This is a genomic window from Streptomyces sp. NPDC002328, assembly GCF_042890065.1.
GTDB lineage: Bacteria > Actinomycetota > Actinomycetes > Streptomycetales > Streptomycetaceae > Streptomyces.
In genome coordinates, this window is sequence record NZ_JBIARQ010000015.1 from 125,159 (window position 1) to 209,935 (window position 84,777).

General features: G+C 72.1%; 73 protein-coding genes, 1 pseudogene and 1 riboswitch (1 of these 75 running past the window's edge). Of the genes and pseudogenes, 42 read left to right on the plus strand and 32 right to left on the minus strand.

The window, feature by feature from the left end:
* The 7 genes from ACFYX4_RS30540 to ACFYX4_RS30570 form a co-directional block, all read left to right on the plus strand.
* On the plus strand, positions 1 to 233 hold the 3' end of the coding sequence (locus tag ACFYX4_RS30540) for a protein phosphatase (RefSeq protein WP_389340053.1). The gene continues 274 nt to the left of window position 1, outside the view; only the last 233 of its 507 coding nucleotides appear in the window; its start codon lies off the left edge, out of view; it ends in the stop codon at positions 231 to 233.
* A 114-nt stretch (positions 234 to 347) separates the two neighbouring features.
* Entirely contained in the window at positions 348 to 1,175 is an 828-nt protein-coding gene (locus ACFYX4_RS30545) for a hypothetical protein (RefSeq protein ID WP_389340055.1), read from the plus strand.
* Positions 1,172 to 2,449 (plus strand): ATP-binding protein, encoded by a 1,278-nt coding sequence (locus ACFYX4_RS30550; RefSeq protein WP_389340057.1) that lies wholly within the window; start codon positions 1,172 to 1,174, stop codon positions 2,447 to 2,449. The genes ACFYX4_RS30545 and ACFYX4_RS30550 overlap by 4 nt, the downstream gene beginning before the upstream one ends.
* Positions 2,450 to 2,518: 69 nt before the next feature.
* Positions 2,519 to 3,412 (plus strand): SH3 domain-containing protein, encoded by an 894-nt coding sequence (locus ACFYX4_RS30555; protein WP_389340059.1) that lies wholly within the window; start codon positions 2,519 to 2,521, stop codon positions 3,410 to 3,412.
* 53 nt (positions 3,413 to 3,465) lie between these two features.
* A complete protein-coding gene (locus ACFYX4_RS30560) occupies positions 3,466 to 4,833 on the plus strand; it encodes an FtsW/RodA/SpoVE family cell cycle protein (RefSeq protein ID WP_389340061.1) in 1,368 nt (455 codons plus the stop codon).
* Between the two features lie 56 nt (positions 4,834 to 4,889).
* Entirely contained in the window at positions 4,890 to 6,347 is a 1,458-nt protein-coding gene (locus tag ACFYX4_RS30565) for a penicillin-binding transpeptidase domain-containing protein (RefSeq protein WP_389340198.1), read from the plus strand.
* A gap of 157 nt (positions 6,348 to 6,504) precedes the next feature.
* The gene (locus tag ACFYX4_RS30570; protein WP_389340063.1) at positions 6,505 to 6,729 is read left to right on the plus strand and encodes a DUF3291 domain-containing protein; all 225 of its coding nucleotides are present in this window, start codon (positions 6,505 to 6,507) and stop codon (positions 6,727 to 6,729) included.
* Between the two features lie 3 nt (positions 6,730 to 6,732).
* On the opposite strand, the gene ACFYX4_RS30575 is transcribed toward ACFYX4_RS30570, so the two are convergent.
* Positions 6,733 to 7,335, minus strand: a complete 603-nt coding sequence (locus ACFYX4_RS30575) for a Uma2 family endonuclease (protein ID WP_389340065.1) — start codon at positions 7,333 to 7,335, stop codon at positions 6,733 to 6,735.
* Positions 7,336 to 7,466: 131 nt separating this feature from the next.
* On the opposite strand from ACFYX4_RS30575, the gene ACFYX4_RS30580 reads away from it, so the two are divergent.
* From ACFYX4_RS30580 to ACFYX4_RS30595, 4 genes are all read left to right on the plus strand, one after another.
* Positions 7,467 to 8,405, plus strand: a complete 939-nt coding sequence (locus tag ACFYX4_RS30580; RefSeq protein ID WP_389340067.1) for a diiron oxygenase — start codon at positions 7,467 to 7,469, stop codon at positions 8,403 to 8,405.
* A 305-nt stretch (positions 8,406 to 8,710) separates the two neighbouring features.
* Positions 8,711 to 9,361 (plus strand): TetR/AcrR family transcriptional regulator, encoded by a 651-nt coding sequence (locus ACFYX4_RS30585; protein WP_389340069.1) that lies wholly within the window; start codon positions 8,711 to 8,713, stop codon positions 9,359 to 9,361.
* Between the two features lie 14 nt (positions 9,362 to 9,375).
* A complete protein-coding gene (locus ACFYX4_RS30590; protein ID WP_389340071.1) occupies positions 9,376 to 9,678 on the plus strand; it encodes a hypothetical protein in 303 nt (100 codons plus the stop codon).
* Between the two features lie 103 nt (positions 9,679 to 9,781).
* On the plus strand, positions 9,782 to 10,918 hold the full coding sequence (locus tag ACFYX4_RS30595; protein WP_389340073.1) for an NlpC/P60 family protein: 1,137 nt from the start codon (positions 9,782 to 9,784) through the stop codon (positions 10,916 to 10,918).
* Here the strand turns inward: ACFYX4_RS30595 and ACFYX4_RS30600 are convergent.
* From ACFYX4_RS30600 to ACFYX4_RS30620, 5 genes and pseudogenes are all read right to left on the minus strand, one after another.
* Complete coding sequence (locus tag ACFYX4_RS30600) at positions 10,915 to 12,168, minus strand: styrene monooxygenase/indole monooxygenase family protein (protein ID WP_389340075.1); 1,254 nt, start codon at positions 12,166 to 12,168, stop codon at positions 10,915 to 10,917. The two genes, ACFYX4_RS30595 and ACFYX4_RS30600, sit on opposite strands and share 4 nt — an antisense overlap.
* Positions 12,169 to 12,252: 84 nt before the next feature.
* On the minus strand, positions 12,253 to 12,900 hold the full coding sequence (locus ACFYX4_RS30605) for an ATP/GTP-binding protein (protein ID WP_389340077.1): 648 nt from the start codon (positions 12,898 to 12,900) through the stop codon (positions 12,253 to 12,255).
* Positions 12,881 to 13,330, minus strand: coding sequence for a DUF742 domain-containing protein (locus ACFYX4_RS30610; RefSeq protein ID WP_389340079.1), 450 nt, complete (start codon positions 13,328 to 13,330; stop codon positions 12,881 to 12,883). Before ACFYX4_RS30610 ends, ACFYX4_RS30605 begins: the two co-directional genes overlap by 20 nt.
* Positions 13,327 to 13,830 carry a roadblock/LC7 domain-containing protein gene (locus tag ACFYX4_RS30615; RefSeq protein WP_389340081.1) on the minus strand — a complete coding sequence of 168 codons (504 nt, stop codon included), beginning with the start codon at positions 13,828 to 13,830 and terminating at the stop codon, positions 13,327 to 13,329. Before ACFYX4_RS30615 ends, ACFYX4_RS30610 begins: the two co-directional genes overlap by 4 nt.
* Before the next feature lie 1,544 nt (positions 13,831 to 15,374).
* Positions 15,375 to 17,570, minus strand: a pseudogene (locus tag ACFYX4_RS30620) (nitrate- and nitrite sensing domain-containing protein); the annotation flags it as partial.
* Positions 17,571 to 17,940: 370 nt separating this feature from the next.
* Between ACFYX4_RS30620 and ACFYX4_RS30625 the strand changes: the two are divergent.
* Entirely contained in the window at positions 17,941 to 18,726 is a 786-nt protein-coding gene (locus ACFYX4_RS30625) for a protein phosphatase 2C domain-containing protein (protein WP_389340083.1), read from the plus strand.
* A gap of 83 nt (positions 18,727 to 18,809) precedes the next feature.
* Here ACFYX4_RS30625 and ACFYX4_RS30630 read toward each other — a convergent pair whose 3' ends face one another.
* Together ACFYX4_RS30630 and lon are read right to left on the minus strand one after the other, a co-directional pair.
* The gene (locus ACFYX4_RS30630) at positions 18,810 to 19,322 is read right to left on the minus strand and encodes a MarR family winged helix-turn-helix transcriptional regulator (protein ID WP_389340085.1); all 513 of its coding nucleotides are present in this window, start codon (positions 19,320 to 19,322) and stop codon (positions 18,810 to 18,812) included.
* Between the two features lie 112 nt (positions 19,323 to 19,434).
* Complete coding sequence (lon, locus tag ACFYX4_RS30635) at positions 19,435 to 21,858, minus strand: endopeptidase La (protein ID WP_389340087.1); 2,424 nt, start codon at positions 21,856 to 21,858, stop codon at positions 19,435 to 19,437.
* Positions 21,859 to 22,101: 243 nt separating this feature from the next.
* Here lon and ACFYX4_RS30640 point away from each other — a divergent pair, with 243 nt between their 5' ends.
* From ACFYX4_RS30640 to ACFYX4_RS30660, 5 genes are all read left to right on the plus strand, one after another.
* Complete coding sequence (locus ACFYX4_RS30640; protein WP_389340089.1) at positions 22,102 to 23,121, plus strand: DUF5954 family protein; 1,020 nt, start codon at positions 22,102 to 22,104, stop codon at positions 23,119 to 23,121.
* Positions 23,122 to 23,436: 315 nt separating this feature from the next.
* On the plus strand, positions 23,437 to 24,114 hold the full coding sequence (locus ACFYX4_RS30645) for an RNA polymerase sigma factor (protein WP_389340091.1): 678 nt from the start codon (positions 23,437 to 23,439) through the stop codon (positions 24,112 to 24,114).
* A gap of 16 nt (positions 24,115 to 24,130) precedes the next feature.
* The gene (locus ACFYX4_RS30650; protein ID WP_389340093.1) at positions 24,131 to 25,408 is read left to right on the plus strand and encodes a hypothetical protein; all 1,278 of its coding nucleotides are present in this window, start codon (positions 24,131 to 24,133) and stop codon (positions 25,406 to 25,408) included.
* Positions 25,405 to 26,373 carry a hypothetical protein gene (locus ACFYX4_RS30655; RefSeq protein ID WP_389340095.1) on the plus strand — a complete coding sequence of 323 codons (969 nt, stop codon included), beginning with the start codon at positions 25,405 to 25,407 and terminating at the stop codon, positions 26,371 to 26,373. The genes ACFYX4_RS30650 and ACFYX4_RS30655 overlap by 4 nt, the downstream gene beginning before the upstream one ends.
* On the plus strand, positions 26,370 to 27,074 hold the full coding sequence (locus tag ACFYX4_RS30660) for an ATP-binding cassette domain-containing protein (RefSeq protein WP_389340097.1): 705 nt from the start codon (positions 26,370 to 26,372) through the stop codon (positions 27,072 to 27,074). The genes ACFYX4_RS30655 and ACFYX4_RS30660 overlap by 4 nt, the downstream gene beginning before the upstream one ends.
* Here the strand turns inward: ACFYX4_RS30660 and ACFYX4_RS30665 are convergent.
* Positions 27,044 to 27,844, minus strand: coding sequence for a rhomboid-like protein (locus ACFYX4_RS30665; RefSeq protein ID WP_389340099.1), 801 nt, complete (start codon positions 27,842 to 27,844; stop codon positions 27,044 to 27,046). The two genes, ACFYX4_RS30660 and ACFYX4_RS30665, sit on opposite strands and share 31 nt — an antisense overlap.
* A gap of 253 nt (positions 27,845 to 28,097) precedes the next feature.
* On the opposite strand from ACFYX4_RS30665, the gene ACFYX4_RS30670 reads away from it, so the two are divergent.
* The 4 genes from ACFYX4_RS30670 (at position 28,098) to ACFYX4_RS30685 (ending at position 34,921) form a co-directional block, all read left to right on the plus strand.
* On the plus strand, positions 28,098 to 28,775 hold the full coding sequence (locus tag ACFYX4_RS30670) for a spermidine synthase (protein WP_389340101.1): 678 nt from the start codon (positions 28,098 to 28,100) through the stop codon (positions 28,773 to 28,775).
* 129 nt (positions 28,776 to 28,904) lie between these two features.
* On the plus strand, positions 28,905 to 29,645 hold the full coding sequence (locus ACFYX4_RS30675) for a response regulator transcription factor (protein WP_389340103.1): 741 nt from the start codon (positions 28,905 to 28,907) through the stop codon (positions 29,643 to 29,645).
* Complete coding sequence (locus ACFYX4_RS30680) at positions 29,642 to 30,745, plus strand: sensor histidine kinase (RefSeq protein WP_389340105.1); 1,104 nt, start codon at positions 29,642 to 29,644, stop codon at positions 30,743 to 30,745. The genes ACFYX4_RS30675 and ACFYX4_RS30680 overlap by 4 nt, the downstream gene beginning before the upstream one ends.
* A 324-nt stretch (positions 30,746 to 31,069) precedes the next feature.
* A complete protein-coding gene (locus tag ACFYX4_RS30685) occupies positions 31,070 to 34,921 on the plus strand; it encodes a multifunctional oxoglutarate decarboxylase/oxoglutarate dehydrogenase thiamine pyrophosphate-binding subunit/dihydrolipoyllysine-residue succinyltransferase subunit (protein WP_389340107.1) in 3,852 nt (1,283 codons plus the stop codon).
* Positions 34,922 to 35,058: 137 nt separating this feature from the next.
* Here the strand turns inward: ACFYX4_RS30685 and fxsT are convergent, their stop codons facing one another.
* From fxsT to ACFYX4_RS30720, 7 genes are all read right to left on the minus strand, one after another.
* Entirely contained in the window at positions 35,059 to 38,034 is a 2,976-nt protein-coding gene (gene fxsT / locus ACFYX4_RS30690) for an FxSxx-COOH system tetratricopeptide repeat protein (RefSeq protein WP_389340109.1), read from the minus strand.
* 55 nt (positions 38,035 to 38,089) lie between these two features.
* A complete protein-coding gene (locus ACFYX4_RS30695; protein WP_389340111.1) occupies positions 38,090 to 39,241 on the minus strand; it encodes an FxsB family cyclophane-forming radical SAM/SPASM peptide maturase in 1,152 nt (383 codons plus the stop codon).
* A 25-nt stretch (positions 39,242 to 39,266) separates the two neighbouring features.
* Positions 39,267 to 39,491 carry a hypothetical protein gene (locus ACFYX4_RS30700; RefSeq protein WP_389340113.1) on the minus strand — a complete coding sequence of 75 codons (225 nt, stop codon included), beginning with the start codon at positions 39,489 to 39,491 and terminating at the stop codon, positions 39,267 to 39,269.
* Complete coding sequence (locus tag ACFYX4_RS30705) at positions 39,488 to 42,799, minus strand: SAV_2336 N-terminal domain-related protein (protein WP_389340115.1); 3,312 nt, start codon at positions 42,797 to 42,799, stop codon at positions 39,488 to 39,490. The genes ACFYX4_RS30700 and ACFYX4_RS30705 overlap by 4 nt, the downstream gene beginning before the upstream one ends.
* Before the next feature lie 6 nt (positions 42,800 to 42,805).
* Positions 42,806 to 43,840 carry an AAA family ATPase gene (locus tag ACFYX4_RS30710; RefSeq protein ID WP_389340117.1) on the minus strand — a complete coding sequence of 345 codons (1,035 nt, stop codon included), beginning with the start codon at positions 43,838 to 43,840 and terminating at the stop codon, positions 42,806 to 42,808.
* A gap of 153 nt (positions 43,841 to 43,993) precedes the next feature.
* Positions 43,994 to 45,982 (minus strand): trypsin-like peptidase domain-containing protein, encoded by a 1,989-nt coding sequence (locus ACFYX4_RS30715; protein ID WP_389340119.1) that lies wholly within the window; start codon positions 45,980 to 45,982, stop codon positions 43,994 to 43,996.
* A complete protein-coding gene (locus ACFYX4_RS30720) occupies positions 45,975 to 46,367 on the minus strand; it encodes a CU044_2847 family protein (protein WP_389340121.1) in 393 nt (130 codons plus the stop codon). The genes ACFYX4_RS30715 and ACFYX4_RS30720 overlap by 8 nt, the downstream gene beginning before the upstream one ends.
* A 159-nt stretch (positions 46,368 to 46,526) precedes the next feature.
* Between ACFYX4_RS30720 and ACFYX4_RS30725 the strand changes: the two genes are divergently transcribed.
* The 3 genes from ACFYX4_RS30725 to ACFYX4_RS30735 all read left to right on the plus strand — a co-directional run bounded on the left by ACFYX4_RS30725 (position 46,527) and on the right by ACFYX4_RS30735 (position 49,068).
* A complete protein-coding gene (locus tag ACFYX4_RS30725; RefSeq protein WP_023586593.1) occupies positions 46,527 to 46,706 on the plus strand; it encodes a DUF6104 family protein in 180 nt (59 codons plus the stop codon).
* 276 nt (positions 46,707 to 46,982) lie between these two features.
* A complete protein-coding gene (locus ACFYX4_RS30730; RefSeq protein ID WP_389340124.1) occupies positions 46,983 to 47,942 on the plus strand; it encodes a DUF4097 domain-containing protein in 960 nt (319 codons plus the stop codon).
* Position 47,943: 1 nt separating this feature from the next.
* Positions 47,944 to 49,068 carry a helix-turn-helix transcriptional regulator gene (locus tag ACFYX4_RS30735; RefSeq protein ID WP_389340126.1) on the plus strand — a complete coding sequence of 375 codons (1,125 nt, stop codon included), beginning with the start codon at positions 47,944 to 47,946 and terminating at the stop codon, positions 49,066 to 49,068.
* Positions 49,069 to 49,142: 74 nt separating this feature from the next.
* Here ACFYX4_RS30735 and ACFYX4_RS30740 read toward each other — a convergent pair whose 3' ends face one another.
* From ACFYX4_RS30740 to ACFYX4_RS30755, 4 genes are all read right to left on the minus strand, one after another.
* Positions 49,143 to 49,730, minus strand: a complete 588-nt coding sequence (locus ACFYX4_RS30740; protein WP_389340128.1) for a Clp protease N-terminal domain-containing protein — start codon at positions 49,728 to 49,730, stop codon at positions 49,143 to 49,145.
* On the minus strand, positions 49,730 to 49,939 hold the full coding sequence (locus ACFYX4_RS30745; RefSeq protein ID WP_382793163.1) for a helix-turn-helix domain-containing protein: 210 nt from the start codon (positions 49,937 to 49,939) through the stop codon (positions 49,730 to 49,732). Before ACFYX4_RS30745 ends, ACFYX4_RS30740 begins: the two co-directional genes overlap by 1 nt.
* A 79-nt stretch (positions 49,940 to 50,018) precedes the next feature.
* A complete protein-coding gene (locus tag ACFYX4_RS30750; RefSeq protein WP_389340130.1) occupies positions 50,019 to 50,984 on the minus strand; it encodes a zinc-binding dehydrogenase in 966 nt (321 codons plus the stop codon).
* A gap of 174 nt (positions 50,985 to 51,158) precedes the next feature.
* Positions 51,159 to 52,391 carry an NADP-dependent malic enzyme gene (locus tag ACFYX4_RS30755; protein ID WP_389340132.1) on the minus strand — a complete coding sequence of 411 codons (1,233 nt, stop codon included), beginning with the start codon at positions 52,389 to 52,391 and terminating at the stop codon, positions 51,159 to 51,161.
* Between the two features lie 613 nt (positions 52,392 to 53,004).
* On the opposite strand from ACFYX4_RS30755, the gene ACFYX4_RS30760 reads away from it, so the two are divergent.
* The 3 genes from ACFYX4_RS30760 to ACFYX4_RS30770 are packed head-to-tail and all read left to right on the plus strand — an operon-like array spanning position 53,005 to position 55,720.
* Positions 53,005 to 53,973 carry an ABC transporter substrate-binding protein gene (locus tag ACFYX4_RS30760; protein ID WP_389340134.1) on the plus strand — a complete coding sequence of 323 codons (969 nt, stop codon included), beginning with the start codon at positions 53,005 to 53,007 and terminating at the stop codon, positions 53,971 to 53,973.
* 29 nt (positions 53,974 to 54,002) lie between these two features.
* The gene (locus ACFYX4_RS30765) at positions 54,003 to 54,962 is read left to right on the plus strand and encodes an amino acid ABC transporter permease (RefSeq protein WP_389340136.1); all 960 of its coding nucleotides are present in this window, start codon (positions 54,003 to 54,005) and stop codon (positions 54,960 to 54,962) included.
* Complete coding sequence (locus tag ACFYX4_RS30770) at positions 54,959 to 55,720, plus strand: amino acid ABC transporter ATP-binding protein (RefSeq protein WP_389340138.1); 762 nt, start codon at positions 54,959 to 54,961, stop codon at positions 55,718 to 55,720. Before ACFYX4_RS30765 ends, ACFYX4_RS30770 begins: the two co-directional genes overlap by 4 nt.
* A gap of 116 nt (positions 55,721 to 55,836) precedes the next feature.
* Here the strand turns inward: ACFYX4_RS30770 and ACFYX4_RS30775 are convergent, their stop codons facing one another.
* The gene (locus ACFYX4_RS30775; RefSeq protein WP_389340140.1) at positions 55,837 to 56,595 is read right to left on the minus strand and encodes a class I SAM-dependent methyltransferase; all 759 of its coding nucleotides are present in this window, start codon (positions 56,593 to 56,595) and stop codon (positions 55,837 to 55,839) included.
* Between the two features lie 99 nt (positions 56,596 to 56,694).
* Between ACFYX4_RS30775 and ACFYX4_RS30780 the strand changes: the two genes are divergently transcribed.
* Entirely contained in the window at positions 56,695 to 57,324 is a 630-nt protein-coding gene (locus ACFYX4_RS30780; RefSeq protein ID WP_389340142.1) for a CGNR zinc finger domain-containing protein, read from the plus strand.
* On the opposite strand, the gene sodX is transcribed toward ACFYX4_RS30780, so the two are convergent.
* Positions 57,228 to 57,662 (minus strand): nickel-type superoxide dismutase maturation protease, encoded by a 435-nt coding sequence (sodX, locus tag ACFYX4_RS30785; protein WP_389340144.1) that lies wholly within the window; start codon positions 57,660 to 57,662, stop codon positions 57,228 to 57,230. The genes ACFYX4_RS30780 and sodX overlap by 97 nt on opposite strands.
* Positions 57,663 to 57,807: 145 nt before the next feature.
* Between sodX and sodN the strand changes: the two genes are divergently transcribed.
* Positions 57,808 to 58,203: a superoxide dismutase, Ni gene (sodN, locus tag ACFYX4_RS30790; protein ID WP_389340146.1), complete on the plus strand. Its 396-nt coding sequence runs from the start codon at positions 57,808 to 57,810 to the stop codon at positions 58,201 to 58,203.
* 174 nt (positions 58,204 to 58,377) lie between these two features.
* Positions 58,378 to 59,172 (plus strand): VOC family protein, encoded by a 795-nt coding sequence (locus ACFYX4_RS30795; protein WP_389340148.1) that lies wholly within the window; start codon positions 58,378 to 58,380, stop codon positions 59,170 to 59,172.
* Between the two features lie 57 nt (positions 59,173 to 59,229).
* Here the strand turns inward: ACFYX4_RS30795 and ACFYX4_RS30800 are convergent, their stop codons facing one another.
* The 3 genes from ACFYX4_RS30800 to ACFYX4_RS30810 all read right to left on the minus strand — a co-directional run bounded on the left by ACFYX4_RS30800 (position 59,230) and on the right by ACFYX4_RS30810 (position 62,278).
* Complete coding sequence (locus tag ACFYX4_RS30800; protein ID WP_389340150.1) at positions 59,230 to 59,460, minus strand: hypothetical protein; 231 nt, start codon at positions 59,458 to 59,460, stop codon at positions 59,230 to 59,232.
* A 126-nt stretch (positions 59,461 to 59,586) separates the two neighbouring features.
* The gene (locus tag ACFYX4_RS30805) at positions 59,587 to 60,756 is read right to left on the minus strand and encodes a family 2 encapsulin nanocompartment cargo protein polyprenyl transferase (RefSeq protein WP_389340152.1); all 1,170 of its coding nucleotides are present in this window, start codon (positions 60,754 to 60,756) and stop codon (positions 59,587 to 59,589) included.
* Between the two features lie 115 nt (positions 60,757 to 60,871).
* Positions 60,872 to 62,278: a family 2B encapsulin nanocompartment shell protein gene (locus tag ACFYX4_RS30810; protein ID WP_389340154.1), complete on the minus strand. Its 1,407-nt coding sequence runs from the start codon at positions 62,276 to 62,278 to the stop codon at positions 60,872 to 60,874.
* Positions 62,279 to 62,434: 156 nt separating this feature from the next.
* Between ACFYX4_RS30810 and ACFYX4_RS30815 the strand changes: the two genes are divergently transcribed.
* Positions 62,435 to 63,364, plus strand: coding sequence for a 1-aminocyclopropane-1-carboxylate deaminase/D-cysteine desulfhydrase (locus ACFYX4_RS30815; RefSeq protein ID WP_389340156.1), 930 nt, complete (start codon positions 62,435 to 62,437; stop codon positions 63,362 to 63,364).
* 242 nt (positions 63,365 to 63,606) lie between these two features.
* Here the strand turns inward: ACFYX4_RS30815 and ACFYX4_RS30820 are convergent, their stop codons facing one another.
* Positions 63,607 to 65,205, minus strand: a complete 1,599-nt coding sequence (locus tag ACFYX4_RS30820; protein WP_389340158.1) for a Na+/H+ antiporter — start codon at positions 65,203 to 65,205, stop codon at positions 63,607 to 63,609.
* A 59-nt stretch (positions 65,206 to 65,264) separates the two neighbouring features.
* Here ACFYX4_RS30820 and ACFYX4_RS30825 point away from each other — a divergent pair, with 59 nt between their 5' ends.
* The 3 genes from ACFYX4_RS30825 (at position 65,265) to ACFYX4_RS30835 (ending at position 67,451) form a co-directional block, all read left to right on the plus strand.
* The gene (locus tag ACFYX4_RS30825) at positions 65,265 to 65,525 is read left to right on the plus strand and encodes a UBP-type zinc finger domain-containing protein (protein WP_389340160.1); all 261 of its coding nucleotides are present in this window, start codon (positions 65,265 to 65,267) and stop codon (positions 65,523 to 65,525) included.
* A 313-nt stretch (positions 65,526 to 65,838) separates the two neighbouring features.
* Entirely contained in the window at positions 65,839 to 66,252 is a 414-nt protein-coding gene (locus tag ACFYX4_RS30830; RefSeq protein WP_003992877.1) for a hypothetical protein, read from the plus strand.
* Positions 66,253 to 66,269: 17 nt separating this feature from the next.
* Complete coding sequence (locus tag ACFYX4_RS30835; protein ID WP_389340200.1) at positions 66,270 to 67,451, plus strand: RNA polymerase sigma factor SigF; 1,182 nt, start codon at positions 66,270 to 66,272, stop codon at positions 67,449 to 67,451.
* A gap of 70 nt (positions 67,452 to 67,521) precedes the next feature.
* On the opposite strand, the gene ACFYX4_RS30840 is transcribed toward ACFYX4_RS30835, so the two are convergent.
* Positions 67,522 to 67,992 (minus strand): hypothetical protein, encoded by a 471-nt coding sequence (locus ACFYX4_RS30840; protein ID WP_389340162.1) that lies wholly within the window; start codon positions 67,990 to 67,992, stop codon positions 67,522 to 67,524.
* A 161-nt stretch (positions 67,993 to 68,153) separates the two neighbouring features.
* Between ACFYX4_RS30840 and ACFYX4_RS30845 the strand changes: the two genes are divergently transcribed.
* Complete coding sequence (locus ACFYX4_RS30845; protein ID WP_389340164.1) at positions 68,154 to 69,122, plus strand: diacylglycerol/lipid kinase family protein; 969 nt, start codon at positions 68,154 to 68,156, stop codon at positions 69,120 to 69,122.
* 319 nt (positions 69,123 to 69,441) lie between these two features.
* The gene (locus tag ACFYX4_RS30850; RefSeq protein ID WP_003992873.1) at positions 69,442 to 69,699 is read left to right on the plus strand and encodes a WhiB family transcriptional regulator; all 258 of its coding nucleotides are present in this window, start codon (positions 69,442 to 69,444) and stop codon (positions 69,697 to 69,699) included.
* Between the two features lie 319 nt (positions 69,700 to 70,018).
* Here ACFYX4_RS30850 and ACFYX4_RS30855 read toward each other — a convergent pair whose 3' ends face one another.
* Positions 70,019 to 71,485: a PAS domain-containing sensor histidine kinase gene (locus ACFYX4_RS30855; RefSeq protein ID WP_389340202.1), complete on the minus strand. Its 1,467-nt coding sequence runs from the start codon at positions 71,483 to 71,485 to the stop codon at positions 70,019 to 70,021.
* A 508-nt stretch (positions 71,486 to 71,993) separates the two neighbouring features.
* Between ACFYX4_RS30855 and nagB the strand changes: the two genes are divergently transcribed.
* Positions 71,994 to 72,779, plus strand: a complete 786-nt coding sequence (nagB, locus tag ACFYX4_RS30860) for a glucosamine-6-phosphate deaminase (RefSeq protein WP_389340166.1) — start codon at positions 71,994 to 71,996, stop codon at positions 72,777 to 72,779.
* 106 nt (positions 72,780 to 72,885) lie between these two features.
* Here nagB and ACFYX4_RS30865 read toward each other — a convergent pair whose 3' ends face one another.
* The 4 genes from ACFYX4_RS30865 to ACFYX4_RS30880 all read right to left on the minus strand — a co-directional run bounded on the left by ACFYX4_RS30865 (position 72,886) and on the right by ACFYX4_RS30880 (position 77,646).
* Positions 72,886 to 74,385: a glycoside hydrolase family 3 protein gene (locus ACFYX4_RS30865; RefSeq protein ID WP_389340168.1), complete on the minus strand. Its 1,500-nt coding sequence runs from the start codon at positions 74,383 to 74,385 to the stop codon at positions 72,886 to 72,888.
* A gap of 9 nt (positions 74,386 to 74,394) precedes the next feature.
* Entirely contained in the window at positions 74,395 to 75,249 is an 855-nt protein-coding gene (locus ACFYX4_RS30870) for a carbohydrate ABC transporter permease (RefSeq protein ID WP_389340204.1), read from the minus strand.
* A gap of 32 nt (positions 75,250 to 75,281) precedes the next feature.
* Positions 75,282 to 76,277 (minus strand): carbohydrate ABC transporter permease, encoded by a 996-nt coding sequence (locus ACFYX4_RS30875; protein ID WP_389340170.1) that lies wholly within the window; start codon positions 76,275 to 76,277, stop codon positions 75,282 to 75,284.
* An 85-nt stretch (positions 76,278 to 76,362) separates the two neighbouring features.
* The gene (locus ACFYX4_RS30880) at positions 76,363 to 77,646 is read right to left on the minus strand and encodes an extracellular solute-binding protein (RefSeq protein ID WP_389340172.1); all 1,284 of its coding nucleotides are present in this window, start codon (positions 77,644 to 77,646) and stop codon (positions 76,363 to 76,365) included.
* Positions 77,647 to 78,003: 357 nt separating this feature from the next.
* On the opposite strand from ACFYX4_RS30880, the gene ACFYX4_RS30885 reads away from it, so the two are divergent.
* From ACFYX4_RS30885 to ACFYX4_RS30905, 5 genes are all read left to right on the plus strand, one after another.
* Positions 78,004 to 78,768, plus strand: a complete 765-nt coding sequence (locus tag ACFYX4_RS30885) for a GntR family transcriptional regulator (RefSeq protein ID WP_389340174.1) — start codon at positions 78,004 to 78,006, stop codon at positions 78,766 to 78,768.
* A gap of 147 nt (positions 78,769 to 78,915) precedes the next feature.
* Positions 78,916 to 79,200, plus strand: coding sequence for a DUF3311 domain-containing protein (locus tag ACFYX4_RS30890; protein ID WP_389340176.1), 285 nt, complete (start codon positions 78,916 to 78,918; stop codon positions 79,198 to 79,200).
* Positions 79,197 to 80,825: a monocarboxylate uptake permease MctP gene (gene mctP / locus ACFYX4_RS30895; RefSeq protein ID WP_389340178.1), complete on the plus strand. Its 1,629-nt coding sequence runs from the start codon at positions 79,197 to 79,199 to the stop codon at positions 80,823 to 80,825. The genes ACFYX4_RS30890 and mctP overlap by 4 nt, the downstream gene beginning before the upstream one ends.
* A gap of 148 nt (positions 80,826 to 80,973) precedes the next feature.
* Positions 80,974 to 81,108, plus strand: a riboswitch (cobalamin riboswitch).
* A 121-nt stretch (positions 81,109 to 81,229) separates the two neighbouring features.
* Positions 81,230 to 83,623: a ribonucleoside-diphosphate reductase subunit alpha gene (locus tag ACFYX4_RS30900; RefSeq protein ID WP_389340180.1), complete on the plus strand. Its 2,394-nt coding sequence runs from the start codon at positions 81,230 to 81,232 to the stop codon at positions 83,621 to 83,623.
* A complete protein-coding gene (locus ACFYX4_RS30905; RefSeq protein WP_389340182.1) occupies positions 83,623 to 84,630 on the plus strand; it encodes a ribonucleotide-diphosphate reductase subunit beta in 1,008 nt (335 codons plus the stop codon). The genes ACFYX4_RS30900 and ACFYX4_RS30905 overlap by 1 nt, the downstream gene beginning before the upstream one ends.
* Positions 84,631 to 84,777 lie beyond the last annotated feature (147 nt).

Consider the following 84,777-nt stretch of genomic DNA (forward strand, 5'->3'; position numbering starts at 1 on the left):
CGGGCGAGGCGCTGGACGAGGGCCGGAAGGTGCTCGTGCGTTGCTGGCACGGCTACAACCGGTCCGGGCTGGTCGTCGCGCACACGCTGATGCGCCGGGGGGACCCGGCCGAGCGGGCGATCCGGCTGATACGGTCGCGGCGCTCGCCCTGGGCCCTGCACAACGAACTGTTCGTCGAGTACCTCAAGGCGGGGCTGCCGACGGCCAGGCTGCTGGAGGAACTCGCCGAGTAATCGTTTCTCCCGCGCGGCCGCACCGGTACGCGGCCACACCGTACGGGAATCGGACTTCCCGACTTTCGTGCGAATAAGGTGTACGGGGCATCGCCGCATGATCACAGGAGCCCCGTGTCCCTCAGACGTCCCGTTCTCGCCGTCGCGGCCGTCGCCCTGCTGGCGTCGGCCACCGCGGCCTGCGGCGACGCCGGCGGACTGCGCGGCGCGGGCCCGACGCCCACCGCGATCAGCCCGGCCCGGCTCTGGCCGCAGCTGCCGCCGGCGTCCAGCCCGGCGTGGGCCATCGACGAGGCCGACACGGAGACGATCAAGGGCGTGGCCGTCCCGCGCGGCGACATCCGCGAGGTGGACCCGGTCGCCGTCGTCCGCGCCGAGATCGCCGCGCACCCCGACGACTACCGGGGCGGCACGGCGGTCTACCGCGAGACCGCCGACCGGATGGCCGACTGCGGCGGCGACAAGGGCTCAGGGGACACCGGTGGCGGCGGCGGGAGTCGCTGTCCCGTCCTCGCGCCCTACTACCGCGATCTCACCGGCGACGGACGCCCCGAGCTGACCCTCGGCTTCCGGCTGCTGCCGGGCGAGCTGACCGCCGTGCGCGTCTACACCGTCGAGCAACAGCGGCTGGTGCGGGTGATGGCCTGGGAGGACGCGGTCAGCGCGGTCGAGCTGGCCGGGCGGTCAGTGATCATCCGCTCGCCGTCGGACCTCGCCGACTACGAGTACCGGCTCCAGTGGACCTGGGATCCGGAGCAGAAGGCGATGCTCCTCACGCACGACGAGATGCTGCGCTCCGACGGGGCGAAGGGCTCCCCCGGTACCCGCGCGCACAAGTCGTCCGCCGTCACGCCCGCCCCCGCCGTCACTCCCGCGCCCGCCGCGACGCCTACATCCGCCACCCCGCAGTCGTCCGCCTCCTCCTCGGCGGGCGGGCGATGAGGCTCGCCCTCCCCCAGTGGGCCGGCATGCTGGCGGTGAAGGCCGCCGTCTTCATCACGGTGATGTGCTGCGCCCTGGCCGCGCTGCTCGGCGTGCTGGTGCATGTGCAGGTGACCGACCAGACCGTCGGACAGGCCCGCACCCTCGCGCTCTCCCGGCTGACGGACGCCACGGAGGCGTACGAGGCCGGGGACACGCTGCGGCCGGGGGCCGGGGTGGATCCGGCGGGGCTGCCGAAGACGCTGCGGGAGCTCGCGGCGAGCGGCGAGCGCGGCACGATGGTCGCCGTCCACCGCGGTCGCCCCGTGATGTGGGCGGCGGGCCCGGCCGACGGCGGGCGGGCGCTGGCCGTGGCCGTCGACTACGGCCAGCAGGCGCGCACGATCGAGGGGCTGGACAACGCGATCCTGTGGTCGTCGGTGCCGGCGATCGGGGCGACGCTGCTGGTCGGCGCGTTCGCCGTGAGCCGGGTGACCCGGCGGCTGCACACCACCGCCCGGGTGGCGCGGCGGATCAGCGCCGGCGATCTGGACGCGCGCGTGGACGACGCCCGCACGAAGGATCCGACGCGCCCGCAGGACGAGGTGGCCGCCGTCGCCGTCGCGCTGGACTCGATGGCGTCCTCGCTCCAGGGCAAGCTGCTGAGCGAGCAGCGCTTCACCGCCGACGTCGCGCACGAGCTGCGCACCCCGCTCACCGGGCTGCACGCGGCGGCCGAGCTGCTGCCGCCGGGGCGTCCGACGGAGCTGGTGCGCGACCGTGTCGCGGCGCTGCGCACGCTCACCGAGGACCTGTTGGAGATCTCCCGGCTCGACACCGGGCGGGAGCGGCTGGAGCTGGACGCCGAGGAGCTGGGTGCGCTGGCCAGGCGGGTGGTGCGGGCGTCGGGGGCCCGCACCGGGATCACCGTCGTGCGGGACGCGCGCGTGGAGACCGACCGGCGGCGGCTGGAACGGGTCCTCGGCAACCTCGTCGCCAACGCGCACCGGCACGGCCGGGCGCCGGTGGAGCTGACGGTGGACGGTCCCGCGGTGACCGTCCGGGACCACGGGGACGGCTATCCGGAGTACCTCGTGGCGCACGGGCCGCAGCGGTTCCGCACCGAGGGCGGCGCGAAGGGGCACGGGCTCGGACTGACCATCGCGGTGGGCCAGGCGGAGGTGCTGGGCGCGCGGCTGACGTTCGGCAACGCGCCGGACGGCGGGGCGGTCGCCACGCTGACGCTGCCTCAGACGCCTCCCACCGGGGACGGCCTCCCCGATGGCGCAGTGTGACGGGCGCGGGGTGCGGGCCGCTCCTAATGTGGCGGTAAGTCAGTTTCGCCGCCTTCATGGAGGTACCCCATGTCCCTGCGCTCCGCGTTCACCCGTCTGGCCATAGTCACCGCCGCCGGCGCCCTCGCCACCGCCGCCGTCGCCGTCACGCCCGCCGGAGCGGACGACGGCTCGGGCACGGGCTCCGGCTCCAACTCGGGCAACTCCGGCTATGAGTCGGGGTCGGGCTCGGGGTCGGGCTCGGGGTCGGGTTCAGGGTCGGGTTCGGGCTCCGGAGGCCATGACGGCGGGGGCCAAGGGGGGAATGGGAACGGTAACGGCAACGGGAACGGCAATGGCGGCCAGGGTGGGAACGGCAACGGGAACGGCGGCCAGGGCGGCAACGGGAACAACCAGGGCGGGAACGGCAACGGCAACAACCAGGGCGGCAACGGCGGCCACAACAACGGCCAGGGCGGCAACGGCAACGGCCAAGGCGGGAACGGCAACGGGAACGGGAACAACCAGGGCGGCAACGGCGGCCACAACAACGGCCAGGGCGGCAACGGCAACGGCAACGGCAACGGCCAAGGCGGGAACGGCAACGGAAACGGGAACAACCAGGGCGGGAACGGCAACAACCAAGGCGGCAACGGCGGTTACGACAACGGCCAGGGCGGCAACGGCAACGGCGGCGACAGCTGGGGCGGCGGCGGTCAGGGCGGCAACCAGGGCGGCGGCGACGACCACCGCCTCGCCCGCGGCGTCGTCACCGCGAGCCAGCTGCTCCTGCGCAGCGCCCCGCACCGCGGCAGCGAGGTGATCCGGGTCGCCCACCGCGGCGAGATCGTCTCCATCTTCTGCAAGACCACCGGCCAGTCGGTCCAGGGCAACCCCTACTGGTACCTCCTCACGGACGGCACCTGGGCCTGGGGCGCCGCGCGCTACATCGACACCCACGGCTCCTCGCCGCGCTGGTGCTGAACCGTAGATCCCTTCAAGGCTCACAAGGAGCCCGATTTGGGTAAGTTCCGGACATGACGCGAGCCGGAGCCGAAGCCATCGCGCCGGCGGCGGACGCCCCGGCCCCCGCGGCACGCCTCCCCCGGCGACGCGGCGTCGAACTCGCTCTCCTCCTCGTGGCCGTCCTGCTGTCGGTCTACGGCTACTGCGCCGTGGGCCTCGCCAAGGCCGGCACCGTCCCGCCCGGCGCCGCCGGCTACGGCGCCGGGCTCGGCGTGCTGGCCCTGCTGGCGCATGTGGCGGTACGGGTGCGCGCCCCCTACGCCGACCCCCTGCTGCTGCCCATCGCGGTGCTGCTGAACGGGATCGGGCTGGTGCTGATCTACCGGCTCGACCTGGAGACGCCCGACGACCGGGCGGCCCCGACGCAACTGGTGTGGTCCACGCTCGGCGTGGCGCTGTTCGCCTTCGTGGTGGCCGCGCTGCGCGAGCACCGGGTGCTCCAGCGGTACGCGTACGTGAGCGTGGTCGCCGCGCTGGCCCTGCTGACGCTGCCGATCTTCTTCCCGGCGGTCAACGGCGCCCGCATCTGGATCCGGATCGCGGGCTTCTCGATCCAGCCGGGCGAGTTCGCGAAGGTGCTGCTCGCGGTGTTCTTCGCCGCGTACCTGGCCGCCAACCGCACGGCGCTCGCGTACGCGGGCCGCAAGATCTGGTTCGTGCAGCTGCCCTCCGGCCGGGTCCTCGGCCCGGTCGTCGCGATCTGGCTGCTGAGCGTCGGCGTACTCGTCCTCGAACGCGACCTGGGCACCTCGCTGCTGTTCTTCGGCCTGTTCGTGGTCATGCTGTACGTCGCCACCGGCCGCACCGGCTGGATCGCGGTGGGGCTGCTGCTGGCCTCGCTCGGCGCGGTCGCCGTCGGCTGGCTGGAGCCGCATGTGCACAGCCGGGTGCAGGACTGGCTGCACCCGTTCGCGTCGATCGAGGCGGGCCAGGGCCCGAACCAACTCGCCCAGTCCCTCTTCTCGTTCGCCGCCGGCGGGGTGCTCGGCAGCGGTCTGGGCCTCGGCCACTCCACCCTCATCGGCTTCGCCGTGAAGTCGGACTTCATCCTGGCGACGGCCGGCGAGGAGCTGGGCCTCGCGGGACTGTCCGCGCTGTTCCTGCTGTACGGGCTGCTGGTGGAGCGCGGCTACCGGGCCGGCCTCGCCCTGCGCGACCCGTTCGGCCGGCTGCTCGCGATCGGCCTCGCCTCGATCGTCGCGCTCCAGGTGTTCGTGATCGCGGGCGGGGTGACGGGGCTGATCCCGCTGACGGGCATGGCGATGCCGTTCCTCGCGCAGGGCGGCTCCTCGGTCGTCACCAACTGGGCGATCGTGGCGCTGCTGATCCGGGTGAGCGACTCGGCGCGGCGGCAGTACGACGGGAAGGCCGCGCCGTGAACGTCAGAACGGGCCCGCCCAGGGTTCCGGTGAGCCGCCGGCACGAGGCGCCGGTGATGGGCCGGCACATCCGGCACGCGGCCGTCTTCTGCGCGCTGCTGCTGGTGGCGCTGCTGGTCAACGCCGCGCGCGTGCAGGTCGTCCAGTCCGGCCGGTACGAGGAGAGCCCCGCCAACCGGCGGGAGTCCATCGCCCGGTACGGGCAGCCGCGCGGCGACATCCTCGTCGACGGCGTCCCGGTGACGGGCTCGCGGGACACCGGCGAGCAGCTGCGCTACGAACGCACCTACGCGGACGGGCCGTTGTTCGCCCCGGTGACCGGCTTCGCCTCGCAGGAGTACGGGACGACGTTCCTGGAGCACGCCGAGGACGACCTGCTGTCCGGGGTCGATCCGCTGCTCACGGCGTTGCCGCTGTGGAACGAGTTCACCCGGTCCCGGCCGGCCGCCGGGAACGTGATGACGACGCTGGACGGGCGGGCGCAGCGGGCGGCGTACCAGGGGCTGGCCGGGCGCAAGGGGGCGGTGGCCGCGGTGGAGCCGTCGACGGGGCGGATCCTGGCGCTGGTGTCGTTCCCGTCGTACGACCCGGCGCTGCTGTCGGGGAACGACGCGGGGACCGAGCGGGCGTGGGCGCGGCTGAACTCCGACCCTGACCGGCCGATGCTGAACCGGGCGGTGCGGCAGACGTATCCGCCGGGGTCGACGTTCAAGGTGGTCACGGCCGCGGCGGCGCTGGACGCGGGCGTGGTCAGGAACCTGGACGCGGCGACCCGTTCCCCCGCGCCCTACACGCTGCCCGGTACGACGACACGGCTGACGAACGCCTCCGACGGGTGTGAGGACGCCACACTGCGGGATGCGTTCGTGTGGTCCTGCAACACGGTGTTCGCCAAGCTCGGGGTGGATGTGGGGCTGACGGACATGGCGGGCACGGCGGAGGCGTTCGGCTTCAACGCGGCCGATGTGCGAGTGCCGTTCTCCGTGGCGCGCAGCACCTTCGACACCTCGGTCGACCGGGCGCAGCTCGCCCTGTCCTCGATCGGGCAGTACAACACGCGGGCCACGCCGCTCCAGATGGCGATGGTGGCGGCGGCCGTCGCCAACGGGGGCCAGGTGCGCCCGCCGTATCTGGTGGAGCGGACGACGCGGTGGAGCGGGGCGACCCTGACGACGGCCGGTTCGAGGCCGGCGCGGCAGGCGATGCGGCCGTCGACGGCGTACCGGCTGCGGGAGCTGATGACGGACGTGGTGCGCGAGGGCACCGGCAAGAACGCGGCGATCCGGGGCGCGACGGTGGGCGGCAAGACCGGCACCGCGCAGCACGGCCTCGGCAACGCCGGACTGCCGTACGCCTGGTTCGTCTCGTGGGCGCAGGGCGACCGCGATCTGGAGCCCAAGGTGGCGGTCGCGGTGGTGGTGGAGGACGCGGCGGCGAACCGGCGGGACATCACCGGCGGCGGGGTGGCGGCGCCGATCGCACGGGCGGTGATGGAGGCGGTGCTCACCTCGTGAGACGGGGGCTTCCGGAGCGGTCAGTCCATCACCGGAGTTGAAGGACTTCGTCGACGCCCTCGACCCGGTCAACGCGGACGCGGACACCGCGGACGGGGTACCAGGGCCGCCACCGCGAGATGCTGTCCCGTCGACGGGTGGGGGTCCCCCCACGCCTTTGAGGCAGTGGGGGAGGTTCGAGCGCGTCCAGGAGGCGATGACGGCCCTGTGGTGGGTCCCGGCCGGTCACCGTCCGACGGTCGCGGAGGCGGAGGCCCGGCTGCTGCACCTGCGCACCAACGGCCCGACCCCGTACGCCTTCACCCTGCGCAAGTCCTTCCCGGCTCAGGGGGCGGAGCCGGTGAGCTTCGATGTCCCGGAGGGGCTGGGCTGCTCGGTGTAGGGGTCAGGGACGCCGGCGATCGATCGCAGTGAGGTCGATGTCAACAGGGAAAGGCTCGGTCAGCTTGAGACGGTTATGGAAGATGCCGGTCAGCCCGTAAGCCTGGGTCGCGGGGTCGAGTTCGAAGACGTAGACCACCGGCAGGCCCTGATTCTCCTCGACGCGCCAGAAGTACGGGATGCCCGCCTGCGCATACTTCCGCGGCTTCACATCCCGGTCTCGGTCCTCGGAGTCCTCGGAGACGACCTCGATAGCAATCACGACGTCTTCCGGCCGGTACCAAGTCTGCTTCGGCCCGGTGTCGGCCTCCGCGCGGAACACCAGGACATCCGGCTCCGGCCGATTGCGCTTGTTGAGCTTTACGGTCATCTCCCGGATGACGTCCAGCTCGTCCGGCACCTGGTCCAGCAGGGCGTTGTCCAGCAAGCGCATCGCGCGTGAGTGAAACTGAGTCTGCGGACTCACGAAGACGAGGCTCCCGTCGATGAGCTCCGTATGCGGAGGCAAGTTGGGGAGTTCGTCGAGGTCGTCCGCCGTCCAACCGCCCACCGGCGGACGAGGCCACTCGTAGTCGTCGCCCAGCCCGTGCTCGCGTGCGGCACTCATGATTGCTCCCATGGGGCGGAGTCTCCCTGGCACAGTCAGCCTACCCAGCGCGATCTGCCGATCGCTCCCTCCATGGAGTGATCCCCGCGCAAGGGATTGACGCGCTTGCTGACAGGCAGTCTCATAAGGGCATGACGACCCTCACGGACGCCGAGGCGCTCGACGGGCTGCGGGATGCGCTCGGGCTGCTCAAGGATCGCGAGCAGGTGGCCGAGCGGTTGCTCGCCTCCTCCGCCAAGCACTCCTTCGACCCGGACAAGGAACTGGACTGGGACGCCCCCTTCGAGGAGGGCAAGTGGTTCTGGCCGCCCGAGCTGGTGTCGCTGTACGACACGCCGCTGTGGAAGCGGATGGGCGAGGAGCAGCGGATCCTGCTGTCGCAGCACGAGGCGGCGGCGCTGGCCTCGCTGGGCATCTGGTTCGAGATCATCCTGATGCAGCTGCTGGTACGGCACATCTACGACAAGTCGGCGACGAGCGCGCACGTGCGGTACGCGCTGACCGAGATCGAGGACGAGTGCCGTCACTCGAAGATGTTCGCCCGGCTGATCGCGCAGGGCGGCACGCCCTGGTACCCGGTGAGCCGGGCGCACCAGCATCTCGGCCGGCTCTTCAAGACGATCTCCACCACACCCGGCTCCTTCACCGCGACCCTCCTCGGCGAGGAGGTCCTGGACTGGATGCAGCGGCTGACCTTCCCCGACGAGCGGGTCCAGACCCTGGTCCGGGGCGTCACGCGGATCCACGTCGTGGAGGAGGCCCGGCACGTGCGGTACGCGCGCGAGGAGCTGCGCCGCCAGATGGTGACCGCGCCGAAGTGGTCCCAGGAGTTCACCCGGGTGACGTCGGGCGAGTTCGCCCGCGTGTTCTCGGTCGCCTTCGTCAACCCCGAGGTCTACACGAACGTCGGCCTGGACAAGCGGGAGGCGCTAGCGCAGGTGAAGGCGAGCGGGCACCGGCGCGAGGTCATGCAGACCGGATCGAAGCGGCTGACGGACTTCCTGGACGACATCGGCGTGCTGCGGGGAGTCGGCAGGCGGCTGTGGAAGTCGTCGGGGCTGCTGGCGTAGACGTACGGGGACGGCCGGTGCAGACCGCGCCGGGAGCGCAGGGCGGGACGTGCCGGGCCGGGAGCGCCGGGCCGGGAGCCCCGGGCCGGACGCACCAGGCCGAGAGCACCAGGCCGAGAGCGCAGGGCGGGACGTGCCGGGCCGAGAGCACCGGGCCGGACGCGCCAGGCCGGGAGCGCCAGCCCGGGAGCGCCAGGCCGGGAGCGCCAGGCCGGGAGGGCCGGGCCGGGAGGGCCGGGCCGGGAGGGCCGGGCCGTCGGCTCAGGCCTGGGGGTGCGGCTCCGGTAAGCGATTACGCTGCACACATGACGCCCGCAGCCCCCGCCTACCGTCGCCTCAGCGTCGAGGAGCGGCGCAGTCAACTGCTCGACGCCGCGCTCTCGCTGTTCGCGCACCGCGTCCCGGAGGACGTCTCGCTGGACGACGTGGCGGAGGCCGCCGGGGTCTCCCGGCCGCTGGTCTACCGGTACTTCCCCGGCGGCAAGCAGCAGCTCTACGAGGCCGCGCTGCGCTCCGCCGCCGAGGAGCTCCGGCACTGCTTCGACGAGCCCCACGACGGCCCCCTCCTCCCCCGGCTCGCCCGCGCCCTGGACCGCTACCTCGCCTTCGTCGACCAGCACGACGCCGGCTTCAGCGCCCTCCTCCAGGGCGGCAGCGTCGTCGAGACCTCCCGTACGACCGCCATCGTGGACGGTGTGCGCCGCGCCGCCGCCGAGCACATCCACAGCCACCTCGGCGTGGCCGAGCCCGGCCCCCGGCTGCGGATGACGGTCCGGATGTGGATCACCGCCGTGGAGGCGGCCTCGCTCATCTGGCTCGACGAGGGCAAGCAGCCCCCGCTCGACGAACTGCGGGACTGGCTGGTGGAGCAGTTCGTCGCGGTCATGTCGGTCACCGCGGCACGCGACCCGCAGACCGCCGGCGTGGTCCGCCGTGCGCTCGCCGACGCGACCTGATCGACACTGGAGGCGTGAAGAGCGAAGACACCCCCTTCGAGGGCGGCCCGATGGACGGCCGCGTCCTCCCCGTCCTGCTGGGCCCCACCGGCCACCCGCCCAAGACGTACCGCATCCCCGTCCCCGACGCGGCCGGCGGCCCGCCGACCGTCCTGGTCTACCGCCGCGTGCCCCGGGGGCACGGCGGCAAGCTGGGCCTGCCCAGGGGCTGGAAGTACGAGTACGACCCGGAGGGGAAGAAGGACACCCGGCTGAAGTGGCCGTGGTCGAAGCCCGACGCCACGCCGAAAGGCAAGCCGGATGACGCCGAAGGGTGACTTCGTTGCGCCGAACCGCGCAGGCTTGCCGCACGGACCGCACACCCACACCTGATGCTCGCCCTGCGGGGTGGAGGGCCCACCCCGCGCGGGAGGTGATGACGTGTCAGGAAGGCTGCTGCGTCGGGTGTGCACGGCCTGCACGACGACGATGCTGGCCGCACAGGCCGTACTGCTGACCCCGGCGTCCGCCGTGGCCGCCCCCGAGCCGCCGGAGCCCGGCGGGCGCTCGGTGGCCGAACTGCTGACGGACCTTCAGCGGCTGTACCGGGAGGCCGAGAAGGCCGCCGAGGCCCACAACACCACCGAGGAGAAGCTGAAGGAACGCCGGGCCGAGGCCGAGCGCCTCAACGCGCGGCTGGCGCGCACCCGGCTGTCCCTGAACGAGAGCCGGGGCGCCGCCGGACGCCTGGCCCGCCAGCAGTACCAGAACATCACCGGCATCTCCCCCTACGTACGGCTCCTGCTCGCCCGGGACCCGCAGCACGCCCTCGACCAGGGGCACGTCATCGGACAGCTGGCGCGGGAGCGGGCCGAGACGGTGGGCCGGCTGGAGGGCAGCGAACGCGAGGCCGACGTCCTCGCCCGCCGGGCGCGCGCCGCCCTCGACGCGCAGCTCACCCTCACCGAACGCAAGAAGAAGGAACGCGACGCCGTGCGCCGCCGGCTGGACGACGTCGAACGGCTCCTCGCCTCGCTCAGCGCCGACCAGCTCACCGCCGTCGCCGACCTCGAACGCGACGACGTCGCCGAGGCCCAGCAGAAGCTGATGGCCTCGGGCGCGCTGAGCGACGACCGCCCCCCGTCGACGGAGGGCGACCGCGCCCTGCGCTACGCCGTGGACCAGCTCGGCAAGCCGTACGAGTGGGGCGCGGAGGGCCCCGCCGCCTACGACTGCTCGGGCCTGACCTCCCAGGCCTGGCAACGGGCCGGCACCCCGATCCCCCGCACCAGCCAGCAGCAGTGGGCCCGCCTGGACCGCGTCCCGCTGGACGCGCTGCGCCCCGGCGACCTGGTCGTCTACTTCCCCGACGCCACCCATGTGGCGATGTACGCCGGGGAGGGCATGGTGGTCCAGGCCCCGAGACCGGGCGAACCCGTCAAACTCTCCCCGATCGCAACCAACCCGATCCTGGGCGCAGTCCGCCCGGACCCAGAGGCCGAGCCGGTGGAGGACTACAAGCCCCTTGACCTCTCAGACCCGCACCCGCCGAACGACCGCACCCCCAACGACGCCTAGGCCCCGGCCACCTCGGCGAGGTAGCCCTGCGTCTTCTCCGGCTCATAGAAGAAGTTCTCGAAGTCCGCAGGATCGTTGAACCCGTTGGCGAAACGATCAGCCACCGGCTGCAACTGCCCGGCCGCGCCGATGAGGTTCAAGATGTGCTCGGGCGGCGGAGCCAACATCGCGTTGGTCCACTTCGTCACATGCTGAGCCGTGTCCCAGTACCGGTCGAACGTCCCCCGCATCCACTCCTCGTCGAACGGCTTGTCACCCTGTTCGAGGATCGACGCGAGGTAGGCGGCCGCGCACTTGGACGCCGAGTTGGAGCCCTGTCCGGTGATCGGGTCGTTGGCGACGACCACGTCGGCGACGCCGAGCACGAGGCCGCCGCCGGGCAGGCGGCCGACCGGGTTGCGGACGGTGGGCGCGTAGCGGCCGGCCAGGGTGCCGCCGGCGTCGGTCAGTTCGACCCGGGTGGCCCGCGCGTACTCCCACGGCGTGAACCGCTCCATGAGCTCCAGGGTCAGGGAGAGGTGCTCGGCCGGGTCCTTGACGCCCTTGAAGACGTCGAGCGGGCCGCCGGGCACGCCCTCCCAGAAGAGGATGTCGGCGCGGCCGGAGGTGGTGAGCGTCGGCATGACGAACAGCTCGCCGACGCCGGGGACCAGGTTGCAGCGGACCGCGTCGTACTCCGGGTGCTCCGGGCGCGGGCCGAGGCCGTGCACGTACGCCACCGCGAGGGCGCGCTGCGCCTCCGTGTACGGGGAGCGCGAGGCGTCGCGGCCGAACATCTGGACGAGCTCGCCCTTGCCGGCGGAGATCAGGACGAGGTCGTAGGCGCGGGAGAAGTAGTCGAGGTCGGAGACGGCCGCCCCGTGGATCACCAGCTGGCCCCCGCGCTGGGCGAAGACCTCCATCCAGCCGGCCATCTTCACCCGCTGGTCGACGGACTGCGCGTAGCCGTCGAGCCGGCCCACCCAGTCGATCGCGCGCTGCGTGGGGCCGGGGTCGTGGGAGCCGGGGGCCGCCACCGAGACGCCGAGTCCCTCGATCCTGGGGGCCTGCGACTCCCAGAAGTTCAGCTGGAGGTCGCGCTCGTGCTGGAGCGCGGTGTGGAACATGCACTGCGTCGACATCACCCGGCCGGAGCGGATCTCGTCCGCGGTGCGGTTGGACATCAGGGTGACCTCGTACCCGTGCGACTGGAGGCCGAGGGCGAGCTGGAGTCCGGACTGGCCGGCTCCGACGACGAGTATCTTCCGCATGCGGGGCTTTCTCCTAGGTGGCCGGGGCCGGGGGCCGGGGGTGGGGGGCCGGGGTGGGGGGACCAGGGGGACTTGGAGGTGGGCCTACTCGGGGGTTTCGTCGAGGGCGTGGCCGACGAGGGACAGGAGGGTCTCGATCACCGAGATCCGGCGACGCGCGTCCATGATCATGACGGGGATGTGCCGGGGGATCGTCAGCGCCTCCCGGACGTCCTCCGGGTCGAACAGCTCGCTGTCGTCGAAGTGGTTGACGCCGACGACGTAGGGCAGTCCGCAGCTCTCGAAGTAGTCCAGCGCGGGGAAGGCGTCCTTGAGGCGGCGGGTGTCGGCGAGGACGACGGCTCCGATCGCGCCGCGCACCAGGTCGTCCCACATGAACCAGAAGCGCTGCTGGCCGGGGGTGCCGAAGAGATAGAGGACGAGGTCGTCGTCGAGCGTGATGCGGCCGTAGTCCATGGCCACCGTGGTGGTGGCCTTCTCCGGGGTGCCGGTGAGGTCGTCGGTGTCCTCGCCGGCCTCGGTCATCAGCGCCTCGGTCTGGAGCGGGGTGATCTCCGAGACGGTGCCGACGAGGGTGGTCTTGCCGACGCCGAAGCCGCCCGCCACCACGATCTTGGTGGCTATGGGGGCCCGAGTGCGGTCCGTCTGCCAGGACTTCAGGTCCTCGTCGGGCTCGTCGACGAGGGGGGAGACACCGAAGGGGGTTTCGGCGTCAGAGACGACGGAGTCCACTGAGCACCCTTTCCAGCAGAGCGCGGTCGGGACGGCCCGTACCGTGAGCGGTACCGGTGCCGTACACACGGATCTTTCCCTGGTCCGCGAGGTCGCTGAGCAGCACGCGGACCACGCCGAGCGGCATCTTCAGCAGCGCGGCGATCTCGGCCACCGTGCGCATGCGGCGGCACAGTTCGACGATGGCCCGCAGCTCCGGCATGACCCGGGTGGTGAGGGAGCCGTTCGTCAGTTCCTTGCGTTCCTCGGGCGCTTCGAGTTCGGCCGTGGCCGCCACGAACGTCTCGACGAGGAGGACGTGACCGAAGCGGGTACGGCCGCCGGTCAGCGAGTAGGGGCGTACGCGGGCGGGCTTGCGGTCGCCGCCGCGGACGGGGAGCGGGGTGATCCGGCCGCCGGGGGCCGGGGTGTCGCGCCGGGGAGAGCTCATCGGGTGCTCCCCGCCGCCGCGGACTCCAGCGACTGCCTGAGCTCGCTGCGGAGTTCGGGGGTCAGGACGTGGCCGGCGCGGCCCACGAAGAGCGCCATGTGGTACGCCACGACGCTCATGTCGCAGTCGGCGGAGCCGTGGACCCCGAGCAGGGAGCCGTCGCTGATCGACATCACGAACAGGCTGCCCTCGTCCATGGCGACCATGGTGTGCTTCACCCCGCCGAACGCCATGAGCCTGGCGGCGCCGATGGTGAGGCTGCCGATGCCGGAGACGATGGTGGCGAGGTCGGCGGAGGAGCCTCGTGGGCCGGTGGGTTTCGCTCCGCCGGGGCGGCGGGCGGCGTGGTTGAGACCCGGGTCGGAGGAGAGCAGGAGCAGGCCGTCGGAGGAGACGACCGCGACGGACTGTATGCCGGGGACCTCCTCCACGAGGTTCGTCAACAGCCAGTGCAGGTTGCGTGCTTCACTGCTCAGTCCGAAGGTACTGGGCGCGGTCAACTGCTTGCCTCCTCGACTGTGCCCCCCGTGTCTTCTTCGGCGTGTGCCTGTCGTGCGTGAGGTGCTGTGTTCTGTGCCGTCTGTGCCGTCTGCTCTGCGATTTCGGCTTCGACGTCGCGGTAGCCGGCCTCCGCCCCCCGGCGGAAGCCGCCCAGGCGGCGACGGAGGGCTTCGGCGTCGACGCCGCCTGCGGAGCGGCGGGGGGTGGGGGTGGGTGCGGTGATCTTGGGGGTGCGCTTGGGGAGGCCCTTGTCGGTGAGGAGCTCCTCCGGGGCGTCGGGGGTGCGTCCGTGCGCCTCGGCTTCGCCGCCGGCGGGTCGCTTCCCACCGGCACTGCCCGTGCGGCTCTCGCGGTCACCCGCGGGCGGCCCCAGCGGGGCGCGCCCACCGCCGGCGCCGGCGTCGCCCGCGGGTGCGGGCGCGGGCGCGGATGCGGGCGCGGCACCCGGCCAGTCGTCCGCCGCGCGACGGGCCCGCAGGGAGCGAGCAGCACCGGACCGTCCACCGACACCCGACGGGGCCGGGGCCCCACGGGACACGCTGGACGAACGGTCCTCGGCCGCCATGGCATCGGCAGCCGCGACATCGCTCCCCGGCCAGTCGTCCGCCGCACGACGGGCGGCCCGACCGGCAGCCGGCGCGTCACCGGTGACCGACGGGGCCGTGGCCTCCGGCGTGCCGGCGGGGGCGGTCGACGAGTGGTCCTCGGATGCTGCCGTGGGGTCGGCGGGCGCGACGTCGCTCCCCGGCCAGTCGTCCACCGCACGACGAGCGGCCACGCTGCCGGCCGGCGGGCCGGCGGGGGTGGTCGACGTGTGGTCCTCGGGGGCCGTGGGGTCGGCGGGCGCGGGGTCGGCGGTCGGCCAGTCGTCCGAGGCGCGGCGGGCGGCCCTGTTGGTGGTCGACGGGGCCGTGGGCCCATGGTTCTCGGTCACGGCGTCCGGCGCGCCACCGGGCACGGCGGCCTTGGCGTCGGCGGTCGGCCAGTCGTCCGCCGCGCGGCGAGCGGCCACACTGCCGGCCGGCGCACCGACGGGGGCCGACGGGGCCGTGGCGTCCGGCGTGCCGGCGGGGGTGGTCGACGAGTGGTCCTCGGGTGCCGTGGGGTCGGCGGGCGCGGGCGCGCCGGTCGGCCAGTCGTCCGAGGCGCGGCGAGCGGCCCTGTCGGTGGTCGTGGTCGGCGGGGCCGTGGGCCCACGGTTCTCGGCCACGGTGTCCGGCGCGCTGCCGGGGACGGTGGCCGAGCGGTCGTCGGCGGCCGTGGCGTCGACGGGCGCGACATCGTCGGCCGGCCAGTCGTCCGCCGCGCGACGGGCGGTCACGCCGGTGGCCGACGCGCCGCCGGGGGCGGTGGACGGGGCCGTGGCGTCCGGCGTGCCGACGGGCTCCGTCTTCGCGGCGTCGGCCGGCGGGGCGTCGGTGGTCGGTGTTGTGGGGCCCGGGGCGTCGGACTCCGGGGAGGGGGGTGTTTCTTCGGGGGTGGGGAGGAGGAGTTCCATCGTCGTCTCCGCGGGGGTTTCCGGGAGGGACGTGGGTGTGGGGGCGGGCTTCGCCCGGGTGGGGAGGACGTTGCCGTTGGCCTCGGCGTTCGCGCCGGGGAGGGTGACCGCCGGGGTGGGGGACGCGGTGGGCGGGACGGTCGGGACCGTGGCGGCGGGGGCCGAGGCGAGCAGCGGGGTCGGCAGGACCACGACCGCCGCCACGCCGCCCTGCTTCTGCTCGCGCAGCTGCACCCGCACCCCGTGCCGGTGGGCCAGGCGGGCCACGACGTACAGGCCGAGTCCGAGTCCGTCCTCGCCCTCCTGGTCGTAGGGGGTCTCGGGGTCGAACTCGGTGAGGCGGGAGTTGAGGCGAGCCAGCCGCTCCCCGGTCATGCCGATGCCCTCGTCCTGGACGGAGAGCATGACCTCGCCGTTCTCCAGGAGCCAGCCGGAGACCTCGACGGGCAGGTCCGGCGGGGAGAACGAGGTGGCGTTCTCCATGAGTTCGGCGAGGAGGTGGGAGAGGTCGTCGGCGGCGAAGCCGGCCACGTGCGCGTGCGGGGGCAGCGCGGAGATGCGGACGCGCTCGTAGCGTTCGATCTCGCTGACCGCCGCCCGGACCACGTCCACCAGCGGGATGGGCCCCGCATGCTGCTGGACGTGCTCCTCGCCCGCGAGGACCAGCAGGTTCTCGCTGTGGCGGCGCATGACCGTGGCGAAGTGGTCGAGCTTGAACAGCGTGGCCAGCCGTTCGGGATCCTGCTCGCGCTCCTCCAGGCCCTCGATGACGGCGAGTTGGCGTTCGACGAGCCCGAGGGTGCGCAGCGAGAGGTTGACGAAGGTGCCGCTGATGCTGCTCCGCAGCCGCCCCAACCGGTCGGCGGCGTCGGCGAGTTCGGCGTGCAGCTGCTCACGGGCGTCGGCCATCTTCTGGCGCTGTCCGACGAGGTGCTTGCGGTCGGACTCCATGGTGGCGAGGCGCTCGTGGAGCGCGACGGCGTGCTCGTGCAGGGCGTTGACGGAGCGCACGACCTGCGCGAACTCGTCGTTGCGGCCGTTGAACCGGACCGCTTCCTCGGCGGCCGGGTTCTCGGCGCCGGCCAGCCGGGCGGAGCCGATGCGCAGCACCGCCAGCGGACGGGTGAGGCTGCGGGCCATGGCGGTGGCGATGCCGACGGCGATCAGTATCAGCGCGCCGAGGAGGGCGACGCGCAGCTCCAGCGCGGTGACGTCGTCGTCGCGCAGCTGGGCGAGGTCCTTGGTGCGGCGGTCGAAGGCGGAGGACTCGGCCCCGCGCATCAGGGCGACGCGGCCGGTGAGCGCGGCGTCCGCCTTCTTGACGTCGAAGCCGAGTTCGTCGTCGCTCAGGGTCGGCTGGTCGGTGAGGGCCGTCAGGTACTTCACGGCGGCCTCGACGTCGCCGCCGGTGACCGTGGAGTCGTAGGAGTCGACGACCTGTTCCGGCGCGCTCTCCCGGAAGGCGGCCAGGGCGGCGTCGGAGCGCACCCGGGCCTGCTGGGCGGCCGCGCTGAGCGCGTCGCGCTGCTTGGTGTCGGCCTTCGAGGAGACGGTCTCGGTCTCCGGCAGGCCGGTGACGGGGTCGATGTCCGTCTCGGTGGACGTCGGCACGTTCAGCGCCGCGAGCAGCAGCCCGCGGGCGGCCGTGGCCTGCTGGACGGCGGTGTCGAGCTCGGCGAGGGCGTGCGCGCCGGCGCCCGCGCGCGGCGGCATCTGCTCGGCGAGCTGCTCGGCGAGTCCGTGCAGCGCGGTGATGGCGGCCGAGTACGCCTGGTGCGCCTCCAGCGCGCTGCTCTGCCCGGTGAGGGCGGCCTGGCGGACGGCGGCGATGCCGTCGAGGTCCGCCCGGAGCGCGGCAGGGGTGTCGGTGTCGGCGGTCAGCTCGCGCGCCTGGCGGTCGACGCGGGCGGCGCTCTCCTCCGAGGGCGCCGTGGCCTTGGTGCGGCCGGCCGCGACATGGACGGTGACCTCGTCGCGTTCGTCGGCCAGCGACTGGGCGAGGACCAGCGCGTCCTGGGTCTGCTCGGCCAGGGTGACCAGGTCCTGGGAGTCCTTCAGCTGCCCGGAGGCGGCGAGGACTGAGGGTGCGCCGGCTCCCGCGATGGCGGCGGCCACGACGGCCACCGCGACGATCAGCCGGTTGCGTACATGGGTAGGGCGGCCCTTGCCGACAGGGGTGCGCTCCGCGCCCTGCTCGGAGGCCGTCTGCCTGCCTGTGCGCCGAGGCCGCGTCTTCTGCACCGGTGCTCGCATTCCTGACTCGTGATACCCATGGGTCGGAGGTGACGCTCCGTCAACTGGTGCGTACTCCCGGTTCGGTCCCCGACCCTCCCAGTGCCGGTCGGCGGGGTTCGCGCATCGCCTGCCCCGCCACCCGAAGGAGTGAACATCGGAGGGGAGTTGACGGGCAAGTTCCTCTGGCCTGTGCGACGGCCTTGCGTGGAGCGCCGGTTGGACGTGGACGGCGGGCTTTGACAGGATTCGCCGCCACGGCTTCCCGGAGTGCTTCATTCCCTCCCAAAACAGGCGTCTGACCTGCGTCGCCGTGTTCGTGCAGGGGTGGATGGCGGCCTTTCGCGAAGGGTGTGGAGGGGTCGTGCAGACTGGCCGGATGCGTACGGAACTTGTTTCGGAGCCCGGCGATCGGGACCACCCCAACGAGGACTTCGCGAGTGTCGGGCTTCCCGCTTCCGGACAGGGCGGTTCGCTCGTCCTCCTGGACGGAGTGACGCCGCCGCGGGGCGGTACGGGCTGTCTGCATTCGGTCCCCTGGTTCACCGCTCGTCTGGGCGGAGCACTGACCGAACTGACCGTTTCACACCCGGATGTTCCTCTGGCCGAGGCACTGGCCGCCGCCATCGCGCGTACCTCCGGCGCACACGCCGAAACCTGTGACCTTTCTCACCCGCGCACCCCTCAGGCGACGGTCGCCCTCGCGCGTTGGTCGCCGGAGAGCGTCGAGTACCTGGTGCTCTCCGACGCGGCCGTGCTGCTGGCCGCTCCCGACGGCACGGTCACCCCCGTCCTGGACGACCGCCTGGACCGGGTGCCCCGGGCCCTGCTGGCGAGCGACGAGATCTGCGACGCGAAGGCCCGTAACAAGGAGGGCGGCTTCTTCACGGCCGCCGCCGATCCGGCGGTGGCGTCCCGGGCGGTCACCGGGACCGTGCCGCGCGCCCGCGTCCGCGCCCTGGCCGGACTGACCGACGGGGCGACGCGCTGGGCGGAGAAGTTCCGCGAGGGCGACTGGACGGACCTGTTCGCCTTCCTGCGCGAGGAGGGCGCGGCGGCGCTGGTGCGACGCGTGCGGGAACTGGAGCGGGCGGACGAGGAACGGGTGTTCCTGGGCCGCGGCAAACGCCATGACGACGCGACCGCGGTGTACGCGGAGCTGTGACGCCGGGTCGTGGCGCGTGGTCGTGACGTGACGCCTGGCTGTGGCTCCTGGCGTACTACTCCTCTTACTTGTCCTGCTCGCTACTACTTGGCCATGCCCCGGTTCAGCTGGTTGAGGAGGCGGGCCAGTTCGGCGACCTCGGTGCGCTCCCAGTGGGAGAGCTCGGTGACGTAGCGGCTGCGGCGGGCCTCGCGGACGCGGCCCACGCGGGTGCGGCCCTCCTGGGTGAGGTCGACCAGCCAGGCGCGGCCGTCGGCGGGGTCGGGCTCGCGCGCGATGAGACCGAGGTGCTCCAGGGCGCGCAGCTGACGGGACATGGTCGCCTTGCCGACGCCGATGTAGGCGGCGAGCTCGGTCGCACGCTGGCGGCCGCACTCCTCCAGCCTGACGAGCAAACCGTACGCGGCGGACTCCAGGTCGGGGTGGACCTCGCGGGCCATCTCCCCCTGGTTGGCGCGGGCGCGGCGCAGCAGCACCGTCAGCTCCCGTTCCAGGGACAGGAACTCCTGGTCCACTCCGCGCGCCGAAGCCTCGGGGTCGACTCGCCCGCCTTCGTCGCCGTTCGCGTGTCCGATTGCGTGTCCGTCCTCGTGCACGTCAGCACTCCCGATCCGGTCTCCGACCTGATTCTACGTGCGTAGCGGCGGGCGCGGTGGAGGCCCGGACCTCCCTCACGGGATCCGGGCCTCCCCCGTCCGGCCGCGTCCGTCACGCCGCGACCGGAACCTCGGGCCTCGCGCCGTCCGCGGCGGGCGCGAGCGCCAGCTCCAGCACCTGGCGGACGTCGGTGACGGTGTGGACGTCGAGCTTGTCCAGCACCTCCGCCGGGACGTCGTCCAGATCGGGTTCGTTGCGCTTGGGGATGATCACGGTGGTCACGCCCGCCCGGTGCGCGGCGAGCAGCTTCTGCTTCACGCCGCCGATCGGCAGGACCCGCCCGGTCAGGGAGACCTCGCCGGTCATCGCCACGTCCGTGCGGACCAGCCGCCCCGACAGCAGCGACGCGAGGGCCGTCGTCATCGTGATGCCCGCGCTCGGGCCGTCCTTGGGGACCGCGCCCGCCGGGAAGTGGATGTGCGCGCCCCGGTCCTTCAGGTCGGCCACCGGCAGTTCCAGCTCGGCTCCGTGGCTGCGCAGGAAGCTCAGCGCGATCTGCGCCGACTCCTTCATCACGTCGCCCAGCTGCCCGGTCAGGGTCAGTCCCGCCGCGCCCGTCTCCGGGTCGGCGAGGGACGCCTCCACGTACAGCACGTCGCCGCCCGCGCCGGTGACCGCGAGGCCGGTGGCCACGCCGGGCACCGAGGTGCGCCGCTCGGCCGGGTCCTGGGCGGACTCGGGCACGTGGTGCGGCCGGCCGATCAGGGCGCGCAGGTCGCCGTCGGTGACGGTGAACGGCAGCTTGCGCTGCCCCAGTTCGTGCTGCGCCGCGACCTTGCGCAGCAGTCGCGCGATGGACCGTTCCAGGTTGCGCACGCCCGCCTCGCGCGTGTACTCGCCGGCCAGCTTGCGCAGCGCGCCCTCGTCGAGGGTCACCTCGTCCTTGTCGAGGCCGGCCCGCTCCAGCTGGCGCGGGAGCAGGTGGTCACGGGCGATGACGACCTTCTCGTCCTCGGTGTAGCCGTCGAGGCGGACCAGCTCCATACGGTCGAGCAGGGCCTCCGGGATGGCTTCGAGCACGTTGGCGGTGGCGAGGAACACCACGTCGCTGAGGTCGAGTTCGACCTCCAGGTAGTGGTCGCGGAAGGTGTGGTTCTGCGCCGGGTCGAGGACCTCCAGGAGGGCGGCGGCCGGGTCGCCCCGGAAGTCCGAGCCCACCTTGTCGATCTCGTCCAGCAGGACCACCGGGTTCATCGACCCGGCCTCCTTGATGGCGCGCACGATCCGGCCGGGCAGCGCGCCGACGTACGTCCGCCGGTGGCCGCGGATCTCGGCCTCGTCCCGGACGCCGCCGAGGGCGACGCGGACGAACTCGCGCCCCATGGCGTGCGCGACGGACTCGCCGAGCGAGGTCTTGCCGACGCCGGGCGGGCCGACGAGCGCGAGCACGGCTCCGCCGCGCCGGCCGCCGACGACGCCGAGGCCTCGGTCGCCGCGCCGCTTGCGGACCGCCAGGTACTCGGTGATCCGCTCCTTCACGTCCTCCAGGCCGGCGTGCTCGGCGTCGAGGACGGCCTTGGCGCCCTGGATGTCGTAAGAATCCTCAGTCCGCTCGTTCCACGGGAGTTCGAGGACGGTGTCCAGCCAGGTGCGGATCCAGGAGCCCTCGGGCGACTGGTCACTCGACCGCTCCAGCTTGTCGACCTCCTTGAGGGCGGCCTCACGGACCTTCTCGGGCAGGTCGGCGGCCTCGACGCGGGCACGGTAGTCGTCGGACTCCTCGCCCTCCTGCTCGCCGTTGAGCTCGCGCAGCTCCTTGCGCACGGCTTCCAGCTGCCGCCGCAGCAGGAACTCCCGCTGCTGCTTGTCGACGCCCTCCTGGACGTCCTTGGCGATGGTCTCGGCGACGTCCTGCTCGGCGAGGTGGTCGCGCAGCTGACGCACGGCCAGCTTCAGCCGGGCCACGGGGTCCGCGGTCTCCAGCAGCTCCACCTTCTGCTCGGTGGTCAGGAAGGGCGAGTAGCCGGAGTTGTCGGCGAGGGCGGAGACGTCGTCGATGGCCTGGACCCGGTCGACGACCTGCCAGGCGCCGCGCTTGCGCAGCCAGGCGGTGGCCAGGGCCTTGTACTCCTTGACCAGTTCCGCGACATGACCGGGCAGCGGCTCCGGGACCTGCTCGTCGAGGCGGACGCCCTCCACCCACAGCGCGGCGCCCGGCCCGGTGGTGCCGGCGCCGATGCGCACGCGGCCACGGCCTCGGATCAGCGCGCCCGGGTCGCCGTCGGCCAGCCGGCCGACCTGCTCCACCGTGCCCAGCACGCCGGTGCTCGCGTAGGTCCCGTCGACGCGCGGCACCAGGAGGACCCTGGGCTTGCCCGGCTCCGACCGGGCGGCGGCCTGGGCGGCCTCCACGGCGGCGCGCACGTCGGCGTCGCTCAGGTCCAGCGGAACCACCATCCCGGGCAGCACCACTTCTTCGTCGAGCGGCAGCACGGGCAGGGTGAGCGGTGTGAACGCTGCGGACTCAGCAGCCATGATCTCCCCTTCGGCAGTCAAGTTGAGTTCTTGAGACTCAATGAGTTGAGCTATGCCGACTCAATGCATGGCGGCCGTCGAATGTTCCCCGGATCCGCCCGCGTTCGCTGTGGGCGATCACCTCTCCCCTCTCCCGGTTCTCCCCCGTGCTCCACCGCGCTCCCCCGTGCTTCCCCTTTCTCCCCCGTCCCCACTTCCGGCGTTCGGGCCGAACCGGACCGCCGCCGCCACCACAATGCGCACATGACCGATGACTGGAAGCAACGGCTCGACGCCCTCCACGCGGAACTGGTCCGCCGGGACGACCCCGTCGCGTGGGTGATGGAGGCGGACGCCGTGGAGGCGTCCCGGCGCTACCCGGACATCGCGCCGCGCGGGCCCGTCTTCGGCCTCGCGGCGCAGGACCCCTCGGCGGCCGACCCCCGCTGGCGGCTGCTCAAGCCGGTCGTGAACGGCACTCCGCAGCAGGCCCGCGACGGCCTCAACTCGTATCTGTGGTTCAAGGCGAAGGACGACACCGAGGACCCGGCGGTCCGCCGCGAACTGCTGGCGGCCGTCAGGGTCCTGGAGCGGGAGCCGGCCGACGAGGTGGCCGCGCTGGGCGTGCGCTACCGGGTCGTCCGCGGCGACGAGTTCGCCCGCATGGGCGACGACGAGCTGGAGCCGCCCCGCCCGACCGACCCGGAGCCGGCGGTCTTCTCCTGGGACGGCCGCGACGACACCCCCTCCCCCGACCTGGACTTCGTCCTCGACCTGGGCCGCGACGAGGGCCCGATGGCCGGCGCGCTGCGGCTGGGGCTGCGGGACTTCGCGTACACGGGCTCCCGCTACCCGGCCGACGTGCGCGAGGACTCCGCGCGCGCGGTGCTGACGCACCCGGACGTCGTCTGCCTGCCCGTCGGCTTCTCGGTGGCCGAGCACGACGGCACCGGCTGGACCCCGCACGGCACCCTCATGGCGACCCCGCACGAGGCGCGCCGGCTGCTGTACGACGGCATGGCCCGCTTCTGGGCGCTGCTGTACGGCTTCGACGAGACACGCAAGGCCGTGTACGCGCGCGCGGCGGAGGAGTACCGGGCGGCCGGCCGCGCCGACGAGACCCGGGTGGAGGACCGGCTGTTCCGGATCTGCCGCGTGGAACGCATGATCCGCATGGGCCCGGACGGCCCCGAACGACCGCGCCCGTCCGACCTCGACGACTACGGCCCCATGAAGCTCCACCCGACCCTGCACGAGGACGGCACGGTGGTGCACGACGACTGAGGGGATCGCTGACGGGATCGCTGAGGGGACCGCCGAGGGGGCGTACGCGGGAGCGCGCGTGGGCCCGTATGCGCCGCCCGAGTGCTCCGTGTGCCCGCACGTCACTCACCGATGACCGCAACCCCACGTGCCTCGCCGTTCGGTGTAGGCCACGTGATGCCATGGGTGGCCGCCACCGGGAACGCAGCGGCCTTGACCGACGACGACCACCGCCGAGGCCGCATGACCGCCTGTCCCGGGTGCCGGTCCTGCACCGGCCCTCCGCCCGCGCACGTCCGGGAAGACCGAAAACACCGGGAAGACCGTGCAGACGCCGTGCTCTGCGACGGCCGTCTGGTGCGGGCGATGGCGGCGGGCAGCGCGGAGGCGTTCTCCGAACTGTTCGCCCGCCGCGCCGGCTTCGTGCTCAGGTTCCTCCTCTACCGCGGCTTCCCGGCCGAGACGGCGGAGGACGCCGTGCAGGAGGCGTTCCTGTCCGCGTGGCGGACGGCCTCCCGCTTCCACGGGGGCAACGCCACCGGCTGGCTGCTGCGGATCGCCCTGTGCCGTGCCGTCGACCTCGAACGCGCCCACGGGCGGTCGCGGACGCTCGCCGACCGCGCGGCCCGTGACGCTCTCGCCCCGGACGCGACCGTCTCCCCCTCGGCGGAGGACTGCCTCCTCGCCTCCTCCACCCGCTACACCGCCCTGGACGCGGCGCTGGCCGACCTGCCCGCACCGCAACGCCTGGTCATGGAGCTGCGCTACGTCCACCAGCTCAGCGTCGCCCAGACGGCACAGCGCCTCGACGTGCCGGAAGGAACGGTCAAGGCCTGGGCGTCCCGGGGCCGGGCCCGGCTGCGGACCTGGCTGCTGACGCAGTCCGAGGAGCGGGACGGGGACGGAGAGCGGGCCGGGGACGGGGACTGGGACGGGGACGGGGACGGAGTCGGGGGCGGGGGTGACGACGATGGCGGACTTGCTGGCGGGGCCGGCCCCCGGCCTCGGGCCTAGGAGCCGGGGACACGGTGTGCTGCGGACCCGGCTCATACGCGGGGTCTGGCCCGTGGGCGCGGCCCTCCTCGCCGCGCTGCTGGCCGCTTCGGTCACCGCGTCCGACGCGACCGGCGACTGGTTCGACGCCGCGCGGACGATCCACCTGGCCCTGATCCAGTTCACGCCCTTCGCCATGGCGATCGCCTGCTGGCAGGGCGGCACGGACCCGCGGGCCCGCGCCGAGTGGACCGGTGACACCTCCGCGCGCGGCCCGTGGCCCCGGGCCCTGCTCTCCCTCGCGCCCTCTCTGCTGTGGCCGACGGCCGTGTTCGGCACGGGAGCCCTGGTCGTGCTGGCGACGACCTGGCCGACCGCCACGGCAGGGCGTCCGCCGTTCCTGCTGGCGGCCTACGCGCTCCTCGCCCTGGCCGCCGCCACGGGTGCCGCGCACGTCGTGGGCGCACTGTTGCCGCAGCGGGTCGTGCCGCTGCCGGCGGGAGCGGCGGCGGTGTGGCCGTACATGGTCACCGATCTCGATGGTGACGTGCTCGGCTTCGAGTTCCCCTCCACGCGGCCGTACACGACGGCCGAGGTACCCCAGGGGTATCAGCCGGACTACGTGGAGCCCCTCACCCCCGCCTGGCTGCCCTGGGTCACCCTGGCCGCACTCCTGCTCGTGACCGCGACGGTCCTCGCCCTGCGGGCGCGGCAGCCGCGCCTCGCCGTGCTCCTGCTCGTCTGTCTGGCGCCGCTCGCCCTGCTCGATCCCCTGCGCACGGGCGACGTCGACGCGGGCGTCGGGACCATCGCCGTCCGCTGTTCCACCGATGTGCCCGCGGTCTGCCTGTCGGACGACCGCACGGCGTACAGAGACGAACTGGCCCAGGTCGCCGCCCACTTCGGGCAGCGCCTGTCCGGAGTGCGGGGCGCGCCCACTCACTATCTGGGCACCGCCGAGACCCTCGTGGGCGACCTGCCCGCGGCGAAGGGCTGGACGATGGAAGTCTCGCTCAGCGCCACCAGGGAGCAGCGCTTCCGGATCGTCGCGCGGTACATGGCGGGCATGGGCTGCTGCCGCTCCGCCGCCGACCAAATCGTCGTCGACGCCGTCACCCAGTGGCTCCTGCCCGTCGAGTACCGCGAACGACGGCCGCATCCGTTCCTCCGGCCCGTGATCTCCCGTCTCGACGCCCTGGTCCCCGACGTCCGCGCCGCCTGGCTGAGCCGCTACTTCGCGGTGATCTGGGCCGAAGAAAGCCGCCTGCCCCCTTACCCGTCTCTCCCGCCCCTCCCGAACGGGACCGCCCCATGACCGAACACCGGACCGCCCGGCCCCTTCCCCCCGCCCCTTCCCACCACCTGCCCGCCCCCTGGCTCATCGCCTACGCCGAGGGCCGTCTCACCCCCCGCCTCCGCCGTCACGCCGAACCCCACCTGCTCAGCTGCGGCTCCTGCGCGGACGCGGTGGCGGCGGTCGTCCGGCGGGGCGAGCACGCGGCCCGGCTCGACACCCTGCACACCGCGCTGCTGAACCGCGTCACCGGCGGGCCGCCACCACTGCCCGCCCCGGCGCCGGCCCCCGTGCCCTCCCCCGCACCGGCCCTCACGCCGCCCCCCGCGCGGACCCGCCGCCGCCTCCCGCCCGCGCTCGCCGCCACCCGGGCTCTGCGGCTGCCCTGGCTCATGGCCGTCGTCTGCGTGTCCGGGCTGGGCGTGCTGTTCGGGCATGTCAGTCACTCCTCGGCGCCCCGGCTGATGCTGCTGTTCCTCGCGCCGGTGCTGCCCGTGCTCTGTGTGGCCGGCAGCTACGGCGGCCGGGCCGATCCGTTCGCCGAGGTCACCCGGACCACCCCGGCCGGCGGGCTGCGCATCCTGCTGCTGCGCACCACGCAGACGCTGGTGGTGTGCGTGCCGCTGCTCACGGGCGCGGCGGCGGCGATGCCGCGCGCGGGCCTGTCGCCGTACACCTCGGCGGGCTGGCTGCTGCCCTGTCTCACCGTGACTCTGGCGACGCTGCTGCTCAGCTCCTACTGGGGCAGCTGGGCGGCGGCCCTGACGACCGGAGGCGGCTGGCTGCTGCTGGTGTACGTCCTGGCGAAACCGCTGACCCAGCAGTACCGGGGCGACACGCACCACCGGATCCTCCTCGCCCTGAGAGACGTCCAGGAGCAGTTCGCGCAGGCGGGCGGCGCGATCGTGTTCGGCGCGGTGTCCGCCGTGCTCGCCGAGCTGCTCGTGCTGCGCCGGCACGCCTTCGGCCGCCTGGGGGCCCGGTGATCCACACGGAACGGCTGTGCGTACGACGCCGTCGCACCCTCGTCCTGGACGGCGTGGATCTCCGCCTCGGGCCCGGGGTGCACGCGCTGCTCGGGCCGAACGGCGCCGGGAAGACCACCCTGCTTCGGATCCTGGCGACGGCCGCCGCGCCCACCGAGGGCGGCGTCACCCTCCTGGACCGCGACCCCCGCATCCCGGCGACACGGCAGGAGATCCGGCGCCGACTCGGCTACCTCCCACAGGAGTTCGGGGTACCCCGCGGCTACACGGTCCGTGACTTCCTCGTGTACGCGGCCTGGTTGCGGGAGATGTCCGGCGACGAGATCCCGGCGGCGGTGGAGCGGGCCGCGCGGGCGGTCGAGCTGGGCGACCTGCTCCGGCGACGGCTGGGCCGGCTCTCGGGCGGGGAGAAGCAGCGCGTCGGCATCGCCCAGGCCGTCGTCAACTCGCCCGAGCTGCTGATCCTGGACGAGCCGACGGTCGGCCTGGACCCGGGGCAGCGGGCCCGATTCCACTCCCTGGTGCGCGAGTTGGGCCGTACGTCGTGCGTCCTGCTGTCGACGCACCTGATGGCGGAGGACGTACGCGGCGTCTGCGCGGACGCCACCGTGCTGCACCGTCGGCGCGTCGTGTTCCACGGCACGCTCAACGAACTGGACGCGGCCGGCGGCTACAACGCCTTCGTGCCGCCCGCCGAGTGAGCCGGCCACCGGCCCCGTATCCACGGCCAGGTCGCGAGTCCGATGAGCAGGGCGATCAGGTGTCCCCAGTTCGTCAGGGGGTCCGTGAGGGCCAGTAGGTCCTGGAGCAGCATGGCCCCGAACACGGCGAGCAGCGGCCAGCGCAGCCAGGGAGTCAGCAGGCCGGCGAGGGCGCCGGCGCTCGCGGCGACTCCGAAGCTGATGCCGTAGTCGAGGCGGTGCAGGGAGGTCTCGGGGAGGTGGCCGACGAGGACGGCGAGGCCGACGGGGACCTCGGTCGCCAGGGTGGCCATCACATGGCCGAGCAGGAAGACGCCGGCCGTGCGCAGCCCGCCGATGCGCCGCTCCAGCGCGGTCAGCACGAGCAGGAAGCCGAGCGTGAACGGCGAGGCGATCCCGCCGGCCGCCCACAGCGCGCTGGCCGCCAGCACCAGTACCGGCGTGCGCAGCAGATGGGCGACGTCCGTGCTGGAGCCCTGGTGCAGGGCGTGGACGAGGGCGGAGTCGGCGTGGGCGGTGATGTAGGAGGTGACGGCGAGGATCAGGGCGTAGGCGAAGGTGAAGGGGGTGCCGGTGGGGGTGGGGAGCAGCCGCCAGGGGCGCAGGGCCGTGCGCAGTCCCGCGCGCGGGTGCGCCCCGGGCCGGGGTTCGAGGGCGGCGGGCGGTGCGGGGAGTTCGGGGGCGCGTTGGCGCGGGACCCCGTCCAGCAGGAGGGAGGCGTCGGGAAGGAGGGAGGCGTCCGTGAGGGGCGGGCTCGCGGGCTCCGCCACGGGGCGTTCCCTCCGTGGCTCCACCGCGAAGCGTTCCCTCCGTGGCTCCACCGCGAAGCGTTCCCTCCGTGGCTCCACCGCGAAGCGTTCCCTCCGTGGTTCCACCATGAGGCGCTCCTTCCGATTCCTCCGTTCCGTTTCACCCTTCGCCGCGCCCGGCATGCCTGTCTGTGACGGACGCCACGGCGCGCCCGATTCACAGCAATCTCCGAGGTTTCCTCCGGCGGGCGCCGGCGGGTGCCACGATGGGCGGATGCGCGTCTCCGACGACTTACCCGAGGTCCTGGACCGCCGCGAGGGCCCCTACGGCGAGGTCGTGCTGCGCCGGCACGGGGAGCTGCTCCAGATCATCGCCAACGGCTGCTTCCTGATGGACACCTCCGACGGCCGCTCGGAGCGGCTGCTCGTCGACGCGGCGCTGGCCGCGCTGGACGGCCGTCCCGCCCCGGAGGTGTTGATCGGCGGCCTGGGCGTCGGCTTCTCGCTCGCGCACGCCGCCGCCGACCCCCGCTGGGGCCGCATCACGGTCGTCGAGCGCGAGCGCGCCGTCGTCGACTGGCATCGCGACGGCCCGCTCGCCGCGATCTCGGGCCCCGCGCTCGCCGACCCGCGCACGGAGATCGTGGAATCGGACCTGCTCGACTACGTCAATGAGACGTACGCCACATTCGACGCGCTGTGCCTCGACATCGACAACGGGCCCGGCTGGACGGTCACCGAGGGCAACGGAGACCTCTACTCCCGGGCCGGACTCACAGGCTGTACACGGGTGTTGAGACCCGGTGGGGTGCTCGCGGTGTGGTCCGCACAACCCTCCACGGAATTCGAGCGAACTCTGAGGAATGCCGGGTTCCAGCAGGTGCGTACCGAAGAGGTGCCGGTTGCCCGGGGAGCGCCCGACATCGTGCATCTCGCCGTTCGACCTGGATAGCAAAGCCGCGACGGCTCCCCGTACGCTGCTGCCCTGACGCAGATCATTCACGCGTCAACCGCAGTCATGCGCAGACAGCAGACAAGGGATCACCCCACGGATCCCGGCACAGCACCCCAGGGGCGGGCGATGGAGCAGACACACACCTCGCACAACGGCACGACGACGGCGACCCCGGGCGCGCAGCGCCGCGTTCTGGTGGTCGAGGACGACCCGACCATCGTCGAGGCCATCGCGGCCCGCCTGCGCGCCGAGGGATTCCTCGTGCAAACGGCCGGCGACGGCCCCTCGGCCGTCGACACCGCCGAGGCCTGGCAGCCCGACCTGCTGATCCTCGACATCATGCTGCCCGGCTTCGACGGTCTGGAGGTCTGCCGCAGAGTGCAGGCGGCCCGCCCGGTGCCGGTGATGATGCTCACCGCGCGCGACGACGAGACCGACATGCTGGTCGGGCTCGGCGTGGGCGCCGACGACTACATGACCAAGCCGTTCTCCATGCGGGAGCTGGCGGCACGCGTGCACGTGCTGCTGCGCCGCGTGGAGCGGGCCGCGATCGCGGCGACCACGCCCCGCTCGGGCATCCTGCGCCTGGGCGAACTGGAGATCGACCACGCGCAGCGCCGGGTGCGGGTGCGCTCGGAGGACGTGCACCTGACGCCCACCGAGTTCGACCTGCTGGTCTGCCTGGCGAACACCCCGCGCGCGGTGCTCTCCCGTGAGCAGCTCCTCGCGGAGGTGTGGGACTGGGCGGACGCCTCCGGCACCCGGACCGTCGACAGCCACATCAAGGCGCTGCGGCGGAAGATCGGCGCGGAGCGGATCCGCACGGTGCACGGCGTGGGCTACGCGCTGGAGACCCCGACGCCATGACCGCCGGGCCGGACGGACCGAGAGGACCCAAGGAGCCCTGGGGCGGAGTGCGCCCGTTCTCGATCAAGACGAAGCTCGGCGCGCTGGTCGTCATCTCGGTGCTGATCACCACCGGACTGATGATGATCGCCATGCGCACCGAGACGGAGCTGCGCTTCATCACGGTCTTCTCGATGATCGCCACACTGCTGATCACGCAGTTCGTGGCGCATTCGCTCACCGCGCCGCTGGACGAGATGAACAAGGTCGCGCGGGCCATCTCGCACGGCGACTACACCCGCCGCGTCAGCGAGAACCGCCGCGACGAGCTGGGCGACCTGGCCCAGACGATCAACGTCATGGCCGATGAGCTGGAGGCCCAGGACAACCAGCGCAAGGAGCTGGTGGCCAACGTCTCCCACGAGCTGCGCACGCCCATCGCGGGACTGCGCGCGGTCCTGGAGAACGTGGTCGACGGCATCGCCGAGGCCGACCCCGAGACGATGCGCACGGCCCTGAAGCAGACGGAGCGGCTCGGCCGGCTGGTGGAGACCCTGCTCGACCTGTCCCGGCTGGACAACGGCGTGGTGCCGCTGCGCAAGCGGCGGTTCGAGGTGTGGCCGTATCTGTCGGGGGTGCTGAAGGAGGCCAACATGGTCGCCTCGGCGCGCGCGACGATGGGCTCGGGCGGCAGCCACACGCGTACGGACGTCCATCTGCACCTGGACGTGACCCCGCCGGAGCTGACCGCGCACGCGGACCCCGAGCGCATCCACCAGGTCGTCGCCAATCTCATCGACAACGCGGTCAAGCACAGTCCGCCGCACGGCCGGGTGACGGTCAAGGCGCGCAGGGGCCGGCTGCCGGAGTCGCTGGAGCTGGAGGTGCTGGACGAGGGCCCCGGCATACCGCGCTCCGAGTGGCACCGCGTCTTCGAGCGGTTCAACCGCGGGGCCGTCCGCCGGCCGCACGGGCCGGGCAGCGACGGAGGCACGGGGCTGGGCCTGGCGATCGCCCGCTGGGCGGTCGATCTGCACGGGGGCCGGATCGGAGTGGCCGAATCCGAGCGTGGCTGCCGGATTCTTATCACTCTTCCGGGAGAGCCATCCGTGCCAAGTTGACGTAAAGTGCGAACCGGAGCCACAAGATCCACGGGCGTCCCCGCCGGCCGACGGCAGGTGGACACGTGTGATCAGGCGGCGCGCCGGCGCAGGTCGGCGCGGGTGCCCCCGCGGTCCGCACGCTCGGCGTGCGCGACCTGAATCAAACGTTTCCTTTTGCAGCGCAACTGCGCTTGTTTCCCGCCGTTTCAACCCCCGAAACGCGCTTGAAGATGTGACTTACGCGACGATGCGGCAGCCCGGCCTGACCTTCACCCGCTGGGAGGCGTAGCCTTTATTCCCGCTGTCCATCACCTTGTGAAGCGGAAGAGGGCGGTTGCCGCCGTGTCGCCACAGTCCCCCAGTAACTCGAGCATCTCGACCGACGCAGACCAAGCGGGCAAGAACCCCGCTGCGGCGTTCGGTCCGAACGAGTGGCTCGTCGACGAGATCTATCAGCAGTACCTCCAGGACCCGAATTCGGTAGACCGTGCCTGGTGGGACTTCTTCGCCGACTACAAGCCGGGGGCCGCCAGCTCTCCGGCTCCGGCGGGTACTGCGGCCGCGGGGGCCGCAGGGACCACCACCACGCCCCCGGCCCAGGCCCAGGCTCCCGCCGCCCCGGCTCCCGCGCCGGCCCCGGCCGCCGCGAAGCCCGCGGCCGCCGCCCCGGCGCAGGCCGCTCCGGCCGCCGCCGCTCCGGCCGCCGCCGCTCCGGCGAAGGCCGCCCCGGCGCCCGCGAAGGCCGCCCCGGCCGCGCCCGCCGCTCCGGCGGCCGCCAAGCCCGCCGCGAAGGCCGCTCCCGCCGCCGGTTCCGCCGGCGCCCCCGAGGGGCCGGAGTACGTGACGCTGCGCGGCCCGTCCGCCGCGGTCGCCAAGAACATGAACGCCTCCCTGGAGCTGCCCACGGCCACGTCCGTGCGCGCGGTCCCGGTGAAGCTGCTGTTCGACAACCGCATCGTCATCAACAACCACCTGAAGCGCGCCCGGGGCGGGAAGATCTCCTTCACGCACCTGATCGGCTTCGCGATGGTGCAGGCCATCAAGGCCATGCCGTCGATGAACTGGCACTACGCGGAGAAGGACGGGAAGCCCACCCTCGTCAAGCCGCCGCACGTCAACTTCGGCCTCGCCATCGACCTGGTGAAGCCCAACGGCGACCGTCAGCTGGTCGTCGCGGGCATCAAGAAGGCCGAGACGCTGAACTTCTTCGAGTTCTGGCAGGCCTACGAGGACATCGTCCGCCGCGCCCGCGACGGCAAGCTGACGATGGACGACTTCACCGGCGTCACGGTCTCCCTGACCAACCCCGGCGGCCTCGGCACCGTCCACTCCGTGCCGCGTCTGATGCCCGGCCAGTCGGTCATCATGGGCGTCGGCTCGATGGACTACCCGGCCGAGTTCCAGGGCACCAGCCAGGACACCCTGAACAAGCTCGGCATCGCGAAGGTCATGACGCTCACGTCGACCTACGACCACCGGGTCATCCAGGGCGCCGCTTCCGGCGAGTTCCTCCGCGTCGTCGCCAACTCCCTCCTCGGGGAGAACGGCTTCTACGACGAGATCTTCGAGGCGCTGCGCATCCCCTACGAGCCGGTCCGCTGGCTCAAGGACATCGACGCCAGCCACGACGACGACGTCACCAAGGCCGCCCGCGTCTTCGAGCTGATCCACTCCTACCGGGTCCGCGGCCACGTCATGGCCGACACCGACCCGCTGGAGTACCGCCAGCGCAAGCACCCCGACCTGGACATCACCGAGCACGGGCTCACCCTGTGGGACCTGGAGCGCGAGTTCGCGGTAGGCGGCTTCGCGGGCAAGTCCCTGATGAAGCTCCGCGACATCCTCGGCGTCCTGCGTGACTCGTACTGCCGTACGACCGGCGTCGAGTTCATGCACATCCAGGACCCGAAGCAGCGCCGCTGGATCCAGGACCGCATCGAGCGCGCGCACAGCAAGCCGGAGCGTGAGGAGCAGCTGCGCATCCTGCGCCGCCTGAACGCGGCGGAGGCCTTCGAGACCTTCCTCCAGACGAAGTACGTCGGCCAGAAGCGCTTCTCCCTGGAGGGCGGCGAGTCCGTCATCCCGCTGCTGGACGCGGTCCTCGACTCGGCGGCGGAGTCCCGTCTCGACGAGGTCGTCATCGGCATGGCCCACCGCGGCCGGCTCAACGTCCTCGCCAACATCGTCGGCAAGTCGTACGCGCAGATCTTCCGGGAGTTCGAGGGCAACCTCGACCCGAAGTCGATGCACGGCTCCGGCGACGTGAAGTACCACCTGGGCGCCGAGGGCACGTTCACAGGCCTCGACGGCGAGCAGATCAAGGTCTCCCTGGTCGCGAACCCCTCGCACCTGGAGGCGGTGGACCCGGTCCTGGAGGGCGTCGCCCGCGCCAAGCAGGACATCATCAACAAGGGCGGCACGGACTTCACCGTCCTGCCGGTGGCCCTCCACGGCGACGCGGCCTTCGCGGGCCAGGGCGTGGTGGCCGAGACCCTGAACATGTCGCAGCTGCGCGGCTACCGCACCGGCGGCACGGTCCACATCGTCATCAACAACCAGGTCGGCTTCACCGCGGCCCCCGAGTCCTCGCGCTCCTCGATGTACGCGACGGACGTGGCCCGCATGATCGAGGCCCCGATCTTCCACGTGAACGGCGACGACCCCGAGGCCGTCGTGCGCGTCGCGCGGCTCGCCTTCGAGTTCCGCCAGGCGTTCAACAAGGACGTGGTGATCGACCTCATCTGCTACCGCCGCCGCGGTCACAACGAGTCGGACAACCCGGCCTTCACCCAGCCGCTGATGTACGACCTGATCGACAAGAAGCGCTCGGTGCGCAAGCTGTACACCGAGTCCCTCATCGGTCGCGGCGACATCACCCTGGAAGAGGCCGAGCAGGCCCTCCAGGACTACCAGGGCCAGCTGGAGAAGGTCTTCACCGAGGTCCGCGAGGCCACCGCGCAGCCGGCCGCCGGCGGCTCCAGCGACGGGCAGGACAACTTCCCGGTCGCGGTGAGCACCGCCGTCTCCGCCGAGGTCGTCAAGCGGATCGCCGAGTCCCAGGTCAACATCCCCGACCACATCACCGCGCACCCGCGGCTGCTGCCGCAGCTCCAGCGCCGCGCGGCCATGGTCGAGGACGGCACCATCGACTGGGGCATGGGCGAGACCCTAGCGGTCGGCTCGCTGCTGCTGGAGGGCGTCCCGGTCCGCCTGGCCGGCCAGGACTCCCAGCGCGGCACCTTCGGCCAGCGCCACGCGGTCATCATCGACCGTGAGAACGGCGAGGAGTTCACGCCGCTGATGTACCTCTCCGAGGACCAGGCGCGGCTGAACGTCTACAACTCGCTGCTCTCCGAGTACGCGGCGATGGGCTTCGAGTACGGCTACTCGCTGGCCCGCCCCGACGCGCTCGTCCTGTGGGAGGCGCAGTTCGGCGACTTCGTCAACGGCGCGCAGACGGTCGTCGACGAGTTCATCTCCTCGGCGGAGCAGAAGTGGGGCCAGACGTCCGGCGTCACCCTGCTCCTGCCGCACGGCTACGAGGGCCAGGGCCCGGACCACTCGTCCGCCCGCCCGGAGCGCTTCCTCCAGATGTGCGCGCAGAACAACATGACGGTCGCGATGCCGACCCTGCCGTCGAACTACTTCCACCTCCTGCGGTGGCAGGTGCACAACCCGCACCACAAGCCGCTGGTCGTCTTCACCCCGAAGTCGATGCTGCGTCTGAAGGCCGCCGCGTCGAAGGCGGAGGAGTTCACCACGGGCCAGTTCCGCCCGGTCATCGGCGACGCGTCGGTGGACCCGGCCGCGGTCCGCAAGGTCGTCTTCTGCGCCGGCAAGGTCTACTACGACCTCGAGGCCGAGCGGCAGAAGCGCGGCACGACGGACGTGGCGATCATCCGCATCGAGCGGCTGTACCCGCTGCCGGGCGCCGAGCTCCAGGCGGAGATCGCCAAGTACCCGAACGCCGAGAAGTACCTGTGGGCCCAGGAGGAGCCGGCCAATCAGGGCGCCTGGCCGTTCATCGCCCTGAACCTGATCGACCACCTGGACCTGGCCGTCGGCGCGGACGTCCCGCACGGTGAGCGCCTGCGCCGCATCTCGCGCCCGCACGGCTCGTCCCCGGCGGTCGGCTCGGCCAAGCGGCACCAGGCGGAGCAGGAGCAGCTGGTGCGGGAGGTGTTCGAGGCGTAAGGCCTCGCCGCCCGCGCAGTGAAGGCGGAAGGCCCGCCCCGGTTCGTCCGGGGCGGGCCTTCCGCCTTGTGCGTCCCGGTATCCGCGTCCCGGTATCCGCGTCCCGGTCTCCGCCCCCGGCCGCCGCGGCCGTGTCGTCAGATCGGCTGCGGTTCGAAGTCCCAGTAGGGCCGCCGTCCCTCGAACAGGGGGCGCACCTGCCGGTGCTCCTCGAAGAAGCGCTCGGTCAGCGGGCCCACCGCCTCCCGGCGCACGGCCTCCGCGTCCTCCTCCCGGCCGCAGGCCGCCAGGTCCTGGGCCAGTCCGGCCGCGACGTTCAGGGTGAGGACATGGGTCGGCCCGACCGCCGCGCGGGCCCGCGCCAGGGCGTCCTCGCCCAGTGCCACCGCACGTTCCAGCTCCCCGGTGCGGGCGAGAGCCGTCGCGGTGTTCATCGCGCAGCCCACGGACCACAGGTGGGCGGTGCCGAGGACGCGCTCCATCGCCGCCCGCGCGGACTCCGCCCGGGGCCGGGCCCCCGTGACGTCTCCCTGATCTCCCTGGATGAGGGCGCAGTCGTCGCGTGTGCCGGCCACATAAGGGTGGTCGTCGCCCAGGAGGCTCGTGTACTCGGCGTGGGCGGACTCGGCGAGTTCGCGGGCTTCGTCGAGTTCGCCGATGTCCCGCAGGAGCATCGCGTAGTCCGTGCTCATCATCAGGGTCTCGGGGTGCCGGGGCCCGTGCCGGCGCAGCATGCGGTCGCGGGCCACGCGCATCAGGGCCCGCGCCCGCTGGTGAGATCCCTGCCGGCGCAGGCACAGCGCGAGGTTGTGCTGGGCGATCAGGGTCTGGCCGTGGTTGCGCCCCAGGGCGTCGGCGTGCAGGCGGTGGTTGTGCTCCTGGACGTCCAGGGCCTCGCCGTACCGGCCCAGCAGCCGGAGCGTCCAGGCGGTGTTGAGGCCGGCGAGCAGGGTCGCCGGATCGCGTCCGCCGCCGAGGGCGATGTACGCCTCCAGAACGGTCCGGTGCAGGCGCAGCGAATCGTCGTAGCGGCCCAGCAGCCGCAGGACGATGGCGAGGTTGCCGCGGATGTCGAGCGTGCGCGGCACCTCCAGGTCGCCGAGGTCGGCCGCGGCCTGCCGCTCGGCCTCCTCGTAGAGCCGGCGGGCCTCCTCGAACCTGCCGAGGGCCATCAGGGTGCCGCCGAGGCCGTTCTTCGCCCGCAGCACCTGGATCGGGCTGCGTTCCGGGTCGGCCGTGATCCGGGCCAGGACGTCGCGGCCGATGTGCTCCGCCCGCCGGTAGTCGCCGAGGCGCCGCTCCATGTTGGCGAGCTGGTGCTCGGCGCGCAGCACGGCGGGGTCGGTGCCGGTGCCGAGGGTGGTCCAGGCGGCGACCGCCGACGCGCTGAGCTGCCGTCCCGCCTTGTACTCGCCGCGGACGCGCAGGTATTCCACGCAGTTGAGCACCAGGGCCCGTACGTCCGCGTCGCCGGAGTTCAGCGCGTTCGTCGGTTCCAGGTGCGGGATGATCTCGGCGTACCGGGGCCAGTGGATGGCCTGGCCGGGGCTGCGCGGGTCGGCGGCGACGAGGACGCGGCGGGCGGTGCCGGCCGCTTGGCGGGCCTCGTCGGCGCTGAGGTGACCGCGCACGAAGCGGTGGAACAGGCGGTGCATCCGCAGCGTTCCGACGGTCTGGATGTCCATCGGCCCCTGCTCGTACTCGACGCGCATCGAGGCCGCCTCGGACAGCACCCGCAGGGCCGCGTTCCAGCTGCTCGGTTCGGTGACCTGGGAGACCAGGTGGTCGGGGAGGTCGACGGCGCGGGCCGACTGGACCAGGTTCAGGGGGATCAGGTCGGGTGAGAAGAAGACGAACAGCGACAGCAGTTCGTAGGCGTTGGGGTGTTTCTCCCGCAGCGTGTTGACGGTCTGGGCCCAGGCGGCCTGGAAGGCCTGGCGGTACTCGTCGGAGGAGACGACGGGCACGACGTGCGGGTCGCCCTCGCGCAGCCGGTCGATGTACGTGTCGATGTCCGCGGCCTCGTTGAGCTCGAGCCAGGCCGCGGTCTGGTCCATGAGGAGCGGGTGGTCCTGGACCGCGGCGGCGAGGCGGGCGGCGCTGTCGTGCGTGAGCCGGCCGGTGCGTCGGCACGCGAAGTCGACGGACTCCTCCCGCTGGAAGGGCGGCACGTCGATCACCGGCCGCACCCAGCCCTGCCACTCCCTGCGCGAGGTGGTGACCAGCACATGGCCGGGCCCCTCGGGCAGCAGCCGCTCGATGTCCTCGGGCTCCTCCGCTCCGTCGAGGACGACGAGCCAGCGGGCGCGGTCGCGCAGGGCTCGCTTGGCCGCCTCGATCCGGCCGCGCAGGGCGTCGCCGATGTCGGGCTCGACGCCCAGGCGGTCGGCGAGCCGCGCGAAGTCCTCCCGGGCCCGGCTGCGCACCGCCGCGCGGACCCACCACACGACGTCGTACTCGCCCTTGTAGCGGTGGGCGTACTCGGTCGCCGTCTGGGTCTTGCCGATGCCGCCAGGTCCGCAGAGCGCGATGCGGGTGCCTTCGCCGCCGTCGGTGAACGCCTGGTGGATGCTCTCCAGGAGGCGTTCGCGGCCGGTGAAGTCCCGGTTGTGGCGGGGGGCGTTGTCTATGTCCGGCCGGTCCTCCGGGAAGCGCGGTCCGCGGTTGCGGTCGAGGCTGACCGGGCCGCCGGAGCGCGGGGCGATGTCCAGCGCTTCGAGCAGCACCGAGGAGGCCCGTTCGGCCTCGAAGCCGCGCAGCGGCAGCACGGGGCCGAGGTGTTCGGCGGCGGGCGGCAGGGTGGCGGCGGTGATGGACACGGCGGCGACGCGGTGCCCTTCCCCGGGCATGACCTCGGCCAGCACGTCGGCCCAGCGCTGCCGGCGGGCGTCGTCGAAGCGCACGAACCAGTCGTCGATGAGGAGCAGCAGCTTGCCGGGCTTGTCCAGCAGCCGGGTCAGCCGGCCGGCGTCCGGCTCGGTGTGCAGGGGATCCCAGCGGACCGCCACCGGCGTCGCGCCGGCGTGCGCGAGCCGGTGCTCCATCCAGGTGGCCCAGGACCAGGACTGTCCCGCGTAGACGATCGTGACTCGCTGAGGGGACGGGGGTGGCATGCCGGGGTCTCCTTCTGACGTACCCGATAGCTACGTCCGTGTGGGCAACTCCACGTTAAACCAGACTCCTTGGCGACACGGAGAGCTGCTCGCCCATACGTTCCGCGGCGTGGCGGATGATGTGTTCCAGGTCGGGACAGTGCACGCTCGGGTGGCGGAAGTGGCCCGAGGGAGGGGCGTAGCGGTGGGCGTGGCTCCCGCCGCCGCACACCCTGACGACCGGACAGGCGCGGCAGTCCTCGCCCAGCGCCGCCGCACCGGCCCGCAGCGCCGCGATCCGGGGATGGCGCAGCGCGTCGTCGAACGAGTCGCGGAAGACGTCGAGGCCGAGGGCGGGCGCTCCCGCGAAGGCGGTCTTCAGCGAGTCGATCCGTTCGATGCCGCCGTCGGTCTCGACGACGACGGCGGTCATCGGGGACAGGCCGACGGCGTCCGAGCGGGACGAGCCGCCGAGGAGCAGCGCCATGATGTCGGTGAACAGCCGCACCCGCGGCCGGTCCGGGGCGTGGTCGGCCCACCACAGGTCGAAGGCCGTGGCCAGCCAGTCCCCGTAGGGCGTGGGGGCGGGGCGGTGGCGTCCCGGCGTGCGGTCGCCCCAGTTGCGGTGCGGCAGCAGGAAGTCCAGGGAGGGCGGGGCCAGGGCGCGCAGGGAGGTGTAGACGTCGGTGGGGTCGGTGGCGGGATCGACGGTGCACAAGATGCCGGCGTACGCGTCCGGGCGGCGCTCCGCGAGGAGACGGGCGGCGGCGCGGGCGGCGGGCCAGGAGGGGCGTCCGGCGTGGTCGACGCGGCGTGCGTTGAGGCGCGCGGTGCCGCCGTCGAGGCTGAGGCCGATCCGCACGCCGGCGTCCGCGAGCCGGTCGAGGACGGGGGCGGTGAGGAGGGTGCCGTTGGTCTGGACGGTGACCGTGACCTCGGTGCCGTCCGGGGCGGCCGTGCGCACCAGGTCCGCGTAGGCGAGGGCGGTCTCGGGTCCCGTCAGGAGCGGTTCGCCGCCGTGCAGGTCGACGCGTACGGCCCGGAGGGCGTGGGTCCGGGCGTGCTCGGCGACGCGGTGGGCCGTCCGCCGCATGGTGCGTTCGGCGACCCGGTGCGGCCGGTCGCGCCAACTGCGGTCCGGGGAGCGGTAGATGTAGCAGTACGTGCAGGCGAGGTTGCAGCGGCTGTGCACTTTGAGGACGAACTGACGGAACCCGTCGGCGGTCACGGCGCACCCCCCACGGCGCCCCCGGTCACGGCGCGCCCCCGGTCACGGCGCGGCCCCCGGTGGGGCCGGGCGGCGGCGGGCCGGGTGGTGCGGGGTCGGGCGAGTCGGCGTAGTAGGCGGCCGGCGGTTCGGCGGACTCCTCCCGCTCGCGCAGTTCCGCCAGTACCGCGGCGAGAACGGGGTGGCTGGTGCCGGCGGGGCGTTCGAAGACGGGCAGGGGTATGTCGGCCGGGCCGGCGGGAGCGGTCATGCGTCGCCCTCGGTGGCCGCCCGGAGGGAGCCGAGCGCGTCGCGGACCTGCCGCGCCTCGTCCGCGTCGCCGAGTCCCGCCTCGCCGAGGAGGCGCAGCGCCGCCTCATACTCCTCGGCGGCGCGCGCCGGGGCGGATGCCCTGGCCAGGACCTGGCCCCGCAGCACGCGGGCGCGTGCCTCGGCGTGGGGCTGCCCCTGCTCCGCGTAGAGCCGGGCGGACCGCAGCAGGTGATCGGCGGCCCGGTCCCAGGCCGATGCCCGGGAGGTGTGCTCGGCGAGCCGGGCCACCGCCTGGGCGCGCACCTGCCAGGCGCGCGCCGCGAGCAGGTCGTCGTCCGTCTCGCGGGCCGCGGTGCCCAGTATCCAGTCGGCCTCGTGGAGGTCGGCGAGGCCCTCCTGGGCCAGATACCGGTGCAGGAGGGCCTCGCCGAGCTCCACCCGGTAGCGGGGCAGCTCGGGGTCGTGCTCGGACACCTCGTCGACGGCCGTCCGCAGGACGCGCACGGCGTCGTTCCACTCGGCCGACCGCGTCAGCGCCAGGCCGAGCCGGTGCAGCAGCCGGGGGCGGGCCGGATCGTCGCGGTTCACGGCCGCGGTGGCGCGCCACCAGGAGCGGACGGCGGCCTCCAGGTCGCCGGCGTCCCCGGTGACCTCGTAGGTGGTGAGGTGGGCCTCGCCGAGCCGGTCCAGGCACACCGCTCGCAGGTGCTCGTCGTGACCGGCGTACTCCAGGGCCTCGTCGAGGGCGTCGACGATCCGCCGCCGGGCGGGGAGGTCGTGGGCCGCCGACCGGGTGAGGTCGAGCGCGGCGGCCGTGTCCAGGCAGATCCTGGCGAGCTCGGCGGCGCGCGCCCCCTCTGCGGCGCACAGCGGCAGCGCCTCGCGCAAGCCGACTTCCGCCAACTCGGCTGCGCGGTAAGCCAGTTCGCGCCGCGTGCTGTCGGGTTCCCAGCGCAGGGCGCCGCGGCCCGAGCCGTGCCGGGCCAGGGCGAGCAGCACGCGCGCCTCGAAGAGCCTGGCGCCGGCCCGCTCGTCGCGCAGCCGGTGCTGTGTGGCCAGACCGGCCGCCAGGGCGAAGCGCTGGGCGGCCCACTCCCCCGGCGGCTCGTCGGCCGGGCCGAGCACTGCCGCTCCGGCGCGGGTCACCAGGGACGCCGCGTGCAGCACCGCCGTGGCCCGCAGTTCGATGCCCCGGGTCACGAGCGACGGCTCGGCGGTCGGCGGGATCTCCTCCAGCCGCCGCCGCACCTCCTCGTAGGCGAGCAGGGCCAGCCGCTCCGGGCCGGCCTGCGGTTCGCCCAGGTCGCGGTCGAGGGACGGCGGCCGGGTGGGCGCCGCCGCGCCCGCGGTCTCCAGGCCGGCCGCGAGGTGCAGCAGGATCCTCGCCTCCGTGATCAGTTCGGCCGGGGCGCTCTCGCGGTGGCGGGGCAGCGCCTCGTACGCCTCCCTGAGGTTGTCGGCCGCGCCGGCCACCAGCCAGCGGTCCAGCAGCGCCCCGGCGAGCCGGCCGCGCAGCGCCCGCCGGTCCGCCTGCCGGCGTTCCACCTCCAGTGCGCGGCGCAGCAGGACGATGCCCTCGTCGAGGTCGCGTGCGCTCTTCTGGGCGGCGTACCGGGTGAGCAGGACGTGCGCGCGGGAGGCGAGTTCCGCCGGGCCCGCGCCGGGCGGGGCCACGGGGACCCGCCCGTAGCGGGCGAGCACCTGTGAGGTGACCCTGGCGAAGGCGCGCAGCAGGTGGTCGTCGGCGCCGTCCTCCCCGACGGGGTGCGCGGCGGGCGCTCCGGAGAGGTAGGCGGCGGCCAGTGCGGGGAAGTTCCGCGCGGACCGGCCGTAGTGCTGTTCGACGTAGTAGGAGCTGTGCTTGAGCACCAGGCGGGCCTCGCCGCCGGGCAGATGGCGCAGGAGTTCCTCCCGCACCCCTTCGATGAACTCGTACCCTCCTTCGGCGACCGCCTCGTCGCGTTTCATCAGTCCGCCGAGCAGGACCTCCGCCATCGCCTCGGGGCCGCTGCCGGGAAGCATGGCCCGTTGCACCAACTGCATCACGGGCAGCACGAGGGGGACCGTGGCCAGGTATTCGCCGAGTTGCCGCGCGTCCTGCGAGGCGCTCCGGCGGAAGGCCCTGACCCGGTCGCGGGCACTGATCTCCCGTTCGGCGAGCGGACGCGCGACGGCCGCCGGATGGTCGGCGCGGGCCCAGGCCGCGGAGGCGGACAGCCGCTGCGCGGTCGCGTCGCACACCAGGCGGACCCAGGTGCCGACGGAGGCGGGGCGCAGGGCGAGAACGGGGACCGGCAGGGCCCTGCCGGAGGGGCGTACGCCCCGTTCGGACCGGAACTCCAGGCCGCCCGCCGGGCCTTCGCCGCGGCGCAGCTCGCCCGGGAACGCCGGCAGATGGGTGCCGCGCCACATGCGCTGGGGCAGTGGCTGGATCACCGCGACCGGGGCGCAGGTGGCCCAGGCGTACAGCAGTCGCTGCATCCGGCCCGCCCGCCACAGCGGCCCGGCGCAGTCGCTGAGCACCAGGGTGAGCTGGCGGCCGCTCGGGTCGCGCAGCAGCCGGGGGCCGTCGGCGGGTGCGGCGGGGTCGGGCGAGGTCGTCACCCTGACGTCGTCGCCGCCCCCCTCGTGCACGTAGTGCGTCTGGATCTCCCGGAAGGCGCCCGCGCGTTCGCACACCTGGAGCAGTTCGGTGAAGGTGTCCCGCCACACCACGGCCGACGAGGAGACGTCCATGACGAGTTGGAGGCGCGCCTCGCGTCGGTGCTCGCGCGACGCCACCGGCACGACCAGGCCCGTGTCGGCCGCCCGCTGCGCCGTCGCCTCCTCGTCCAGCACGGTGAACGCGGGCCGCGAGGGCGGCCGGTAGCGGTCGAGGGGCCTCAACGCGCGTTGCAGGGCGAGCGGATCGGGCAGTACGGAGGCGGAGGGCACCTTGGTCTCCACGACCGCGCCCGCACCGGCGGCCGTGCCCTCGGTGGCCGCGCCGCCGCCCGCGGTCCGTGACCGGCGTTCGACGCCGCCGGTCCGGTGTCGCTGCGGGACGGCCAGGGAGGCGGTCGGGGCCGGCCCGACGGGACGCGTCGCGGCCGGCCACGGCGACGAGGGCTCGTCAGCCGCGTCGGTCGTGTCCGCCGCGTCGGCCGCGTCGGCCGCGTCGGCCGGGAACGGCTCCCCCGGTGCGTGCGGTGTTCCGGGGAGGTGACGGGCGAGCCAGAGCGCGTCCGCGAGTTCCTCGGCGTCCGGGGTCAACTGGGCCTCGCGCAGCCGACGGGCCAGCGACTCCAACGATGCGGCGACGGTCACCGCGGGTCACCGCTGCCCCGAGTCGGGCGAGCCCATCAACAGCCGGGCGAGCTCCGCACGGCCGGGGCTGTCCGGGGGCGCGACCTGCTGGGTCAGGAAGATCGCGTTGAGCAACTGGTCGGTCGGGCGCGCCGTTCCCGCTCCGTCGGTCGTGAACAGCTCGACGAGGTCCCGGTGTTCCTGGTCCGCGCCGTCCCCGAAGTGCGCCTGCACCATGGCGGCGAGCCGGTCGCCGCGCGGCGGGTCGAGATGGAGGTGGATGCAGCGACGCAACAGGGGGGCCGGGAACTCGCGTTCGCCGTTGCTCGTCATCACGATCACGGGGAAGGCGCGGCAACGGACCCGGCCGCCGGCGACGGGCGCCCGCAGTCCGTCGTCGGTGAGGACGCCCACGGTCCGGCCGCCCGGCCGGTCGGCGATGCGCTCCAGCTCGGGGATGCCGAACTCGCCCTCCTCCACCACGTTGAGCAGGTCGTTCGGCAGGTCGATGTCGCTCTTGTCGAGTTCGTCGATCAGCAGGACACGCGGCCGTTCCAGCGGCAGGAGCGCCGTGCCCAGCGGGCCGAGGCGGATGTACCGGCCGATCGACAGGTCGCGGCCGTGGGACTGCTCGGTGTCCTGGGTCCCGGCGCGGTCGAGCTGCGCGTCCTGGAGCCGGCCGATCGCGTCGTACGTGTACAGGCCCGACTTGAGTTCCGTGCGGCTGACGACGGGCCATTGCAGCACCCGGCCGAGCTGGAGTTCATGGGCGAGGGCGTGGGCCAGGGTGCTCTTCCCCGAGCCGGGTTCGCCGGTGACCAGCAGGGGACGCCTCAAGTACAGGGCGGCGTTGATGAGTTCGATGGCACGGGGGTCCTGGATGGGCAGGGGCGGCCTGTCGCCCAGCCGGCGCGACGAGGCACTGTCGATGTCCGGCACCCGGTACTCGTCCTCGCCCAGTGGCACGCCGTCGAAGCGGCGCCAGCGCGGAGGCGGCGGCAGTAACTCCACACGCGCCCGGTCGGGGGCGCCCGTTCCCCGATAGATCGGCCACTCGCTCATGACTTGCCTTTCGTCGACGATCGATGGCACGGCACGTCACGGCCGGGGCGAGCGGCGCCCACAACGGGCCCCTGAAAACGTACCCTCCGGCGGCGATCCGCCGGGCGGTTTCCGGCCAGCCGCTCTGCGGTGTCGTCCTGTGCCGGGCGGGACTCAGGGGGCATCGAACACCCCCTCGTCCGACGGCAGCGGCCGACGGGGGTCGTCATAGAGGACGGCCACCGTGTCGGCCCAGTGGCGCGTGCTCTCCTTGCTGATGTGCTCTCTGATACGGCGGACGTGGTCGGGGAGTTCAGCCGGGTCGCGCAGCTCGTCCAGGAAGCCCACGGCGGAACGCTCCAGTTCCGTGCACGCGGGTCCGCACTCCTGCCCCGGGTGTCCGCCGTAGTACCACAGGGCCACTCCGTGACCGGCGTCCAGCGCCAGACGCATCGCCGTACGGCCGGCTCCCGCGGCGGCGGGCCGACACTGGACGGGGACCTCTCCCGGGGGCATCTCGGCGAACCGCCGCGCGTCCGGCGGCTCCCCGCCGAACACGGTGTACCGCGCGGTCAGCCGTCCGGAGGAGACCATGCCGTGCCAGCGCGCGTCCCAGGATTCGGCCGGAACGCCCCGGCGCTCGCGGTCGCGTATCACCACCGGGCGGCGCACGCCCAGGAGTTGCTGGCGCGCCCGGTCCCACAGCGGCGCGGAGGGGTAGATCTGCCACTCGTGCAGGGGAGTGTCGAAGTGGGAGAGGTCCAGGGCGACTTCGAGCGGTGCGGGCAGTTCCGGACGGTCGACCAGCTCGAAGGCCTGGGCCAACGGCCCCGCGAGCGCCTCCCGCAGGTGCCGGATGTCGACGCCCGGTCCCGAGGTCTGCTCGGCGCACGGCACGTCGCTGCTCTCCCCGCCGTCGTCCACGCGCAGCGTCCAGAAGACCCGGGAGGGGTCTTCGTGGAGCGGTTCGAGTTCGAGCACGACGACGCCGCGGTCCCCCGGCCCTGGGTGCGTGCGGACCGCCAGCTCGGCGACCGGCAGGAGCGACGCCGGCAGCTCGGTCTCCTCCACGATGCGGCGCGTCGACGCCCGGAGGTCCACCGACCGTTCCTCGATCCAGTCGCCCAGCCGTCGCACGGCGTCGCCGGCCTCCGGCTCCCGGCCTTCGAGGAACAGCCGGACGAGCCGGAGATAGCGCAGGAAGACGTACGCGTCCTGCGGATCGCCCTCCTCGTCCAGCAGCCCGTGACCGTCGCGCCAGGAGACGGGCGGATGCCGGCGGTCGACCGGATCGTCCCCGCGCGCGGCGCGCACCAGCCGTACGACCGTGTCCGACGCGTCGGCGGGCTCGACGGCCGCCAGCAGCGCGAGCGCCTGCCGGCGGTCCAGGGGATGCCACTGATCCGCGTCGCCCCGGGGCGGGGCGCCGGGCAGCTGCGTCTGCCGGCTGATCCAGTTCGACGAGGTCCGCCGACGCTCGTGGTGCCACTCGTCGTGCGCGGCGACCACGTCCTGGTAGCGCTCCAGCCGCCGCATGAGGGGCACCGCGATCGACACCCCGCCGTCACGGTCGCCGCGCCGTGACTTGATCAGGGCCACGACCGCGCCGGTCGCGGGATCCAGCACCGGGCCGCCGGACACGCCTCCCGGGAACTCGTTGGTGGGCCCCAGCCGCAGTGTGTACGGTCCGTGGGCCGCGACCACGTCGGCCTTTCCCTTCCAGGCCTGCGCCGCTCCGTCGGCGAGGGGAAGGTACCCGTACACCGTGCGGCGACCGCCGAGCGGGAGCACGGAGCGGTCGCTCAGCCACACGCACTCGTGCGGCACGGAGGGGTCGAGGAGCCGCACCAGAGCCAGGTCCTGCTCGACGGGCAGCGCCCGGCCCCCCTCCGAGAGCCGCCGGCCGATGTGCGGGGAGAGGCTCTCCTCCAGCCTCGCCGCCAGGGGACGCCCGTCGGACAGCCCGGGACCGCGCACCCGGAACTCGTCCCCGCCCGCTTCCCCGATCCGGCCGAGCAGCACATGGGCGCAGGTCAGGATCCAGCCCGGCGCGACGAAGAAGCCGCTGCCCCACATCTCCTCCTCGCCGTCGCGCGCGGAGTGGAAGTGGACCGTGGCCTTCTCGATCAGTGATTCCAGGTGGGCGTCGTACGGCTCAGGCATCCGCGGAAGGCTGGGGGTCGGTCGCGCCGACGGCCGCGGCGCGGCGCTCGTCGAGCTTCCACAGCAGGCTCACCTGGAGGGAGGCCTTGGCCTCGCCGTCGGCGAGCACGGCGACGGCCTTGCCCGGCTTGGCGACGATCTCGACGCCGAAGGTGATCGTGGCCTCGTCGGGGCTCACCGAGCGGGCCGCGTCCAGCACGGACTGCCCCACACCGCGCACCAGGTCGTCCAGCTGCTCCAGCTTCGCCGCGATCTTCTCCCCCACTCCGACGTCGATGTCGTCGGAGCCGTATCCGCCGGACGGCGTGCTCACGGGTGCCGGGGTCACCCGCGCCAGCACCGTCTGACCCCCGGGTAACGTGATCTCGCGCAGCGTCTCGTCCATGGTTCCCCCGCCCCTTGTGCACCGCTCGCGCCGAGCCGTTCCGCTCCCGCGCACAGCCGTTCTGCCCGCGCCCGCGGGCTCTCGAACTCGAAGAGGCTAGCTTCTCGCGCGGATCCGGACGAGACCGCGAAATGGCCAAGTGCCCCATATTCTTGAGCCATGTACTTCACCGACCGAGGCATCGAAGAGCTGGAAAAGCGGCGCGGCGAGGAGGAGGTCACCTTCGAGTGGCTCGCCGAGCAGCTGCGGACGTTCGTCGATCTGAATCCGGACTTCGAGGTGCCGGTGGAACGTCTGGCGACGTGGCTGGCGCGGCTGGACGACGAGGACGAAGAGTAGGCAGGTGAGGCCGCGTCGGTCGGTCACGGCCGCGTAGGCCGGAGGCGGCTGCGGTCGCTGTGCGGGGCGCCCTTCGGGGCGCCCCTTTCGCATCTCGTGAGCCTGTCCTGAGCCTGTCGTGCCCGGCCGTGCCCCTTTCGGGTGTCTTGACTTTCCGTGACCGCGATATATCGTGATTGACGGGAGACGCGATATGGCGTGTCGTGCGTTCGCGTCCGGATCAGGTTGGGGTCGGGCCGCGCCGTGGGGCGTCCGCCCGCGGTCTAGGAGGTCTGCATGTCCGAGTGGTCCGTCGCCGAGCCGCGCAAGCTCGCCTTCGACGAGCCGGTCAGCGAGCTGCACGTACGCGTCGTCAACGGCACGGTGAACGTCGTGGGCACGGACGACGGCGGTCCCGCCCGGCTGGAGGTGTCCCACATCGAGGGGCCACCTTTGGTGGTGACCCATCGCGACGGCGTCCTGACCGTCGCGTACGAGGACCTGCCGTGGAAGGGGTTCCTCAAGTGGCTCGACCGCAAGGGCTGGCGCCGCAGCGCCATCGTCTCGCTGGCCGTCCCGGCACGCACGCGGGTGGCGGTGGGCGCGGTGAGCGCCGGGGCGGTCGTCTCCGGCCTCGAAGGGCACGCCGAGGTGAAGGGCGTCTCCGGTGACACCACGCTGGTGCGGCTGACGGGGCCGGTGCGCGCGGACACCGTCTCGGGGAGCGTGGAGGCCCAGGCCCTCACCGGCGATCTGCGCTTCAACTCGGTCTCCGGGGACCTGACCGTCGTCGAGGCGGGCTCCTCGGTGAAGGCCGACTCCGTGAGCGGCTCGATGATCGTCGACCTCGATCCGGCGAGCCGCCCCACCGACATCAGCCTGACCAGCGTGTCGGGCGAGATCGCGATCCGGCTGCCCCACCCGGCGGACGCCGAGGTCGAGGCGAACACGGCGAGCGGCACGGTGTCCAACGCCTTCGAGGACCTACGGGTCAGCGGCCAGTGGGGCGCCAAGCGGATCACCGGCCGGCTCGGCACGGGCAACGGACGACTGAAGGCGACCACGGTCTCCGGCTCGATCGCCCTGCTGCGCCGCCCGGCCGCCGAGGAGGACGGCCCCTGGGCCGCGGAAGACACCCCTCCGGCCGACGGGCCGCCCGCCGGCCCGGGGCACAATTCCAGTCCCGGCCCGGACGACGCGAGCTCACCCCCCTCCGCCGGCCCGGCCGACGGCACGACCGACAAGAAGGTGCTCTGACATGCCCCCCGTCTTCGCCCACGGCCGCCTCCGCCTCTACCTGCTGAAGCTGCTGGACGAGGCCCCGCGCCACGGCTACGAGGTGATCCGCCTCCTGGAGGAACGCTTCCAGGGGCTGTACGCGCCGTCGGCGGGCACCGTCTACCCCCGGCTGGCCAAGCTGGAGGCCGAGGGCCTGGTCACCCACACCACCGAGGGCGGCCGCAAGGTGTACGCCATCACCGACGCGGGCCGGGCCGAACTGGCCGACCGCAGCGGCGAGCTGGCCGACCTGGAGCTGGAGATCCGCGAGTCCGTCGCGGAGCTGGCCGCGGAGATCCGCGCCGATGTGCGCGGCGCGGCGGGCGACCTGCGGCGCGAGATGCGGGCGGCGGCCTCCGAGGCCCGCAGCGCCCCGGACGCCGACGCGGACGCGCACGCGTACCTGGGCGACAAGGAGTCGTGGCGCGTCGCCAAGGAGGAGATGCGCCGCGCCAAGCAGGAGTGGAAGGAACAGGCCCGCCGGGCCAAGGACGAGAGCCGCCGGGCCCGCGAGGAGGCCCAGCGCGCGCACCGCCAGGCCAAGGAGGCCCAGGACAAGGCCCGCGCCCAGGCCCAGGAGGAGGTGCAGCGCATAGCGCGGCGCGTCCAGGAGCAGTTCCAGAGCCACTTCGCCCGGGGCGACTGGCCGACGGGTCTGCGGGAGGGGCTGACCGAACTGGCCAAGGAGTTCGGCGAGTTCGGGAAGGACTACGGCAAGGAGTTCGGCCGCGACTTCGGATTCGGCCGCGGGGGTGGCGGTGGGGGTGGGGGTGGGGGCGCCCCTGCGGGTGCTGGTGCCGGCGCCGGCGGCAGTGCCGGCGGCGCGGAGAGTGCCGGCGGCGCGGAGAGTGCGGCGAGCGCGCGTCCGGCGTACTCGCAGGCGCCGGAGGAGTTCCCGGCCGGCTACGAACCGGCCTGGGCCCACGAGGACTTGAGCGGGGACCCGGCTCGCGACCTGGACCGCCTGCTGGACCGCTTCCGGGACGACATCCGCGACGCGGCCCGCGACAACGGCGTGACGGCGGAGCAACTCCGCGACAGCCGCCGCCACTTGTCCACGGCGGCGGCGCACATCGGGGTGATCCTGCGGGGGCCGAGGAGCTGAGGGACCCGGACCCCCGCGCCCGCTCGGCCCGCCTGCGCCTCCAGCCCGCCTGTTCCTCTAGCCTGCCTGCGCCTCTAGCCCGCCTGCGCCTCTCCCCCGCCGTGGAGCACCCGGGTCAGCGCCGCATGGGTGACGCCGTGGTCGGCGAGGGTCTCGGCGGGCGGGCCGGGGCGGGCGGTCAGGGCGAGGAGGAGGTGTTCGTCGCCGATGTGCCGGTCGCGGTGGGCCAGGGCGATGCGCAGGGACTGTTCGAGGACGTCCTTGGCATCCCGTCCGAAACGGGGGCGTCCGCTCCACCCGCCGCCCCCGCTCCCGCCCCGTCCCCCGCCCCGCCGGTCACCGGCCATCGCGCCGACGCCGTGCGCCTCCTCCACCCGGGAGACGATCTCCGAGATGTCGATGCCGAGGCCGGCGAGGGCGTCGGCGTCGGCCCGGGAGAGGCCCGCGCGCCGTCGCGTCTCCTCCAGCGCGCGCCGTACGGACTCCCGGCGCTCCTCCCCCAGCCCGAGGGCGGTCAGCGCGAACGATCCGCGGCTCGCCTCGCGGTCCAGCAGGGCGAGCAGCAGATGCTCGGGGCCCACCGTGCGCACCCCCGAGGCCTCGCACCGCTCGACGGCGTCGCGCACCACGTCCCGGGCGTCCTTCGTGAACCGTTCGAACATCACTGCCTCCCGTACTTCTTGTGGACGGCCTGCCTGCTGACGCCGAGTTCGGCGGCGATCTCCTGCCACGACCAGCCCTGATGGCGGGCGCTGCGCACCTGTACCGCCTCCAGCCGCTCCAGCAGCCGGCGCAGGGCGGCGACGGCGCGCAGTCCGACCCGGGGATCGCGGTCGCCGGCGCGCTCGGCGAGATCCGTTGCTTCGGTCATGTTGTCAACTTACGTTGACACGAGAGAGGCCGTCAACCCTAGTTGACAGCCTCTCTCGTGTCAGGGGCGCTTGATGACGTCAGGACTGCGTGAGGACGACCTTCCCGAACAGGTCGCCGGACGCGAGCCGTTCGAAGCCCTCGCGGGCGCGGTCGAGCGGGAGCGTCTCGTCGATGACGGGGCGGACGCCGGTGGCGGCGCAGAAGGCGAGCAGGTCCTCCAGCTCGTCCTTGGTGCCCATCGTGGAGCCGACGACCTTGAGTTCGAGGAAGAAGATGCGGGTCAGCTCGGCGTGCGAGGGCCGGTCGCCGCTCGTCGCCCCGGAGATCACGAGCGTGCCGCCGGGCCGCAGGGACTTCACGGAGTGGGACCAGGTGGCGGCGCCGACGGTCTCGATGACCGCGTCCACGCGCTGCGGCAGCCGGGCGCCCGGCTCCAGCGCCTCGACGGCGCCCAGTTCCAGCGCCCGCTTGCGCTTGGCCTCGTCCCGGCTGGTCGTGAAGACCCGCAGCCCCGCGGCCTTGCCGAGCACGATGGCGGCGGTGGCGACCCCGCCGCCGGCGCCCTGGACGAGGACGGAGTCGCCGGGGCGGACACCGGCGTTGGTGAAGAGCATGCGGTAGGCCGTCAGCCAGGCCGTGGGCAGACAGGCGGCCTCCTCGAAGGAGAGCCCCGGGGGCTTGGGCAGGACGTTCCAGGTCGGCACGGAGACCTGCTCCGCGAACGTGCCCTGGTAGCGCTCGGTGAGGATGGAGCGCGGCTCGTCGGGACCGACGCCATGGCCGGTCTGCCCGATCACGGAGTGCAGGACGACCTCGTTGCCGTCCTCGTCGACGCCGGCGGCGTCGCACCCGAGGATCATCGGCAGCTTGTCCTCCGCGAGGCCGACCCCGCGCAGGGACCACAGGTCGTGGTGGTTGAGGGAGGCGGCGCGGACGTTGACGGTGCTCCAGCCGGGCCGGCCCTCGGGGGCGGGGCGCTCCCCCGACTCCAGACCGTTCAGCGGCTGGTCACGATCGATGCGAGCGGCGTAGACGGCGAACATGAAGCCGACGATAGGTTCCAGGCCCGGCGGGCGAAACCGGACGCCGCTGTGAGACATGCCCTCTTGCGCCCCGCCCCCGGACGACTGGTAGGCCGCGCGGGCGGCGAGCCTCACCCCCGGAAAAGAGCGACGGCCCCGCCCACCCGGGCAGGGCCGTCGACCGCGTTCACCGCGTCAGCGGCGCGCGACACCCTCCGCGCGGGCGGCCGCGGCGACCGCCGCCGTGACCGCCGGCGCCACCCGCTCGTCGAACGGCGACGGGATGACGTAGTCCGCGGCGAGGTCGTCGCCGACGACGCCCGCGAGGGCCTCGGCCGCCGCGATCTTCATGCCCTCGGTGATCCTGGACGCCCGCACCTGGAGCGCGCCCGCGAAGATGCCCGGGAACGCCAGCACGTTGTTGATCTGGTTCGGGAAGTCCGACCGCCCGGTCGCGACGACCGCCGCGTACTTGTGGGCGACGTCGGGGTGCACCTCGGGGTTCGGGTTGGCCATGGCGAAGACGAACGCGCCCTCCGCCATCGAGGCCACCGCCGTCTCGGCGACCGTGCCGCCGGAGACGCCGATGAACACGTCGGCACCGGCCAGCGCGTCCTCCAGGGAGCCGGTCAGCCCGGCCTTGTTGGTGAACCCGGCGACCTCGCGCTTGACGTCGGTGAGGTCCTCCCGGTCGGCGGAGACGATGCCCTTGCGGTCGGCGACCGCGACGTCCCCGATGCCGGCCTCGATCAGCATCTTGGCGATGGCGACGCCGGCCGCGCCGGCGCCCGAGATGACGGCCCGCAGGTCGGCGATGGACCGCCCGCTCAGCCGCGCCGCGTTGCGCAGCGCCGCCAGCGTCACGACCGCCGTGCCGTGCTGGTCGTCGTGGAAGACCGGGATGTCCAGGGCGTCCTGGAGGCGGCGCTCGATCTCGAAGCACCGAGGCGCCGAGATGTCCTCCAGGTTGACGCCGCCGAACGAGGGCGCGAGCCGCACCACGGTCTCGACGATCTCGTCCACGTCCGTGCAGGCGAGCGCGATCGGAACCGCGTCCACGCCGCCGAACTGCTTGAAGAGGATCGCCTTGCCTTCCATCACCGGAAGAGACGCCTCCGGCCCGATGTCACCGAGCCCGAGCACCGCCGTGCCGTCGGTGACGACGGCGACGACGGACGACTTCCAGGTGTAGTCGTTCACCAGGTCCGGCTGTTCCGCGATCGCGGTGCACACGCGCGCGACGCCGGGGGTGTAGGCGAGGGACAGGTCGTCCCGGTCACGGATCGGGACGGTGGCCTGCACGGCCATCTTGCCGCCACGGTGCAGTGCGAACGCGGGGTCGAACGAGTCGAGGGGCGCCGCACCGCCCTCCTGGCCCGCTCGGTCCGCTTCGCTCTCGCTGCGAGGATTGACGATCTCCGCTGCCACTGTGTCTTACCCCTTAGGTGTTCATGGATGAGGGTGGCCACTCCTGGTTGAGAAGTGGGCGGGCACCGCGCAGGTCCCAGCGGTGATACGTACGGGCCTGCGCGTCGGGCGCGCCGCACACGCGCCCTGAGCCCCGGATGAGGGGTGTAAAGAACCTTCTTACCGGACGGACGCCACCGAGGACGAGTCCAATCCGTGCAAGGTCACACGCCGCATCTTGCAGGACTCCCACAGCCCCCGCACGTCACCGACCGTGCAGTCATATCCCAGTGACATGCCTCATGCGGAAACCGCTGACGAGTACCGGCCAAACTCTTGACACACACTCAAGTCAACGTACGCGCCGCATCACCAGCGACCACATGGTGAGATGAACCGAAGATCTTCCGGCCGGAAGAGCGCATTCCAGGAGAAGGTTCGGCCGAGTGCGGCCGTGTTGTACCGGACTGGTGCGGTTCGGGGGTCGCCCGTTATCCGATTTTGACATGGCTGGCCCCCTGCTTGGCGTAGTCCGAATGGCAAGATGCCGTAATCACACGAGGTCGCGACACCCGAAGGTGTGTGTTCTCGTCGACCCATCGGCATCTCCATCCATCCGCCGGAGGCACTCACCATGACCGCACGTTCCATCCGCCCTACCACCGCTGCGCGCACCCGGCTAGCCGCGGTCGGTTCCCTCGCGGTCGCGGGCGCTCTGCTGCTCACCGCGTGCGGTGACCAGACCGATGGCGGCAGCGGCAGCGCCTCCTCCGACGCGTCGGGCAAGTCCAGCACCGCCCCCCTCTTCGCCAAGCTCCCCAAGAAGATCCAGGACGCGGGCGTCATCAAGGTCGGCACCAACGCCGAGTACGCCCCCATGGAGTACGTCGAGGGCGGCAAGATCGTGGGCGTCGACCCCGACATCGCCGCCGCGCTCGGCAAGCAGCTCGGCGTCGAGTTCCAGTTCACCTCGGGTTCCTTCGACGGTCTGATCACCGCGGTCAACACCGGCCGTTACGACGTCGCGATGTCGTCGATCACCGACAACAAGCAGCGTCAGGAGGGCCTGGACGACAGCGGCAAGAAGCTCGGCGAGGGCGTCGACTTCGTCGACTACTTCACCGCCGGCACCGCCGTCTACGTCAAGAAGGGCAACCCGAAGGGCATCAAGTCCATCGAGGACCTCTGTGGGCAGACCGCCGCCGTGCAGCGGGGCACCACCTACGAGGAGGCCCTGAAGGACCAGTCCAAGAAGTGCACGGACGGTGGCAAGAAGGCCATCAAGATCGAGCCCTTCGAGAACGACACCGAGGCCCAGACCCGTGTGAGGTCGGGCGGCGCCGTGGCCGGCGTCAACGACTACCCGGTCGCCGTGGACATGGCCCGCAAGGCCGACGGCGGCAACGCCTTCGAGGTCGTGGGCGAGCAGTACGACGCCGGCCCGTTCGGCATCGTCGTCGACAAGCAGAACACCCAACTGCGCGACGCCCTCAAGGAGGCCGTCGACGCGATCATCAAGGACGGCTCCTACAAGAAGGTGCTGGAGAAGTGGGGCGCCCAGAGCGGCGCGATCGAAGCCGCCCAGGTCAACGGCGGCAAGTAACACCCCAGCACCACTGAAGGGCAGTCCCCATGACTGACAAGCTCGACAAGTCCGGCGCGGGCGCGCCGCCGGCCGATCAGCCGCCGGCGGCGAAGGCTTCGGCGTTCTCCGGCCCGCCGGAGGCCATCAAGGCCATCCCGGTGCGCCACTACGGCCGCTGGGTCAGCGCCGTCGTCGTCCTCGCGCTCCTCGCGCTGCTGATCAACGCCTTCGCGAACGGCGACATCCGCTGGCAGGCGGTGTCCGACAAGCTGTTCGACTCGACGGTCATCGCGGGAGCCGGCCGGACGCTGCTCATCAGCATCCTGTCCATGGTGCTCGGCGTGGTCCTGGGCGTGATCCTGGCCGTGATGCGGCTGTCGAAGAACCCGGTCACCAACAGCGTGGCCTGGCTGTACATCTGGTTCTTCCGCGGCACGCCGGTCTACGTCCAGCTGCTGATGTGGTTCAACCTGGCGCTGATCTTCCCCGTCCTGAACCTCGGTCCGATCTACAAGGACGAGATGACGGACGTCATGACGCCGTTCATGTGCGCCCTGCTCGGCCTCGGCCTCAACGAGGCCGCGTACATGGCGGAGATCTGCCGCGCCGGCCTGCTGGCCGTCGACGAGGGGCAGACCGAGGCGTCCCACGCGCTGGGCATGAGCCACACCAAGACGCTGCGCCGCATCGTGATCCCGCAGGCCATGCGGGTGATCGTGCCGCCGACCGGCAACGAGTTCATCAACATGCTGAAGACCTCGGCGCTGGTGTACGCGGTGACCTACAACGAGTTGCTGCGCTCCACCTCGGTGATCGGTTCCCAGTCGTACGCCGTGATGGAGATGCTGTTCGTCGCCTCGATCTGGTACCTGGTCATGACCAGCGTGTTCAGCGTCTTCCAGTACTACCTGGAGCGCTACTACGCGCGTGGTTCCAGCCGGAGCCTGCCGCCGACGGTCTTCCAGAAGATCAAGGCGAACCTGTTCGGATCGAGGAGCGTGGCATGACCGCGATGGTGAAGGCAGAGAGCGTCCACAAGTCCTTCGGCGCGGTCGAGGTTCTCAAGGGCATCGACCTGGAGGTCCAGTCCGGCGAGGTGTTCTGCCTGATCGGCCCGTCCGGCTCGGGCAAGTCGACCTTCCTGAGGTGCATCAACCACCTGGAGAAGATCAACGCCGGCCGTCTCTACGTCGACGGGCAGCTGGTGGGCTACCGCCAGAAGGGCGACAAGCTCTACGAGCTCAAGGACAGCGAGGTCGCGCTCCAGCGCCGGGACATCGGCATGGTGTTCCAGCGGTTCAACCTCTTCCCGCACATGACCGCGGTGGAGAACGTGATGGAGGCCCCGGTCCAGGTCAAGGGCGCCGGCCGCAGCCAGGCCAAGGAGCGCGCGATGCAGCTCCTGGAGCGGGTGGGCCTCGCCGACAAGGCCAGGAACTACCCCTCGCAGCTCTCCGGCGGCCAGCAGCAGCGGGTGGCCATCGCCCGCGCGCTGGCCATGGACCCGAAGCTGATGCTGTTCGACGAGCCGACCTCGGCCCTCGACCCGGAGCTGGTCGGTGACGTCCTCGACGTCATGCGCGACCTGGCCGAGTCGGGCATGACGATGGTCGTCGTCACCCACGAGATGGGCTTCGCCCGCGAGGTCGGCGACAGCCTGGTCTTCATGGACGGCGGCGTGGTCGTCGAGGCGGGCAACCCGCGCGACGTCCTGACGGACCCGCAGCAGGAGCGGACGAAGGCGTTCCTGTCCAAGGTGCTGTAGCCCGGCCGGGCGGCCGGACGACGTGAAGGGGCGGTACGAGATCCTCGTACCGCCCCTTACGCGTGCATGGTGCCCCTGGGCGGGGGCGGGATGTCACTCGGGCGGAAGCCGGGGTGTCACTTGAGCGCGAGCAGCAGGGTGTCCGACGGCGAGCACCACACGGGCCGTGCCTCCCCGAACCCCTTCTCGCGCAGCACGCGCGCGTGCCAGGCCTGGGAGGGCTGTTCGCCGTCGGCGTGCTCGCCATAGATCTCGAAGCGGCGGGCGGTGGGTCCGGCGAGGACCGGGTCGGCGGCGGCGAGCTGCCACCACTCGGCCCAGTCGACGGCGCCGGCCGCCTTGGCCCGGTCCATGTGGGCGTGCCGCAGAGCGCGTTCGGCGGCGTTGATCCGGGGCGTGGTGTCGTCGATCATGTGGTCCGCGTTCATGAAGACACCGCCGTCGCGGACGAGTCGCGCGACCTGGCCGTAGAGGGCGGCGAGGGGTTCGCTGCGCAGCCAGTGCAGGGCGGTGGCGGTCAGGACCGCGTCGTAGGAGTCGTACGGCAGCTTCGCCGTCCAGTCCGGGTCCTTGAGGTCGGCGGTGACCAGGCGGACGCGGTCGTCGCCGGCGAAGGTGCCCTCGGCGATGGCGAGGAGGGCCGGGTCGAGGTCGACGCCGGTGCTGGTGGCGTCGGGGAAGCGGGCGAGCAGCCGGGCGGTGATGGTGCCGGTGCCGCAGGCGAGGTCGAGGACGCGCGGGGCGGTGCCGACGAGCGCCTCCACCATGTCGAGCATGATCCGGAAGCGGTCCTCCCGGTCGGGCATGTACCACTCCTGCTGCCGGTCCCAGCTCTCCTGCCAGGCCTGCCAGTCGGTTCCGGTGTCCGTGGACATGAGAGCCCCTCCGTCAGTCGCTACGTAATACCCTGGAAGCACGATCAGCCGTTACCCGACCGCACCGACGACCATAGAGCCCTCCCGTAAGGACTACAAGTGGAACTGGCCCATTACTCGGATTACGCCGTCCGCCTCGTCAACAGCGAGGCGCCGGGGCAGGGCAAGGACACGCTGACCTCGGTCCAGGCCGTCCGGGACCTCTTCGGCCCCAACCGGTCGGCGGCCCGCCGCGCCACCGACGCGGACGTCACCCGCTTCCGCGCGGTACGGGGCCGGCTGCGCGCGGTCTTCGAGGCGGCCGACGGCGGCGACGAGACCCTCGCGGTCGACCTGCTGAACTCGCTGCTGCTGGAGTTCCCGGTCAGCCCGCAGATCTCCGGCCATGACACCCGCGACGACGACGGCCGCCCGCTGTGGCACATGCACCTGGCCGACCACCCCTCGAACGCGACCGCGGGCTACGCGGCCATCGCCGCGATGGGCTTGGCCTTCCATCTGACCGAGCACGGTGTGGACCGGCTCGGCCTGTGCGAGGCCGCACCCTGTCGCAACGCCTACCTCGACACCTCGACCAACCGCTCCCGGCGCTACTGCTCCGACCGCTGCGCCACCCGCGCCAACGTGGCCGCCTACCGCGCCCGCAAGCGCCTGGAGGCCGACCGGTCGGCCGGCACGGGCCGGGCCGCGGAGAGCGCCCAGCGCAGCAACGCCAGCGGCGAGCGCTGATCCGGCCCGAGCGGCCGGTAGCGCAACCGCACCCTGCCGAGGATCAGTTCATCCGGCACGGTGCCGTAGTCGGTGCTGTCTCCGCCGGCGTAGGCGTTGTCCCCGAGCACCCACCACCCGCCGCCGCGGCGCTCGACGGCCCGCTTGACGACGAGCAGGTCCTGCTGGAACGGGTGCCGCAGCACGACGACGTCACCGGGCCTGACCCTGGCGCCGTACCGCACCAGCAGTTGGTCCCCGTGGCGCAGCGTCGGCACCATCGACGGCCCGGTCACCTCCGCCAGTCCGAAGGGCACGGCCGCCCTTGCGCGCTCGGTCTCCCGCGACGGCTCCGGCATCCCCGGCACCTCCCCTGGTCCGTTCCCCACCAGTCTGAGTCCCGCCCCCGACTTTTGTCCCGGGCCCAAGGGGGCACCCGCGAAAACCAGTCTTGCGAGGAGTAATGTCCCACCTGAGAAGACGATCACGAGGAAGGAACGCACCATGCTTTCCCGCCTGTTTGCCCCCAAGGTGAAGGTCAGCGCACACTGCGACCTGCCCTGCGGCGTGTACGACCCGGCCCAGGCCCGCATCGAGGCGGAGTCGGTGAAGGCCGTACAGGAGAAGATGGCCGCCAACGACGACCCGCACTTCCAGGCGCGTGCCACCGTCATCAAGGAGCAGCGCGCCGAACTCGCCAAGCACCACGTCTCCGTGCTGTGGAGCGACTACTTCAAGCCCCCGCACTTCGAGAAGTACCCCCAGCTCCACGAGCTGGTGAACGAGACCCTGAAGGCCCTGTCGACCGCCAAGGGCTCCACGGACCCGAAGACCGGCGAGAAGGCCCTCGAGCTGATCGCCGAGATCGACAGGATCTTCTGGGAAACGAAGAAGGCCTGATCTCCGATCACACCGTTTGACCTGCGATCGATCATCGTCGTCGCAGCGTCTTTCCGACCGCGCCCGGTCCGCGGGACGCCGATCCGGCGTCCGTCGTGGGCCGGGTGCGGTCTTGTGGGCCGTGGGGGTTCGGGGCGTGGAGGCCCGGGGTCGTGGCGATCTACGATCGGGGGCATGAGCCCGTCCGCACCCGCCGCCCGTATCCGCTGGACTTACGTTTTCGTCGACCGGCCCGCCGCGGGCTTCGAGCAGGCTTGTGCGTTCTGGGCCGGTGTCACGGATGCGCGGGTGTCCGAAGCTCGGGGGGAGCGGGGGGAGTTCGTCACCCTGGTGCCGGAGGGTGTCGATGCGTGCGTGAAGGTGCAGGCGGTGGACGGCGGTGTGGGTGGGGCGCATCCGGACTTCTGCGTCGAGGATGTGGCCGCGTTCGTGGGGGCGGCGCGGGCGTTGGGGGCGGTGGTGGTTGCGTCGCACGAGGGGTGGGCCGTACTGCGCTCTCCCGCTGGGCAGTTGTTCTGTGCGGTGCCCTGGGGCGGGGAGTCCGTGCGTCCGGCCGTGGTGGACGGCAGTCGGGTGGATCAGATCTGCGTCGACGTCCCGCCCTCCGGCTACGACGCCGAAGTCGCCTTCTGGAGCGGTCTCTTGCCCGACTGGACGTCCCGGCCGGGCTCGCGGCCGGAGTTCCATGTCGTCGCGCCGCCGCCGGGGCTGCCGATCCGGATGCTGCTCCAGCGGCTCGACGACGGGGAGCGGGGCGTGTCCGCCCATCTCGATCTGGCCTGCGGCTCCGACGTCGACGCGGTGCGCGCCCGTCATGAAGGCCTCGGCGCGGCTCTCGTCGCCGTTCATCCCCACTGGGTCGTGCTGCGCGACCCGGCGGGCGGTCTGTACTGCCTGACCGGCCGCGACCCGCGGACGGGCGGGCTGCCGCGGCCGGCGGCGGCTGAGTCGCCGCGAGTCGATTCGTAGGGGTTCGATTCGACCGCGTGGGTGATGGGTCAGCGGTGGTGTGCCAGGGGTGATGTGTCAGGGGGTCGGGGCCGCGCGGGTGTCGGCCGGATCCGGTTCAGAGGTGGGGTGGGCGTTCTCGGGGTGCCCGTGCTGTTCGACGCCTCCTTCGACGTACGCGCCACAGCCGGGGTTGTGGCACGGACCCGCGACCCACCGCGGGACCCAGGCGCCCAGCGTCTTGTGGCGCCGGACGACGGTGTCTACGGTCTGCCCGCAGTCGGGACAGACGTGGTTTTCCCTGTCCATGTCCTCAGAGTAGGACGGATGGCGCCGACGTGAGTAGGTGTCGGCAGGCACTCCGTCGTGGGCGCACACGGGCGGGTCCCGCACACCGTGGGGATGCGCGGGGCCCGCCGGGTGACGCCGGCGCCGTCAGGTACTGCGCCGCGTCACGAACTCCGCCAGGGACAGCAGGCCCTGCGCGGACTCCGGCTCCGGGACCGCGCGGGCCAGCTCGGACATCGCCCGGGCCATCCGGTCGGCCGCCTGTTCCTGCGCCCACTCCCGCCCGCCGGCCCGCTCGACGGCCAGCGTGGTGCGCTCCAGGTCCGCCGGGTCGTACGGCGCTCCGTACAGCTCGGCGAGTTCCGCGGCGGCCGGGGAGCCCGAGGTGAGCGCGGCGACCACGGGCAGGGACTTCTTGCGGGCGGCGAGGTCCGCGCCGGCCGGCTTGCCGGTGCGCCGCGGGTCGCCCCATATGCCGATCACGTCGTCGATGAGCTGAAAAGCGAGCCCGGCCTGTCGGCCGAACGAGTCAAGCGCCTCGACGTCCTCCTCGGACGCGCCCGCGTACAGCGCGCCGAGGGCGCAGGCGCAGCCGAGCAGCGCGCCCGTCTTCGCCTCGGCCATGGCGAGCACCTCGTCGAGGGTGACCTCGGCGGGGGCCCGCTTCTCCAGGGCCGTGTCCGCCTGCTGCCCGGCGCACAGTTCGACCACGCAGGCCGCGAGCCGGGCGACGGCCGCCGCGGACGCCGGATGCGGGTCCTCGGCGAGCATGCCAAGGGCGAGTGCCTGGAGGGCGTCACCGGCGAGGATCGCGTCGGCGTCGCCGAACACGGTCCAGGCGGTGGGCCGGTGCCGGCGGGTGGCGTCCCGGTCCATCACGTCGTCGTGCAGCAACGTGAAGTTGTGGACCAGTTCCACCGCGGCGGCCGCGCGGACCGCCGCCGTGCGGGCCTCGGGGCCGCCGAGCGCGGCGGCCGCGGCGAGGACCAGCGCGGGACGGATCGCCTTGCCGGCGTTGCCCGCGGCCGGAGTGCCGTCCGCGTGCTCCCAGCCGAAGTGGTAGAGGGCGATGCGGCGCATCGAGCCGGGCAGCGCTTCGAGGGCCGTGCGCAGTGCGGGGTCGACCGACGCGCGGGCGCCCTCCAGGATCGCCCCGGCCTCCTGCCCGTCGGCTGCTTCCGAGCCGCCCTCGGCTGCTCCCGGTGGTGGGATGTCGTCGGCCGATTCCGGTGGGCCGTCGGGGGGCCGGATCGCGGCGGGCGTCCGGCGTTGCCGGGCCGGGCCCGGATGCGGTCTGGTCTCCGTCGCTTCGGTCATGGGGTCCCCCTCGCAGGGTCCGCGGACGGTGGCGGCGCCGCTGCCACCGGGCATCGGGTGCCCCGTGGGTGTACCCGCCCCTGCGGGCGGGGACACGGCGTCCGGGCCGAAGACGTCACCGCCAGCGACCGATCTCGACGTTCTCCAGGACGCCCAGCGCGTCCGGCACCAGCACGGCGGCCGAGTAGTAGGCCGTGACCAGGTACTTGATGATGGCCTGTTCGTTGATGCCCATGAACCGCACCGACAGGCTCGGCTCGATCTCGTCCGGGAGGCCGGACTGGCGCAGTCCGATCACGCCCTGTTCCTGCTCGCCGAGACGCAGCGCGATGATCGAGCTCGTCCGGGCCGCGGTGACCGGGATCTTGTTGCACGGGTAGATCGGCACGCCGCGCCAGGTGGGGATCCGGTTGCCGGCGATGTCGATCGTCTCGGGGACGAGGCCCCGCTTGTTCAGCTCGCGTCCGATCGCGGAGATCGTGCGCGGATGGGCGAGGAGCATCTTCGTCCCGCGCCGCCTGCTGAGCAGTTCGTCCAGGTCGTCCGGGCCGGGCACGCCGTCGTGCGGCTGGATGCGCTGGTCGTACTCGCAGTTGTGGAGGAGTCCGAACTCCCGGTTGTTGACGAGCTCGTGCTCCTGGCGCTCCTTGAGGGCCTCGACCGTCAGCCGCAGCTGCTGCTCGGTCTGGTTCATGGGCTGGTTGTAGAGGTCGGCCACGCGCGAGTGGATCCGCAGCACGGTCTGGGCGATGCTCAGTTCGTACTCGCGCGGCCGGGCGTCGTAGTCGACGAAGGTGTGCGGGATGTCGGCCTCTCCGGCGTGGCCCGCGGCGAGGTCGACGGCCTTCTCGCCGTAGCGGTTGGTCTGCTGCTCGGGGATGGAGAGCAGCGAACGCAGATGCCCGCGCAGGGAGTCGGAGCGCTCGGCGACCTGCTCGAAGTCGTCGCGGGACAGGGTCAGCACCGTGCAGGCCGTGTCGGCGCGCGCGGTGTACTCCCAGATGGACTCACCGTCGAGCAGCGACTGGTCGCCGAAGTAGGCGCCGTCGGCGAGGACGCCGAGGACCTGGTCGTCGCCGTAGGGGCCGGTGCCGATCTTCTCGACCCTGCCGTGCGCGAGCAGGTGGACCTCGTCGGTCTGGCTGCCGAAGGAGGCGATGACCTCGCCCGGGGCGTACTCGCGCTGGCGGCAGCGCTGGGCGAGCTCGCCGAGGACCCCGTCGTCCTCGTACGAGCGCAGCGCGGGCAGTTCGCCCAGCTCGGCGGGGATGACCTCGACGCGGTCGCCGGTCTTGACGAACGTGACCCTGCCGTCGCCGACCGCGTACGTCAGTCGCCGGTTCACCCGGTATGTGCCGCCCTGCACATCCACCCAGGGCAGGGTCCGCAGCAGCCAGCGGGAGCTGATCTCCTGCATCTGCGGTGCGGACTTGGTCGTGGTGGCCAGGTTCCGCGCGGCCGCGGTGCCGAGGCTCTGCTGCGGCTTGCCCTGCTCGGCGCGGACCTCTTCGCCTACCGACATAGAAAATTGCCCTCCCGGTCATGCACGGGCGCCGTGCTGCGCCGATGCACTGTTTCGCGGACAAGCCTTCCATCACGCAGGGTGGTCGTGCTATTACACGAATGAGGGGGAATGGATCACGGGGCGCTTGGGAAGAGCGCTTTCCCGGCCCGAACGATGTTCGACAATGGGCCCGTGACCAGCTCGCTCCCGTTCGATCCCGCCGCGCTGCGGCCCCGGCTGCCCTCGCCCGTCCAGGAGGTCCGCGACGAGCGGTTCGCCCGGCACGGGGTGCGGCTGTCGCTCAAGCGGGACGATCTGATCCACCCGGAGCTGATCGGCAACAAGTGGCGCAAGCTGGCGCCGAACCTGGCCGCGGCGGGCGGACGGACGGTCGTGACGTTCGGCGGCGCGTACTCCAACCATCTGCGGGCCACGGCCGCCGCCGGCCGTCTGCTCGGCGTGCCCACGGTCGGGGTGGTGCGCGGCGACGAGCTGGCGGAGCGGCCGCTGAACCCCTCCCTCGCCCGCTGCGCGGCCGACGGCATGCGGCTGCACTTCGTCGACCGGTCGACCTACCGCCGCAAGGCCGAGCCGGACACCCTCGCGGCCGTCCTGCGCGCGGCCGACGCCGAGGACGCGTACGTCGTCCCCGAGGGAGGCAGCAACGCGGCGGCGGTCCGCGGCTGCCGGGCGCTCGGCGAGGAGCTGCGGGGCCTCGCCGACGTCGTCGTCCTCGCCTGCGGCACCGGCGGCACCCTCGCGGGCCTGGCGGCCGGCCTCGCCCCCGGCCAGTCGGCGCTGGGCATACCGGTCCTGAAGGGCGGCTTCCTGGGCGAGGAGATCCGGGCCCTCCAGACTGCGGCCTTCGGCGGGCCGAGGGGCGAGTGGCGGCTCGACGAGCGGTTCCACTGCGGCGGCTACGCCCGCACCTCGCCCGCCCTCGACGCCTTCGCCGCCGACTTCGAACAGCGCCACGCGCTGCCGGTCGAACGTCTCTACGTCGCCAAGTCCCTGTACGGCCTCACCGCCCTCACCGAGGAGGGCGCGTTCCGCCCGGGCACGCACATAGCGGCGGTGATCACCGGAACACCGTTCCCCGCCTGACCCGCCCGGGAGCAAGCCGCCCGTCCCGGCCCGCCAACCCCGGCCGGCGACACGGCTGGCCGACGGCCCGCCGCCCGGGGCCCCGACCGCCCCCCGATCACCTCGCACGGCCGGCCCTCCCGCCGGCAGGGCACACACGCGCGCGTATCCGTCCGACCGCCTCACGCGCACGTGCGTCGCCCACGGGCCCGGCACGGACGCCCCCTCCGCCGGGCCCGCCCAGTCTCCGCCCGAGCCACCGCCTAACCCGCCTCGCGGAACGCCGCCGCCTCCTCCAGGTCCAGCCTGCGGAGCAGCGTGCGCAGCATCTCGTCGTCGATGTAGCGGCCGTCCCGGAGGCGGACGAAGACCTCTCGTTCGGCGCTGATCATCTCGCGGGACAGCCGGCGGTAGGTGTCGTCGACGGTCTCGCCGGTGACCGGGTTGACCTGGCCGAGGCGTTCCCAGACGGCGTTGCGGCGGCGTTCCAGGACCGTGCGCAGGCGGTCGGCGAGCGGCGGGGGAAGGGCGTTGCGCTCGTCGGCGAGGAGGGCGTCCAGGCGCTCCTCGGCGACCCGGGACGCCTGCGCCTGCGCGTTGGCCTCGGCGAGCGTCGCGGCCTGCGGGTCCGCTTCGGGGAACTTCAGCAGCCGGATCAGCGGGGGCAGGCTCAGCCCCTGCACGACCAGGGTCCCGATGACGGTGGTGAAGGTCAGGAACAGGATCAGGTTGCGGTGCGGGAAGGGCTCCTCCCCGTGGTCGGCGGTGAGCGGGATGGAGAAGGCGATGGCGAGGGAGACCACGCCCCGCATGCCGGCCCAGGCGATGACGATCGGCCCCCGCCAGGTCGGGTTCTCCTCACGCGCGCGGATGCGCGCCGACAGCAGCCGTGGCAGGAAGGTCGCCGGGTACACCCACAGGAAGCGGGTCGCGACGACCACGAGGAAGATCGCGACGGCGTACCATGCGGCGTCCACGCCCTCGTACGCGCCGAGCCCCCTCAGGACGACCGGCAGTTGCAGGCCGATCAGGGCGAAGACCGCCGACTCCAGGACGAAGGCGACCATCTTCCACACCGCGTCCTCCTGGAGGCGGGTGGCGAAGTCGACCTCCCACGCGCGGTGGCCCAGATACAGCGCGACGACGACCACGGCGATGACGCCGGAGGCGTGGAACTGCTCGGCGGCGGCGTACGCGACGAACGGGATCAGCAGGGACAGCGTGTTCTGGAGCAGCGGCTCCTTCAGGTGCGTGCGCAGCCAGTGCAGCGGGGCCATCAGGATCAGGCCGACGGCGGTGCCGCCGACCGCCGCGACCAGGAACTCCTCGATGCCGCCGGCCCAGGTCGCGCCCTCGCCGACGACGACCGCGAGGGCCACCTTGTAGGCGGTGATCGCGGTGGCGTCGTTCAGCAGCGACTCGCCCTGGAGGATCGTGGTGATCTTGGACGGCAGTCCGACGCGGCGGGCCACCGCGGTCGCCGCGACCGCGTCCGGCGGGGCCACCACCGCGCCCAGCACCAGGGCCGCGGTCAGCGGCAGTCCCGGCACGAGCAGATAGGCGGCGTAGCCGACGACGACCGTGGCGAAGAGCACGTACCCGACGGAGAGCAGCGCCACGGGCCGCAGCTGCGCGCGCAGGTCCAGGTAGGAGCTGTCGGTGGCCGAGGTGTGCAGCAGCGGGGGCAGCAGGAGCGGCAGGACGATGTGCGGGTCGAGGGTGTAGTCGGGGACGCCGGGCACGTACGACACGGCCAGGCCGACCGCCACCAGGAGCAGTGGCGCGGGCACCGGGGTGCGCCTGGCCGCCGCGGCGATCGCCGCACTGCCCGCCACCAGCAACAGCAGTGGCATCACGTCCATGTCGTCCCGCCCTCGATTTTCCGCGCGGTCGCCCGCGCGCCCGTCGTAACCTGGCAATCATGAAACAGTGCACGCACGCCGACGCGCTGCCGCACCCCGAACCGGATCCGCTCGGCGAGACCTGTCCGGAGTGCCTGCGGGACGGCACCCACCCGGTACAACTGCGGCTGTGCCTGACGTGCGGCCACGTCGGTTGCTGCGACTCCTCGCCGGGTCGCCACGCGACGGAGCACCACAAGGACTCGGGCCACCCGATCATGCGGACGTTCGAGCCGGGCGAGAACTGGCGCTGGTGCTTCGTCGACCACGTCCTCGTATGAACCCGAACCCGGCGCGTCCGGCGGACCAGGCGCGTCCCGGCCCGAGCCGTCCCGGTACGGCGTCGCCGTCCAGCGGGTACGGTTCGAGCATCTGACGCCTGGGTACGTCAACCCGGCGCGCCCTCTTCCCATTTGGGCCGACAGACCTCTAGACACGGAGCGTGTTCACAGCTTTACTGTGAGTGACGCCATGGGGTTGGGGTCCGGGGACAGGAGACTTGAGAGCGCGATAGCGTCACCGCTGCACCACCACACGCGTTACCCGGGGGGCGACCCTCGGCCCCGAAAAGCTTGTACCACCTTGGAGGTGAGGGTGTCCCAGATCGCAGGCGAGCCCGCGACCCAGGACTTCGTGGAAGTCCGGCTGCCGGCTGCGGGTGCCTACCTGTCGGTGCTGCGGACGGCCACGGCCGGCCTCGCGGCCCGTTTGGACTTCACCCTGGACGAGATCGAGGACCTGCGCATCGCGGTGGACGAGGCCTGCGCGATCCTGCTCCAGCAGGCCGTGCCCGGCTCTGTCCTCAGCTGCGTCTTCCGCCTGGTCGACGACTCACTGGAGGTCACCGTCTCGGCCCCGACCACGGACGGACACGCCCCCTCGCGGGACACCTTCGCCTGGACCGTGCTGTCCGCCCTCGCGGGCAAGGTCTCCTCCGCCGTGGACAAGGACAAAACCGTTTCGATCAGCCTCTACAAACAGCGCGGCGCGGGACCCGGGCCGGCGTGACGAACGGGGACGGGCCGGTGCGGGACGAAGAGCGCGGCACACGGGAGCTGCCGGCCGGGAACGCCGGGGCCGGGACTCCAGTCTCTCCGGGCGGTTCCCGACGCATGGCGGACGGCATCGACGGCATTCCCGAGCAGGCGAGGCCGCATCCGGAGGACGAAGCGGCCTCCGTGGGGGCCGCGCTCCCGGGCGGCGCCGTGCAGGAGCCGCCTCGGGAGAGGCGGATCGGGGGTACCCCCGGCCGGGCTGAGACAAAGGCTCGACAGAGGGCGACGGGCGGGACGATGAGCGAGCACGAGCGAGACGACGAACAGGGCGTGCCGGGCGCGCGGCACGAACCCCAGGACCGCGAGCCTCAGGACCGTGAGCCCCAGAACCACGAGGTCCACGACCACGAGGCGCAGAACCACGAGGCCCCGAGCCGTGAGGTCCACAGCCGTGCGCAGCAGGACCGCAGCGGCGCGCGGGCGATGTTCGTCGAACTGCGCGGCCTGAAGGACGGCAGCCCCGAGTACGCGGAGCTGCGCAACCAGCTGGTCCGTATGCACCTGCCGCTCGTCGAGCACCTCGCGCGCCGCTTCCGCAACCGCGGCGAGCCGCTGGACGACCTCACCCAGGTCGCCACCATCGGTCTGATCAAGTCGGTCGACCGCTTCGACCCGGACCGCGGCGTGGAGTTCTCCACGTACGCGACCCCGACGGTGGTCGGCGAGATCAAGCGGCACTTCCGCGACAAGGGCTGGGCGGTGCGGGTGCCGCGCCGGCTCCAGGAGCTGCGGCTGGCGCTGACGACGGCGACGGCCGAGCTGTCGCAGCTGCACGGCCGCTCCCCCACCGTGCACGAGCTCGCCGAGAAGCTGGCGATCTCGGAGGAGGAGGTCCTGGAGGGCCTGGAGTCCGCCAACGCGTACTCCACGCTGTCGCTGGACGTCCCCGACACCGACGACGAGTCGCCGGCGGTCGCCGACACGCTCGGGGCGGAGGACGAGGCGCTGGAGGGCGTGGAGTACCGGGAGTCGCTCAAGCCGCTCCTGGAGGACCTTCCGCCCCGCGAGAAGCGGATCCTGCTGCTGCGCTTCTTCGGCAACATGACCCAGTCGCAGATCGCGCAGGAGGTCGGCATCTCGCAGATGCACGTCTCGCGGCTGCTGGCGCGCACGCTGGCGCAACTGCGGGAGAAGCTGCTCGTCGAGGAATGACGGTCAGGGAGCGACCGCCGTCGAGTCGAGGCACGACGGTCAGGGAGCCACCGCCGTCGACGAGCGACGGCTACTTCTTCTTCTGCGCGTCGCCCGTGTCGCCCGCGCCGGCGTCGCCGGGCCCCCGGATCCCGAGGGCCCGGGTCGTCTCGGGGTTGACGAGCAGGACGAGCGCGGCGACGGCGACGACCGCGAGGGCGATGCCCGCCGGGATCGCCATGCTGTCGGCCTGGAGCAGGTTGTAGGCGACGGGCAGCGCCAGGATCTGCGTGATGACGGCGGGGCCCCGGCTCCAGCCGCGGCGGCCCAGCAGTCCGCGCGCGGCGAGCAGCGGAAGCAGCGCGAGCACGGCGAGGGTCACCCCGCCGGTGACGGCCTGCTGCCGGTCGTCGGGATCACCGGCCACCCCGAGGACGAGGATCCACACCCCGCCGACGAGCAGCGCCAGCCCCTCCAGGGCGACGAGCCCGGCTGCGTACGTCAGACGACGCGGGCGCGGACCTGCGGTTTCCGAAGCGACGGACTTCTGCTCACTGCTCACCCCTGAAGCGTATCCGCCGCCCCCACCGCGACGTCCGCCCGCAGCCCCCACCGCGACGTCCGCCCGCGCGTGCGCCCCGTGTCGAGGGTCACGGCGGGAACTCTCACCGAACCCCCACTCGGCCTGTGCCCCGGTACCCCCCAGTAGGTACGCTGCGGACCATGCGTGCACTTCTCGTCGTCAATCCGGCTGCAACGACCACCAGTGCACGGACGCGTGACGTCCTCATCCACGCACTCGCCAGTGAGATGAAGCTCGACGCGGTCACCACCGAGTACCGCGGTCACGCGCGTGACCTGGGCCGGCAGGCGGCGCAGAGCGACGACATAGACATGGTCGTCGCCCTGGGCGGCGACGGCACGATCAACGAGGTGGTCAACGGGCTGCTGCACGACGGGCCCGCCCCCGAGCGCCTGCCCGGCCTCGCCGTGGTCCCCGGCGGCTCCACCAACGTCTTCGCCCGCGCCCTCGGCCTGCCCAACGACCCGGTGGAAGCCACCGGGGCCCTGCTGGACGCGCTGCGCGAGGGCAGGGAGCGCACGGTCGGCCTCGGCCTCACCTCGGGCACCCCGGGCACGGAGGACGAGGCGGTCCCGGCCCGCTGGTTCACCTTCAACGCCGGACTCGGCTTCGACGCCGGTGTGGTCGGCCGGGTCGAGCAGCACCGCGAACGCGGCAAGAAATCCACACACGCTCTCTACGTCCGCCAGGCCGTGCGCCAGCTCCTCGGCGAACCGCAGCGCCGGCACGGGACGATCACCCTGGAGCGTCCGGGCGCGGACCCGGTGACCGATTTGGTGCTGTCCATCGTCTGCAACACGGCTCCGTGGACCTATCTGGGCAATCGCCCGGTGTACGCGTCGCCTAAGGCCTCGTTCGATACCGGGCTCGACGTATTCGGTCTCAGCCGCCTGTCCACCGCCGCGGTTGTCCGGTATGGCACCCAGTTGCTCACTTCGTCCCCCGAGCGGGGCCCCCATGGAAAGCACGCCGTCTCACTGCACGACCTGGACCGGTTCACCTTGCATTCGAAGGTCCCTTTGCCCCTTCAGATGGACGGTGACCACCTGGGGCTGCGAACCAGCGTGACGTTCACAGGCGTACGCCGTGCACTGCGTGTGATTGTGTGAGCAGAAGACGCGAAACTCCTTTCACTCGAACGTTTAGGCCAGGATCCACCCCATGGAAGTACGGCTGTGACCTAGTCGACACCGAGGAATCAAAAAAAACTTTCCAGAAGGGGTTGTATCCGCCGCTGAGGTTTGCGAGTCTCTACGTGGCGATCGGGACAGCCCGCAACACCGGCATCCACTGATCACCAGAACCCCTCTACAAACACAAGGACCACGCCAGGGATCCTGGCTGGTGGCCCTTCACTTGTTGAGGGATTCGTGAAAGCGTTCACATTCACAAGCAACCTGCACGTAATACCAAGGAGAGGTAGCAGCCATGGACTGGCGTCACAACGCCGTTTGCCGCGAGGAAGACCCCGAGCTCTTCTTCCCCATCGGCAACACCGGTCCTGCGCTGCTGCAGATCGAGGAAGCCAAGGCCGTCTGCCGTCGCTGCCCCGTTATCGAGCAGTGTCTGCAGTGGGCGCTCGAGTCCGGCCAGGACTCCGGCGTCTGGGGTGGTCTCAGCGAGGACGAGCGCCGTGCCATGAAGCGCCGCGCCGCCCGCAACCGGGCCCGTCAGGCCTCCGCCTGACAACACCCGCCCCGCAAACAGCCTGAGCTTGGCGGCGCGTACAGCGAGTACGCATCTCCCGCCCCCGAGCCGCAGCGCGCAGTACCCCCGATGCGCAGCACAAGCTGGCAACGAGCATATGAGCCCCGGACCCCTGAACGGTCCGGGGCTTCTTGCTGTGCATCACGGCGAGTTCACGCCTCGTATGCCGTGAGTTCACACACCATCGGAAACCTGCACACCGTCAAAAAGACTCACGCAAAACGAAGTTGAAAAGCCGGCACTTCACTTCTGTGGTCCCGCGTCGCTTCTGCGCCCCACTTCGCTTCTGTGCCCCAGTTCACTTCTGCGCCCGCACCGGAATATCCAGGATCACCTGTGTGCCGCGCTCCGGCGCCGGGACCATGTCGAAGGTGCCGCCCAACTCCCCCTCCACCAGCGTCCGCACGATCTGGAGGCCGAGGTTGCCGGAGGTGTGCGGGTCGAAGCCGGCGGGCAGGCCGGCGCCGTCGTCCTGGACGGTGACCAGGAGGCGGGCCTCCTTGGTGGTGCCGCCGCGGACCGCGGAGACCTCGACCGTGCCGGTGTCGCCCTCGCGGAAGCCGTGCTCCAGCGCGTTCTGGAGGATCTCGGTGAGCACCATGGACAGCGGGGTGGCCACCTCGGCGTCCAGGATCCCGAAGCGCCCGGTGCGCCGGCCGACGACCTTGCCCGGGGAGATCTCGGCGACCATCGCGAGGACCCGGTCGGCGATCTCGTCGAACTCCACGCGCTCGTCCAGGTTCTGCGACAGCGTCTCGTGGACGATGGCGATCGAGCCGACGCGGCGGACCGCCTCCTCCAGGGCCTCCCGCCCCCGCTCCGACTCGATGCGCCGAGCCTGGAGCCGCAGCAGGGCCGCCACCGTCTGGAGGTTGTTCTTCACCCGGTGGTGGATCTCCCGGATGGTCGCGTCCTTCGTGATCAACTCACGTTCGCGGCGGCGCAGTTCGGTGACGTCGCGGAGCAGCACCAGCGAGCCGATGCGGGTGCCCTTGGGCTTGAGGGGGATCGCGCGGAACTGGATGACGCCGTCATGCGCCTCGATCTCGAACTCGCGGGGCGCCCAGCCGCTGGCGACCTTGGCGAGCGCCTCGTCCACCGGGCCCCGGGTCGGGGCGAGTTCGGCGGTGATCTGCCCGAGGTGCTGGCCGACCAGGTCGGAGGCGAGGCCCATGCGGTGGTACGCGGAGAGCGCGTTCGGGGAGGCGTACTGGACGATGCCGTCGGCGTCGAGGCGGATCAGTCCGTCGCCGACGCGGGGCGCCGCGTCCATGTCCATCTGCTGGTCGGGGAAGGGGAAGGAGCCGGCCGCGATCATCTGCGCGAGGTCGGAGGCGCTCTGGAGGTAGGTCAGCTCCAGGCGGCTCGGGGTGCGCACGGTGAGCAGGTTGGTGTTGCGGGCGATGACGCCGAGGACGCGGCCGTCGCGCCGGACGGGGATCGACTCGACGCGGACGGGGACCTCCTCGCGCCACTCCGGGTCGCCCTCGCGCACGATGCGGCCCTCGTCCAGGGCGGCGTCCAGCAGGGGGCGGCGGCCCCGGGGGACGAGGTGGCCGACCATGTCGTCCTGGTAGGAGGTGGGGCCGGTGTTGGGGCGCATCTGGGCGACGGAGACATAGCGCGTGCCGTCGCGGGTGGGGACCCACAGGACCAGGTCGGCGAAGGAGAGGTCGGAGAGCAGCTGCCACTCCGAGACCAGCAGGTGCAGCCACTCGAGGTCGGAGTCGTCGAGTGCGGTGTGCTGGCGTACGAGTTCGTTCATGGAGGGCACGTGTGCGAGCGTACCCGGGGCCTCGGATCCGGCCGAAAACACCCGCGGGCCGCGGCGCCTGGGAGGGACCCTCAACCCTCCCGGCACCGCAGCCCGGAGCAATATCGGCCGCTGGGGTGTGCGGTCCCGGTCGGCCGAAGGTGAGGAGCCGGGGCAGTCAGGGCAGAGAGCTCCGGATCCTCGGTCCGTCCTCCTGTGCGGGGAAGACGGAAGCGGTGGTGCCTCTTCGCACGGCTTCCACACAATTGTGGACTAGACCACTCACGCGTGTCCATGCGTCGGAGGTTGTTCGTTGTTGTCAGTTTCGCGGGCCGGTCACCCGACCCGGGTCCACTGAGGGGACGCCCTCGCATGCACAACGCAGCCTAGCCTGTGTGGGTTCCTGTGCGGGGACAGATGGGGAGGGCAATTTCCGCCATCGCCTGTTCCGCCATCGCCTGTTAGATTGGTCTAAACCACATACCGTCCACTCCGTCCCTCCTCAGAACGGCAGGCCAGCGTGGAAGTAGTCATCGTCCCGGACGCCGGGTCGGGCGGCGAGATCATCGCCGAGGCCATGGCGCGACTCCTGCGGCGCAAGCCCGACGCCCTGCTGGGCGTGGCCACCGGTTCCACGCCGCTGCCCGTCTACCAGGCGCTGACCGCCCAGGTGCGCTCCGGCGCCGTGGACACCTCGCGGGCCCGGGTCGCCCAGCTCGACGAGTACGTGGGACTGCCCGCCGAGCACCCGGAGTCCTACCGCTCGGTGCTGCGGCGCGAGGTGCTGGAACCGCTCGGCATCGGGATGGACGCGTTCCTCGGCCCGGACGGCGCGGCGAAGGACGTGCAGGGGGCGTGCGAGGCCTACGACCGTGCGCTGGCGCAAGCCGGCGGGGTCGACCTCCAGCTGCTCGGGATCGGCACCGACGGGCACATCGGCTTCAACGAGCCGTGCTCGTCGCTGGCCTCGCGGACGCGGATCAAGACGCTGACCGAGCAGACCCGCGTCGACAACGCGCGCTTCTTCGACGGCGACATCGAGCAGGTCCCGCACCACGTGATCACGCAGGGCATCGGGACGATCCTGGAGGCGCGGCACCTGGTGCTGCTGGCCACGGGCGAGGGCAAGGCGGACGCGGTCGCGGCGACCGTCGAGGGCCCGGTCGCGGCGGTGTGCCCGGCCTCCGCGCTCCAGTTGCACCCGCATGCGACGGTCGTCGTCGACGAGGCCGCCGCGTCCAAGCTGAAGCTGGCGGACTACTTCCGCCACACCTACGCGAACAAGCCGGACTGGCAGGGCATCTGAGGCGCCCGCCAATCGCAAGTGAACGCGCGAAGGCGCCGGATCCCTTACGGGGGTCCGGCGCCTTCGGCGTCGTAGGGCCGAGCCCGCTCAGGCAGGCCCTGAGCACCTAGGGGGCCACGCCCGCGATGATCTCCGCCGCCGCCCGGCCGCAGACGCGGGCCGCTCCGTGGGTGGCGACGTGGAGGGCGCCGCGGGCGGGGGCCTGGGGGACGCCCATCTCGACGACGACCGTGTCGGGGCGGGCGGCCAGCAGGGCGTCGAGGGCCGTGGTCATCCAGGGGTGGCGGTGTTCGTCGCGGACCACGGCGACGATCCGGCGCTCCCCCGCCGCCGCCAGCGCCGCCGGCCCCGCGTCCTCGCCGGTGAAGCCGCCCGTCTCGGTGCCGGGCAGGAGCCGGGCCAGTTCCGCGGCCACGCCCCACGGCGTCTCGTCGCCGACGGCGATGTTGGCGACCGGGGTGAGGGCGGCCACGTACGGGGCGTCGGTGAGCGGGGTGAAGCGGTCCGCTCCGGTGAGGCGGAGCGCGCGGCGGGCGGCGAGCAGGCCGACGTCGACGCGCGTCACGTCGTGCGGGGACGGGGCGACGGCCCGCGCCGAGCCGGTCCAGCGGGCCAGCGCCCGCACCCGCCGCGCCGCGTCCGCGAGCCGCTCCTCGGGCAGGTCGCCCGAGCGGACGGCCGTGACGAGGGCGTCGCGCAGACGTCGTACCGTCTCGTCGTCGGCGAGGCCGCCGCCCACGCAGATCGCGTCCGCGCCGGCCGCGATCGCGAGGACGCTGCCCCGCTCGATGCCGTACGTCGCGGCGACGGCCCGCATCTCCATGCCGTCGGTGACGATCAGCCCGTCATAGCCGAGTTCGCCGCGCAGCAGGTCGGTGAGGACGCGGGGGGACAGCGTCGCCGGGCGGTCGGGGTCCAGGGCGGGGACGAGGATGTGGGCGCTCATCACGGCCCGGCTGCCGGCGGCGATCGCCGCGTGGAAGGGGGCTAGTTCGCGTTCGGCGAGGACGTCGGGTCCTGCGTCGACGCGGGGCAGGGCGAGATGGGAGTCGACGGCCGTGTCGCCGTGGCCGGGGAAGTGCTTGGTGCAGGCGGCGACGCCGGCCGACTGGAGGCCGGTGACGTAGGCAGAGGTGTGCCGGGCGACCAGGTCGGGGGCGGAGCCGAAGGAGCGGACGCCGATGACCGGGTTGCGGGGGTCGGAGTTGACGTCCGCCGAGGGGGCCCAGTTGAAGTTCACCCCGCAGGCGGCGAGACGGCGGCCGAGTTCCCGGGCCACGTCCCGGGTCAGTTCCACGTCGTCCACCGCGCCCAGCGCGAGGTTGCCGGGGAAGCTGGAGCCGGTCCGCACTTCGAGGCGGGTGACGTCGCCGCCCTCCTCGTCGACCGCGACGAGCACGTCCTCGCGTTCGGCGCGCAACTGGGCGGTCAGCGCGGCCAGTTGCTCGGGCGAGGCGATGTTGCGCCCGAACAGGCCGACCGAGGCCAGACCTTCGCCGAGGCGGCGGAGCAGCCAGTCGGGGGCGGTGGTGCCGGGGAAGCCGGGCTGGAGGACGGTGAGGGCGTCTCGCGTGAGGGTGTCGGTACCGCTCGCGATTGTCGTCATCGGGGGGCGTTATCCCTTCACGGCGCCCGCGGTCAGGCCCGCGGCCATCTTGCGCTGGACGAGGAGGAACAGGACGACGATCGGTACGGCCATCATGGTGGCGCCGGCCATCATCGGGGCGTACTCGGTGCCGTGCTTGGTGGTGAAGTTGCCGAGCCAGACGGTCGCGGTCTGGTTCTTCTGGCTGAGGAGCATCAGGGCGTAGAGGTACTCGTTCCAGGCCTGGATGAAGCCGTAGACCGAGGTGGCGACCATGCCGGGGGCGAGCAGCGGGAAGACGACGCGCAGGAAGGCGCCGGTGCGGGTGCAGCCGTCGACCATCGCGGCCTCCTCCAGCTCCTTCGGGATGTTGACGATGAAGCCGCGCAGCGTCCACACGGTGAAGGGGAGGATGAACGTCAGGTAGGTGATGATCAGGCCGGTCAGCCGGTCGTACTGGCCGAGGTCGTTCAGCAGCAGGAAGACCGGGATGATCATGGCGACCAGCGGGACCATCTGGACGGCGAGGATGCCGACGATCACGATCTTGCGGCCGCGGAAGGCGAACCGTGAGATGGCGAGCGCGGCCAGCATGCCGACGACGACGCCGATCGCCACGACGGCCAGCGAGACGGCGAGGCTGCGGCCGACCGGGCCCCAGAAGTCGGCGATGTCCAGCGCCCGGCCGAAGTTGGAGAGCGTCAGACCGGTCGGCAGCAGGCTCGGGTCGGGGTCGATGGCGTCCTTGGCCGGTTTGAACGCCGTGTTGAGCATCCAGTAGACGGGGAAGCCGACGGTGACGAAGACCAGCAGGCCGAGGAGGTTCCAGCCGAGCTTGGACTTGCGGCGCTTGGCTGCGGTCCCGGTCGCGCTCACGCTGCTCATGTCGCTCACGCCGCTCACGCTGGTCATGCTGGTCATTCGACGTCTCCGATCTTCAGCATCTGACGCATGTACACGGCGACCACACCGAGCAGGAGCAGCACGGTGATCAGGGCGATCGCCGAGCCCTGCCCGTAGTCGTTGACGACGAAGGCGCGGTCGTAGGAGTAGGTCGTCAGGAGCTGGAACTCGGCTTCGGGGTGTCCGTTGCGCATGACGAAGACCTGGGGGAAGACGCCCATGTCCCAGATGACCGACAGGGTCGTGAGCATCACGATGATCGGCTTGAGGACGGGCAGGGTGACGTACCGGAAGACGCCCCAGGAGCCGGCGCCGTCCAGCCGGGCCGCCTCCTCCAGTTCCTTGGGGACCTGGGTGAGGCCGGCGCTCAGGGTGATCACGACGAAGGGGACGGCTCCCCAGACCACCAGGAGCATGATCACGGCGAGCCCCTGGGGGCCGCTGGCGAACCAGTTGTGGCCGATGAGGTCGACGCCGGGGAGCCTGCTGAGGATCGCGTTGAGGATGCCGTAGTCCGCGTCGAACAGCCATTTGAAGACGGTGGTGGCGACGATGACGGGCATGCCCCAGCCGGCCACAAGGGCGATGTTGACCAGGATCTTCATCCAGCCGGAGACCCGCTGGAGCAGCAGCGCGATGAGCATGCCGACGACCATCGTGAAGATCACGCAGCCGGCCGCGAAGACGATGGTGCGCAGGACCACCGCCCAGAACTCGCCGTCGCTCAGCACCTTGGCGAAGTTGTCGAAACCGACCGACTCGGCGGGCTGGAAGCCCCACAGCTGCGACTGGCCGAACTTCTGGAAGGAGAGCGTGACCAGGCGGACCAGCGGATAGCCCATCACCAGCAGCAGGACCAGCAGGCAGGGGGCGAGCAGCAGCCAGGGGACGCCGGCCCCGCCCGAGGAGCGCCCTCGGCGCGGTCCGCTCGGCGGTCTCGCCGCCGTGGCCGCGGGCGGTGACGGCCGCGTCGGCGGCACTTTGGCGGTGGTCGTGTCTGCGGCACTCATCGGCGCGCTCCTCAGCGGTCCCTCGGTCGTACGGGAAGCAGGGCCCCGTCCCGCTCCCTGAAGGTGACGGGGCCCTGTTCGCAGGTCACTTGGTGTTGATGACCTTGTCGATCGCGGCGTCCGCTTCCTTCGCGGCCTCCTCGACCGTCTTCTTGCCGGTGCCGATGGACTGGAGCATGGTCTGAAGGATCTGGGCCTTCTCGACCTGGCCCCAGCCGGGCGCCATGGGGACGAACCAGTTGGACTCGGCGGCGGTGGCCGGGACCGCCGTCGCCGCGTCGTTCTTGAGGGTCGCGAGGTCGGTCTTGTTGTTGGGCAGGTTGCCCTTGGCCATCAGGCCCTTCTGCCCGGAGGGGCCGGTGAAGGCGTTGATCCACTCGGCGGCGAGGTCCTGCGCGTCCGACTTCACCGGGACGGCGAGGTCGGAGCCGCCCAGGAAGACGGGCAGGTTCTTGCCGGACGGGCCGGGCATCACGAAGTTCTCGAGGTTGCCCTTGAGCTTGCCGGACTTGTCGTTCTCGGGGGCCTCGGAGGTCGCGCCCTCCCAGGCGGCGCCGAAGATCATGCCGGACTTGCCCTGCCCGTAGACGATGTAGCGGTCGGACTCGTCCTTGGTCTTGTCGCCGTGCATGTACTTCTCGACGACGTTCTTGAACTCGGTGAGGCCCTTGACGGACTCGGGAGAGGAGAGGTTCGCCTTCCACTCGCCGCCCGACTCCACGGCGATCGAGCCGCCGGCGTCGTAGACGAAGGACATGGCGGCGTACCAGTCGCGGGTGGGCTGGTACCAGGCGCTGAACTTGTCGCCCTGCTTCTGCTGGAGCTTGTCCAGGGCGCCGGTCAGCTCGGCGTACGTCTTCGGGGCGGTCTTGACGCCGACGGAGGCGAAGAGGTCCTTGCGCCAGTTGCCGACGCGGCCGCCGGCGTAGTACGGGACGCCGTAGGTCTTGTCCTCGTAGGTGACGGAGGCCTTCAGGCCGTCCAGCCAGGCGGAGGAGTTGTCGAACTTGGCGGCGTCGAGGGGGGCGAAGGCGCCCTTGACCATGTAGCCGAGCATCTCGGTGTTGCCCATCTCGACGACGTCGGGGGCCTTGTCGGTGGCCAGGACCGCGTCGAGCTTGGCGTTCTTGTCGGGCCACCCGTAGTACTCATGGGTGATCTTGACGCCCGGGTGCTTCTTCTGGACCGCGGCGTCGGCGGCCTTCACCAGATCCGGCCAGTTGTTCTGGGCGTCGACCGTGAGCCAGACCGTCAGTTCCTTGGCGTCGGCGCCCTTGTCGGAGCCCCCGCCGTCCTTGTCGTCCCCGCACGCCGCGATGGAGACCATCATGCCCGCGACACAGATCGCGGCTGCCAGCTTGCGCTTCACGCCACCCTCCTCAGGGATGCCACCGACCCCCCTGCCTCCCCGCCGGTGAACGTGGGGCCGGGCCTGGACCAATGGTGTAGACCAGTGCGCAGAGCTTGGCTCAGACCAATAGCCCTGTCAAGGGTGCTCGAAACGGCTGTGACCAGCCGTTATGGGACCTACATATGAAGGAACCTTTAAGTAAGAAACCCTCGAAAACATGGACCGCGCGGGGCGCCCGCCCGCTAGACCACTTGCCGGATGGACTAGACCAGCAAAGGGTGCGACGGTATACAGAGGGGATCACGGAACAGCGGGGCACTCGCCGCCGTCTCCGTGCCACGATGTGACCCGCATCCGGAGCCGGGAAGGCAGGCCATGAGCACCGACGTCAGCAGTGCGGAGAACGAGGGTGGGACGACCGTCCGTACCGCGCGCGTGCCCAAGTACTACCGCCTGAAGAAGCACCTGCTCGACATGACGGAGACCCAGGCGCCCGGCACCCCGGTGCCGCCGGAGCGGACGCTCGCGGCCGAGTTCGACACCTCGCGCACGACCGTGCGCCAGGCCCTCCAGGAACTGGTCGTCGAGGGCCGGCTGGAGCGCATCCAGGGCAAGGGCACCTTCGTCGCCAAGCCGAAGGTCTCACAGGCGCTCCAACTCACCTCCTACACCGAGGACATGCGCGCCCAGGGCCTCGAACCCACCTCCCAGCTCCTCGACGTCGGCTACATCACCGCCGACGACACCCTCGCCGAGCTGCTCGACATCAGCGCGGGCGGGCGCGTGCTGCGCATCGAGCGGCTGCGCATGGCCAACGGCGAGCCGATGGCCATAGAGACGACCCACTTGAGCGCGAAGCGCTTCCCGGCCCTGCGCCGCTCCCTCGTCAAGTACACGTCCCTGTACACCGCCCTCGCCGAGGTCTACGACGTCCGTCTCGCCGAGGCCGAGGAGACCATCGAGACCTCGCTCGCCACTCCGCGCGAGGCCGGGCTGCTCGGCACCGACGTGGGCCTGCCGATGCTGATGCTCTCCCGGCACTCGCTGGACAAGGACGGCGATCCGGTGGAGTGGGTGCGCTCGGTGTACCGGGGGGACCGCTACAAGTTCGTCGCCCGGCTGAAGCGGCCGCAGGACTGAGCCGCGGGACCTGGCCGCCCTCGGACCGAGCCGCCTGCGCGACCGGGCCGCCCGATATCCGGACGGGGTCTTCCGCTGGGCTTTATCCGTCACCTACATTGCCTGCGCATTACAACAGGTGATCAACAAGGGGACGGAGTCGCCTGAATGTCGAAAGCCCCGGAAGTCTCGAGAGGGCCGGTGGTGACGCCTGTGCGCGTCGTCATCGCCCTGTGCTTGTTCGCGCCCTTCGTGGCGATGCTGTGGGTCGGTTCGTACGCCAAGGTGGATCCGACGTTCGCCGGCATCCCCTTCTTCTACTGGTACCAGATGCTGTGGGTGCTGCTCTCCACGGTGCTCACGATGATCGCGTACAAGCTGTGGCAGCGTGACCAGCGCGCCCGCGGGGCCGGCGAGGGCCCGGACGTCGCGGACGGGGGTGCGTCGAAGTGAACGACGGCGTGAACGGCGTCGCGCTCGCCGTCTTCATCTTCTTCTTCCTGGCCGTCACGGTCATGGGCTTCCTCGCCGCGCGCTGGCGCAAGGCCGAGAACGAGCACAGCCTCGACGAATGGGGCCTGGGCGGCCGGTCCTTCGGGACCTGGGTCACCTGGTTCCTGCTCGGCGGCGACCTCTACACCGCGTACACCTTCGTCGCCGTCCCGGCGGCGATCTACGCGGCGGGCGCTGCGGGCTTCTTCGCGGTGCCCTACACGATCCTCGTGTACCCGCTGATCTTCACCTTCCTGCCGCGGCTGTGGTCGGTGTCCCACAAGCACGGATACGTGACGACCTCGGACTTCGTGCGGGGCCGCTTCGGCTCGAAGGGGCTGTCGCTGGCGGTCGCCCTCACCGGCATCCTCGCCACGATGCCGTACATCGCGCTCCAGCTCGTCGGCATCCAGGCCGTGCTGGACGTGATGGGCGTCGGCGGCGGCGAGGACACCAACTGGTTCGTCAAGGACCTGCCGCTGCTGATCGCCTTCGGCGTGCTGGCCGCGTACACGTACTCCTCGGGGCTGCGGGCCCCCGCGCTGATCGCGTTCGTGAAGGACACGCTGATCTACATCGTCATCGCGGTGGCGATCATCTACATCCCGATCAAGCTGGGCGGGTTCGACGAGGTCTTCGCCAAGGCGGGCGACGCGTACGCGCAGATCAACCCGGCGACCGACAAGCCGCGCGGCGCGCTGGTGCCGGCCGAGGCGGGCCAGTGGACGTACGCCACGCTGGCGCTCGGCTCCGCGCTGGCGCTGTTCATGTACCCGCACTCGATCACCGCGACCCTGTCCTCGCGCAGCCGTGAGGTGATCCGCCGCAACACCACGATCCTGCCCCTGTACTCCCTGATGCTGGGCCTGCTCGCGCTGCTGGGGTTCATGGCCATCGCGGCCGGGGTCAAGGTCACCAACGGGCAGCTGGCGATCCCGCAGCTGTTCGAGAACATGTTCCCGGCCTGGTTCGCGGGCGTGGCCTTCGCGGCGATCGGCATCGGCGCGCTGGTGCCCGCGGCGATCATGTCGATCGCGGCAGCGAACCTCTTCACCCGCAACATCTACAAGGACTTCATCAAACCGGACGCGACGCCCAAGGACGAGACGCGGGTCTCCAAGCTGGTCTCGCTGTTGGTGAAGGTGGGCGCGCTGGCCTTCGTCCTCACCATGGACAAGACGGTCGCCATCAACTTCCAGCTGCTGGGCGGCATCTGGATCCTCCAGACCTTCCCGGCCCTGGTCGGCGGCCTGTTCACGCGCTGGTTCCACCGCTGGGCGCTGCTCGGCGGCTGGGCGGTCGGCATGGTCTACGGCACGGTCGCGGCGTACGGCGTGGCCTCCCCGACGCAGAAGCACTTCGGCGGCTCCGCCAAGGAGATCCCCGGCATCGGTGAGATCGGCTACATCGGCCTCACGGCGTTCGTGCTGAACGTGGTCGTCACGGTGGTCCTGACGTTCGCCCTGAGGGCGCTGAAGGCCCCCGACGGCGTCGACGAGACGTCCCCGGAGGACTACACCGCGGACTCCGGCGACCCGGGCGTCCAGGTGGAGCTGCCGCCGGCGACGGCGGGAACGAGCCACTGACGCGGGAGACCCGGAGAACCACCGCAGCGGGCCGCCGAAGCACCACGAACGGCGGCCCGCTGTCGTGGACGGGATCACTCTCCTCACCTGTGAGTTGACACTCTGAAGCCGCCACGACACAACATCTGGGGGTGGCGTGACAGGTGGGCACAAGATGTATGCTCGTGCTCGCTGTCGCCGCAGGGGAATCCGGTGCGAATCCGGAACTGTCCCGCAACGGTGTACTCGCGTGTTTCCGCACGCTTGTTCAGTCCGAGGACCTGCCGCCAGCGCATCCGGCCCATCCGGTCCGGGTGCCAGACGTCCGGGTCTCGCGGAGTGGGCCGGTGGACGCGACGCCGTGTGCGCTCGTGTGCTGCCCCCTGCCCTCCGCCAGGCCCCCGCCGAGCGAGGGAGAGCCCCACGTGACCATCGCGCCAGCCGATCCGGCTTCAGCAGCAGTCGCCCCCGTGGAGGACGACGGTCCGGGTGCCGCACTGCTGCGGACCCTGACCGAGCTGACCGCCGACCTGCCCGACGCCGACCCCGGACGGGTCGCCGCCGCCGCGCTGCGCGGCCGCTCCGCTCGGGGGACCTACGACGAGGTCACGGCGGAGCTGCGCGAACTGGCCACGGAGGCCGCCGCGGGCCTCATCTCCGAGGACCCCGCCTACTCCCGGCTGGCCGCCCGGCTGCTGACGATCGGCATCCGCGCGGAGGCCGCCTCCCAGGGCGTCACCTCCTTCACGGAGTCCGTCGCCGTGGGCCACCGCGAGGGCCTCATCGCCGACCGCACCGCCGAGTTCGCCCGCCTGCACGGCCGCCGCCTCGACGCGCTGATCGACACGGGCGCCGACGACCGCTTCGGCTACTTCGGCCTGCGCACCCTGCACAGCCGCTACCTGCTGCGCCACCCGATCACCCGCAAGGTCGTCGAGACGCCCCAGCACTTCCTGCTGCGCGTCGCCGCCGGCCTGGCCGAGGACGACTCCGCCCGTTCCGTCGACGAGGTCGCCGCGCTCTACGGGCTGATGAGCCGCCTCGACTACCTGCCCTCCTCCCCCACGCTCTTCAACTCCGGCACGCGGCACCCCCAGATGTCGTCCTGCTACCTGCTCGACTCCCCGCTGGACGAGCTGGACTCCATCTACGACCGCTACCACCAGGTCGCCCGTCTCTCCAAGCACGCCGGCGGCATCGGGCTGTCCTACTCCCGCATCCGCTCCCGGGGTTCGCTGATCCGCGGCACCAACGGGCACTCCAACGGCATCGTGCCGTTCCTGAAGACCCTGGACGCCTCGGTCGCCGCCGTGAACCAGGGCGGCCGGCGCAAGGGCGCGGCGGCGGTCTACCTGGAGACCTGGCACTCCGACATCGAGGAGTTCCTGGAGCTGCGCGACAACACCGGTGAGGACGCCCGGCGTACGCACAACCTGAACCTCGCGCACTGGGTGCCGGACGAGTTCATGCGCCGGGTGAACGCCGACGAGCAGTGGTCGCTGTTCTCCCCCGCCGACGTGCCCGAGCTGGTCGACCTGTGGGGCGAGGAGTTCGACGCGGCCTACGCCAAGGCCGAGGCGAACGGCCTGGCGAAGAAGACCATCCCGGCCCGTGAGCTGTACGGCCGCATGATGCGCACCCTCGCGCAGACCGGCAACGGCTGGATGACCTTCAAGGACGCCGCCAACCGCACCGCCAACCAGACGGCCGAGCCGGGATCCGTCATCCACTCCTCCAACCTCTGCACGGAGATCCTGGAGGTCACCGACGACGGCGAGACCGCGGTCTGCAACCTCGGTTCGGTGAACCTGGGCGCGTTCGTCGACACGGCGACCGGCGACATCGACTGGGAGCGGCTGGACGAGACCGTCCGCACGGCCGTGACCTTCCTCGACCGCGTCGTCGACATCAACTTCTACCCGACCGAGCAGGCGGGCCGCTCCAACGCCCGCTGGCGTCCGGTCGGCCTGGGCGCGATGGGCCTCCAGGACGTCTTCTTCAAGCTGCGGCTGCCGTTCGACTCCCCCGAGGCCAAGGCGCTCTCCACGCGGATCGCCGAGCGCATCATGCTCGCCGCGTACGAGGCCTCCACCGACCTCGCCGAGCGCAGCGGCCCGCTGCCCGCCTGGGACAAGACCCGCGCCGCGCGCGGTGTGCTGCACCCCGACCACTACGGCGTGGAGTTCACCTGGCCGGAGCGCTGGGCGGCGCTGCGCGAGCGGATCGCGTCCGTCGGGATGCGCAACTCCCTGCTCCTGGCGATCGCGCCGACCGCCACGATCGCCTCGATCGCGGGCGTCTACGAGTGCATCGAGCCGCAGGTGTCCAACCTGTTCAAGCGCGAGACGCTGTCCGGCGAGTTCCTCCAGGTCAACTCCTACCTGGTGCAGGACCTCAAGGCGCTGGGCGTCTGGGACGCGCGCACGCGTGAGGCGCTGCGTGAGTCCAACGGCTCGGTGCAGGACTTCGCCTGGATCCCGGCCGACGTGCGCGCCCAGTACCGCACGGCGTGGGAGATCCCGCAGCGCGGTCTGATCGACATGGCCGCCGCCCGCACCCCGTACCTGGACCAGGCGCAGTCCCTGAACCTGTTCCTGGAGACGCCGACCATCGGCAAGCTCTCGTCGATGTACGCGTACGCGTGGAAGTCGGGTCTGAAGACCACGTACTACCTGCGCTCGCGTCCGGCGACCCGCATCGCCCGCGCGGCCGGTTCCCAGGCCCGGCCCGCGAAGACCATCCCCGTCCAGCAGGCGCCCGCCGAAGACGCCGTCGCCTGCTCTCTGGAAAACCCCGAGTCCTGCGAGGCCTGCCAGTAATGACCACCCAGAACCTTCTCGACCCCGGCTTCGAGCTGACTCTCCGTCCGATGCGCTACCCGGACTTCTACGAGCGCTACCGGGACGCCATCAAGAACACCTGGACCGTGGAGGAGGTCGACCTCCACTCGGACGTCGCCGACCTCGCGAAGCTGTCGCCGTCGGAGCAGCACCTCATCGGCCGTCTGGTCGCCTTCTTCGCGACGGGCGACTCGATCGTGGCGAACAACCTGGTGCTGACGCTGTACAAGCACATCAACTCCCCGGAGGCGCGGCTGTACCTGTCGCGCCAGCTCTTCGAGGAGGCCGTGCACGTCCAGTTCTATCTGACGCTGCTCGACACCTACCTCCCCGACCCGGAGGACCGCAACGCCGCCTTCGCCGCGGTCGAGAACATCCCCTCGATCCGCGAGAAGGCCGAGTTCTGCTTCCGCTGGATGGACTCGGTGGAGAAGCTGGACCGCCTGGAGACCCAGGCCGACCGCCGCCGCTTCCTGCTGAACCTGATCTGCTTCGCCGCGTGCATCGAGGGCCTGTTCTTCTACGGCGCCTTCGCGTACGTCTACTGGTTCCGCAGCCGGGGTCTGCTGCACGGCCTGGCCACCGGCACCAACTGGGTGTTCCGTGACGAGACCATGCACATGAGCTTCGCGTTCGACGTGGTCGACACGGTCCGCAAGGAGGAGCCGGAGCTGTTCGACGACCAGCTCCAGCAGCAGGTCACCGACATGCTGCGGGAGGCCGTCGAGGCCGAGCTCCAGTTCGCGCGCGACCTGTGCGGCGACGGTCTCCCGGGCATGAACACCGAGTCGATGCGGCAGTACCTGGAGTGCGTCGCCGACCAGCGTCTGACCCGGCTCGGCTTCGCCCCGGTGTACGGCTCGGAGAACCCCTTCTCCTTCATGGAGCTCCAGGGCGTTCAGGAGCTGACCAACTTCTTCGAGCGCCGGCCCTCGGCGTACCAGGTGGCCGTGGAGGGCAAGGTCGACCTGGACGAGGACTTCTGAGCCGTCGCCTCCTTCGTGGCCGTCTCCTTCAGCTGGCGGTCGAGGGGGGGGGGGGGGGGGGGGGGGGGGGCCGGGGGGGCGCGGCGCGGCGGGGGGGGGGGGGGGGGGGGGGGGGGGGGGGGGGGGGGGGGGGGGGGTTGTGTGGGG

What these genes read in the sequence shown, in the direction of transcription:
- ACFYX4_RS30715 (WP_389340119.1), bottom strand. Translation starts at nt 45,982, where the DNA reads ATGCCTGAGCCGTACGACGCCCACCTGGAATCACTGATCGAGAAGGCC.
- ACFYX4_RS30575 (WP_389340065.1), bottom strand. Translation starts at nt 7,335, where the DNA reads ATGAGTGCCGCACGCGAGCACGGGCTGGGCGACGACTACGAGTGGCCT.
- ACFYX4_RS30700 (WP_389340113.1), bottom strand. Translation starts at nt 39,491, where the DNA reads ATGACCGCTCCCGCCGGCCCGGCCGACATACCCCTGCCCGTCTTCGAA.
- ACFYX4_RS30795 (WP_389340148.1), top strand. Translation starts at nt 58,378, where the DNA reads ATGAGCCCGTCCGCACCCGCCGCCCGTATCCGCTGGACTTACGTTTTC.
- ACFYX4_RS30865 (WP_389340168.1), bottom strand. Translation starts at nt 74,385, where the DNA reads ATGACGACAATCGCGAGCGGTACCGACACCCTCACGCGAGACGCCCTC.
- ACFYX4_RS30600 (WP_389340075.1), bottom strand. Translation starts at nt 12,168, where the DNA reads ATGCGGAAGATACTCGTCGTCGGAGCCGGCCAGTCCGGACTCCAGCTC.
- ACFYX4_RS30725 (WP_023586593.1), top strand. Translation starts at nt 46,527, where the DNA reads ATGTACTTCACCGACCGAGGCATCGAAGAGCTGGAAAAGCGGCGCGGC.
- ACFYX4_RS30870 (WP_389340204.1), bottom strand. Translation starts at nt 75,249, where the DNA reads ATGAGCAGCGTGAGCGCGACCGGGACCGCAGCCAAGCGCCGCAAGTCC.
- ACFYX4_RS30680 (WP_389340105.1), top strand. Translation starts at nt 29,642, where the DNA reads ATGACCGCCGGGCCGGACGGACCGAGAGGACCCAAGGAGCCCTGGGGC.
- ACFYX4_RS30625 (WP_389340083.1), top strand. Translation starts at nt 17,941, where the DNA reads ATGCGTACGGAACTTGTTTCGGAGCCCGGCGATCGGGACCACCCCAAC.
- ACFYX4_RS30610 (WP_389340079.1), bottom strand. Translation starts at nt 13,330, where the DNA reads ATGAGCTCTCCCCGGCGCGACACCCCGGCCCCCGGCGGCCGGATCACC.
- ACFYX4_RS30855 (WP_389340202.1), bottom strand. Translation starts at nt 71,485, where the DNA reads ATGAACGAACTCGTACGCCAGCACACCGCACTCGACGACTCCGACCTC.
- fxsT (WP_389340109.1), bottom strand. Translation starts at nt 38,034, where the DNA reads ATGCCACCCCCGTCCCCTCAGCGAGTCACGATCGTCTACGCGGGACAG.
- ACFYX4_RS30560 (WP_389340061.1), top strand. Translation starts at nt 3,466, where the DNA reads ATGACGCGAGCCGGAGCCGAAGCCATCGCGCCGGCGGCGGACGCCCCG.
- ACFYX4_RS30730 (WP_389340124.1), top strand. Translation starts at nt 46,983, where the DNA reads ATGTCCGAGTGGTCCGTCGCCGAGCCGCGCAAGCTCGCCTTCGACGAG.
- ACFYX4_RS30565 (WP_389340198.1), top strand. Translation starts at nt 4,890, where the DNA reads ATGGGCCGGCACATCCGGCACGCGGCCGTCTTCTGCGCGCTGCTGCTG.
- ACFYX4_RS30735 (WP_389340126.1), top strand. Translation starts at nt 47,944, where the DNA reads ATGCCCCCCGTCTTCGCCCACGGCCGCCTCCGCCTCTACCTGCTGAAG.
- ACFYX4_RS30825 (WP_389340160.1), top strand. Translation starts at nt 65,265, where the DNA reads ATGAAACAGTGCACGCACGCCGACGCGCTGCCGCACCCCGAACCGGAT.
- ACFYX4_RS30775 (WP_389340140.1), bottom strand. Translation starts at nt 56,595, where the DNA reads ATGTCCACGGACACCGGAACCGACTGGCAGGCCTGGCAGGAGAGCTGG.
- ACFYX4_RS30720 (WP_389340121.1), bottom strand. Translation starts at nt 46,367, where the DNA reads ATGGACGAGACGCTGCGCGAGATCACGTTACCCGGGGGTCAGACGGTG.
- ACFYX4_RS30850 (WP_003992873.1), top strand. Translation starts at nt 69,442, where the DNA reads ATGGACTGGCGTCACAACGCCGTTTGCCGCGAGGAAGACCCCGAGCTC.
- ACFYX4_RS30750 (WP_389340130.1), bottom strand. Translation starts at nt 50,984, where the DNA reads ATGTTCGCCGTCTACGCCGCTCGCATCGATCGTGACCAGCCGCTGAAC.
- ACFYX4_RS30820 (WP_389340158.1), bottom strand. Translation starts at nt 65,205, where the DNA reads ATGGACGTGATGCCACTGCTGTTGCTGGTGGCGGGCAGTGCGGCGATC.
- ACFYX4_RS30670 (WP_389340101.1), top strand. Translation starts at nt 28,098, where the DNA reads ATGCGCGTCTCCGACGACTTACCCGAGGTCCTGGACCGCCGCGAGGGC.
- ACFYX4_RS30845 (WP_389340164.1), top strand. Translation starts at nt 68,154, where the DNA reads ATGCGTGCACTTCTCGTCGTCAATCCGGCTGCAACGACCACCAGTGCA.
- ACFYX4_RS30585 (WP_389340069.1), top strand. Translation starts at nt 8,711, where the DNA reads ATGACGCCCGCAGCCCCCGCCTACCGTCGCCTCAGCGTCGAGGAGCGG.
- ACFYX4_RS30885 (WP_389340174.1), top strand. Translation starts at nt 78,004, where the DNA reads ATGAGCACCGACGTCAGCAGTGCGGAGAACGAGGGTGGGACGACCGTC.
- ACFYX4_RS30890 (WP_389340176.1), top strand. Translation starts at nt 78,916, where the DNA reads ATGTCGAAAGCCCCGGAAGTCTCGAGAGGGCCGGTGGTGACGCCTGTG.
- ACFYX4_RS30800 (WP_389340150.1), bottom strand. Translation starts at nt 59,460, where the DNA reads ATGGACAGGGAAAACCACGTCTGTCCCGACTGCGGGCAGACCGTAGAC.
- ACFYX4_RS30810 (WP_389340154.1), bottom strand. Translation starts at nt 62,278, where the DNA reads ATGTCGGTAGGCGAAGAGGTCCGCGCCGAGCAGGGCAAGCCGCAGCAG.
- sodX (WP_389340144.1), bottom strand. Translation starts at nt 57,662, where the DNA reads ATGCCGGAGCCGTCGCGGGAGACCGAGCGCGCAAGGGCGGCCGTGCCC.
- ACFYX4_RS30815 (WP_389340156.1), top strand. Translation starts at nt 62,435, where the DNA reads ATGTTCGACAATGGGCCCGTGACCAGCTCGCTCCCGTTCGATCCCGCC.
- ACFYX4_RS30905 (WP_389340182.1), top strand. Translation starts at nt 83,623, where the DNA reads ATGACCACCCAGAACCTTCTCGACCCCGGCTTCGAGCTGACTCTCCGT.
- ACFYX4_RS30765 (WP_389340136.1), top strand. Translation starts at nt 54,003, where the DNA reads ATGACTGACAAGCTCGACAAGTCCGGCGCGGGCGCGCCGCCGGCCGAT.
- ACFYX4_RS30875 (WP_389340170.1), bottom strand. Translation starts at nt 76,277, where the DNA reads ATGAGTGCCGCAGACACGACCACCGCCAAAGTGCCGCCGACGCGGCCG.
- ACFYX4_RS30555 (WP_389340059.1), top strand. Translation starts at nt 2,519, where the DNA reads ATGTCCCTGCGCTCCGCGTTCACCCGTCTGGCCATAGTCACCGCCGCC.
- ACFYX4_RS30550 (WP_389340057.1), top strand. Translation starts at nt 1,172, where the DNA reads ATGAGGCTCGCCCTCCCCCAGTGGGCCGGCATGCTGGCGGTGAAGGCC.
- ACFYX4_RS30640 (WP_389340089.1), top strand. Translation starts at nt 22,102, where the DNA reads ATGACCGATGACTGGAAGCAACGGCTCGACGCCCTCCACGCGGAACTG.
- ACFYX4_RS30580 (WP_389340067.1), top strand. Translation starts at nt 7,467, where the DNA reads ATGACGACCCTCACGGACGCCGAGGCGCTCGACGGGCTGCGGGATGCG.
- ACFYX4_RS30770 (WP_389340138.1), top strand. Translation starts at nt 54,959, where the DNA reads ATGACCGCGATGGTGAAGGCAGAGAGCGTCCACAAGTCCTTCGGCGCG.
- ACFYX4_RS30805 (WP_389340152.1), bottom strand. Translation starts at nt 60,756, where the DNA reads ATGACCGAAGCGACGGAGACCAGACCGCATCCGGGCCCGGCCCGGCAA.
- ACFYX4_RS30760 (WP_389340134.1), top strand. Translation starts at nt 53,005, where the DNA reads ATGACCGCACGTTCCATCCGCCCTACCACCGCTGCGCGCACCCGGCTA.
- ACFYX4_RS30710 (WP_389340117.1), bottom strand. Translation starts at nt 43,840, where the DNA reads ATGAGCGAGTGGCCGATCTATCGGGGAACGGGCGCCCCCGACCGGGCG.
- ACFYX4_RS30740 (WP_389340128.1), bottom strand. Translation starts at nt 49,730, where the DNA reads ATGTTCGAACGGTTCACGAAGGACGCCCGGGACGTGGTGCGCGACGCC.
- sodN (WP_389340146.1), top strand. Translation starts at nt 57,808, where the DNA reads ATGCTTTCCCGCCTGTTTGCCCCCAAGGTGAAGGTCAGCGCACACTGC.
- ACFYX4_RS30675 (WP_389340103.1), top strand. Translation starts at nt 28,905, where the DNA reads ATGGAGCAGACACACACCTCGCACAACGGCACGACGACGGCGACCCCG.
- ACFYX4_RS30655 (WP_389340095.1), top strand. Translation starts at nt 25,405, where the DNA reads ATGACCGAACACCGGACCGCCCGGCCCCTTCCCCCCGCCCCTTCCCAC.
- ACFYX4_RS30745 (WP_382793163.1), bottom strand. Translation starts at nt 49,939, where the DNA reads ATGACCGAAGCAACGGATCTCGCCGAGCGCGCCGGCGACCGCGATCCC.
- lon (WP_389340087.1), bottom strand. Translation starts at nt 21,858, where the DNA reads ATGGCTGCTGAGTCCGCAGCGTTCACACCGCTCACCCTGCCCGTGCTG.